Source organism: Mesorhizobium sp. ESP-6-2, from assembly GCF_020164675.1.
Taxonomy (GTDB): domain Bacteria; phylum Pseudomonadota; class Alphaproteobacteria; order Rhizobiales; family Rhizobiaceae; genus Mesorhizobium.
Window position 1 is genome coordinate 172449 of record NZ_JAIUGT010000004.1, and the last position, 111555, is coordinate 284003.

A 111555-nucleotide genomic window follows, 5' to 3' on the forward strand; every position below is an offset into this window, starting at 1 on the left:
GTCCAGGGTCAAGGCAATGCGCCCGGTTCTGCCTGCATCCGGCTTGATGTGCAGGATGGGTTCGACAAGCGATGCGGCATGGCCGCTGGACACCACGGCCAATGACATGGCGACAATGCAGAGATTTTTTTGCAGCGGGCGCATCAAATCCAATTCCAGTCGGGCGTTTCACGCAGGCATCCCAAGACCCGCATGAAGGCGGAAATCGGGAGCTGGATAGCAGAAGCAGCAGACGCGACAATCTGGCCGTTTTGCGGCAGTTCCTCGTTCCGATCGGCGGCAAGCGCTCAGCTGCGACCCGCCTTCGCCGCCTGAACGGCCGCCTGCGCGGCCGCCAGCCTGGCGATCGGCACGCGGTAAGGCGAACAGGACACATAATCCAGTCCGACCTCCTCGCAGAAGCGGATCGAGGCCGGATCGCCGCCATGCTCGCCGCAAATGCCGAGTTTGATCCGTGGCCGCGTCGCCCTGCCCTTTTCGGCAGCCATGCGCACCAGTTCGCCGACGCCGTGGATGTCCAGCGAGACGAACGGATCCTGTTCGATGATGCCTTTCTGGCGATAGGTCTCCAGGAACGAGGCCGCGTCATCGCGCGAGATGCCGAATGTCGTCTGGGTCAGGTCGTTGGTGCCGAAAGAGAAGAACTCGGCCGATTCAGCTATGACATGGGCCCGGATCGCCGCGCGGGGTAGCTCAATCATGGTTCCAGTCAGGTAATCGATCTTGACGCCGCTTTCGTCCATGACGCTCTTGGCCACCGCATCGATGCGCGCCTTGACGTAGTCGAGTTCCTTCACAAGCCCGACCAGCGGCACCATGATCTCGGGTACCACCAGCGCGCCGGCCTTGCGGCCGGCCTCGACGGCGGCCTCGAAAATGGCACGCGCCTGCATCTCGGCGATCTCGGGATAGGATACCGCAAGCCGGCAGCCGCGATGGCCGAGCATCGGGTTGAATTCGTGCAGCGCCTCGGTGCGCTGCCTGAGCTTGTCCGGCGCAACATTCATCGCCGCCGCGACTTCGGCTATTTCAGCCTCGGTCTTGGGCAGGAATTCGTGCAGCGGCGGATCGAGCAGGCGGATGGTCACCGGCAGCCCGGCCATGATCTCGAACAGTTCCAGGAAATCCGCTCGCTGCATCGGCAGCAGCTTGGCAAGCGCGGCGCGCCGGTCCTTTTCGGTGTCGGCCAGGATCATCTCGCGCATGGCGACAATGCGGGCGCCATCGAAGAACATGTGTTCGGTGCGGCACAAGCCTATGCCTTCTGCGCCGAAGGAGCGCGCCATGCGCGCGTCGAGCGGGGTTTCGGCGTTGGTGCGCACTTTCATGCGCCGCACCGCGTCCGCCCATTCCATGATGGCCGCGAAATCGCCGGAAAGCTCGGGCTGCAGCATCGCCACGGCGCCCTTGAGGACCTGCCCGTTGCCGCCGTCGATGGTGATGATGTCGCCCTTGCGGAAGGTCTGCCCCATCGACATCAGCGTAGCCGCCTTATAGTCGACGCGCAGCGAACCGGCGCCCGAAACGCACGGCTTGCCCATGCCGCGCGCCACGACCGCGGCATGGCTGGTCATGCCGCCGCGCGTGGTCAGGATGCCTTCCGCCGCATGCATGCCGTGGATGTCCTCGGGACTGGTCTCGACGCGCACCAGGATAGCCTTGCGTCCTTGCGCCTTGAGATCCTCGGCGTCCACGGAGGAAAAGACGATCTCGCCGGTGGCGGCGCCTGGAGACGCCGGCAGGCCGACGCCGATGACGTCGCGCGCGGCCTTCGGATCGATGGTGGGGTGCAGGAGCTGGTCCAGCGAGGCGGGATCGATGCGGGCGACCGCCTCCTCTTTCGAGATCAGGCCGTCCCTGGCCATCTCGACGGCAATCTTCAGCGCCGCCTTGGCGGTGCGCTTGCCGGACCTCGTCTGCAACATCCACAATTTGCCGCGCTCGATGGTGAATTCGAGGTCCTGCATGTCACGGTAGTGCTTTTCCAGCCTGTCGGAGATGGTGACGAAGGACTGGAAGGCGTCCGGCATTAGTTTCTGCAATGACGGCTTGTCGGAGCCGGCGGCGATGCGGGCCGCCTCGGTGATGTTCTGCGGCGTGCGGATGCCGGCGACGACGTCCTCGCCCTGCGCGTTCACCAGGAACTCGCCATAGAGCTGCTTTTCGCCGGTCGATGGATTGCGGGTGAAGGCGACCCCGGTGGCCGAGGTCTCGCCCATATTGCCGAACACCATGGCCTGGACATTGACCGCCGTGCCCCAGCTTTCAGGAATATCGTGCAGGCGCCTGTAAGTGATGGCGCGGTTGTTCATCCAACTCGAGAACACGGCACCGATGGCACCCCAGAGCTGTTCGTGCGGATCCTGCGGGAACGGCCTGCCGAGCTCCTCTTCGACCTTGGCTTTGTAGAGCGCAATGACGCCTTGCCACTCGATAGCCGTCAGTTCGGTGTCGAGTTCATGGCCGAGGTTGGCCTTCTGATCCTCGAGGATCTCCTCGAACACCTCGTGGTCGAGCCCCATGACGACATCGGAATACATCTGGATGAAGCGCCGGTAGCTGTCATAGGCAAAGCGCGCATCGCCGGAATCGGCGGCCAGCGCCTCGACGGTTTCGTCGTTGAGGCCGAGATTGAGCACGGTGTCCATCATGCCAGGCATCGAGGCGCGGGCGCCGGAGCGCACCGACACAAGCAGGAGTTTCGACGGATCGCCGAAACGGCGGCCGGTGAGCCGGCCGATATGGTCCAGCGCCACGGCGACATCAGCCTCGAGTCCCGCCGGATAGGTGCGGCCGTTGGCATAGTAGGCGTTGCAGACCTCCGACGTGATGGTGAAGCCCGGCGGCACCGGCAGGCCAAGGCTACACATCTCGGCCAGATTGGCACCCTTGCCGCCCAACAGATTCTTGTCGCCGGCCCGGCCTTCGGCCGCACCATCGCCAAAGGTGAAAACCCACTTGGTCATGCTTTGCTCTCCGGTTGCAGGAGATTGGAAAGATTGACGAAACGGAAAGCCCCGCCATATCCCGACTTTGGACGGATATGATGCTGCAATGCGAAAGGCAAGGCGTCGGCAAAGCCGTTTGGCCGCTACAATCGATTAAGCAAAAGCTGCGGCAAAAGGACTTGCCAGTGCAACGGTCCAAGACTAGAACATACAGGGAACGAAGAGGTGCCCCATGAAGCTTACCGGAAAACTCGACTATCTGGAACTGCCGGCAACCGGCGCGACGCTGGACAGTGTGAAAGCCTTCTACAGCGCCGCCTTCGCCTGGTCGTTCACCGACTATGGACCGACCTATTCGGCCTTTAGCGAGGGACTGGACGGCGGTTTCCAGGCCGACAGCCGCGACGCCACCGCCAAGCCGTTGCCGGTGCTCTACTCCCAGGATCTGGAAGAAACACTGGCAGCCGTCGAGAATGCCGGCGGCATAATAATCAAACCGATCTTTTCGTTTCCGGGCGGCAGGCGGTTCCACTTTGCCGACCCGGCTGGAAACGAGATGGCAGTGTGGGGAGAATAGGCGACGCGATCGGCGCATGAGGCGACCATCGCCAACGGAGTCGTGGATCAGCAGGAAAGTCGCAATCTCCAGGCATTGAGCTTTCCACCGGCACAGCCTATAAGGCCGCGCGCAGTCGACGCATGTCAGCTGCTGGGGCGTCGCCAAGTGGTAAGGCATCGGTTTTTGGTACCGACATTCCCAGGTTCGAATCCTGGCGCCCCAGCCAAGCGCACAAGGTCCGTTCCGGACACATAGGTTACGGTTTGTACCGGCGACATGTTGTTGGAGCAGAATGAGAATCTATCCCGTCGCCGAGCGGATTGCCTTTGTCGTCACGCTCGTGGCCGTCCTCGTTCTCGCGCTGCTGCCGGTACATCGCCTCAAGCAATTCGGGATCGATGTCGGTTTCCACTATGACAAGCTCAATCACGCCAGCGCATTCGCTGTGCTGGCTTTCCTGGGCAGCCTCGGCTGGCCGCGGCACAAGCCGGCGCTGATCGTCTTCCTCGCTTTTGTCGGTGCTGCCATCGAAGTCCTCCAGGGCACCACGGCGATAGGCCGCGATTTCGACGTGCTCGACTGGGTTGCCGATTGCGTTGGCATGGCATGCGGTCTATTGGCCGCAATCTGTGGGACCTGGATCGTGCAACGCGCAAGGTAAGAAGAAGTCGAACCGCCTGCCTTGCCAAGCGAACGACGACGCTCAAGATCAGGCTTCAGCATGGCACGTTGAAGGTGAAGTCAGCTTGCCTCGCGCATGGCTTCGGCTGCCTGCAGATCGACCGAAACGAGCTGGCTGACGCCCTGCTCGGCCATGGTCACCCCGAACAGCCGGTCCATGCGCGCCATGGTGATCGGATTGTGGGTGATGATGACGAAGCGCGTCTCGGTGGTCTTGGCCATCTCGTCCATCAGATTGCAGAAGCGTTCGACATTGTGATCGTCGAGCGGCGCATCGACTTCGTCGAGCACGCAGATCGGCGCCGGGTTGGTGAGGAACACGGCGAAGATCAGCGACATCGCCGTCAGCGCCTGCTCGCCACCGGACAGCAGCGTCATGGTTTGCGGCTTCTTGCCGGGCGGACGGGCAAGGATTTCAAGCCCTGCCTCGAGCGGATCCTCGGATTCGATGAGCTGCAATTCGGCCGTGCCGCCGCCGAAGAGATGCGAGAACAGCCGCTGGAAATGGCCGTTGACCACGTCGAAGGCGGCGAGCAGTCGCTCGCGGCCTTCGCGGTTGAGGCTCTGGATCGCTTGCCTGAGCTTACGGATCGCCTCGATGATGTCCTCGCGCTCCGAGACGATGGTCTCCAGCCGGTCCGAAAGCTCTTTCTGCTCTTCCTCGGCGCGCAGGTTGACGGCGCCGAGCCGCTCGCGCTCGATCTTCAGCCTGTCCAACTGGCGCTCGATCTCGGCCATTTCGGGCATCGGATCGTCGGCTTCCAGCCCGGTATGGCGGATCACCAGATGTGGCGGAGCGTTCAGCGTCTCCTGGATGCGCGCCTCGACCTCCAGCCGGCGCTCGTCGGCCGCGGTCAAGCGCTCCTCGGTGCGGACACGGGTCTCGCGCGCCTCGGCCAGCGACTGGATGGCGCCGGTGGCCGCCTTGTCCAGTTCGGCCTGCCTGTTCTCCGCTTCCTGCAAACGGTCGGCTGCCGCCTTGCGCAAGGTCTCGGCTTCGGTGAGCTGTGACAGCAAGGCGCGCCGCTTGGCATCGATCTCGTCGGGAGCGTCGGCCAATCTCTCGCGTTCGGCCTCGGCCTCCGCCTTGCGTTCGCCCAGCGAGGCGATCTGCGTCGAAGCGTTCTCGGCGCGCTCCAGCCAGTTGCTGCGCTCGGCGCCGATCGCATCGAGCCGGCGCGAACGCGCCTCGGCCTCCCGCCGCAACCCTTCATGGACGGCACGCGCATCGGCGAGCGTGGCGCGATCGCGGGCGACATTGGCCGAGGATTGCTCGAGCTGTATCTGCAGGTCGCCGAGATCAGGCGCGTCCCGCAGCAGCATTTCCGCCTCGGCAAAGGCGGCCGAAGTTTCTTCATGACTGTCGACAATGCGGGCGCGGGCCTCGTCCAGGGCGGCGCGCCGGCTCGACAATTCGCCGCCGGCCTTTTCGGCTTCGGCCAGCGCGTTGCGGGCGGCGTCCAGCCCGTGCTGGGCGTCGCGTCCGGCCTGACGCGCAGCGCGCTCGGCCTCGCTGGCCTCGCGAAGCGCCTGTTCGGCCTGTGCGAGCACCGCCTCGGCCTCGCGCAGCACAAGCGTCGCCTGCACCGCTTCGGCATCGAGCTCGGCCAGCCGGTTCTTTTGCGCCAGGCGTTGCGCGGCCGCGGTCGGCGCGTCGGCGCTGGCGGTCAGCCCGTCCCACCGCCACAGCGCGCCCTCACGGCTGACCAGCCTCTGGCCGGGCGCGAGCAGCCCTTGCAGGCGGCGTCCGTCGGCGGCTTCGACAATGCCGATCTGCGCCAGCCGGCGGGCAAGCTGCGCCGGGGCACGTACCACGCTGGCCAGGCTCTTGATGCCTTCGGGAAGCGCGGCGTCGCCGGCCTGGATCGCGCTCTCGCCCCAATGCACCGGGGCGCTGCGGTCGAGCGGCACGTCAAGGTCCTCGCCGAGGGCGGCGCCCAAGGCCGTCTCATAGCCGCGCTCGACGCTGATCTGTTCCAGCACGGACGGGAAGAGATCGCCGCTGGCGGCGTTCAGGATCTTGGCCAACGTGCGGGCCTCGGTCTCGATGCGCGCCAGTTCGGCCCTGGCGTCCTGCAATGGCGGGCGGGCAGCATTTTCGGCCGCACGCGCCTCTGCGACCGCCTGTTCGGCGGCAATCGCGCCAGCCTCGCTCTCTTCCAGCCGCGCCAGTGCATCCTCGACCAGAAGCCGCTTCTCTGCCGGGTCGGGCAGGCCCGCGACTTTGGAGAGGATTTCGGACAATTCACGGTCGACATCGGCGAGTTGGCGGGCGAAACGGTCCCGACGCTCGGCGGTCTCGCGCAGCGTCCGCTCGACCTGATTGCGCGAAGCGGCGGCCTCGGCCCGCTCGGCGGTTAGCGCTGCAAGCCTCGCTTCGCTCTGCGAGAGCGTCGCGGCTGCCTGTTCGAAGGCGGCGCGGGTGGTTGCTTCACGCTCGGCCGCGCCGGCATTTTCGGAATTGAGCGCTGCTTCCTCGGCGCGCAGGCGTTCGAGGATATCCGCATTGTCGCGCACCATGCGCTCCTCGCGGGCGATGTCACCGTCGAGCTGCTGCAGCCGGCGCTCGAGTTCCGCCTGGCGAGCGCGGATGCGGCCGGCTTCTTCCTCGATCTGCGATCTGGCGATCGACAGACGCTGGAAGGCCGCGGCCGCCGCAGCTTCGGCATCACGCAAATCGGGCAACCTATGCGCGCCGATGCCTTGCTCCCTGGCGGCGGCCATCTGGGCGGCGGCGCGTTCGCCAACCAGGGCAGTGGCGACGGCCAGCGCCGAACGTGCCTCGCCTTCCTGGGTCTTGGCCAGCATCCAGCGCAGATGGAGCAGCGTCGCCTCGGCCTTGCGGATGTCGGCCGACAGGTTCTTGAAGCGGGAGGCCTGGCGTGCCTGGCGCTTCAGGCTTTCGATCTGGCTTTCCAGCTCGCCAACGACGTCGTCCAGGCGCTCGAGGTTCTGCTCGGCGGCCTTGAGCCTGAGTTCGGCCTCGTGGCGACGCGTATGCAGGCCGGAAATGCCGGCCGCTTCTTCCAGCAGGGCACGCCGCGCCTGGGGCTTGGCCTGGATCAGCTCGCCGATGCGGCCCTGGCCAACCATCGAGGGCGAACGCGCGCCGGTCGACTGATCGGCGAACAGAAGCTGCACGTCCTTGGCGCGCGCTTCCTTGCCGTTGATGCGGTAGAGCGAGCCCGCCTCACGCTCGATGCGGCGCGACACCTGCAATTCGTCGGCATCGTTGAAGGCTGCCGGCGCCGAGCGATCGCTGTTGTCGAGAAACAACGTGACCTCGGCGGTGTTGCGGGCCGGGCGCGTGCCCGAGCCGGAAAAGATCACGTCGTCCATGCCGGACGCGCGCATGTTCTTGTAGGAGCTTTCGCCCATCACCCAGCGCAGCGCCTCGACGAGATTCGACTTGCCGCAGCCATTCGGCCCGACAATGCCCGTCAGGCCGCGTTCGATCACGAACTCGCCTGGTTCGACGAAGGATTTGAAACCGAGGAGGCGAAGGCGCGAAAACTTCATTCACGCCGCCCTGAAAGCGACTTCCGCGAAAGCGCGCCGCGGGTTTGCGGCGGGGCGCACGGCGCGCAGCACAGCCAAAGGCCGCGCATGCCGAAGCGCTGCCGCTTCGGCATTGCCAGGACGTCAGAGCTGAGGGTCGATGATGGCCGACATTTCCTCAATCGACATCGCCCCTTTGTACGTCTTTCCGTTGATGAAGAAGGTCGGCGTCGAGTCGACCTTGAATTCGTCGGCGCCGCGTTTTTGGACCGCCCTCACATCGTCCAGAAGTTTCTGGTCCGTCAAGCAGGCTTCGAAGGACTCCTGTGTAAAACCGGCGAGCTTGGAGATTTGCAGCAGCGCATCCTTGGTATTGGACACGCCCACCCAGTTCGCCTGCTGCTTGAACAGGACATCCACCATCGGGAAGTAGTTGTCCTTGGCGCAGCGCGCCAGCATGAAACCGGCCTCGGCGCTGGGGTCGAACGGGAATTCGCGCAGAATGTAGCGCGCCTTGCCGGTGTCGATGTATTTCTTCTTCAATTCCGGGAAGGTGGTTTCGGCGAAATGCGCGCAATGCGGGCAGGTCATCGAGGCGTATTCGACGATCGTGACCTTGGCGTCGTCCTTGCCGAGTTGCTTGTCGGGTAATGCGCCGGGCTTAAGCAGTTCGGCCATGTCGACGGTGCCTTGAGCCTCCGGCGCCTTGACGGCGGCCGGCGTAGCCGATGTCGCGGGCGCGGCGGGAGCGGCAGGCTTCACATCGGCCGCCTTGGCTTCCTCACCAGAGTCGCTGCATGCCGCAAGCACGGCCACCGCCGGAATGGCGGCCAGCGAAGACAGCAGGTTTCTGCGGGACAAGCTTTTGCCGAACGGAGGACGGTTCATACGAATCACCTGACAGGAGTTGGATTTTGCAACGCAAAGGCACGAAAAGGCGAGAGTTGGCGCGAATTAAGGCATCGCCGCCCCCAATCCAATCGTGAAACTTGAAGCTTATAATCACGAAAGCGAGAGATTGGCGACGGTGCTATGACTTTCTTTGTCCCAGAATAGTGGCGCCGAGCCGCTCCAGCGAGGCACGCAGGCCATCGTCTTCTATCTTGTCGACGATGTGCGAGAGTCTTGATTTTTCCGCCTCGTTGAGAGGCCTGACGGGCGGTTTCGGCCGCGCTTTTTCACTTAGGACCGGCTTCTGCACTATCCTGATGCGGCCGATGGCCGTGAAGCCGAGAAAAGCATTGACGCGATTGATGATCTCGCCGGCCTCGTGCTGCAGATGGAGCGCCGCCATCCCCTCGCAGGCGATCACCAGCACGGCAGGCTCGAACGGGTCGTCTTCATGCAGCCGCCGCGGCCATTGGATCTTTTCAGGGCGCGAATGGCCGGCCAGGCGCGAACCGGCGATCTCTTCCCACGACTGGACCAGGCTGACCGAAATGCCCGCCCGCTTGCGCAGCACCGGGTCCAGGATCGCGGTCGCGAGATCGCTCACCGGAACGGGATTGCCGAAGGGCCTTTTCCCTGCCATGTGCGTTCTCCAGCCACCCACCTCCACTCTTCCCGGCCGAGGCCGACACGAGATCAATGGCACCGCACGAGCAGACCCACAAGACCATATCAGGCGACAGCAGCAAAGCTGCGTCTAGTGACAGCAGCGGAGCTGCGTCCGGAGACAGCGGCAGCGCTGCGTCGGGGGACAGCGGCAGCGCTGCGTCGGGGGACAGCGGCAGAGCCGGGTCCACCGCTTCCCGCCTGCTCGCATGGTACGACGTGCATCATCGCGAGTTGCCGTGGCGCGTGACCCCGCGCGACTATGCCCGTGGCGTGCGGCCCGATCCTTACCGGATTTGGCTGTCGGAGGTCATGCTGCAGCAGACCACGGTTGAAGCCGTGAAGGCCTATTTTCGCGTCTTTGTCGAGAAATGGCCTGATATCGCGGCGCTGGCGGCGGCGCCCGTCGAGGACGTGATGAAAGCCTGGGCAGGGCTCGGCTACTATTCCCGTGCCCGCAACCTCAAGGCCTGCGCCGATCTGGTGGCCGGGCGCGGCGGCCGGTTTCCGGATACGGAAACCGGCTTGAAGGAATTGCCCGGCGTCGGCACCTATACTTCGGCGGCGATCGCGGCGATCGCTTTCGACCGGCCTGCTGCCGTCGTCGACGGCAATGTCGAGCGTGTCGTGACCCGCCTGTTCTCCATTGCCACGCCGCTCAGCGAAGCCAAGGCAGGCATCCGCGCCCATGTCGAGCGCATGGTTCCCGCGACGAGGCCCGGCGATTTCGCCCAGGCGATGATGGACCTCGGCGCCACAATCTGCACCCCGCGCCGGCCGCGCTGCATGCTTTGCCCTCTGCGGGAAGACTGCAGCGCGGTCATTTCAGGCGATCCCGAACAATATCCCGTGCGCCTGCCCAAGGCCGACAAACCGCTGCGGCGCGGCGCTGCCTTCGTCGCCGTGCGAAGCGACGGTGCCATTCTTCTGCGCAAACGCGCCGACAAAGGGCTGCTCGGCGGCATGACGGAAGTGCCGACGACCGGCTGGACGGCGCGGCTGGACGGCGCAACCACAGCCGCCGCCGCACCCTTTCCCGGCGACTGGCGGCAAGCCGGCCGGATCGCGCATGTCTTCACCCATTTTGCGCTCGAGCTTGAAGTCTTCCTAGCCCGAAGCAATGGCGAGACGCCAGCCGGGCATTTCTGGTCGCTGTCATCGGACATTTCTGGCGAAGCGCTGCCCACTGTCATGAAAAAGGCAATCGAGGCTGCGATACCCGGCGCGACGAAAAAGCCGTCACCGAACAGTGCAGAGAGGCCCCATGAGTGAAATCCGCCACATCGTCTTCGACATCGGCAAAGTGCTGATCCACTACGACCCGAACATTCCGTTCAGTCGCCTCATTCCCGATGCCGAGGAGAGAAAGTGGTTCTTCGACAATGTCTGCACGCATGACTGGAACATCGAACAGGACCGCGGCCGGACATGGGAAGAGGCGGAAACGCTGTTGATCGCGGACCACCCCGATCACGCGGAAAACATCCGCAATTTCCGGCGCCACTGGCACGACATGGTGCCGCATGCCTATGAGGACAGCGTCGCTATCATGGTCGGCCTGATCGACAGCGGCCACGACGTCACCATGCTGACCAATTTCGCTGCCGATACGCTGGCCGAAGCACGCCAACGCTTCGACTTTCTCAATCGTCCGCGCGGTGTCACCATTTCGGGCGAAATCGGCAAGATCAAGCCGGATCGCGACATCTACGACCATCACGTCGCCGCGTTCGAGCTCGAACCATCCGCGACGCTGTTCATCGACGACAGCCAGAAGAACGTCGACGGCGCGAAGGCGGCCGGCTGGCAAGCAGTGCTGTTCACCGATGCCAAGACACTTCAAGCGGATCTTGAGCGACTCGGAATCAAGGCGTAATTTGAATCGCTTCCAGCGCTCCGTTGAGACTTTGAATCAACGCCAAGGCGCGGCAGTCGGCAGGGGTCAGCCCCCTGCCCTTTCCATGCCGAGACGCGCGATGCGGCGCAGTTCGTCGATCGGGGTCAGGCCGCCACTGCGCTCATAGTGCCAGAAGGTCCAGCCGTTGCAGGCATCCAGGCCCTGAACTTCGGCGCCGATCTTGTGGATCGAGCCGGCACTGTCGCCGATCGCCACCGTGCCGTCGGCGCGGACCTTGGCCGCCCAGCGCTTCTTGGCGTCGTAGAGCGTCGCGCCGGGCGTCACCAGTCCGGTGTCGATCAGACTGACGAAGGCGACCCTGGGTTCAGCGCGCTTGCCGGTGAGTACGGTCAAATCCGCGCCCTCGAGCGGCCGCACCGCGTCGATGCGCTCATTGGCGGCGTCTATATAGGCCTGCTCGCGCTCTATGCCGACAAAATGCCTGCCGAGGCGCTTGGCCACCGCGCCTGTCGTGCCGGAGCCGAAGAAGGGATCGAGCACGACGTCGCCGGGCTTGGTCGAGGCCATCATGACGCGGGCGAGCAGCGCCTCCGGCTTCTGTGTCGGGTGCAGTTTATCGCCATTGTCGTTCTTCAGCCGCTCGCCACCGGTGCAGATCGGGAACAGCCAGTCGGAACGCATCTGTATGTCGTCGTTCGACGCCTTCAGCGCTTCGTAGTTGAAGGTGTAGCCCTTGCCCTTCTGGTCGCGGGAGGCCCAGATCATCGTCTCATGCGCGTTCTGGAAGCGGCGGCCACGAAAATTCGGCATCGGGTTGGTCTTGCGCCAGACGACGTCGTTGAGAATCCAGAAGCCGAGGTCCTGCATCTTGGCGCCGACCCGGAAGATGTTGTGATAGGAGCCGATGACCCAGATGGTGCCGTTGGGCTTCAGCACCCGGCGCGCCGCCAGCAGCCAGGCGCGCGTGAAGGCATCGTAGGCCTCGAAGCTCTCGAACCGGTCCCAGTCGTCGTCGACCGCGTCGACCTTGGATTGGTCGGGCCGGTGCAGGTCGCCGTCGAGCTGCAGATTGTAGGGCGGATCGGCGAAGATGACGTCGATGCATTTTTCGGGCAGCCGGTCGAGCGCCGCGACGCAGTCGCCCTTCAGGATCGTGTCCAGCCATTCGGATTGCTGGGGAGCATGGGAAAGCTCGTCGACAAGACGCACGGCTGACATTTTTACACCCAAGGCACGCGTTACTGTTTACTCCCGGTTATGGTTACCGATCAGCGTAAATATTCGGTGAAGGGCAGCGAGCGGATGCCGCCGGTTTGCGCCGACGTGCCCGTTGGTGTATGCCGCGCCGCCTGAAGCCTGTCCGCCCTCATTGCCCGGATCACCATGCCCCAGCCAGACCTTGTCATCTTCGATTGCGACGGCGTGCTCGTCGATTCCGAAATCATCGCCGCGCGCGTCGAGGCCGAGCTCCTGACCTTGTCCGGATACGAGATCTCGGCCGAGGAGATTGCCGAGACCTATGCGGGGCTGACGTTCAAGGACATTCTGATGCGGGTTGAGGAGAAGTCCAACATCCCGTTCCAGGTATCGCTGATTGATCGCGCCGAGGAGCTGGTCGACCGGAAACTGCGCAGCGACGTTCGCGCCATCGAAGGCGTGCGCGAAGCGGTCGCCTCGGTGACGGCGCAACGTTGCATCTGCTCCAACTCACGCTCGGAGCGGATAGAATTCATGCTGGAGAAGGTGCATCTGCTGCCATTCTTCGCCGGGCGTATCTTCTCCGCGATGGAGACGCCGACCGGAAAAACCAAACCGGCTCCGGACGTGTTCCTGATGGCCGCTGAAAAGCTCGGCGCCCATCCGGCAAACACTTTCGTCATCGAGGATTCCGTACACGGCGTCACCGGCGCAAGGTCGGCGGGAATGCGTGTCATCGGGTTCACCGGCGCCGCCCATAGCTATCCCGGCCATGCCGATGCGCTGACGGAGGCGGGCGCCGAGACGGTGATCCGCCGCTGGGCGGAGCTGAGCGGCACGCTGGCCGCTTTATCCGAGTGGTCGGCGGACGCGTGAGCGTCCGCTAGGCCTCAACGAGCACCGCCGCGGCGGATTTAGTTGGTCGCGGCGGCTTTCTTCCTGCTTTTCTTCGGTTTGTCGGTCCCCGCCTTCGGCGCATTTTCATCATAGCCGGCATAGGCCTGATAATCCTGCGCCGTCGGCGCCGGCACGACCACGTTGGAATCGGTGAAGACGAACTGGGTGGCGACCGAGGGATCGGTAACCTGGACCTGATATTGGTGGATCTGCGAGTAAAGCACCTCGGTGCCATGCATTACCGCGGTGCGGATCGGCATGGTGATGGTGCCGGGCGTGAATTTCGGCCCCGGCACGATCTTGCCGGCGACGGCGATCTTCATCGTCAGCTGTCCATCGGCGCGGCTGCAATCGCGGGTCACGTCGCTGATCGAGGCCTGATAAATGATCCTCGCCGAATCGTCCGGCGGAGTAGCAGCGGCAGCGTCGGCCGCAGCCTGGGCCGCGGCATCCTGCGCGGCGTCGCCGGTCTTCTTGAGCTTGGGCCTGGGCTTGCGGGCTTCGTTGGCGTAGGTGTTGAAGAATGCCGTGCCGTCGCGAAGCGTCACCCTCGGGCAATAGGCGTTCAACTGGCTGGCCAGAATCTTGGGGTCCTGCGGCGGCGGTGGCGCGGTCGGGTCCTTCTTGCCGAAACCCAGGTTCAGAATGCCGTTGTCGCCTGATTGGCAGCCGGCGGCGGCAAGCATAAAGCCTGTGAGCGCAAGACCCGCGAAAAAGCGACCGCTGAATGTATGAAACGCCATGAAACTGCACTTCCCTCTCGCAAAGCTGGTGACGTATATCAACCGCGCGGCCAAAATGCGACTGAGCCAGCGTAGAAATTAACCACCTTGCGGTGGGCGGAAAACCCAAGGCAGTAACGGAATTGTGACGATGCAATATGTGAGTACCCGCGGCGAAGCGCCCGCGCTTGGGTTTTGCGATGCCGTGCTGACAGGCCTGGCTCGCGATGGCGGGCTCTATGTGCCGCGCCAGTGGCCGCAATTCTCGATGGCCGAGATCCGCGCCATGCGCGGCCTGGCCTATCCCGACCTGGCCATCCGCGTGCTGTCGCCGTTCCTTGGCGACGAAATCCCGGTGCCCGTGTTCGAGCGCCTGGTGCGCGAGGCCTATGCCACCTTCCGCCACGAGGCCGTCTGCCCGCTGGTCCAGACCCGCCCCAACGCCTTTGTCCTCGAACTCTTCCATGGACCTACGCTGGCCTTCAAGGACGTGGCGATGCAGCTGCTTGCCCGGCTGATGGACCATGTGCTCGCCGAACGCGACCAGCATGCCACCATCGTCGGCGCCACATCGGGCGACACCGGCGGAGCAGCGATAGACGCCTTCGCCGGGCGCAGCCGCACCGACATCTTCATTCTCTTCCCGCATGGCCGCGTCTCGCCGGTGCAGCAACGGCAGATGACGACATCGAAGGCTGAAAACGTGCATGCGCTGGCGATCGAAGGCAATTTCGACGATTGCCAGGGCATGCTCAAGGACATGTTCAACGACCACGGCTTTCGCGACCGGGTCTCGCTGTCGGGGGTGAATTCGATCAACTGGGCCCGCATCATGGCCCAGATCGTCTATTATTTCTCCTCGGCCCTGTCGCTCGGCGCGCCCGATCGCCCCGTCTCCTTCACCGTGCCCACAGGGAATTTCGGCGATATCTTTGCCGGCTACGCCGCCAAAAAAATGGGCCTGCCGATCGATCGGCTGGTCATCGCCACCAACGACAACGACATACTGGCACGCACTTTTGCGACCGGCGAATACCGCACCAAGGGCGTGTTCGCGACTACCTCGCCTTCCATGGACATCCAGGTGTCGTCGAATTTCGAGCGCCTGCTGTTCGAGGCGTCGGGCCGCGACCCGGCGACGGTGCGGCGCTACATGTCCGGCCTCAAACAATCCGGCGCCTTCACCATAGAAGCCACGGAAATCGCGGGGATGCGAGCCGAATTCGATGCCGGCCGCGCAGATATGGACGAGGTCGCCGCCACCATCCGCTCGACGCTCGCGGCCAGCAACTACCTGCTTGATCCGCATACCGCGGCAGCCGTGCATGTCGCGGCCGGCAAGGCGTCGAATGCCGTGCCGATGGTGGTGCTGGGCACTGCGCACCCAGCAAAATTCCCGGCCGCCGTCGAGGCCGCCAGCGGCGTGTCGCCCGCACTGCCCGCATGGCTAGGTGGGTTGATGACATCGGAGGAAAAATACACGGTACTTCCATCCGACCTGAAAATGGTGGAAGATTACGTCAGCCGCCGTGCGCGAGCGGCGCGTTAAGGAGTACGAACCATATGGGTGTTGAGGTAAGCCGTCTGTCGAACGGCCTGACAGTCGCCACCGAAACCCTTCCAAGCATCGAATCGGTTGCCCTGGGTGCCTGGGTCAAGTCGGGTGCCCGCAATGAGCGTGACGAAGAGCATGGCATGGCCCATCTGCTCGAGCACATGGCGTTCAAGGGCACAAAGCGGCGAACAGCCTTCGAGATCGCCTCGGAAATCGAGGACGTCGGCGGCGAGATCAACGCCGCCACCAGCGTCGAGACCACATCCTACTATGCCAGGGTGCTGTCCGACGACGTGCCGCTGGCCGTCGACATTCTTGCCGACATCTTGCAGGAATCGGAATTCGATCCACAGGAGCTCGAACGCGAGCAGCACGTGATCCTGCAGGAAATCGGCGCCGCGCACGACACGCCCGATGACATCGTGTTCGACCGGTTCACCGAGACGGCCTTTCGCCACCAGACCATCGGCCGCTCGATTCTGGGCACGCCGGAAACCGTCAAATCCTTCACGTCGAAGCAATTGCACGATTTCATCGAGCGCCAATACGGCGCCGAGCGCATGGTGATCGTGGCCGCCGGCGACATCAAGCACGACAATTTCGTGCGCGAAGTGGAAAAGCAGCTCGGCGGCTTCCGCACCAAGGCCGACAACACCATCCCGCAATATGCGCAATATGTCGGCGGCGATTTCCGCGAGGACCGCGACCTGATGGACGCGCAGATCGTGCTGGGCTTCGAAGGCCGCGCCTACCATGTGCGCGATTTCTACGCCTCGCAGGTGCTGTCGATGATCCTCGGCGGCGGCATGTCGTCCAGGCTGTTCCAGGAAGTCCGCGAAAAGCGTGGCCTGTGCTATTCGGTCTATGCCTTCCACTGGGGCTTTTCCGACACCGGCATATTCGGCGTCCATGCCGCGACCGGGCAGAGCGACATCGCCGAACTGGTGCCCGTCATCATCGAGGAATTGCAGAAGGCCGGCGAGAACATCCTGCAGGAAGAGCTCGACCGGGCGCGCGCGCAATACCGCGCAGGTCTGATCATGTCGGCGGAAAGCCCGGCCAGCCGCGCCTCGCAGATCGCGAGACAGCTGCTCTTGTTCGGCCGGCCGATCGCCAAGGAGGAACTGATGGAGCGGCTCTCGGCGCTGACGGTCGATCGTTTGACCGACCTGTCGTCACGGCTGTTCTCGACCAAACCGACGCTTACCGCTGTAGGGCCCGTGGGTACGCTGGCGCCATACGAAGCGATCCTCGATTCGCTTCCGGGCACGCCCACCACGGCCCGCAAGCTCGCCGTCTAAGCCCGCACAAGCGCCGTGTTCGCGCTCCCTTTCTTTCGCCGCGACCTGCCGGCACTGAAGGGCGACCGCGTGACGCTGCGCGTGCCGTTCACCAATGACTACCGGGAGTGGTCGACTGTGCGCGGCGAGAGCCGGGCATTCCTCGAACCATGGGAGCCGCGCTGGGCGCCGGACGAGCTTGATCGGGCGGCATGGCGACTGCGCATCAGCCGCTACCGCGAGGACTATGCGCAGGGAACCGCGATCGCCTTCTTCATATTCGAGAAATCGAGCGGCAGGTTGGCTGGCGGAATTACGCTCGGCAACATACGCCACGGGGTCTCGCAGAGCGGGCATGTCGGCTACTGGATCGGCGAGCGCTTCGGCGGCCGTGGCCTGATGACCGACGCCGTCAAGGTCGTGACCCGCTTCGCCTTCGATACGCTGAGGTTGCACCGGATCGAAGCGGCCTGTATTCCCGACAATATCAGGTCGATCCGTGTGCTTGAAAAAGCCGGATTCCGGCGCGAAGGACTTCTGCGATCCTACCTCAGGATCAATGGCATCTGGCAGGACCACTACCTCTACGCCCGGATCGCGGACGATCCGCCAGGCGCTGGAACGAAGGGCTGATTTTTGACGAAATTCCTGCGCAACGGGCCGCTGTTCGCCTTTGTCCTCGCGACGATCCTGACGCTGTGCGCTGCGTCCTCGGCCTTTGCCGTCGAACCGATCAAGATCGCCCGCGACGATGTCGCGCTCGATCTGTCCGGCGCCGTGGAAATCTACCGCAACCAGGGCGAAAACTTCCAGGTTTCGACCGCACCCGGACCCGACGGCATCGTGCGACGTATCGAGGTCGAGGCCAATGACGCACGTTCCACCGGCGACTGGGCCGTGTTCGCGCTTGCCAACACCACCGACCAGCAGCTCGACCGGCTGATCGTGGCGCCGCATTTCCGACTGGTCAATTCCGGCATCTTCTGGCCGGATCTCGGCTCGACCCGCATCGCCGCCATTACGCCCAGCGAAGGCTTTGCTCTCGACCGCCAGAGCAGCCCCGACGCCGATGTCTTCCGGGTGACGCTGAACCCGGGAACGGTGATCACCTTCATCGCCGAACTCGCCTCACCCAAGCTGCCGCAGGTCTATCTCTGGGATCCGGAATCCTACAAGGACTCGGTCAATTCCTACACGCTGTTCCGCGGCATCGTCATCGGCATCGCCGGCCTTCTCGCGCTGTTCCTGACCATCCTGTTCGTGGTCAAGGGAACCTCCATGTTCCCCGCGACCGCGGCACTCGCCTGGGCCGTGCTTGCCTATATCTGCGTCGATTTCGGCTTCCTCAACAAGATCATCGAGATATCGCCCGGCAATGAGCAGATGTGGCGGGCGGGAACGGAGGTGGCGCTGGCGGCTACCTTCGTGGTGTTCCTGTTCGCCTATCTCAATCTCAACCGATGGCACGGCCATTTCAGCTATGGGGCGCTGGTCTGGATCCTCGGCCTGCTCTTGATCGCCGGCGTCGCCATCGTCGACCCGGCGGTCGCGGCGGGTATCGCCAGGCTGTCCTTCGCCGCCACCGCGCTGACCGGGCTCGGCCTGATCATCTTCCTCGGCATACGCGGTTATGATCGCGCGATCATGCTTGTGCCCAGTTGGGTGATGGTGCTGTTGTGGCTATGCGGATCGTGGATGGCGATAACCGGCATGCTCGACAACGACATCGCCCAGCCGGCGCTTGGCGGCGGTTTGATCCTCATCATCCTGCTGATCGGCTTCACCGTCATGCAGCATGCCTTTGCCGGCGGCGCGCTGCACCAGGGACTGTTCTCCGACCTCGAGCGGCAGGCGCTGGCGGTGGCCGGCTCGGGCGACACGGTGTGGGACTGGGACGTGCTGCGCGACCGCGTCGTCACCAAGCCCGATGTCAGCATCCAGCTCGGCCTCGCCCCCAACAGTCTGGGGGGTGCCGCCCGCAACTGGCTGCCGGTGCTGCATGCCGACGACCGCGACACGTTCCGCACCACGCTCGACGTGGTGCTCGAGCATCGGCGCGGCAAGGTGGCGCAGAACTTCCGGCTGCGCGGCGCCGACGGCCACTATCACTGGTTTGCGCTGCGCGCGCGCCCGGTGATCGGATCGGACGGCGAGGTCATCCGCTGCGTCGGCACCATGGTCGACGTCACCGAGCAGAAGAAATCCGAGGAAAGGCTGCTGCACGACGCCGTGCACGACAATCTCACAGGCCTGCCGAATCGCGAATTGTTCATGAACCGGCTCGAGGCGATCATCTCGATCGCACGGACCGAAGAGAAGGTGCGTCCGACCGTCTTCGTCATCGACATCGACCGCTTCAAGCAGGTCAATGACGGGCTCGGGATCTCGGCCGGCGATACCATCCTGCTCACCATCGCGCGCCGCCTGCACCGGCTCTTGAAACCGAAGGACTCGCTGTCACGCTTCGCCGGCGACCAGTTCGCCTTGATGCTGCTTTCCGAGCAGGACCCGGCCCGCATCGCGGCGGTGGCGGACGCCATCAAGCATGCCATCAACGCCCCGATCACCTTTGCCAAGCGCGAGATCGTGCTGACCGCCTCGATCGGGCTGATCACCTGGACCTCGGCGCAGACCTCGGCCGAGGACATGGTCAAGGACGCCGAGCTTGCCATGCATCAGGCCAAGCGCTTCGGCGGCGATCGGATCGAACCGTTCCGTCCGGCCTTCCGCGCCGTCGGCACCGACCGGCTGCAGTTCGAATCCGACCTGCGCCGCGCCATCGAACGGCGCGAATTCACGCTTGCCTACCAGCCGATCGTGCGGCTGGAAGACGGCAGCGTCGCCGGCTTCGAGGCATTGCTGCGCTGGGACCATCCGCGCCGCGGCATGATCCCGCCTGCCGATTTCATCCCGGTCGCCGAAAGCTGCGGGCTGATCGTGCAGCTTGGGCTGTTCGCCATGCAGCAGGCCGCAGAGGATCTGGCGGCATGGCAGAAGCAGATCGGCGACGCGCCGCTGTCGGTTTCGGTCAACCTCTCCAGCCGCCAGCTCATCCGCCGCGATCTGGTCAGCGATGTTCGCTCCGTTATTGCTCGGGCCAATCTGAAGCCGCGCTGCTTCCGGCTAGAGCTCACGGAATCGCTGGTCATGGACAATCCCGAGCAGACCGCCCATGTGCTGACCAAGCTGAAGCAGCTCGGCATCGGCCTGTCGCTCGACGATTTCGGCACCGGCTATTCGTCGCTCGCCTATCTGACGCGCTTTCCCTTCGACACGATCAAGATCGACAAGAGCTTCGTCGACGACAACACGCCCAAACGCGCCGTGCTGCTCAAATCCATGGTCAGCATGGCCCATGAGCTCGGCCTGTCGGTGGTCGCAGAAGGCATTTCGGACGAGCGCGACGCGCTGGAGCTGCGGCAGATGGGCTGCGAATATGTGCAGAGCTTCATGTTCGGCGCCCCGATGCCCGGCGATCAGGTGCTGAAGACGCTGAAGGAACAGTATCCGCTGACGCAAGCGTAATTGGCTTTCACGCCACTGAGCTCAGGCGTGGCCGGCCGCTACACTCAAATGCGCGAGGTCGATGCCGATCGAGGCGAGAATCCGGTCGTATTTGCGCTCGATGTCGGTGTCGAACAGAAGCTCCGGAGTGGCCGGACAGGTCAGCCAGCCGTTTTCGGCTATCTCTGTTTCCAGCTGGCCGGCGCCCCAGCCCGAATAGCCCAGCGCCATCAGCGCGTGGCGCGGTCCCCGGCCAGACGATATGGCGCGCAATATGTCGACGGTCGCGGTCAGGCAGACATCGTCGGAAACGGTCAGCGAAGACTCCACCCGGTAATCGCCCGTATGCAGCACGAAGCCGCGGCTGCGGTCGACGGGCCCGCCATTGCGAACGACGAAATCGCGGGTACGGGCGGGCAACCGGATCGCCTCGTGCTCGTTCATGATGCCAAGTTGCACCAAAAGGTCCGGAAACAGCATCTGCTGCGTCTGGTTGATGATCAGGCCCATCGCGCCCTCATCGCTGTGGGCGCAGATATAGATGACCGAGCGCGTGAAACGGTCGTCCTTCATGCCGGGCATGGCAATGAGGAACTGATCGTCGAGAAAGCCGCTGCCGGCGGCCGTCTTCTTGTGGCGCAACAAGTCCATGATCAGAGCGTAACGCGTTTCCCGGGCGCCGAAAAGATGTACAGCGCCGGTTTTCGACCAAGCCCGTGCCGCCGGCCGATCATTACCTGCGGCAAAGGTCACGCAAATATGATACCGGCAAGACCATGAAATCATTGCACGGCCATGAACGGACGATCAAATCATCACCATGCAAAGCTTGAAAATCCTGTTGCTCGGCGCCGTTATCGGATCGGCAATCACACTCCCAGCCGCCGCCTCTTCGTCCGCCTGGTACAACAGCGAAGGCGGCAAGGTACGGCTGGTGACGAGCGGCAAGCCCGACGATGCCGGCCGCATCCGGGGCGTTCTCGACATAGCGCTCAAGCCTGGCTGGAAGACTTATTGGCGCGACCCGGGCGACGCGGGCGTGCCGCCGCAACTCGATATCTCGGCCAGCACCAACATTTCCGATGCCAGCCTTTCCTTCCCGGCGCCGAAGCGTCATGACGACGGCTACGGCAAATGGGCGGGCTACGACTATCCGGTCTCGCTGCCGGTGACGTTCACGCTGTCGGCCGCGAAGGATCCATCCGTCATCGACGCCGACATTTTCCTCGGCATTTGCGAGACGATCTGCATTCCTGTGCAGACGCGGCTGACCGTCGACCCCGGCTCTGACCCGGACAATGCCGAGGACGCGGAGCTGGTCAAGGCGAGCTTCGCCACCTTGCCCGCGCCGGCAAGATCCGACTTCGGCATCAACGTGCTGCCGGGCGACCATGAAACGCTGGTTGTGGAGGCGAGCTTTCCCGGCGATCCGGAAGCGGCGGACTTCTTCGTCGCAGGAGACCGCGACTACATGTTCGGTTCGCCGGCACGCAGCCAGAAGGACGGCAAGCTGATCTTCACCGTGCCGATCCTCGACCGGCCCTCGACGACACCCACGGATGGCGGACTTCACTATACGCTGACGAGTTCGGCAGGCGCGGTCGAAGGGCTCTTGCCTTTCCCTTGATCCAGCCCCCCGCGATGGTTGCGGGAAAGCGCATAGTTCGCTACCCAAGGCTACGTCCTTCCCCATTCTCCCAAGCGAGGAACTCATGACCATTTCCGCTGGCGACAGACTGCCCGATACGACGTTCAAGACGATGACTGCCGACGGCCCCAAGCCGATCACGACGGCCGAGATTTTTGCAGGAAAGAAGGTCGTGCTGTTTGCCGTGCCAGGCGCCTTCACGCCGACCTGCAGCAACAATCATTTGCCCGGCTATCTGGAGAACCGCGACGCCATCCTGGCGCGCGGTGTCGATACGATCGCTGTGGTTTCGGTCAACGACGTCCATGTCATGGGCGCCTGGGCACGCTTCACCGGCGGTGAAGGCAAGATCCTCTTCCTCGCCGACGGCAATGGCGACTTCGCCAAGGCGATCGGCCTCGACGCCGACTTCTCCGGTGGCGGCATGGGTCTTCGGTCGAAGCGGTTTTCAATGATCGTCGATGACGGCAAGGTCACCGCCCTAAATGTCGAGACCAAGCCCGGCGTCGATGAATCCGGCGCCGCCAAGATCCTCGAACTGCTCTGACCATGACGTTCGACATCGTCTGGCGTAGCGTGGCGATCGGCGTCGGCGCCACGCTGCTGATGGATATCTGGGCCTTTCTTCTCTACAAGATGTTCGGTCAAGCACGGCCGAACTGGGCCCCCGTTGGCCGCTGGGTCTGGCATTTACGGGAAAAAGTCTTTCACGACGATATTGGCGATGCGACGCCCTATGTACACGAATCGGCTTTGGGCTGGGCCTTTCACTATGTTGTCGGCATCGTCTACGGCATCATCCTTGTCGTCGTGGCCGGAGCGGGCTGGCTTGTCGCACCGACTTTCCTGCCGGCTTTCATCCTCGGCATGGTCACAGTCGGCGCCGGCTGGTTCCTGCTGGCGCCCGGCATGGGCGCGGGCTGGGCAGCGTCGAAGCGGCCCAACCCGATGAAGGTACGGGCGCTGAACCTGGTGTCACACACCGTGTTCGCCCTCGGGCTTTGGGGCACGGCGCTGTTGATCCGCTGAGGATCTACGGCTGTGCCGGCCTGTCGATCGGCCGCCACCCGTGGACAATTTGGCGCGCGCCCTCCCATTCCGGCACCGGAATTTTGGCGTCGACCTGAACCTGGGGATGCGTCACATAGTGCAGGACCGGCATGATAGAGATCCCAGCCTGGGGATGGTGCCGACCCGGAATTCAATAGCTTTGGGTCGAACGCCGCGCCTTTGCCACCGCCGGCTGCTTGGACTGCGAGACCGGCTTGGGTGGGGTAGAAACAAGCTTGACCGGGCCCTTCTTGAACGGCGCCATGCCCTCACGAGCGAGTTCGTCCGCCCGTTCGTTCTCGATATGGCCGGCATGGCCCTTGACCCAGATCCACCTAACCTTGTGACGCCGATTGGCTTCATCCAGCGCTTGCCAGAGTTCGCCGTTCTTGACCGGCTTCTTGTCGGCGGTCCTCCAGCCGTTCTTCTTCCAGCCATGGATCCACTTTGAAATGCCGTCCATGACATATTTGCTGTCGGTGTGAAGATCGACCGTGCAAGGTTCCTTGAGCGCGTTCAGCGCCGAGATGGCGGCAAGCAATTCCATGCGGTTGTTGGTCGTCTCGGCCTCGCCACCCGATAGTTCCTTGGTGGCGCCGTTGAAGCGCAGGATCGCGCCCCAGCCGCCCGGGCCGGGATTGCCCGAACAGGCACCATCGGTGAAGATCTCAACGTGTTTGCTCATGCCAGCCCATATTCCGAAGCAGATTTGATCGTCCGATGAAACCGCATTCTCCTGATGTATTCGGTCGGATCGCGTTTCATCACCAGCCCGCCATCGGGAACGGTCAGCCAGTCATACAGCCGGGTCAGCATGAAACGCAGCGCCGAGCCCCGTGCCAGCATCGGAAGTGCTGCCTTTTCCTGATCACTCAGAGGCCGCACACCTTGGTAGCCGGCAAGCAACGCCTTGCCCTTGGTGAGATTGAAGGAAAAATCCTTCTCGAAGCACCAGGCGTTCAGGCAGGTGGCGACGTCATAGGCGTAGAGGTCGTTGCAAGCGAAATAAAAATCAATCAGGCCGGAGAGCTTCTCGCCGAGAAAGAACACGTTGTCCGGGAAAAGATCGGCATGGATGATGCCTTCCGGAAGACCCTTCGGCCAATTCCGCTCGAAGTCGGCGAAGTCGGCGTCGACTTCGGCCGCAAGGCCCGGCTCGACCTCATCGGCACGGTCGCGGGCCGCTGACCAGAGCTTGCGCCAGCCGTCGATGGCGAGCGCATTGGGGCGGGTCATCGGAAAGTCGGCACCGGCCAGATGCAGGGAGGCCAGCGCCTTGCCGACCTCGGCGCAGTGGATCGATGTCGGCCGCCGGAGCGAGAGACCCTCGAGGAAAGTGATGATGACGGCCGGCCGGCCCGCCAGCGTGCCGATGACGCTACCGTCATGCGCGGTCACCGGCAGCGGGCAGGACACGCCCTTTTTGGCGAGATGGCCCATCAACCCGAGGAAAAACGGCAGATCCGCCTTCTCCACCCGTCTTTCATAGAGCGTCAGGATGTAGGAGCCGCTGGAGGTGTGCAGCAAAAAATTCGAGTTCTCGGTGCCCTCCGCGATGCCCTTGTAGGACAGGAGATCGCCGACCGGATAGTGCTTCAGGAATGCGCCGAGTTCGCCTTCCGCAACGTCGGTGTAGACCGCCATGTGCCTTACGGCGCCCCGTTGACGAAAGCCATGTCGGCCGCCGTCAGTTCGACATCGCGCAGTACCCGCATGACGGGAAAATCCTCCGTTTCGGTGGCCGTGATGGCCAGGTCGATCGTGACATCGAAGCGCTGGCGGAACGCATCGATGATCTCGTCGACGATGATCTCCGGGGCGGACGCCCCCGCCGACAGCCCGAGCGTCGAGATGTCGCTGATGTCATCCCACGGAATCTCGGCGGCGCGCTGCACCAGAAGCGACATCGCAGCCCCCGCACGCTCAGCCACTTCGACAAGACGCCGCGAATTGGACGAATTGGGCGCGCCGACGATCAGGTATAGATCGGCGCCCGCGGCAGTGTCCTTGACCGCTTCCTGGCGGTTCGTGGTGGCATAGCAGATCGATTCCGCCGCCGGCGCCTGCAGGTCGGGAAAGCGGTCCTGCAGCGCCCGGATGATGCCGGCCGTATCTTCGACCGAAAGCGTGGTCTGGGTGACGAAGCCGAGCGCCTTCGGGTCCGCCGGCGCGAGCCTCGCGGCATCGGCTTCGGTCTCGATCAGCGTTACCGCGCCGTCCGGCAATTGTCCCATGGTGCCGATCACCTCGGGATGTCCGGCATGGCCGATCAGGAGCACGTGGCGGCCGAGCCGCTGGTGGCGCATCGCCTGCTTGTGGACCTTCGAGACCAATGGGCAGGTGGCGTCGAGATAGAACAAATTGCGCGCCTGGGCATCCGCCGGTACCGACTTCGGCACGCCATGCGCAGAAAAGACGACGGGCGACTGCCGATGTTCGGCCGGAATCTCGGAAAGTTCCTCGATAAACACGGCGCCAAGGCTTTGCAGCCCTTCAACGACATAGCGGTTGTGCACGATCTCGTGGCGGACATACACCGGCGCGCCATATTTCTTCAGCGCCAGCACGACGATCTGGATAGCACGGTCGACGCCGGCGCAAAAACCGCGCGGCTGGCAGAGGCGGATCGTCAGAGGAGGCTTTGTGGTGGTCTGAAGCATGAATCCGGGCCGTTTGATCAGAGCCGAAATGAGGTGCCTACCCCCGTCCTGTCAAGGGCGAGGGCCCTTCAAGCGGGTCTGTCGCGCTCATTCCTCTTTCGCTGGTCTGCGAAGCCGCAGGATGAGAACGGCGGCAAGTGCGGCGGCAAGCCCATACCAGGTCACGGCATATTGCAGATGGCTGTTCGGCAGGTCGATGATGGTGACACCGCCGATGGGCAAACCGCCCGGATTGGGCGTCTTGTCGGCGTCGATGAAGATGGGCACCAGCTTGGCGCTCGCCGGCAAGCCAGCGCTCGCCGCCATCACGTCACGGTCCTTCCAGTAAAAGATATTCTTCGCCACGTCGTTGTCGGGAAGCATCATCGACGGCTTCACCGGCAGCGGATTGCGAGCGAGACCGGTGACCGTCACCTTGCCCGCGACCTGTCCCTTGGCGCGCTTGGCGGCATCCTTCAGATCGTATGGCACGAAACCGCGATTGATCAGGACGAAGCGGCCGTCGTCGAGGGCCAGCGGCGTGTAGACGTTGAAGCCGGCTTCGCCTTCCCATGTCGCGTAGAAATGCCGCTCGCCCGCATGCAGGAACGTGCCGGTCACCGTCACCGGCGTGTAGTCGACGTCCCCAGTCGAGGCGAATTGTTTCTCCACCTCGGCCAGCGGGAGCGGCGGCGAGTGGGTGCGCTGGTCGATGGTCTGGAGAAGACCCTCCTTCCAGTGCAGGCGCTGGACCTGCCAGGTGCCGAGCGCCAGCAGGATCAGAAGCAGGACGAGGCCAATGCCGAGCAGCAATACCGATCCCGGCCGCGAACGACTGCCGTCTTTGGCGGACATGTCGGTCATTCGCCGCGATCCAGCCGGCCCTCGGCCGCCTTGTTGCGGTACTGCAGCGTAAGCAGCACCCCCTTGATCAGCCGGAGCGCCGTCAAGCACAGCACCAGCGCCAGCGGTATCCAGACCAGCAGATGCAGCCAGAGCGGCGGGCTCAGCGTCACTTCGACCCAAAGCGCTAGGCCGACGATGATGAAGCCGATGATCAGGATGACGAAAACCGCGGGCCCGTCGCCGGCATCGGCATAGGAATAATCAAGACCGCAATTGGTGCAGCGTTTGCCTACGGTGAGAAAGCCGGAAAACAGCCGCCCCTCGCCGCAGCGCGGGCAGCGTCCATGCAAGCCCGCCGAAATAGGGTCGATCGGAGGCCAGATCGCCTTGTCGTCGCTCATTGCTCACCGCTCAATCCCGATGGGTGCCCCATCGACCACCGCTGCCCAGGCTTCGTCCATGTCGGAGTCCGTAACGGCAATGCCGCCGTCGGTCCAGTCGACCAATTGAAGCAGCCGCCGAATCCGTTCGGCTGGCCGTGATCATGATCATGCCGCCGGCGTCGACGCTGCGCGCCTTCGCAACCGACCGGATTGCGTTGCGCCGAAAAGAAGAAGGCGGCCACGTCGCCGCAGCCGCCCCTTCAAAGTCATCAGACCGGTATCAGTGGGCTTCGATCACCGCGCCGACCGATCCCCAGACGTAGATCGAGGCGAACAGGAACAGCCAGACCACGTCGACGAAATGCCAGTACCACGCGGCAGCCTCGAAACCGAAATGCTGCTTGGGCGTGAAATCGCCTTTCATGGCCCGGATCAGGCAAACCAGCAGAAAGATGGTGCCGATGATGACATGGAAGCCGTGGAATCCGGTCGCCATGAAGAAGGTGGCGCCGTAGATGGAATCCTTGAAAGCGAACGGAGCGTGCATGTACTCGTAGGCCTGCACCATGGTGAACAGCATGCCGAGGCCGACGGTCAGCACCAAGCCGTTGATCAGGCCCTTGCGATCGCCGTGGATTAGGGAGTGGTGCGCCCAGGTGACCGTGGTGCCGGACAACAGCAGGATCACGGTGTTGTAGAGCGGCAGATGGAAAGGATCGAGAACCTCCATGCCCTTCGGCGGCCAGACGCCGCCGGTGAACGCGGTGCGGGCATATTGCTGGGCCTCGCTCGGAAACAGGCTGGCATCGAAATAGGCCCAGAACCAGGCGACGAAGAACATCACCTCGGAGGCGATGAACATGATCATGCCATAGCGCAGATGCAACGACACGACCCGCGTGTGATGGCCCTCATGCGCTTCCTTGATCGTGTCCGACCACCAGGCGAACATGGTGTAGAGGACGATCGCGAGGCCGATGAAGAACAGCCACGGATTGGCGATGTTGAAGCCGAAGATCGGGAACGAGCCGCCCTTCAGATATTCCATGAGGCAAACGCCGCCAAAGGCGGTGACGAGCGCCCCTATCGATCCGAGGAAAGGCCACGGGCTCGGGTCGACAAGATGATAGTCGTGATGTTTTGCGTGCGCGTCTGCCATATCAACCCCCGAGATTTCCTTCGGTATTTGAAATTGTCTTGCTGTTGCCCTGGACCGGCTCCGACGATGCGACCGGCTTGTTCTTCTCGACCGGGAACATCGTGTAGGACAGGGTGATCGTCTTCACGTCCTTCAGTTCCGGCACGTTGACGATATCGGGGTCCACGTAGAACAGGACCGGCATGTCAAGCGTTTCGCCAGGCTTCAGCGTCGTGTCGGTGAAGCAGAAGCATTCGACCTTGTTGAAATAGGGCCCCGCCAGTTCAGGCTGGACATTGAAGGTGGCGCGGCCGGTGATAGGGCGATCGAACTTGTTGGTCGCCTGATAGTGCGCCTGCACCGTCTCGCCGATCTTCATGGTCATCGAGCGCTGGACCGGCTGGAAATCCCACGGCACGCCGGCGATATTGGCGTCGAAGCGAACGGTGATCTCGCGATCGAGCACGCGGCCGGCATACTGCTTCTCGACGCGTTGCGTCGTGCCGCCATAGCCTGTCGCCTGGCAGAACATCTTGTACAGCGGCACCGCGGCATAGGCCATGCCGATCATGCCGGTGAAGAAGGCAAGGCAGACGGCCGCCACAAGGCGGTTGCTGTTGTGCCCGGCCGGTTTGGCGCTCGTGTCGACACCCATCTCCCGCCTCACATCGTGCCAGAGAGGTTATGACCGAACTTCACGATCGTCGCGATATAGAAGATAACGACCAGCACGGCCAAGGCTACGCCGATGGCGACCGAGCGGTTGCGCCGGGCCTTCCGCTGGCGTTCGGTCAAGGTGACCGTTTCGAGCTTGTCTTCGATCATGCTCATGCTCCACCCACCGCGAGTGCACGTTCGACGACGCTGTCGGCGAGATAGACGGCGAAGATGGCGAAGAGATAGAGCAGCGAATAGCCGAACAACGCCTTGGCTGGCTTCATCGCGCGATCGTCATCGGCCATGCCAAGCACTTTCCACGCATACCAGACAAAGCCGAGCCCGAGCAGCAGGGCAGCCACGCCATAGAACGGCGTGGTGTAGCCAAGCAGCCACGGCAGCACACCGACCGGGGCCAGCACCAGAGCATAGGCGAAGATCTGGCGGCGGGTCGACGCCGGGCCGGCGACATTGGGCATCATCGGGATGCCGGCGCGTTCATAATCCTGCGACTTGAACAGCGCCAGCGCCCAGAAATGCGGCGGCGTCCAGAGGAAGATGATGAGGAACAGGACGACGCTCTCCAGGCTGACCGTGCCGGTCACCGCGGCCCAGCCGATCACGGGCGGGATGGCGCCGGCGGCACCGCCAATGACGATGTTCTGCGGCGTCCAGCGCTTCAGCCACATCGTGTAGACGACGGCATAGAAGAAGATGGTGAAGGCCAGCAGCGCCGCCGACAGCCAGTTGACCAGCACGCCGAGCGTCATCACCGACAAAACCGAAAGCACCAACCCAAAGCTCAACGCCTCGTGGGGCTGGATGCGGCCGGCCGGCACGGGGCGGGTGGCAGTGCGTGTCATCACCGCGTCGATATCGGCATCGTACCACATGTTGAGCGCGCCGGAGGCACCAGCCCCGATGGCAATAGCCAGGATCGCGATCACCGCCAGCAGCGGATTGATGGTCACCGGCGCCGCGACCAGTCCGACAAAGGCGGTGAAAACCACCAGCGACATGACGCGCGGCTTCAGGAGGGCGAAGAAATCACCCGCCGTCGCTTCCGACATGCGGAAGCCCGCTTCGTCAATGCTGGTTTCGTCGACAAGGGCCATGCGTACTCAAATCCATATTCCGTTTGGCCGAAACCGCCGGCAGGCCGGCGGTTTCGATTCCGGGCTGCCGCCTTATTTGATCTTCGGCAGCTGCTCCCACTGGTGGAACGGCGGCGGCGAAGGCAGCTGCCATTCCAGCGTCGTTGCTCCCTCGCCCCATGGATTGGCGCCAGCGATCCGCTTCTTCTGGAAGGCTTCGAACACGCCATAGAGGAAGATCACCACGCCGACGGCCGAAATATACGAACCGTAGGACGACACCATGTTCCAGCCCGCAAACGCGTCCGGATAATCGATGGTGCGGCGCGGCATGCCGGCAAGGCCGAGGAAGTGCTGCGGGAAGAAGACAAGGTTGACGCCGACGAACATGACCCAGAAATGGGTGTTGGCGATGACAGGCGAATACATGTAGCCGGTCATCTTCGGGAACCAGTAGTACCAGCCGGCGAAGATGGCGAACACCGCCCCCAGCGACAGCACGTAATGGAAGTGCGCGATCACGAAATAGGTGTCGTGCAGCGACCGGTCGAGACCGGCATTGGCCAGCTGAACCCCGGTGACGCCACCGATCGTGAACAGGAAGATGAAGCCCAGCGCCCACAGCATCGGCGGCTTGAACGATATCGATCCGCCCCACATCGTCGCGATCCAGGAGAAGATCTTCACGCCCGTCGGCACCGCGATGACCATGGTGGCGAAGACGAAGTAGCGCTGCGTGTCGAGCGACAGGCCGGTCGTGTACATATGGTGCGCCCAGACGATGAAGCCGACCGCGCCGATCGCGACCATGGCGTAGGCCATGCCGAGGTAGCCGAACACCGGCTTGCGCGAGAAGGTCGAGACGATATGGCTGATGATGCCGAAGCCCGGCAGGATCAGAATATACACTTCCGGATGGCCGAAGAACCAGAACAGGTGCTGGAACAGCAGCGGATCGCCGCCGCCATCGGGAGCGAAAAAGGTCGTGCCGAAATTGCGGTCGGTAAGCAGCATGGTGATGCCGCCGGCAAGAACCGGAAGCGACAACAGCAGCAGGAATGCGGTGACCAGCACCGACCAGGCAAACAGCGGCATCTTGTGCAGCGTCATGCCTGGCGCGCGCATGTTGAAGATGGTGGTGATGAAGTTGATGGCGCCCAGGATCGAGGACGCGCCGGCGATGTGGATCGACAGGATCGCCAGATCCATGGCCGGACCGGGCTGACCGGAGGTCGAAAGCGGCGGATAGAGCGTCCAGCCGCCGCCGACGCCGTAGGCGCCGGGCGCGCTCGGCACGAACATCGAGATAAGCAGCAGGATGAAAGCCGGCGGCAGCAGCCAGAACGAGATGTTGTTCATGCGCGGGAACGCCATGTCCGGGGCGCCGATCATGATCGGCACCATCCAGTTGGCAAAACCGCCGATCAGGGCCGGCATGACCATGAAGAAGATCATGATCAGCGCGTGCGCCGTGGCGAAGGCGTTATACATGCTCTTGCCGCCGTCGATCGCGGCGTCACCGTTCATGCCGTAGACCATCTGCGCCAGACCGCTGAAGATCTGGATGCCAGGCTCCTGCAACTCCATGCGGATGGCGACCGACAGCGCGCCGCCGATGATGCCGGCCATGATCGCGAAGATCAGGTAGAGCGTACCGATGTCCTTGTGGTTGGTCGAATAAACCCAGCGCACCCAACCATGATAAGGCTTGTGGTCGTGCCCGTCGTGAGCTGCAGCGTCTGCCATGTTCCGCTCCGTTCCCTAAATCTTGCTAACCCGCGGCATCAGTTGCCGGCGGCCGCTACCTTGTTCTGGCCATCGACCTCGGCCATCAACGTCTTGTTGGCGCCGGGCAGATCGGTCTTGGCCGCAGCCAGCCAGGTCTTGAACTGCGCGTCGGAGACGACGCGGATGGCGATCGGCATGAAGGCATGGTCCTTGCCGCAAAGCTGCGAGCACTGGCCGTAATAGAGGCCTTCCTTCTCCGCCTTGAACCAGGTCTCGTTGGTGCGGCCGGGAATGGCATCGATCTTGATGCCGAAGGACGGCATGGCGAAGGAATGGATCACGTCGGTCGCGGTGACGAGCACCCGGGTCATCGTGTGGACGGGCACTACCATCTCGTTGTCGACGGCAAGCAGGCGCGGATAGACCTTGCGATCCTCCTTGCCTGCGGCGGCACGGTCGCCATCCTGGAGGATCGCCGAGTTGAACGAGAGCGTGTTGTCGGTCTGGTATTCGTAATCCCAGTTCCACTGGTTGCCCGTCGCCTTGACGGTGAGCTTGGCTTCCTCCGGCGGCGTGTACTGCGCGGTCAACAGCTGGAACGAGGGGATGGCGAGGCAGAGCAGGACGACGACGGGGCCGACAGTCCAGATCACCTCGATCAGCGTGTTGTGGCTGGTCTTGGACGGAACCGGGTTGGCGCTCGCGCGGAATTTCACGATGCAGTAGATCAGAAGCAGCAATACCAGGGCGGTGATCGGGATGATGAACCACATCGTGTAGTTTCCGAACCACTCGATCTGGCGCATCATGTCGGTTGCCGGCGCCTGGAAGGTCGTCTCCCACTCGACAGGCTGATCGGCATGGGCGGCCGTGCCGGCGAAAAACGTGGTAACGGCACAAGCGCTTAGGAACTTGGCACTTGCTGGAAACTTGGCGTTTGCCAGGAAATTTCTCATCGCCCTCTTCGTCTCCCAGTTCCTCGCGGCTGTGTCCACGAGAATAACGAACAATGCCGGGACGGGAATCCCGACTGTCTCAAGCTGGTTCAAACCATACTCTTTTTCCCTCCGCAAGAAAGGAGCGGAGGAAACCGTGCGGCATTTTTGCGCGCAAGCCGGAATGCATCTTTGAAGGCGGCGGCCGCCATGGCGAATCGACTATGTTCGACGGATCGGCTGCTTCCTGCCGGCCGGCGCGTCTGGCGTCGTAATTCGGGCGAAATTGGCTAGGAAAAGCGCCGCATTGGCACTTTCGTGGCGACTCGGCCGCTGTCTCGTCCTTTACTTGGCTTTGGCGCGGCTTAAAGTGCCGTGATTCGCAATGGAGCCGTCATGAACTCTTGGCTGTCGGGATTTGGGCTTTCGAGCCCCTTGGCGAAGGTCATCTTTCTCACCGCCTTGTCCGTCGCCGGCTTGTCGGCCGCCGGCCAGGCCAACGCGGCCCAGCCGAGCGGCACGGTGCGCTCGACGCATGGCGCGTGGTCGATCATCTGCGACACGCCGGCCGGCGCCACATCAGAGCAATGCGTGATGATGCAGAACGTCGTCGCCGAGGACCGTCCCGAGATGGGGCTGTCGGTCGTGGTGCTGCGCACCGCCGACAACAAGGCGGAGATCCTGCGTGTGCTGGCGCCGCTCGGCGTGCTCTTGCCCAACGGGCTCGGCCTCAATGTCGACGGCAAGGATATCGGCCGCGCCTATTTCGTGCGCTGCTTCCAGGACGGCTGCTACGCCGAGGTCATTCTCGAGAAGCCGCTGCTCGATACGCTGAAGACCGGCACGTCAGCCACCTTCATCGTCTTCCAGACGCCGGAAGAAGGCATCGGCATCCCGGTGGACCTCAAGGGTTTTGCCGACGGATTTGCGGCCCTGCCGTAGACTCCCGCGCCTCGACCCTGGATCTGGCGATCAGCGACAGGTTTTCCGGACCTGGGATAGACGGGGTGCCGGCGCCCGGCATTTGCATGACGATTGGCGATTGTCTGGGCGCGGCTTCGCGCCTACATCCCGGATATAACCATTCATCCACGGACATACGCCATGAACAGTCTTATCGGCCAATTCGATATTTCCGACGATCGCGTCAAGGAGATCGTCGCAGAGACCATCAACGGCGCCGACGATGGCGAGTTGTTCGTCGAATACAGCGAGAGCGAAGCGCTGATGTTCGACAACGGTCGGCTGAAGACAGCCAATTTCAACACCGACCAGGGTTTCGGCCTGCGCGCGGTTGCCGGCGAAGCCAGTGGCTATGCCCACTCCAGCGACCTGTCCGAGGCCTCGCTGCGACGCGCGGCTGACGCCGTCTCGACCGTCAAGGGCGGCTATTCCGGAACGCTTGCCGCCGCGCCCGCCCGCACCAACCGCCATCTCTATGGCGATGAGAACCCGATCCCCTCGCCTTCCTTCGAGGCCAAGGCGAAGCTGTTGCAGGAAATCGACGCTTGGCTGCGTGCCGAGGATCCGCGCGTGCGCCAGGTCTCGGCATCGCTGACCTCGTCATGGCAGCATGTCGAGATCGTGCGTGCCGACGGGCAGGTGGTGCGTGACATCCGGCCGCTGGTCAGGGTGAACGTGTCCGTGGTGGTCGGCGACGGCGACCGCCAGGAAAGCGGCTCCTACGGCATGGGCGGACGCAAGGCGTTCGGTGACTTCCTCGTCGAGGACAGCTGGAAGCATGCCGCCAAGGAGGCGCTGCGTCAGGCGCTGGTCAATCTCGAAGCCGTACCGGCGCCGGCCGGCACTTTCGACATCGTGCTCTCCAGCGGCTGGCCCGGCGTCATGCTGCACGAAGCCGTCGGCCACGGGCTGGAAGGCGACTTCAACCGCAAGAAAACTTCAGCTTTCGCCGGACTGATGGGCCAGCAGGTGGCGGCAAAGGGCGTCACCGTCGTCGATGACGGCACGATCGCGGAACGACGCGGGTCGCTCACCGTCGACGATGAAGGCACGCCTTCGGCGCGCAACGTGCTGATCGAGGACGGCAAGCTGGTCGGTTACATGCAGGACCGCCAGAACGCCCGGCTGATGGGCATGCGAGCCACCGGCAACGGAAGGCGCGAGGGCTACGCGCACCAGCCGATGCCGCGCATGACCAACACCTACATGACATCGGGGGACATGGAGCCGGACGAGATCATCGCCTCGGTCAGGAACGGCATCTATGCCGTCTCCTTCGGCGGCGGCCAGGTCGACATCACGTCGGGAAAATTCGTGTTCGGCTGCACCGAAGCCTATATGATCGAGAACGGCAAGGTGACGCAGCCGATCAAGGGCGCCATGCTGATCGGCAACGGACCCGACGCCATGCACCGCGTTTCGATGATCGGCAACGACATGAAGCTCGACAATGGCATCGGCATGTGCGGCAAGGCCGGACAGGGCGTGCCGGTCGGCGTCGGCCAGCCGCACCTCAGGATGGACCAGATGACGGTCGGCGGCACCCGGGTTTGAAGCCGCCTCGTGGGCAGTCTGCTAGGTCTTGCTCACAGACCGGCGCGACGTAGCGTACAGGATCAGGAAACCGACAACGCCACCGATCGCGTACTGGGTCCTGCACTCAGGTAGTCGACGGTTGCATCGTGGCCGGAGACATAGAGCGCAGCGCCGACAAACGTCATGACCGCGACGCCAAGCGCATAGGATGGCACCAGCCCCATACGCGTGAATTTTCTCAAGATCCAAGCGAGCACCGCACCGGTGAGCGCCATGATGAGAGCCGAGCCAAAAATCTCGGCAACAAGTCCCGATGAAATCATCTTCTCCCCCTATCCCAATTTGGATTATGCCTTTTTTCGAGGGCAGATTCAACTGCAGTGGCGATGATCCACAACTTTAGCGATAAACCTGGCCGGGATTTCGGGGGCAGACTGCATGACGCAGCCAGTCTCGCTGAGCAGGGCTAAGCGCCTAGCGTCTTTTCCGCGGCTTCTCCAGCAAGGCAACAGCCTCGACATGGGGCGACCACAGAAACTGGTCGATCGGCGTCACGCTTTTCACCGCGTAGCCGCCGTCGATGAGGATGCGCAAATCCCGCGCGAGCGTCACCGGGTTGCAGGAGACCGCGGCAACGAATGGAACATCCGAGCGGGCGATCTGCTTCGACTGATCCTCGGCGCCCGCGCGGGGCGGATCGAAGACAACGCCATCAAAGGCGTTCAACTCCTTGAACGTCAGCGGACGGCGGAACAGATCTCGGCGCTCGCCGGTCACGCGTTTCAGGCCGGTGGCGAAGCGTGAACCCCGATCGAGCGCCGAAAGCGCGGCCGCATCGCCTTCCACCGCATGCACTTCCGATCTCGCGGCCAACCGCAGGGCGAAGCTGCCGCAGCCGGCGAAGAGATCGGCAATTTTTTTGGCACGTTTCAAATGTCCGCCGACGATATCGGCCATGGTCCGTTCGGCTGCCTCCGTTGCCTGCAGGAAGGCGCCCGGCGGCACCGCGACGGCAACGCTGCCGAACATGACGACAGGCTTCTTCGGCTCGATGATGATCTCGTCATCGATGGACAGTCTGGCAAAGCCCTGCGCAATGACAAAATTGGAAGCGACGCGTCGCTGGTTTTCGCCGAGCTTGCCCGATTCATGCACCGCCACGTCGAGGCCGGAACCCGTCACGGTGACCGCCATCCGGAACGATTTCGGGGTGGCGCAGATCAATTCGGCGAGCGCCCTCAAGCCGTCGAGCGCGCCGACGATCCCGGGCAGCGAGATCGGGCATTCGGAGATGGAAATGGTTTCCGGCGACAGATGGCGGTTGAAGCCGAGCAGCATGCCTGTTTCGGTGCGCCTGGCGGCGAGCACGACGCGGCGGCGCGTGTGCGGCGCGCAGGCAACCAGACCGCCTATTTCGCAATCGATGCCCCTCAGCGCATGCACGACCTTCTCGCGCTTCCACTGCTGATAGGCTTGCGCCTCCAGATGCTGGAGGGCGCAGCCGCCGCACTCGCCGAAATGGCGGCAGGCGGGTTCGATGCGCAGGGGCGAGGCCTCGATCAGCGCCATCAGCGCGGCGCGATCCCTTTCGCGCGCGGCGGTGACGGTTTCGCCCGGCAGCGTGAACGGGATGAAGACCTCTCCGGTCTCGGTCTCGGCGACGCCGTCACCCTGCGCGCCGAGCTTGCCGATGGTGAAGCGTGCGCTCATCGGTCCTTGACCCCGCCGAGCAGGAATTCGCGATTGCCGTCGCTCCCTTCGATCGGCGACGGATGCAGGCCGAGCGCGCGCCAGCCTGGAACGGCGTCCAGCCAGTCTCTGAGCAGATGCGCCACGTCGGCGACGCCACGGGAATCTTTCAGCAAACCGCCCTTGCCGATCGCTTCGCGGCCTGCTTCAAATTGCGGCTTGACCAGAAAGACCGCGGCGGCACCAGGCTTCGCAACGGCGAGCGCGGGCGGCAATGCCAGCTTCAGGGAAATGAAACTGACGTCGGAGACGACGAAGTGCGGATCGCGGCCGCCAAGATCGGCGGCCGAGAGATCGCGGGCGTTCAGCCCTTCGATGACCGTCACGCGCGCGTCATTGCCGATATCGGGATGCATCTGGCCGTGACCGACATCGATCGCCGTGACATGGGTCGCGCCGCGTTCGAGCAGCACTTGGGTGAATCCGCCGGTCGAGGCGCCGATATCGAGCGCCTCGCGGCCGGCAGGGTCGAGGCCGAAATGGTCGAGCCCGGCGATCAGTTTCAACGCCGCGCGCGAGACATAGCCCTGGGCCGGATCATCGACGACAACAAGGCATTGCGGAGAAACGTTCTGACCAGGCTTGCGGGCAATGGCGCCATCGACCGTCACCGTGCCGCGCTCGACGGCGTCGCGGGCACGTGAGCGGCTGGCAAACAGCCCGCGCTGGACGAGCAGGTCGTCGAGCCGCTGGCGGGTGCTGGCTGGCAGGGGCGAGTTCATCGGCCTTCATGGCGAATGCGCGCTGCGAAGGCAAGGACATTGGGCGGGGAACAAGAAACATCATCGCAAGCATGGGGGGCGTCAGGCCGCTACGCGGCTTGCGAGCGTCGCGGCGGGCCGGCACAATGGGGTTGCTGTCTATACGGGGAAGTCGAAAGTGCTGACCGGAACCTGTCACTGTGGCGCGACGCACTGGACGCTGGAAGGCGATCCTGGGTCGATCACAGCCTGCAACTGCACGCTTTGTCGCCGCTACGGCGTGCTCTGGGCCTACGACTATGTCGATGAACGGATCCGCGTCGCGGGGCCGACGAGAAGCTACAGGCGCACCGAAAAGGGCACGCCTTCGCTGGAAATCCTGTTTTGCCCGGCCTGTGCCTGCGTGCTGGCCTGGCGCGGATTGCGCGCCGATGCTTTCGGTCGAACACGCATCGCCGTCAATGTGCGGCTGGCGCCGCCGGAGGCCGTCGCCGATCTGCCGATCGACCATTTCGACGGTCTCGATGCCTATGACGATCTTCCACGCGACGGCCGTTGCGTGCGCGACATGTGGTTTTAGCAATGGCTGGGCTAAAATGTGGCGCGCGGCACCTGGCGCTCGACGGCGGGAGACAGGCCGTCATCCCCGTTGCCTGACGCCTGCTCACGTGAATGCTCGACCGGGACAGCCGGCACTGGCGCGGCGTCCGGCACCAGTTGCGGCACCTGCTTGTAGGAAAAGCCGCCCCTGATATCGCCCATCTTGCCGGCGACTATACCCGCGGCCGCCCTTTCGAGATTACGGTCGTATCGCGTCTCTGCGGCAGCCGGTACGACCATCACGGCTAAAACGGCCGTGCCGTACAGAAACGTCCTCATTCCAATTGTCTCCCTGCCTGATGCGGATCTAGCAGGGCGCCGTTCAAAAATGACCAAGAGACACGGTAATCAAACCGCCAAACAGCAGCGTAAACAATGTGTTATTACAAATAGCCGACAAACCGATCCAGAGGTTTGAGACTTTGATTCAGGCGCGCTGGGCGCGGACCGCCTGCCCGAGGGCGGTGAAAACCGTATGGACGATGCCGGCGGCATCGAGACCGGCATCGGCATACATCTTTTCCGGCTTGGCGTGGTCGGCAAACACGTCCGGCAGCACAAGCGGGCGCACTTTCAGGCCGCTTTCCAGCAGGCCCTCATGGGCGAGGAACTGCAAAACGTGACTGGCGAAGCCGCCGATGGCGCCCTCCTCCACCGTGACCAGAACCTCATGCGAGCGGGCCAGCCGGCGGATCAGGTCCACATCGAGCGGCTTGGCGAAGCGGGCATCGGCGACGGTGGTCGAAAGCCCGGCCGCGCCCAGTTCCTCGGCCGCGACCAAGCAATCCTGCAAGCGCGTGCCGAAGGACAGGAGCGCCACCTTGCTGCCTTCCCTGACGATGCGGCCCTTGCCGATTTCGAGCACCGAGCCGCGATCGGGCATGTCGACGCCGACGCCATTGCCGCGCGGATAGCGGAAGGCGATCGGGCCGTCATCGTAGGTTGCCGCCGTGCGCACCATGTGGCGCAGTTCCGCCTCGTCGGCCGCCGCCATGACGACGAAGCCCGGCAGGGAGGCCAGGAAGGTGGTGTCGAAGGCGCCGCAATGGGTGGCGCCGTCGGCGCCGACGAAGCCGGCGCGATCGATCGGGAAGCGCACCGACAATTTCTGGATCGCCACGTCGTGCACGACCTGGTCGTAGGCACGTTGCAAGAAGGTGGAATAGATCGCCGCGAACGGCTTGTAGCCTTCGGTGGCGAGGCCGGCCGCGAACGTCACCGCATGCTGCTCGGCGATGCCTACATCGAAGGTCCTGGCCGGAAACACTTCGCCGAACAGGTCAAGCCCGGTGCCGCCCGGCATGGCGGCGGTGACGGCGACGATGCGCTCGTCCTCCTGGGCCTCCCGGATCAGGCTTTCGGCGAACACCTTGGTGTAAGCCGGCGCGTTGGCCGGAGCCTTGGCCTGCGCGCCGGTGATCACGTCGAACTTGTTGACGCCGTGATATTTGTCGGCCGCGGCCTCCGCCGGCGCGTAGCCCTTGCCCTTCTGGGTGACGACATGGATCAGCACCGGGCCCTTGCCATTATCACGGACATTTTTCAGCACCGGGATCAGATGGTCCAGATTATGACCGTCGATCGGGCCGATGTGGTAGAAGCCGAGCTCCTCGAATAGCGTGCCGCCGGTCACGTAGCCGCGCGCGTGCTCGACGGCCCTGGTGATGGCGCGATCGGCACGCTTGCCAAGATACGAGGTCAGTTTCTTGCCGAAGTCACGCAGGCCGACATAGGCCTTGCCAGAGGCCAGGCGCGCCAGATAGGCGCTCATGGCGCCGGTCGGCGGCGCAATCGACATGTCGTTGTCGTTGAGAATGACGATCAGGCGGGCATCGAGCGCGCCGGCATTGTTCATCGCCTCGTAGGCCATGCCGGCCGACATGGCGCCGTCGCCGATGACGGCGATGACATTGTTGCGGCCGCCGGCAAGATCGCGGGCCGCCGCCATGCCCAGGCCGGCCGATATCGACGTCGAGGAGTGGGCGGCGCCAAACGGATCGTATTCGCTCTCTGTGCGGCGGGTGAAGCCGGAGAGGCCGCCCTCCTGGCGCAAGGTGCGGATGCGATCGCGGCGCCCGGTCAGGATCTTGTGCGGATAGGCCTGGTGGCCAACATCCCAGATCAGCCGGTCATCGGGCGTGTTGAAGACATAATGCAGCGCCACGGTCAGTTCGACAACGCCAAGCCCGGCGCCGAGATGACCGCCGGTGTGCGACACCGCGTCGATCAGTTCGAGGCGAAGCTCCGATGCCAGTTGCGGCAATTCGCTTTCGGAAAGCGTGCGCAGCTCGGCCGGGATGCGGACCTTGTCGAGAAGCGGCGTATGCGGCGTTGCGTTCACGGGTAGGCCCAGGCTTCTGTTCATGCGGGGGATAGGCCGCCGTCAGGCGAAAGTAAATGCCTGTCAAATGACGCGGAAGGCACGGCCCTGTCGTCGATTTCCTCAGCCTTCCGGCAGTGGAATGAACTCTTTCTCATCGCCGGGAACGATGTCGAAGCGGCCGGTCTTCCATTCTTGCTTGGCCTGTTCGATGCGCTCCTTGGAGGACGAGACGAAATTCCACCAGATGTAGCGCTTCGAGCCCAGCGAGGCGCCGCCGAACAGCATGAAATGGGCACCGGCCTGTGAGGCTACGACGATCTCGTCGCCGGGCCGGAACACCAGCAGCCGTTCGGCCGGAAACACGTCGCCGGAAATCGAGACCTCGCCTTCCAGCGTGTAGATGGCGCGTTCTTCCGCGTCGGCCGGGATTTTGACGCTGGCGCCCGGCGCCAGCCTGAGGTCAGCGTAAAGCGTCTCGGAATCGGCCCGCACCGGGGAACGCAGCCCCTGGAAATCGCCGATGACGACGCGGCCACCGACGCCTTCCGCGTCAATGTCGGGAAGCCGCGCGACAGCGGTGTTCTCGAACACCGGCGCCACTTCCTCCTTGCCGTCCGGCAGCGCCAGCCATGTCTGCAGGCCCGAGACCGACATCGGCGCGCCACGCAGTTCTTCCGGCGTGCGCTCCGAATGGACGATGCCGCGGCCGGCGGTCATCAGGTTCACGTCACCCGGCTCGATCACCATTTCGGTGCCGAGCGAATCGCGATGCCTGATCCTGCCATCGAACAGGTAGGTGACCGTCGACAGGCCGATATGCGGATGCGGCCGGACGTCGAGCGCCTGACCGGCGCGCAGGATGGCAGGCCCCATGCGGTCGAAGAAGATGAAGGGACCGACCAGCCGCCTTCTGGCGGTCGGCAAGGCACGGCGAACCTGAAAACCGCCAATGTCCTTGGCGTTCGGAATGACCATCAATTCGATCTGGTCGCTGGCAAAGGCGTCGCCTATTTCGGGGTCCTTCCCGGGGAAGAAGCTCATGAACTCTCCTTGTCAGCGGTCGATGGCTGCTTTGGGCAGATCAGGCAAAGCGGATCGCCGCCTTCGCCCGCAGCTTGGCCGCAACCTCCTCGCGATTGCGCGGATGCTGGTTGGTTTCAAGCGAATCGAGAAGCTCGCGCGCCGACGCCGCGATAGCCTCGACGGCATGGTCGAAGGCATGCTGGTTCTGCTTCGAGGGCCGCGTCGTTCCGCTCAGCTTGCGGACGAACTGAAGGGCTGCATCGCGCACCTCGTCATCGGTTGCCGGCGGATCAAAATTGAACAGGGTCTTGATGTTTCTGCACATCGCTTCCGTATCTCCTCTTGTCCTGGAGCCGTTTCAATCGGGACGCGTTCTATCCTCAATCATGATCGTGTCAAAAACCAGAGAGACGGCTGCATGCCTCAATCCGCGTCCAGCGGCTCCGTCCCGATCGGCTTGCCGTCGCGGGACAGCCTGATCTTCTCCACCTTGTCCTCGGCCGCCTTGAGCAGCCGGTCGCAATGCACCTTCAGCGCCTCGCCGCGCTCGTAGATCCTGATCGACTGGTCGAGCGGCACATCGCCACGCTCCAGATCATCGACGATCTTCTCCAGCGCGTCGAGAGCCTGTTCGAAGCTCATCGCCTTGACGTCTTCGTTGGTTTCACCAGCCATCATTCATCCTTTCATCAGTCGCCCGACATGGGCGGCGACCGAAAATGCCAATCCTTGCAGATCGTAGCCGCCCTCGAGCAGGCTGACGAGCCGGTTGCCGCTGTGGCGCGCCGCGCGCTGCATGAGTTGGCCGGTGGCCCAGTCGAAATCATCCTCGGTCAGGTTGATCTCGGCCAGTGGGTCGCGATGATGCGCGTCGAAGCCGGCCGAAATAATGATCAGGTCGGGTGCAAAATTGTCGAGCGAGGGCAGCACGCGCGACAGGAAGGCGTCGCGGAACGCCTCGCTGCCGGTCTGCGGCGCAAGCGGCGCGTTGATGATGTTGCCGGCGCCGGTTTCGTTCTTTGCTCCGGTGCCCGGGTAGAGCGGCATCTGGTGGGTCGAACAATAAAGCACGGACGGATCGTCCCAGAAAATATCCTGCGTGCCGTTGCCGTGATGCACGTCCCAGTCGACGATGGCGACACGTTCGATATCGTGTTTGCGCTGTGCATAACGTGCGGCGATGGCCGCCGTGTTGAACAGGCAGAAGCCCATTGCCGTCGCTTTCTCCGCATGATGGCCGGGCGGCCGGGCGGCGACGAAAACGTTGTCTGCCCTGCCGGCAAAGACGTCGTCGACGGCGGCATTGGCGGCGCCGATCGCGGTGATCGCCGCTTGCCAGCTCTTCGGGCTGGCCGTTGTGTCGGCATCGATGCGGGCGATGCCCGTCTCGGGAATGGCGGCGCGTACCCGCTCGACGAAATCCCCGGGATGCGCATAGAGAATGGTGGCCTCGTCGCCTTGTGGCGCCTCGAGGCGGTCGAGCGCGGCAAAAGCCTCCTCGTCGAGCACGCGCTCGATGGCGCGCAAGCGGTCCGGCCGCTCCGGATGGCCGGGTGGCGTGATGTGCTCGAGGAAGATCGGATGGGTGTAGAGACGAGTGGCCATGCTCCCTATCTAGTGCCCCGGCGCGGCGATGGCCATGCGTTGCGGCCTGATGGCTGGGGAAAATCGCGCCTGCGTCCATTCGCGTCGCCGCGGGCGATTGGCGGCGCGGAGGCTTCGTCGTAAAGTCCCGGCCACTGCCTGGTGCCCGCCGCGAGCGGGAGAATCGGGAACACGGTTTGATACCGTGGCGTGCCCAACGCTGTAAGGGGGACCGCGCCGGTAAATGCCACTGTCGATGACGGGAAGGCGCCGGATGCGGGTTGATCCCGAGCCAGAAGACCGGCCTGGCAGGCATCGTCATCCGCATGGTCAGGCGGACGGCAGTTGATTGCAATCGCAAGGGGACAAGCGATGCCGGACGAGATGACCATCCCCGTGGGTGACGGATTCGACCAGATGGCGCGCGATGCGGTCTACCGCGCCATGTTCACGCGGCGCGATGTCCGCAGCCATTTTACATCAGAGGCCGTCGATGACGAGGTGCTGGCGCGGCTGCTGCTTGCCGCCCATCACGCGCCATCGGTCGGCTTCATGCAGCCATGGAATTTCATCGTCATTCGTGGCACCGAACGACGGGAACAGGTGCGCGCCCTGTTCCTGGCGGCGCGCGAGCAGGAATTGCCCGCTATCGAGGAAGAGCGGCGGGCGCTCTACCGCAAGCTCAAGCTGGAAGGCATCTGCGAAAGCGCGCTCAATATCTGCATCACCTGCGACCGGCGACGCTCACAGGGTTCACCGCTGGGACGCTGGCACAATCCCGAGATGGATCTCTACAGCACGGTCTGCGCGGTGCAGAATTTCTGGCTGGCGGCACGCGCCGAAGGGGTCGGGGTCGGCTGGGTCAGCATTATCGAGGCGCAGGCGTTGAAAGACCTTCTGTCGATTCCCGAGCATGTGACGCCGGTGGCCTATCTCTGTGTCGGCCGCGTCTCCGAGTTCGCGCCGAAACCGGACCTCGAAACACATGGCTGGGGTCGACGACTGCCGCTGCCCGAGCTGATCATGAGCGAGACGTTTTGCGGACAGGGCGAAGTGCCGCTCAAGTCAACGATCGCCCGCCTCAAGGCGGCAACACGGGAAAAATCTGGCAAACCCTTGATTTGATTGCCGACACGGCATGCGCAGCGCTGCCGGCGGCCTGCGCCTTGTCCTGAGCATCTGAACCTGGAAGCACCTCGGCTATCCGCCTTCAGGCGGCTCCGGTATCCTTCCTCAACAATCCTTCGAGCAGTTGCTTGAATGCCGCTACCACGGTCTTTGATGTCGCTTCCGGGTCGTTCGAATTGGCGATCCGCTGCGCCGCCTGACTGCTCGCCCCGTTGATTAGCCGCGCCGCGGTCTCAGGGTCGACGCTTGGGACCACCACCCCGTCCCCTTGCAGCATCGTCAGATGATCGGTCATGGAAGCGACGCAGGCATTGGCGTTCGGCCATTGCGCGGGGTCCCCCAGCACGGCCGGACCGTCCCGGAACATGATGCGCTGGATTTCCGGCTCCAGCGCCATTTCGATGTAGCTCGTGCATTCGTCGACGAAGCTTTGCCAGCGGGTCGGTGCTTTCGCTGCAACCTCATTCACCCGTGCCGCCATCTCGGCGTCGATCTCGGCGATGACCGCCTGCAAGAGCCCCTTCTTGTGGCCGAAATGATGATAGAGCGCACCGCGCGTCAGTCCTGCCGATGCGGTGAAATCGTCCATCGACGCTTCGGCATAGCCGATCGTTCCGAAGGCATGCCGGGCCGCGGCAATCAATTTGGCGCGGGTTTCGGCGATCATTTCCTTGCGAGGCTTGTGCATTTCTTCTGGCCTTATGCACATACGTTCCGTATGCCAATTGACATACGCAGCGTATGATCTATCTAGTGTTCATACGCATCGTATGTAATTTCCGAATCGCCTTTTGTCGAGGAACGGACCATGCAAAATCCCTACTCCGAGATCTTTCGATCCCCTGGCGCCAAGGGCTTTGCCGCTGCCGGCTTCATGGCGCGCCTGCCGATCGCCATGGCGCCGATCGGCATCGTGGCGATGCTGTCGCAGACGCGTGGCGAATACTGGCTGGCGGGTGCCGTCTCGGCGACATTCGCGCTGGCCAACGCTTTCCTGGCGCCGCAGATCTCCAGGCTGGTCGACCGCCTCGGCCAGACACGGATCGTCGTGCCCACCACCATCGTCTCCGTGGCGGCATTCCTGCTGCTGATTGCGTCGGCCAACCAGGATTGGCCGGTATGGACATTGTTCGTGTCGGCGCTGCTGGCCGCGGCCATGCCCAGCATGCCGGCAATGGTGCGCGCGCGCTGGACCGAGCTTTTTCGCGGCCGGCCGGAGATGAACACCGCCTTCGCCTTCGAATCGGCGGCCGACGAGCTGGTCTATATCGCCGGTGCGTCGCTGTCGGTGGGCCTCAGTGCGGCGCTGTTTCCGGAAGCAGGCATGCTGGCGAGCACTTTGTTTCTCGCCTTGGGCTCCATAGCGTTCATTCTGCAGCGATCGACCGAACCAAGAGTGCGGCCGGCGGACCATGGTTCGGCCGGCTCGGCGATCCGCCTGCGGCCGGTACAGATCATCACCTTCGCCCTGATCTTCATCGGCGCGACCTTCGCGACGACGGAAGTGAGCACCGTGGCGATCACCAAGGAGTTCGGCCAAGCCGGTGCCGCAAGCCTGGTGATCGGCGTTTATGCGCTGGGATCGTTCGTGTTGGGCATCGTGGTCGGCGCACTCAACCTCAAGACGCCGCTACAGCGCCAGCTGGCCGTGGCGGTCGCGATCATCGCGGTCAGCACGCTTTTGCCGCTCACCGCCGACAGCGTGCCGCTGCTGGCGGTGACCGTCTTCATCAGCGGCGTGGCGATCTCGCCGACTTTCATCACAGCATTTGGCCTGATCGAACGGCATGTGCCGGAAGCGATGCTGACCGAGGGCATCACCTGGGTGACAACGGGAATCGGCATCGGCATGGCGCTGGGCTCTTTCGCCGCCGGCGCCGTGGTGGATGCGTTCGGCGCCCAGAACGGGTTCTGGGTCTCGGTGGTCGCGGGCGGCATCGCGCTGGTCACGGTGCTGCTCGGCCAACGCAGCCTTGCCACTCACAAATGCGAGCTGGATGGGTGTGAAGCGGCCGTCGTTGCCGCGGAATGATCCATGACGCGTCCGGTTCAGCGGATCGGACGCTACTGCCGCCGTCGAACTTCAGAGAATCTCGGTCTTGGCGATATGGATGCCAAAACCTTCAAGGCCGACATAGTGGCGCTCGCGCGAGGCGATCAAATTGATCGAGGAAATGCCGAGATCCTTCAGGATCTGAGCACCGAGCCCGATCTCGCGCCATTCATTCTCGCGGCGGCGCGCCTCTTCGTGATCCTCGCGGTCGCCGCTCGCAGGCCGGTTGCGTTCCTGGTGGGCGACGCCGACCGAGCCCTCTCGCAGATAGACGATGACGCCGCGCTTGCGCTCGCCCATCGCCTTCATGATGCCGTCCAGCCGATGGCTGGTGCCGAAGACGTCGGTCACCACGTCCTCGGAGTGGAGACGCACAGGCACCTCTTCCCCATCGCGGATGTCGCCGAAGACGACGGCGACATGATGCATGGAATCCCAGGGCAGCGTGTAGGTGAAGACCTGCGCCTTGCCGCCGAGCGTGTCGATCTCGGAGCAAGCAACGCGTTCGACCAGCGTTTCCTTGCGTTGCCGGTAAGCAATGAGGTCGGCGACAGAAACCTGCTTGAGGCCATGTTCCTCGGCAAAAGCCGCGACCTGCGGGCCGCGTTTGACGGTGCCGTCATCATTGACCAGTTCCGAGATCACGCCGATCGGCGGCAGGCCGGCGAGCTTGCACAGATCGACGGCCGCCTCGGTATGGCCCGAACGCATAAGCACGCCGCCTTCGCGCGCGATGAGCGGGAAGATGTGGCCGGGGCGGACGAAATCGGAGGCGCCGACATTGCCATTGGCGAGATTGCGCACGGTCAGCGTGCGGTCGTCGGCGGAAATGCCTGTCGTGGTGCCATGCTTGAAATCGACGCTGACGGTGAAGGCTGTGGTGTGCGCTGAATCATTGTCGGCGACCATCGGCGCAAGGTTGAGGCGCTTGGCCTCCTCGCGCGGCATCGGCGTGCAGACGATGCCCGAAGTGTTCCGCACGATGAAGGCCATCTTTTCCGGTGTGCAATGGACGGCGGCGACGATCAGGTCGCCCTCGTTCTCGCGCCCGTCATCATCCATGACGACGACGATCTCGCCACGCTCGAAGGCCCGGATTGCTTCGACGATCTTCTTCTGGTCGTAAGACATGGAATGCTCGCTTCGCTCGCAAGGGAGTAGGGGAATAGGGCAGTAAGGCAGTAGGGGAAAGGAAAAATTGCTCGTCTCGCGGGCAGCTTAACATACTGCCATACTGCCCTACTGCCCTACTGCCCTACTGCCTTCCTTACCTGTCTGTCCTCGGTGCCGCAGATAATGGTCGGCGATGGCGCAGGCAACCATCGCCTCGCCGATCGGTACGGCGCGAATGCCCACACAGGGGTCATGACGGCCCTTGGTCATCACTTCGACGTCGTTGCCGTCCTTGTCGATCGACTTCCGTGGCGTCAGGATGGAGGAAGTCGGCTTGACGGCGAAGCGGGCGATGATCGCCTGGCCGGTCGAGATGCCGCCAAGGATGCCGCCGGCATTGTTGGACAGGAACACCGGCTGGCCGTCATTGCCGATGCGCATCTCGTCGGCATTCTGTTCGCCGGTGATACGGGCGGCCTCGAAGCCGTTGCCGATCTCGACGCCCTTGACGGCGTTGATCGACATCAGGCCTGACGCGATATCCTGGTCGAGCTTTGCGTAGATCGGCGCGCCGAGGCCGGCCGGAACGCCGTCGGCGACGATCTCGATCACGGCGCCGACGGAGGAACCCGCCTTGCGGATGCCGTCGAGATATCGGGTAAAGACCGGAACGGACGCCGGATCAGGCGTGAAGAACGGATTATCCGCGTCGCCGATGAAATTCCAGTTCCAGTTGGCGCGGTCGATCGACTTCTCGCCCATCGATACCAGCGCCCCGCGCACGACCATGCCCGGCACGACCTTGCGGGCAAGGGCTCCGGCCGCGACCCGAGCCGCTGTCTCGCGCGCCGAGGATCGGCCGCCGCCGCGATAGTCGCGCACACCGTATTTGACGTCATAGGTGTAGTCCGCATGGCCCGGCCGGTACTGGCGGGCGATCTCGCCATAGTCCTTCGAGCGCTGGTCGACATTTTCGATCAGCATGGAGATCGGCGTACCTGTCGAGATCATCGTCTCGCCGTCATCGTCAAGGATAAAGCCCGACAGCACCTTCACTTCGTCAGGTTCACGGCGCTGCGTGACGAAGCGCGACTGGCCGGGCCGGCGCTTGTCGAGTTCGGCCTGGATTTCGTCACGCGTGAAGCGGATGCCGGGTGGGCAGCCGTCGACCACGCAGCCCAATGCGGCTCCATGGCTTTCGCCCCAGGTGGTGACGCGGAAAAGATGGCCGAACGTGTTGTGAGACATCGCAAAGTGCCTTGCCCGGCATCGGAGCCGACTGAAGCCTGCCTTCTATTGGCGTTTTCCACAGGGGTCAAACCGTGATCTTCGGATTTAGTTTTGACACATTCGATTGGTTTCTGCTCTGTTCCATTCGCCGTTGAGGATCCGCCGCTACCCATGCCGGCGCAATACCAAAGAGGACGATGATGCGTACCCTGATTGGCGCTGTTGCCGCCACATTCCTGCTTTGCACCGCCGCTTTCGCCGGGCAGACCGAAGGCCTGATCAAGAAGATCGACAAGGACGCGCTGACCCTGACGCTGGACGACGGCAAATCCTACAAGCTGAATGCGGAAACCGATCTCGACGCGCTGAAGCCCGGCATGGATATCGTCATCGCGTATGACGTGACCAATGGCGAAAACGTCGTCACCGATATGCAGTTGCCGGACAGCGACTCCAACTAGGCTTCCAATGCAAATCGGCTGTTCGGCGTTTGTTGAGCCGTTGCAGCCGTTTTATGCACCTGCAACCGGCAGTCTGCATGAGCCTTCCTGGATCGTGCCGGGAGCCTAAAGCCACCTCAGGCTGTCGCCTTCCAGCTTGAGCACGCGGTCCTGCGGTATCGCCAGCTTCGCCGCATCGTCCTCGGCCATGTCAAGCACGAAGCGAAACAAGGTGCGCATGACGCCGCCATGTGTCACGCAGACTGTCTGGCGCTCGAGCGCGTCGAACCACGGCTTTACCCGTTCGAGCAGCATCTGGTAGCTCTCGGCATCCTTGCCCGGCGGCTGAAAGTTCCATTTGTCCAGCGCACGCGTCCTGCTCGCACCCGGAAATTGTGTCTCCAGCTCGGCAAAGGTGAAACCCTGCCAGTCGCCGAAATTCACTTCAACAAGGCGGGGATCGGTCCCATAGGCAGCGGGGTCGAGCTTCATGGCGGCGCGAATGCGCTCCATGGTCTCGCGCGTGCGCCGCATCGGGCTGGCGACGAAATCGAACTCTGCGGGATTGGAGATCAGGTCAGCCAGCCGATGCCCGTTTGCGCTCGCCTGCTCGCGGCCGAGCGCGTTGATGTCGGTATCGGCCTGCCCCTGAAGCCGGAATTCGGCATTCCACGCGGTCTGGCCGTGGCGCACGATATAAACCAGCGGGTACATCAGGTCTTCCGGAGGTCGGGCCTGGGCCTGGGCGGAGGATAGGCGGAGGGAGTTAATCCTTGACCGTCGAAATATCGGGTGCGTCAACCGCCTTCATGCCGACGACGTGATAGCCGGAATCGACATGATGCACTTCGCCGGTGACGCCGCGCGACAGGTCGGACAGGAAATAGACGCCGGAATCGCCGACCTCTTCCTGGGTGACCGTCTGCTTCAGCGGCGAATTGTATTCGTTCCACTTCAGGATGTAGCGGAAATCACCGATGCCGGAAGCGGCCAGCGTCTTGATCGGGCCCGCCGAGATCGCGTTGACGCGGATCTTCCTGGCCCCGAGATCGACGGCGAGGTAACGCACGCTGGCCTCGAGTGCGGCCTTGGCTACGCCCATGACGTTGTAATGCGGCATCACCTTTTCGGCGCCGTAATAGGTCAGCGTCAAAAGCGAACCGCCATCGGTCATCAGCGCCTCGGCGCGCTTGGCGATGGTGGTGAAGGAATAGACCGAAATATCCATCGTGCGCAGGAAATTATCGCGCGTCGTCTCGACATAGCGGCCGGTCAGTTCGTCCTTGTCGGAAAAAGCGATGGCATGGACGAGAAAGTCGAGCTTTCCCCAATGATTGGCGACATTTGCGAAGACCTCGTCGAGGCTCGCCGGATCAGTCACATCGCAATGGCCGGCGACAAAGGCGCCGAGTTCCGCAGCCAGTGGCTCGACCCGCTTCTTGAACGCTTCACCCTGATAGGTCAGCGCGATCTCGGCGCCGTGGTCGACGCATGCCTTGGCGATGCCATAGGCGATCGACCTGTTGTTGGCGACGCCGAGGATCAGGCCGCGTTTGCCGGCCATCAGGCCCTGTCCACCCGCCATATGCGTGCTCTCCGCAAGATTTCTTATTTGTGGAGAGCCCTATCGCACAGGCACAGAGCCCCTTCAAGCGCTCAAACGGGACAGTTCGGGGGACAAGAGCCGCCAATCAGCCTTTTTGGCTGCGCAACAGCCCTTCGAGCGCGCTGTCGCCGCCTTCCGGCAGCATGATGCGCACATGGGCGTAGAGATCACCGTGGCCGCCGGCCTTTTCCGGAAGGCCCCTGCCCTTCAGGCGCAGGACCTTGTCCGAGCTCGACCAGGCGGGAACGTTGACCGCGAGCTTGCCGGTCGGCGTTTCGACGGCCACCTTGGCGCCAAGCACGGCATCGGCCAGCTCCACCGGCAAATCGGCATGCAGGTCGCGGCCGTCCAGGCGGTAGCGCGGATGCCGGCGGAAGCGGATCTTGACCAAGGCGTCGCCGGGCTGGCCCGGCCCCTGCTCGCCCTGCCCCTTCAGCCGTATGGTCTGCCCGTCCTCGACATAGGCCGGCAGCTTGACCGCCACCTTGCGGCCGTCGGGGAACATCGCCGTGACCTTTTCAGCGTTCGCCGCTTCCTCGATGGTGATGTCGAGCGTGACATTGAGGTCGGCGGCGGTTGCCGGCTGGCGGCGGTCACCCATTCCTGCCCCGCTTTGGCCGGCGCCGCGCGAGCCGGAGAAGACGTCGCCAAAAATCTGGCTGAAGATATCGCTGTTGCCGTCGAACGGATCGCCGCCAGGGCGTCCGGAGCGGAACTCGAACCGCGAACCGCCGGCTCCCTGCTGCTGGCGGCGAAAACCGGCGAAGGGGTCACCACCACCGGGGGCGCCCTCGAAGCCCTGGAAACGCGGCTTGCCGTCGGCGTCGATCTCGCCGCGATCGAAAGCGGCGCGAGTCTTCTCGTCGCCGACGATTTCATAGGCCTGATTGGCCGCGGCAAAACGGTCCTTCGCCTTGGGATCATTCGGATTCTGGTCCGGATGATGCTTCTTGGCGAGTTTGCGGTACGCCGATTTTATGTCCTTGGCCGATGCGTTCTTTGCAACGCCCAGCACCTCATAAGGGTCGCGCATGCTTCTTGCCCTGGAGAAAGAGTGAGTCCATAGTCGCCTTTTATATGCGCTCGCATAGGAAGAAATTCCAGTGCTGGACGTTATTTCAAAGGCGGAAGATCAAAGCGTCCTGAAGTCCTGCATGCGCCAGCCGCCGCCGCTGGCCAGGCAAAGTTCGCCCGCGAACATGGCAACGCCGTCAAAGCTTTCGCGCGAAGCCTTGAAGCGGCGGCAGGTCTGGCCCCCGTCCTTCAATTCCGCCAGTTCGGTGATGGAGCCGCGCGAACCCGTACCGGCATTGGCCCACGGCACGGCCTGACCGCCGAGCTGCTCGATGTCGGCGGAGGACACCGCGTTGCCGATCGTCGTCTGGTCGGAATCGCGGTCCGAATCGGCCGGCGCGGCTGGAGCCGAAATGCTGCCGGTCAGGATCGAGCGATCGACCTCGGCTTTTTGCAGGCTGAAGCCGCCCGCGCCACAGGCGGCAAGCGGCAAGGCAATCATCACGATCGCGGCTTTGGCGCTGGCTGAAGCAAATAGGCTGCCTTGCCTGCTGTCAAAAGCTTGCGCGATACGCAACAATCGGCAACCTCCCCTGCTTGGTGAAAATTTGAGAAAAACTATGAGTGAGACTGAGTTAACAAGCGGTGACTTTACCGAGGCCCCAGAGCCGTTTCGCCTTTTTGCCGCATGGCTGGACGACGCCACCAAAAGCGAAATGAACGACCCCAACGGCGTGGCGCTGGCAACCGTCGATGCCGAGGGCATGCCGGATGTGCGGATGGTGCTGCTCAAGGGCTTCGATGAGAGCGGCTTTGTGTTCTACACGAATTTCGAAAGCGCCAAGGGCCGGGAGATCCTGGGCAGCATGAAGGCGGCGATGTGCTTCCACTGGAAATCGCTGCGCCGCCAGGTGCGCGTGCGCGGGCCGGTGGAGATCGTCAGCGATGCCGAAGCCGACGCCTATTATGCAACACGGCCGCGCGGCAGCCGCATCGGCGCCTGGGCCTCGAAACAGTCGCGGCCGCTGGAAAGCCGGTTCGCGCTGGAAAAGGCGGTGGCCGAATACACGGCCCGCTACGCCATCGGCGAGATTCCGCGCCCAAAACACTGGTCGGGTTTCCGCATCGTGCCGAAGACGATCGAGTTCTGGCACGACAGGCCGTTCCGGCTGCATGACCGGATGGTATTTTCGCGCAATGCCGGAGGCGGCTGGGACAAGACGCGGCTTTATCCCTGAAGAGGACTCAGCTCTTCTTTCTGGTCATGAATGCCGTCAGCGCGGCGCGTGCCTCATCCGATTTCAGCCGCTCGCGAAAATGCTCGCTTTCCTCGCCGATGCGAGCGACGAGGTGCTCGCGCGGCCCGCGCATCAGGTCGCGCGCGATCCTGAGCGCCTGCGGCGGCTTGGCCGCGATCTGGCCGGCGGCCGCCAGAACCGACGCCTCCAGCGCTCCTCCCTCGACCACTTCGTAGATCAGGCCGGCGGCCTTGGCGCGTTCGGCCGAGAAGCCTTCGCCAAGGCCGAGCAGCGCGAACGCGCCCTGCTGGCCCAGGATGCGCGGCGCCAGCAGGCTCGATCCTGCTTCGGGCACAAGGCCAAGGTCGACGAAAGGTGTCCTGAACACGGTGCGCGGCGTGGCGAAAGTCAGGTCGCAGTGCAAATTGAGCGTGGTGCCGATGCCGACGGCAATGCCGTCGACCCCGGAGACGATGGGTTTTTCGACCCTGGCCAGCGCCATCAGGAAATCCCAGACTTCCGTGCCGCCTTCGCCGCCCGTGGCGACGATCATGAAGTCGGCGAGGTCGTTGCCGGAGGAGAAGGCCCCGGGCACGCCGAGAAAGACATGGACGCGGACTGCCGGATCCGCATCCCCTTCGGCCAAGGTTTGCGACATCCTGGCGTACATGGCGCGCGTCAGCGCGTTCTTCTTGTCCGGGCGGTTCATGCGGATGATCTGGATGGCGCCCTGGCGCTCGACGAGGATATGGTCTGTCACGGTTCTTTCCTTGTGAACGTCAAGCGGAAATCAATGTCTTGCCGGCAGCGGCGAGGCTTGCGGCGCCGTCGACAACGCGCCCCTTCAAGGCACCTGTCTCGCCGAGCAGGTTTTCGGCGAAAAAGCGGCAAAGGGCGACGCGGCCCTGATCGGCAAGGGCGCCCCGCGCCAGGTAGGCGCCGCCGGCGGCAAGCGAGATGAGCCTGAGATAGGGTGTCGCGCCGGCAAGCGCCTCGTCCGTCCGGCCATCGGCCAACAGTTTTTGCAGGAAACGCGTCGCTTGCGTCAGATCGTCGAGCCCGCGGTCGAGAGCATCGGCGGTGCGGCCAAACCCTTCGAGATTCGATGTCCGCACGGCATTGGCGACAGCGGCAAGCCCGGCGATGAAGCCGTGCACATGCTCATCGCCGCCGAGCGGCAGTTTTCGGGCCACCAGATCGATCGCCTGGATGCCGTTGGTGCCCTCGTAGATCGGCGCGATGCGGGCGTCGCGGTAGAGGGCCGCAGCCCCCGTCTCCTCGATGAAACCCATGCCGCCATGGACCTGGACGCCGAGCGAGGCGACCTCGACGCCGATATCGGTCGAAAAGGCCTTGGCAAGCGGCGTCAGCAGGTTGGCCCGATCGCGCCAATGCGCCGCCTGATCACCATCCGAAACCCGCGCCATGTCGATAGCATGAGCACAGGAATAGCTGATCGCCCGCGCGATCTGCGTCAGCGCCTTCATGGTCAGGAGATTGCGCTGCACATCGGGGTGATGGACGATCGGCGCCATGCCGGCACCGGCATAGTCCGCCGCCTTGCCCTGGCGGCGCTCATTGGCATAGGCAATCGCCTTCTGGGTCGCTGCTTCCGCGACCGCCACGCCCTGCATGCCGACGGCGAGGCGGGCATTGTTCATCATGGTGAACATGCAGGCCAGCCCCTTGTTCTCCTCGCCGATCAGCCAGCCGATGCCGCCGGGCTTGGCGTCCTGAAAACCGTCGCCATAGATCATGGTGCAGGTCGGCGAGGCATGGATGCCGAGCTTGTGCTCGAGGCCCGAACAGAAGACGTCGTTGCGCGCGCCAAGCGAGCCGTCCGCGCCGACCAGGAATTTCGGCACCAGGAACAGCGAGATGCCCCGCGTACCCGTCGGCGCATCGGGCAGCCGCGCCAGTACCAGATGGATGATGTTGTCGGTGAGATCATGCTCGCCATAGGTGATGAATATCTTCTGGCCGAAGATGCGGTAGGTGCCGTCGCCGGCCGGTTCGGCGCGCGTGCGCAAGGCAGCGAGGTCCGAGCCGGCCTGCGGCTCGGTCAGGTTCATCGTGCCCATCCACTCGCCGGAGACGAGCTTCGCGAGATATTTGGCCTTGAGCTCTTCCGAAGCGTGCTTGTCGAGCGCCTCGACCGCACCCATGGTCAGCGTCGGGCCGATGCCGAAAGCCATGGCGGCGGAGTTCCACATTTCGAGCGCGGCGACGCCAAGCATGGTCGGCAGCGCCTGGCCGCCATATTCTTCGGGGCCGGAGAGCGCGTTCCAGCCGCCGTCGATCCAGCGGCGATAAAGTTCCTTCCAGCCCGGCGGCATGGTCACTGCCGCGTCCTTCAGCACCGCGCCGTGCTCGTCGCCGATCTTGTAGAGCGGCGCGACCTCTTCGCTGGCGAAGCGGCCGGCCTCGCTAAGAACGGCGTCGACGAGATCCTCGCCGAGATCGCCGAACGTGCCGTCATCGAGGGCGGGCTTCAGGCCGGCCACATGCTTGAGGGTGAACGCGATGTCTTCGACCGGTGCCCGATACATGCCGCTCGCTCCTCCTGATGCATCGGTCCGGCTGATCCCAGGACCTGATTGGGACCTGCTTGCCACACCGTATTCGCCTTTGGGCGACTGCCCATCTTCTTTTTACGTAAACGTCAAATTTTGTCACGCTGATTTTGCAATCGCGCCGGCTCGTATTAAATGCGATGGACGCCGGGTCAAAATCGACCGGCGACAGACAGAACCAGCCGACTGGAAACCAACTCATGCTCGCCAGACCTGACGCCTACCGTTGTATCGAGTGCGGCCTGCCCTACCGGGCGGCGGGGTTCTCGTACTATCACGGTGAATTGGAAAACGGCGCCGCCTATTGGTCGGATCGCGGCATATTGTGCTCGCCGAAATGCTCGCTCGCCCATCATCGCAAACGCACGGCCGAAGGCACGTTGCAACAGGGCCCGGCGCCGGATCCGTTTGAATTCCGGCCGTTCATCCGGCGGTGAGCGCTGGACCATCGATGACATGATGCCAAGCGAACAGACCGCTATTGCCCTTACCAAAACAGCACTGCCCTGCATTGACGAGGCTGCCGCCATCCGTCTTTCCATCGGGGATCGGATCGCCTTGGCGGAAGCGATTGTGAATCCACCGAAAGCAAATGGAATGTTGCGCGCACCGTCAACGCTTACAAACGGCCTGTGGTGGAATCTTCGATAATCTCGCGCTTAGCGGCTGTTCCCTGAAGGCCACTTCGGTCCGCGACCTCCCGAAGTAAATCCTTAACCATAGCGGTCCAGGATTTGCCTTCGATCAACGGGGATTCCCTGTTTGAAAAGAACGGCGCATCTTCTTCGCCGCCCAGCGATCGCTCTCGCGGCGATGATGGCGCTGACACCGGCGGCAAGGGCCTCGGATTTCTCCGAGCCGTGGAAAAGTGCCGACCGGGCGCTTGTCGTCGATGCCTACGAATACAATTCCATCGACTGGGCGCAGCTTGCCACGGACAAGCGCGTCGTCGGCTTCATCAACAAAGCCTCCGACGGCATGTCGCCGCCCTATTCCTGCTCCGGAGACGATACCGAGGTCAAACTCTGCAAGGCGCTGTGGAAACGCCATGCGGTGACGCGCGAACTGTTCCAGACGCGCAAGGTGGTCGCCAAGGCGCTCGGCCTGAAATGGGGCGCCTATCATCTCGCCCGCCCCGGCAATCCGATCGAGCAGGCCAATAATTTCCTCGATTTCGCCGATCCCGCGCCGGACGACCTCATGGCCCTCGACATCGAAGGCATCGATCCCGCGCAATGGATGTCGCTCGACGACGCCGAGGCGTTCGTGCGCCAGGTGCATCGGCGCATCGGCCGCTTCCCGGTACTCTACACCAATGGCAAGACCGCCCAGCATATCGCCGACAGCAGCTACAAATACCGGCTGTTGTCGCGGCTGCCGCTCTGGTACGCGCGCTACAAACCTGACATCGACGTGCATTTTCCCATCGGCAACTGGCAAGGCTATGCGCTCTGGCAGTTTTCGGCGCAGGCCAATTGCGGCCGCTTCCGGTGCCCCTACAGGGTAGCCGGCACGCCCGACGACATCGACGTCAACGTCGCGCCGACAGATGCCGCCACGCTGCGCCAGCAATGGCCGTTCGGCGGACTGATCGACGTGCCGGCGGATTATCTCGCCAGCGTACCGGTGCCGCTCTCGCGCGAAGCCGCTTTGGCCGGCAAGACCACCCTCATCTACGCCGATGTGGCGACGCCGCCGAGTTTCGGGGAAATGGTCGCGGTGCTTGGTTCACGCTGGTCGAAATTCCGCGACGGGTTCCGCATGCCTGTCGTGAAGACGGTGCCGCGGCGGCCGATCTTCGGCATCGTCCAATATGTCGCCTGGAAGCGCACCGGGCAGCGCACCCCAGCGCAACTCGACGCCGCCTTCGCCGCGGCGGCGGATCCGGTGAGCACCGCTTCCACCGAACTCGACCGGGGCAAACGCTGAAAGTGCGCGACCGGATGCTTGCCGTCAGCTTGCTCCTGCCGTTTCGCGCGCCACGGCCTGCCAGCCAATGTCGCGGCGGCAGAAGCCCTGCGGCCAGTCGATACGGTCGAGCGCGGCATAGGCCTTCTTCTGCGCCTCGCCGACAGTCGCACCGACCGCGGTGACGTTCAGGACGCGACCGCCGTTGGCGACCAGCGCACCGCCATTGATGGCGGTGCCGGCATGGAAAATCTGGGCGCCCTCGCTGGCAGCCTCGTCGAGCCCGCGAATGACCGAGCCTTTTTCGGGCGTGCCGGGATAGCCCCTCGCGGCCATGACGACGGTGAGTGCCGCCTCGTCGCTCCAGCGCGCCGACATGTGCGCGAGCTGGCCATCGACGGCGGCATTGAGCAGCACCAGCAGGTCGTCCTTCAGCCGCATCATCAGCACCTGGCATTCGGGGTCGCCGAAGCGGGTGTTGTATTCGATCAGCTTCGGCCCTTCGTCCGTTATCATCAGCCCGGCGAAGAGAATGCCGGCGAACGGCGCACCCGCTGCGGCCATGCCGCGCATGGTCGGCTCGACGATCTCGCGCATGGTGCGCTCCACCATCTGCGGCGTCATCACCGGGGCCGGCGAGTAGGCGCCCATGCCGCCGGTGTTGGGGCCGACATCACCGTCGCCGACGCGTTTGTGATCCTGCGCGGTGCCGAAGGGCAGTGCTGTAGTGCCGTCGCACAGGCAAAAGAAGCTGGCCTCCTCGCCGGTCAGAAACTCCTCGACCACCACCTCCGCGCCGGCTGTGCCGAAAGAGCCGTCGAAACAGGCGTCGAGCGCGGCCAGCGCCTCATCCATCGTCATTGCGACCGTGACGCCCTTGCCCGCCGCAAGGCCGTCGGCCTTGATGACGATCGGCGTGCCCATCTTCTCGACATAGGCCTTGGCCGATGCCAGGTCTGAGAAACGGCCATAGGCGGCGGTGGGGATATCGTATCTGGCGCAAAGATCCTTGGTGAAGCCCTTCGATCCTTCGAGCCGCGCCGCCGCGCGCGACGGGCCAAAGACGCGGATGCCCCAGCCACGCAGATCGTCCGATATGCCGGCCACCAGCGGCCCTTCCGGCCCGACCACGACGAGGTCGATCTCTCTGTCCTTGCAGAAGGCGGCGATAGCGGAATGGTCGGCGATGTCCAGCTTGACCAGCTCCGCCTCGCGGCCGATGCCAGGATTGCCGGGCGCAGCATAGAGCTTGGTCAGCAACGGCGACGCGGCGATCTTCCAGGCGAGCGCATGTTCGCGGCCGCCGGAGCCGAGAAGAAGGACGTTCATGGCCACCTCTTGATGCCTGTAATCTTCCAGAGAACCCGCTATTGCTCTCTGGACGACGGGTCAAGGCATCCGGGCGCTTTGATCGGAATTGCGCACGGGAACGTTACCCCTGCCCGAAAATCGGCGGCGGAGACCGTCGCCGATTTTCTGGAAAGCGCTTCAGCTCTGGAAGACGATCGGGAACCAGTCCTCGCGAAGCTTCTGCCCCGGCTGCATGCCATGGCCATGATAGGGCGGCGAGGTGCGCCCCGGCCGTTCGACATAGTGGGCGTCGTCGCCGACCCAGCGCAGCGAGAGCGCCCGCCGCCGCGCCGCGGTCAGGTTGCCGCGTGCGCCATGCGCGGTCCTGAAATCGAACAGGATGGCATCGCCCGGCTCCATTTCCCATTCGAGCACCTCCAGCGAGGGGTCCTTGTCTGGATCCGGCACCGGCAGGTAGTCACCCTCGTCGGCATAGAAATTGCTGTCGTCGAGCCAGCGCACCGGCAGGATCATCTTGTCCCATTTGTGCGAGCCGGCAATCAGCCGCAGCGTTGCTTCCTTTACAGGGTCGATAGGGATCCAGAAGCTCACCGTCTGCCGGCCGTCGACGAAATAATAGGGGATGTCCTGATGCCAGGGCGTCGGCTTCTGCGTGCCCGGTTCCTTGACCAAGACATGATCGTGGAAGAACTGCGCCGTGCGCGACCGCATCACCGCGGCCGCCAATTCGGCCGCCGGCGATTCGCGCACCAGCTTGACGAATTCTGGAATGCGTTCCCAGTTACAGTAGTCGTCGAAGAAGCTGCCTCGCCCATTGGCGATATCCGACGCGGTGGCGCTGCGGTTTTGCATGTTGCGCTCGATGCCGGCGGCAATCGTTTCGACCCAGCCCTTGAAAGCGCCGCGGATGCAGACAGCGCCGTCGCGCTGATAATTCTCAATCGTCTGCGCATCGATCAAACCTGTGGCGATCGCGCGAAGCGCAGTCTGGGAAGCCATGGCGTTCTCCTTTCAGGGATCGACGCCACTATCGCAAGCCTCTTTCATTCAGTAAAATAATAACTTCTCATCCAACATATAGTTCTACTCTATGAGCCTGACCCTCACGCAATTGCGCTATCTGGTTGCCGTCACCCGCCACGGCAGCGTTACGGGCGCGGCCAGGGCACTGAACATTTCACAGCCGTCCATTTCGGTAGCGATAGACGCTGTCGAACAGGATCTCGGCCAGAAACTCTTCGTGCGCCAGCGCGGAAGCGGCGTTACCCTGACCTCCTTCGGCCGCGCCGTGGTGGCCAAGGCAAAACAGGTTCTCGCCGAGACGGACGAACTCATCGGTCTCGGCTCGCGCAAGTCGGCGCTCGGCGGCGAACTGGTGCTCGGATGCTTCGAAGATCTGGCGCCTTATTTCGCGCCGGCCCTGATCCGCGCCTTCTCGGAACGCCATCCGAAGGTTGCGGTGATCGTGCGCGACGAGACCTTCGAGACGCTCGGGCGGCGCCTCGGCGATGCCGCCGTCGACCTCGGGCTCACCTATGATCTAGGCCTGCCTTCGCATTTCGCCCGCATCCTGCTGCATGAACTCAGGCCGCATGCGCTTTTGCCGGCCGGACACGCGCTGGCGGATCGTCCCGATGTCAGCCTGGCCGATCTGGCCGCCTACCCGCTGATCACGACGGACCAGCCGCATAGCTGGCAGCACATGCTCGACCTCTTCCGCAGCCGTGGCCTGTCGCCGGTCGCTGACAGGCAGACAAGCTCGTTCGAACTCCAGCGCAGCATGGTGGCCAATGGCTTCGGCGTCGCCGTCAGCTATACGAGGCCGCATGGCGATCGCAGCTATGACGGCTTGCCTCTCGTCTGCAAGCCGCTTTCCGATCCGCTGCCCATGCAGCGTATCATCCTCACCCATGACACGCATCAGCGCACGCCCAATGCCGCGCTGGCCTTCATCGACGCGGCAAAGGGCTGGTTCTCCACCCGCGACATCTTCGCCTCCTGAAGCGCTGACGAATGCCACTGCCCCGCTCGCCGCTTGACGGTTTGCGCGGCGGCTGCCACTCCATCGTCATGGAAACGGTTCAGTCGAAAGCAGCCCAGGGCCGCGTCGCCGACGCGCCGAACGGCCATTGGGTCTATCGCGTGCTGCCGCGGCCAATTTGGCCCTATGCACAGCTCGCTCGATGGGACAGGCCGATCGGCTGGCAGTTGCTTTTGTGGCCGTGCTGGTGGTCCGCGGCTCTCGCGGCCAGTGCCTATCCCCGCCCGGGCGATCCGCTGCTGTCGCTGCTGCCAGCACCCTTGTATCTCGTGCTGTTCCTGGCCGGCGCCATCGCCATGCGCGGCGCCGGCTGCACCTACAACGACCTGGCTGACGAAGACATCGACAATCAGGTCGAGCGCACGCGCTCGCGGCCGCTCCCGTCGGGCAAGGTCACGCGGCGGGGGGCGTGGCTGTTTGTCATCCTGCAGGCACTGGTCGGACTTGCCGTGCTCTTGCAGTTCAACAGCTTCGCCGTCCTGCTCGGCGTCTGCTCGCTGGTCATCGTCGCCATCTATCCATTCATGAAACGGATCACCAACTGGCCGCAACTGGTTCTCGGCCTTGCCTTTTCCTGGGGTGCTCTGATGGGATGGGCGGTTGAGTTCGGCGACATCGACGGACCGGCCATCATGCTCTATGTCGGCTCGATCCTGTGGGTGATCGGCTACGACACGATCTATGCGCACCAGGACAAGGAAGACGACGCCATCGTGGGCGTACGCTCGACCGCGCGCCTGTTCGGCGACAACACCAAGTCGTGGCTGGCCGGGCTTTACGGCGGCGCGCTTGTCTGTTTCGCCATCGCCTTCGCGTCGGCGCAGGCTCCCGTCGTGGCGCTGGCCGGACTGATCGCCGCCGGCGCCCACATGGCGCGGCAGATCCTGGTGCTGGATATCGACAATCCAGATCAATGCCTGCGGCTGTTCAGGTCGAACAACCAGGTCGGCTGGCTGATCTTCCTCGGCCTCATCGGCGGCGCGCTGTGGGTGGCGCTGAAGCCACTGGTGTAGTTTTCTTTCCCTTCTCCCCGTCTACGGAGAGAAGGTGGCGTCAGCCGGCGCCAGCCTTCCAGACAGAATTTCAGCCTATTCGCGCGCGATGATCTCCTCGCCGCCGATCACCAGCCTGAGACCGAGGTCACCCGCCCTGCGGCGGGCGAGGAAGCGCGGGCGGCGCATGGTCGAAACGCGGCCCTTGCGGCGGTCCTGCGGCGGCAGCGTCTTGATGGCGGCGCCGAGCGATTCCTCCAGCGTGCGGGCAACGCCGTCCGATTCGATCAACAGCATCGGCAAGCGATAGGCGTCGGCCCAGGCGCGCCAGTCGGCGGCGACGTCGTCGAGGTCGTCGGCGACCAGCAGCGGCACCGACAGCATGGGATCGTTGTGCAGGAGTTCCAGGGTCACCGTGACATTGCCTTCCGGATCCTCCATCGCGCGGGCGGCAACGCCGCGGAACGCATTGGCGGGCAGAGCGATGATCGCCGGTACGCCGCTCATCTCCAGCAGGCGGCGGATCACGGCGCCACGGTGGTCGATGGTGAAGGTCACGTCGCCATAGTCGTCGCGTGTGGCGTAGCTTACCACCTGCGGCAGGCGGAATGGGTCGAGGCGCATATTGCGTCCCGCCCAGACTGGCTTCAGTCCAGTGTTCATTGAATGCCTTCCTGTTTCTCCTGAGAGCCGGTGTCCGGTTCTCTCCGGGCCAGTTTTCCCGGCCTCGTTATGGGGAAACAGTAGCGCGGCCTCCTTACCGCCGCGCTTAAGAAAGTCGGTTAAATTTTGCTGATCACGGGGATGGTTATCGGAATGCGACCGCGCGCTCGATTCCGAAAGGATCAGATAACCTTACCGGGGTTCATGATGCCGGCCGGGTCGAAAGCCTGCTTGACCCTGCGCATCAGGTCGATCGCCATGGGCGGGGCGGTGGCGATCAGTTCGTCCCGCTTCAGCTGGCCGATGCCGTGCTCGGCCGAGATCGAGCCGTGGAAGGAGCGCACGACGTCGTGCACCGCCTTGTTCATGGGATGGTAGAGATCGAGGAACGCCTCGTCATCGCCATCGACGGGCCGCGAGATGTTATAGTGGAGATTGCCGTCGCCCATATGGCCGAAGCAGACCACGCGCGCTCCCGGGCTAACCGAAGCCACCGCGCCGGCGGCCTCTTCGATGAAACGCGGGATCGATGCCACCGGAACCGAAATGTCATGCTTGATCGAGGCGCCCTCAGGCTTCTGCGCGTCGGGCAGCACCTCGCGGAAATTCCAGAAGGCATCGCCTTGCGCAAGGCTGGCCGCGATCACCGCATCGCCGACAATTTCCTGTTCCAGCCCGGCCCCGAGCACGTCCTCGATCAGGGCCCTGGCATCTTCCGGCGAGCGGCCGGACGAGATCTGCATCAACACATACCACGGCCAATCCTGCGCCAGCGGCCGCACCACGCCCTGGGCATGCGCCAGCGTGAAATCGTACGGCCGCTTGCCGATCAGCTCGAAGGCGGTGAGCGCGGCGCCGGCGCGGTCCGTCGCCAGGCTGAACAGCGACAGCGCCGCTTCGGGTGAGGACAGGCCGACGAACGCGACTTCGTGGCCTTTCGGTTTCGGAAACAGCTTGAGCACGGCGGCGGTGATGACGCCGAGCGTGCCTTCGGCGCCGACGAACAGGTTCTTGAGGTCGTAGCCGGTATTGTCCTTCTTCAGCTTGCGCAGATCGTCGAACACCTCGCCCGTCGGCAGCACCACCTCGACGCCGAGGCAAAGCTCGCGCGCATTGCCATAGGCCAGCACGCCGGTGCCGCCTGCATTGGAGGAAAGATTGCCGCCGATCTGGCAGGAGCCTTGCGCGGCCAGCGACAGCGGAAACAGCCGGTCGGCGGCATCGGCCGCTTCCTGCAGCGTCTGCAAGATGACGCCGGCCTCCGCCGTCACGGTGTTGGACAGGACGTCGATCTCGCGAATGCGATTCAGCCGCGACAAGGACAGCACGATCTCGCGCCCGGACTTGTCCGGCACCTGGGCGCCGACCAGCCCTGTGTTGCCGCTTTGCGGCACGACCGGCGTCGCCGTCTCGGTCGCCAGCCGCATGATGCGACTGACTTCCTCGACGCTGCCCGGCCGCAGCACAAGCGATGTCGCGCCATGCCATAGCCCGCGCCGTTCCGTGATGTAGGGCGCGATATCGCGCTGGTCGCGCAGCGCGTATTTCTCGCCGACGATCGCCGCGAAGCGGTTGATGAGAGCGGTGTCGGGAATCTCGGCGATGTCGGTCATGTGCGCGAAACTATGTTGGCGGCAAGCTATTGTCACGCGGCGCGGCGGCACGCGAAAGCCTATCGTTGATCGCTTCGCCGAGCCCGTCAAAGGGAACGGGTTCGACGGCGATGGTCCGCGCGCCGCTGCGATCGAGTTCCTGCATATAGGCGAAAAGATTGCTCGCCGCTTCGCGCAGGTCGCCGGTCTCGGACAGATTGAGGCAAGCGGCAGCCTTTTGCCAGCCTTCGGCGCGGCGTTTGCCGAAAGCCAGCAGCGCCTCGCCCTCGCCGACGGTCCCGGCGTTTAGCCGCACGGCGGCGTCAGGCGCATAGTGCGAGGCGAGCATGCCCGGCGCCTCGACACCGGCGTCGGCGCCGCGCAACAGCTCCATGCCGACGACCGCCTCGATTTCCTGGGCGGCAATGCCGCCGGGCCTCAGGAGGCGCAATTTTCCCTCTTCGGCCTTGAGGATGGTCGATTCCAGCCCGACCGGCGTCGCGCCGCCATCGACGACCAATTTTATGCGGGCGCCGAGATCAGCCGCCACGGCTTGCGCCGTCGTCGCGCTGATCCTGCCGGAGGAATTGGCGCTGGGAGCCGCAAGCGGCCGGCCGAGTCTTGCAATCAGGTCGCCGCCGAAGCCCCTCGGCATGCGCAAGGCGATCGTGTCGAGCCCGGCCGTTACCAGCGGATGAACGTCGTTGCCTGGCCGCTGCGGCAGCACCAGCGTCAAAGGACCTGGCCAGAACGCAAGCGCCAATTTCCTCGACAGCGGATCGAACAAAGCAATGCGCTCGGCCATCGCCATGTCGGCGACATGGGCGATCAGCGGGTTGAACCGCGGCCGTCCCTTGGCCTCGAAAATACGCGCCACGCCGATGCCGTTGGTGGCGTCGCCGGCGAGCCCATAGACGGTCTCGGTCGGAATGGCGACCACGTCGCCGCTTTCAAGCAGCGCCAATGCCCGTTCCATCGCCTCGTCGACGGCAAGAATTTCAACCACGCTGGTCACCTCACGGATGCCGGCTGCGTAGTACGATGGCGTCCAAGGGGCAAGCCCGTCCCTTGGCGATTTGCCAATCCCTAAAATGCTACGGTTCCGCGAAAGCCGGCATCAATTCCGACCCGCTATCGTGCGGCTTCTGGGCAATGGGGAGCTTTCATCGTGTCTGTGCGTATTTGGGGAACGCTTGCTATCACTCTGGCGGCGATGGCCGGCGGAGCCCAGGCCTCGTCACTCGTCTTTCCCGGTGCGCCGGCCTCGACGCCGTCCATTGTCACGCTGGAGGCAGCCGATGCTGCCAAGGCAGGCGATATGCGGTCGGTCACCGCGCTCGGTGACCCTGACGTCACCTATGAAAAGGTGGCGGCGATCCCGAACGCGCCTGAGGCGCGGCACGGCTTCCTGCAAAACCCGATGATCATTCGCGGCGGTATCGTCGGCAGCGCCTTCTCGACGCCCACGCAAGCCAAGGCGCCGGCCACTGCAACCGCCACCGCTTCGGCGGCACCTGCGGCGAATGGGCAGAAGACCCCGGCGACATCACCGGCAGCCGCGCCGGCGGCGGCAGCGCAGCAGCCCGTCCCTGGGGTCGGCAAACTCAAGTAGCGGCTGTCTTGACGTCGGTCCGGCGTCCGGCACCGTGCCGGACAGGCCGCTTTTGCTGCCGAGGAGGAGCGTCGCTTCGCCTGTCCCTCTAACCCGCGATGTTGGAGAAATCCGCGACCTGGTCGGTGGCCGCGCGGATGCGGGCGAGCAGCGCCAATCGATTGGCGCGCACGGCCTGATCCTCATCATTCACGAGAACGCCTTCAAAGAATGAATCAACTGGTTCGCGCAAAACGCTAAGCGCCAGCATGGCGGCGGAAAAGTCTTCGTTTTGAATCGCTTCGCCGGCTTGCTTCTCGGCCTGATTCACCGCCGCGAAAAGCGATTTCTCGGCATCCTCGCGGAACAGCGCCGGCTCAAGGGTTTCGGCGATGAGCGTTTTCTTCTTCTCCTCGGCAGCCAAAATGTTGGCCGCGCGCTTGGTACCGGCAAGCAGGTTCTTGCCGTCCTCGGTGTCGAGGAAGGAGCCCAGCGCCTCGACACGGCGCACGATCTGCAAGAGGTCGTCGGACTGCGGCGTGATGACCGCGTCGATGAGATCGTGGCGGGCGCCCTGATCGCGGAGGTAGACTTTCAGGCGGTCGTGGAAGAAGGCGAGAAGGTCTCGGACCTGATCTATGTTGCCAACCGTGTAGTTCGTGGAAGCGCTGCCGAAGATCGTCGTCAACCCCAGTCGAATGCGGTTCTCGATCAAAATCCTCACGACGCCGAGCGCAGCGCGACGCAGCGCGTAAGGATCCTTCGAGCCTGTCGGCTTTTCATCGATGGCCCAGAAGCCGACAAGCGTATCCAGCTTGTCGGCGAGCGCGACGGCGATCGACACCGGATCGCTCGGCACGTAATCGGACGGCCCCTGCGGTTTGTAGTGCTCTTCGATGGCTGCGGCCACGGACGAATGCTCACCCTGGAGCAACGCGTATTTGCGGCCCATGGCGCCCTGCAACTCCGGGAATTCGCCAACGACTTCGGTCTGGAGATCGGCCTTCGCCAAAACGGCGGCGCGACCCGCGAGCGCGGTAATCTCCCCCCTTGAGGGGGAGATGTCGCCGAAGGCGACAGAGGGGGTCGGTGCGACGGGACGCGACGTTCCATCGCGGACAGAGGATGCCGGCGCTTCGTGCGAGGCGACCCCCTCTGGCCTGCCGGCCATCTCTCCCTCAAGGGGGGAGATCGACTGCGCCCCTGCCGGCGCCAGTTCTTGTGCCAGCCGCTTGATCCGCTCAACCCGCTCGCCCTGAGTGCCGAGCTTGGCGTGGAAGGTCACATTGAGATGGTCGAGCCGGGCCATGCGCTGGTCGAGCGGCTTGTTGAGGTCGAGCCCGAACTTTTTCGCCGACGCCTCGAGCTCGGCGAGATCGGGCAGATCGCCCTGGTCGGTCGTCCAGAAATAGAGCGCGTCGGAGAGGCGCGCGCGCACCACCTTGCCGTTGCCGTGGGCGATCTCCTTGCCGCCATCGCTCGCCTCGATGTTGGCGGTGACGATGAAGCGGTTGGAAAGCGCATCGCCTTGCCCTTGCGGGCGCGTGACAAAGCACTTCTGGTTGGCGCGGATGGTCAGCCGGATCACCTCGGCCGGGATGGCCAGGAAAGCCTCCTCGAACGCGCCCATCAGCACCACAGGCCATTCGACCAGCCCGGAGACCTCTTCCAGAAGCCCCTCGTCCTCGACTAGATCCAGCCCGTTGGCGAAGGCAAGATTGCGGGCGTCGGCGAGGATGATCTCCTTGCGCCGGTCGGCGTCGAGCACGACCTTGGCCGCTTCCAGCTTGCTCACATAGTCGTCGAAGCGACGCACGGTGATTTCGCCGGGTGCGTGAAAGCGATGGCCGTAGGTGACATTGCCCGAACGGATGCCATCGATCTCGAAATCGACCACGACAGGCTCCTCGGTTTCGGGGCCGAAGGTGCACAGGATCGATTGCAGCGGCCGTACCCAGCGCAGCGAGCCCGGCTTGGCCGAGGCCGGCCCCCAGCGCATCGATTTCGGCCACGGGAAATTGCGGATGATATCAGGCACCAGCCCGGCGATGATCTCTTCGGCCGCCCTGCCCGGCTTCGAAATGTGCGCGACATAGAAGTCGCCCTTCTTCGGGTCGGAATGGACGTGTGCCTCGGCGATCGAGGAAAGCCCGGCCTTGCGTAGGAAGCCCTGGACTGCCTGTTCAGGCGCCGTCGTCGACGGGCCCTTGATCTCCTCGCTGATGTCCTTCGAGCGCGCGGTAAGGCCCCTGATGTCGAGCGCCAGCCGCCGCGGCGTCCAGTACTCACGCGCCGCCTCGTAGGTCAGCCCTGCCTCGACCAGACCGTCGGTCAGCATCTTCTTGAGATCGCCCGCCGCCTTGCGCTGCATGCGGGCGGGTATTTCCTCGGAGCGAAGTTCTAGAAGCAGGTCAGGCATGGTTGAAGCTCACGCAGCAATGGTCCGCGGGCCATAGCAACTCGGCTGGCCGCTGTCACCCTTTCCAGAAATTTTGGGCGTCCTGTCGGGACGGGATGATCCCACCCGTCCTTGGATCAAAGATTCCATGAACCGAACGCAGCGCTGAAGCGACCCACGCTCAGGCAGAGAGCTATTGGCTGAACGACCATGAAAACGGCATCGACATTCCTGCAAGTCCTCGCGCTCAGCGCCTGCTCCGCGCAGGTTCACGGCACCTTTTCGATGCCGGGCGTAAGGCAGGCATTGCGGACGATGGCCGGCCCGAGCGGCCAAATCCTGTCGCCCGTCAACGCCTCTCTCGAGATGACGCATGCCTGAGGCTCAGGCCGCGAGCCCGCCAGCCTGGGTGAGCAGGAAGGCCTCGCCGCAGGCCTTCGCCAGATTGCGCACCCGCAGGATATAGCTCTGCCGCTCGGTGACCGAAATCACGCCGCGTGCGTCGAGCAGGTTGAAGACGTGGCTGGCCTTGATGCACTGGTCATAGGCAGGGAAGACCATGCGGTGCATCGGCAGGTTGTCGTTGGATGCCGGCGCGCCGGCATCAAGCAGCGCCTTGCACTCGGCCTCGGCATCCTCGAAGTGACGCAGCAGCATCGCCGTATTCGCATATTCGAAATTGTGGCGCGAATATTCCTGCTCGGCCTGCAGGAAGACATCGCCATAGCTCACCTTGTCGGCGCCTTCGCGGCCGTTGAAGTTGAGATCATAGACATTGTCGACGCCCTGCACATACATGGCCAGCCGTTCCAGACCGTAGGTGAGTTCGCCGGCAACCGGCGCGCACTCGATGCCGCAGACCTGCTGGAAATAGGTGAACTGCGACACTTCCATGCCGTCGCACCAGCATTCCCAGCCAAGCCCCCAGGCGCCGAGCGTCGGACTTTCCCAGTCGTCCTCGACGAAGCGGATGTCATGCAGCAGCGGGTCGACGCCGATCGCCGCCAGCGAACCGAGATAAAGTTCCTGCAGATTGGGCGGGTTGGGTTTCAGGATCACCTGATACTGATAGTAATGCTGCAGCCGGTTCGGGTTCTCGCCGTAACGACCGTCCTTGGGGCGGCGCGAAGGCTGGACGTAGGCGGCGTTCCAGCGCCTCGGTCCAAGCGCCCGCAGCGTCGTTGCCGGATGGAAGGTGCCGGCGCCGACCTCCATGTCGTAGGGCTGGAGGATCACGCAGCCATAGTCCGCCCAGTAATTGTGCAAAGTCAGGATCAGCCCCTGAAAGGAGCGGCTGGGATGCATATGGGCGGGGATTTCAATTGTCACGGTGGCCTCGGCTGCAAGGGCTGACTTGCGGCCCCGTCCTAGAGACACGGCGGCGAAGCGTCAAGCAAGGCGCGGGCCTCGCGAGGCCTTTGCAGGATGTCGAAGGGTTTGCCAACGACTGGCCCATTGCCGACCCATGGCGCCTGCGATCTGTTGGCCCTCACGCCACCGTGTCCGAAACATCAGGTACCGCCATGCCCGACCCGATCGCCATTCGTCCCGTCACACGCAAGGATTTCGACCAATGGCTGCCGCTGTGGAACGGCTACAATGCGTTTTACGGCCGTTCGGGCGAGACTGCGCTGGCAAGCGAGATCACCGCCATGACATGGTCGCGCTTCTTCGACGCCTATGAGCCGGTGCATGCGCTGGTTGCCGAAAGCGAGGGCCAGCTTGTCGGCCTTGTCCATTACCTCTTTCACCGCAGCACCACGGCGATCGCGCCGAACTGCTACCTGCAGGATCTTTTCACCGACGAGACCCTGCGCGGCAAAGGCATCGGCCGGGCCCTCATCGAGGGCGTCTACGAGCGGGCGCAGGCGGCCGGTTCGGGCCGGGTGTACTGGCTGACGCACGAGACCAATCACACCGCCATGAAGCTCTACGATAGCATCGGCGAACGCTCGGGCTTTGTCGTCTACCGCAAGCTGTTCTGACACTGCTGCCAACGAAAACGGGGCCCGACAAGGGCCCCGTTCGCAAGCAACATCATTTCATCTTAGCCCTTCGGCGCGGCCGGCGCCGGCTTGACCTTAGGAGTTTCCTGCGCCGTGTTGGACTCGATCGGCGGCAGGCCCTTCATCAGCTTCTGCTGCAAGGCGGCAAGCACGTCGGGATCCGGCTTCAGGTCGCGCGCCTGGTTCCACTGGAAGGTGGCTTCGAGCTTGCGGCCGACGCGCCAGTAGGCGTCGCCGAGATGGTCGTTCAGCACCGGATCTTCCGGCTTCAGCGACACCGCGCGTTCCATTTCGCGCACAGCGTCGTCGAACCTGCCGAGGCGGAAATAGGCCCAGCCCAGCGAATCGACGATGTAACCGTCGCTCGGCCTGAGATCGACGGCCTTCTGGATCATCGCCAGGCCTTCCTTCAGGTTCATATTCATGTCGACCCAGGAATAGCCGAGATAGTTCAGCACCTGCGGCTGGTCGGGCTGTAATTCCAGCGCCTTGCGGAAATTCGGCTCGGCCTTCGGCCATTCCTTCAGCCGCTCATAGGCGATGCCGCGCTGGTAGAAGATATTCCAGTTGGCGGCGGTCGGCGTCTTCAGCGCCTCGACAGCCTTGTCGTAGAGATTGGCGGCGGAACGGAAATCCTCCTTCGACGAATAGACCCCACCAAGCGCCAGATAGGCGCGCATGTCGTTGGGATGCGCATCGACGAAGGCCTTCAGATGGGTGATCGCCTCGTCATGGCGGTCGAGATCAGCCAGGTTGAGGCCAAGCTGTAAGTCCGAAAGCTCCTTCAGCGGCGAGCTATCCGGTATCCGTCGGTAAAGCGCGATGGCCCCCTCGCCGTCCTTCAGCTGTTCGGAAACGGCGGCAAGCTGCACAAGGGCGGCATCGCTGTCGGGCTTCAGCGCCAGCGCATATTGCAGATAGAGCCTGACGAAAGGCTCACCGCCGCCGCGATTGAGCGCGGTCGCCAGATCGAGCAGTATCTCGGAGGCTCCGTCGGACGGACCGGCAACGAAAGGCGGGATCTTGTCACCCTTGCTGATCCTGTCGCGCAAGGCGACGATTTCCAGCTTGCCCGGCGAAAACGCCTCGGCCTGGTCGAGCACCGATACCGCCTTGGCCGTGTCGCCCTTGCGGGCCAGGAATGAGGCATAGGCCTGCGCATTGCGCATCCAGGTTTCGGGAGCCGCACTGCCGGCGGCGGTGTCCTGCATGGTCGCGGCGTAGATCGCGTCGGCCTTCTCAGGCATGTTGGACGCGTCGGCAATCAGCGCGCGGTGGAAGGATTTGAACAGGCCGAACCAGTCCGGCCCCTGCAGCTTGTCGATGAATGCCATCGCCTCGCTGGGGTCGCCGGCGCCCTCTTGGGCCCAGCCGGACATGACGCCGGAGATCAGCCGGTCGAGATCGGATTCCAGCGACAGCTTCAGCCAGTACTGCGCCTTGGAAAAATCCTTCTTGTGGAAGGAATCCACCGCCAGCGCCAGACGCGAGAACCGTTCGACGTCAGGAACTTCCTTGAGCTTGTCGGCATAGACAAGGGATTCGTCGAAGCGTCCTTGCGCGATCAGCGACAGCATCAGGCTCTGCTGCAGGCCCGTATCGCTCGGATCGAAGGCCAGGGCCTGCTTGTAATAGGCGATGGCGTTGTCGAGGTCGTTGTCACCTTCGGCGATCCGGGCAGCCAGATAGGCTCCCGAGAAGGATGTGATCTTCACCGGTTCGGTGGTCTGCTTGGCATAGGCCGGCAGCGCCGAAATCGCCATGCCCGTCACAAGTGCCAGCCTTGTCAGCCAGCGCGCACGTCCCTGCTGCATCGTATCCCTTTCAGCCAGGCGCCATCTCCGCGTCAGCGGGATCGACGTAGATTCGATCTTTCGGAGAAAAGCATGGCCTTTTTGGGGTCACGCTTCAATCTTCCTCGAATTCACAATCGGGTCACCCGATTAACAAACCATGCCGGCAAAGAACGGTTTTCAGCCCGAAACCGGCGCATCGGCGTCAGGAGTTGCCCGGCAGGCGGAGCGCCGCAGGCGTGCGCCCTGGTATCCGCCCGACGCCACCGCGCTGCACAGGCCGTTCCATTCGCAGCACTGGCAGGTCCGGCGTGAGGCCGGCCAAGAAGGCCTGCGGCATCCGCGCCAGCTATTTCGCCCTGCCGCGCGGGAGCGCCATCAGCGTGGCGGCGCCAAGCGCCGACTTGAGCAGGCCGCCAAGGACGAACGGCAGGAACCCGAAGACGACAGCCTTCTCAGCGCCGATGATGACGGCGAGCCACGCCGTGCCAAGGGCAAGGCACAGCAGGTTGCCGAGCAGCATGGCGACGAAGGCAAGCACGCCCCTCCCGCCGTTCCAGCCGCGCTCCGCCAGCCAGCCGACCAGCGCGCCGACAACCGGGAAGGCGAAGAGATAGCCGCCCGTCGGGCCGATGAAATGCTGTACGCCGGCGGCCCCGCCGGCCAGAACCGGGAAGCCAACCGCACCCTCGACCAGCCAGGCGGCGATGGTGATCGCGCCCAGCCGCCAGCCATAGAGCGCGCCGACCAGCGTCACGGCGAAGGTCTGCATCGTCACAGGAACCGGCACCATCGGCACCTCGATATAGGAGGACAGCGCCAGGAAGAACGTGCCGAGCACGACGGCGCCCGCCTGCCAGCCGAGCGATCGCTCCTGAAGCCGGAGCGGGCTGAAGGACGGTTTTGCGGACGAGAACGCGATGTCGGTCATAGGGACTCCCTTGGTCGATCCAAAATTATAGATAATTTCTGCCTTCGATCTATTATCGAAGCCACAATTTTCGGACGAAGGCAAGGCATGCCTTGCGCAAGGGCGGTTAGCCCACGATCGCGAAGGCCTCTCGCGTGGTGCCGGAGGCTGTCCTGACCGGCTTGCGGCCAATCCATTGCACGTGCCGCCCCAATGTCGCCGCGGCCGATTCGGTGTTGCCCTGCCGCAAGGCGGCCAATATCGCCCGGTGGTCCTGATCGGTGCGGGTCTCCCATTCCGAGCGCCATGCGGCGAACAGGAAACGGGCGCTTGCGGCGTGCAGGTCATCGATGGTGGCGAGAAGACGCGACATGCCGCATGGCGCCAGGATCAACCGGTGAAAGGCGCGGTTGGCTTCTTCCCACGACCTGACGTCCCGGGATTTGTCGCCGGCCTTGGTGGCCTCCTCGGCCCGGTCGAGAATAGCCGAGGTCAGATGCGGCGCCGCATGGTGGAGCGCCAGCACTTCGAGCGCGGCCCGCATTTCGGCGACCTCCTTGACCTCGCCGAGGTCGAAAGCCGCCACGCGCACGCCGCGGCGCGGTTCGCTGACGGCCAGGCCTTGCGCCTCGAGACGGCGAAAGGCCTCGCGCACGGGAACATGGCTGGTGTTAAACTCCTCGGCGACATGGTCCTGCCGCAGCCGCGCGCCCGGCTCGATCGCGCCCGAGATGATGCGATCCGCCAGAACCTTGCCGATGCGCACCGCGATGGTGTCGTCCGTGCCCTTTGCCATGTTTTATAGATAATTTGCAGCCGGACAGCTTGTCGAGGCGGCGGAGACGGATTCACGGATTTCTCCCCAGCACGAGCCAAAGGAGAGCTGCGTGAAAGGCAGCGGCTCAGTTCACCCGGCTGATGCAGAAATCGATGACGTCGATCAGCGCCGATTTCTGCGGCGTCGCTTCCAGCGGCGCCAGCGCGTCGCGGGCGATCTCGCCGAAATGACGGGCACGCCCGATCGTGTCGGCGATCGCGCCGTGGTGGGTCATCAGCCCGATCGCCTTTTCGAGGCCGGCGTCATCGGTGACATTGTCCTCGATGGCGCGCTTCCAGAAAGTGCGCTCGGCCTTGCTGCCGCGCCGGTAGGCGAGAATGACCGGCAGCGTCACCTTGCCCTCGCGAAAATCGTCGCCGACATTCTTGCCGAGATCCTTGCTGGTGCCGCCATAGTCCAGCGCATCGTCGATCAGTTGGAAGGCGAGCCCGAGGTTCATGCCGTAGGAGCGCAAGGCGGCGCGGTCGTTGCGCGTCGCCTGGGCGATGACGGGGCCGACCTCGGCGGCAGCCGAGAACAAGGCCGCGGTCTTGGCCTTGATGACGGCGAAATGCTCGTCCTCGGTGGTCTCCAGGTTCTTGGCGGCGGCAAGCTGCATGACCTCGCCCTCGGCGATGATCGAGGCCGCGCTCGACAGGATGTCGAGCGCCTCCAGCGAACCGACATCGACCATCATGCGGAATGCCTGGCCGAGCAGGAAGTCGCCGACCAGCACGCTCGCCTGGTTGCCCCAGATCATGCGGGCCGTCTTCTTGCCGCGTCGCATGCCGCTCTCGTCGACGACGTCGTCATGGAGCAGCGTCGCGGTGTGCATGAACTCGACCGATGTGGCGAGCTTGACGTGGCCCTCGCCGGCATAGCCGAACATCTGTGCGGCGGCGAGCGTCAGCATCGGCCTGAGCCGCTTGCCGCCCGACGAGATCAGGTGGTTGGCGACCTCCGGGATCATCTCGACATCGGATCCGGCCTTCGAGAGGATCAATTCGTTGACGCGCCCCATGTCGGCCGCCGTGAGGTCGATCAGATCCTTGATGGAGGCGGGTTCCCGCTTTCCGTTTTCGATGTTGAGAACGACACCCACGACAAACTCTCCCGTCTGATGTAACGCGTGCGACGGCACCCTTAGTTCCGTTACGGACTCTAGGGCGGCGAACGCTGCCACGGCAAGTGGCGAATTGGCGCGGCTACTCTGGTTTCGGGCCCCGCATGCGTTTACATCAACGCGGCAAACTGAGAGTTTCGTCCGATGATAGAGCTCATTCGCACCAACGACGCCGTCATCATCTCCTTCGTCGAATCGCTGATGCGCGATGCCGGCATCGGCTGCTTCGTGGCCGACCAGAATATGAGCGTGCTCGACGGCTCGCTCGGCATCCTGCCGCGGCGCGTCATGGTCGACGCCGACAAGGCCGACGCGGCGCGGCGCATCCTGACGGATGCCGGCATCGCCAACGAGATCCGCCAAAAATAATGTCCGCCGCGCCAGCCGCCCTCGCCCCGGACACGCCGGCCCACACGGTCGATGCCTTCCATCGCGGCCGGTTCTGGCTGGTGCAGCCCAAGCATGGCGGCCATCGCGCCGGCATGGACGCCATGATGCTGGCGGCTGCCGTGCCGTCCTCGTTCGGCGGGCGTCTCGCCGATTTCGGCGCCGGCGCCGGTGCCGCGGCACTTGCCGTTCTGGCGCGCTGCCCGACGGCCCGGGCCGTGCTGGTCGAACGCGCGCCGGAAATGGCGGCTTTCGCCGCGGCCACGCTCGGGCATCCCGGGAACGCGCATCTGGCCGACCGCGCTTCGGTGCTCGTCGCCAATGTCGCGCTTTCGGGCCGCGCCAGGACGGCGGCCGGCCTCGGCGACAATGATTTCGATTTCGTCATCATGAATCCGCCCTTCAACGCCGCGCAGGACCGCGCCACGCCCGAGCGCTTGAGAAAGGAAGCGCATGTCATGGAGGACGGGCTGCTAGAGGGCTGGATCCGCAGTGCCGCGGCGGTGGTCAGGCCGCGCGGCGGGCTTGCCGTCATCGCGCGGCCCGAGCAACTCGGTTCGCTTCTCGATGCGATCGCGGGCCGCTTCGGCGACGCCGAGATGCTGGCCGTGCATCCCCGCCCCGATGCCGCGGCGATCCGCATCATCGTCAGGGCAACGCTCGGAGCGCGCGGCAAACTCGCCATCCGGCCGCCTTTGATGCTTCACGCGCAGACGGGCGACGGCCCGTCGGAACGGACGGAGATGATCAACAACGGCCTCGCCTCCCTGTTCGGAGATTGAACACAACCTGGCCGCGATGGCCGCGGCATTGCCGTTGGTCTTGAAATTCCTACATGCTGGCAACCCATCGAGCGGAGATCGACCTCAGTGAAACGCCTTTTCAACCGCCTGCTGCCGAAATCCTGGCGTTCCACAGTCGTCACCATTCCGGTCATCCGGCTGCACGGCACCATCCTGGCGGGCGGCGGCCCGTTCCGTCCGAGCCTGTCGCTTGCCTCCACCGCCGGCCTGATCGAAAAGGCGTTTTCCTTCGACGCGCCTGCGATCGCCATCTCCATCAATTCGCCCGGCGGCTCGCCGGTGCAGTCGCGGCTGATCTTCAAGCGCATCCGCGACCTGGCGATCGAGAAGAACAGAAAGGTGCTGGTCTTCGTCGAGGACGTCGCTGCCTCCGGCGGCTACATGATCGCGGTGGCCGGCGATGAGATTTTCGCCGACCCATCGTCCATCGTCGGCTCGATCGGCGTGGTCTCGGCCTCGTTCGGCTTCCCGGAGTTGATGAAGAAGATCGGCGTCGAGCGCCGCGTCCACACGGCGGGGCAGAACAAGTCGGTGCTCGATCCGTTCAAGCCCGAGAAGAAGGAAGACATCGAACGGCTGAAGGCGCTGCAGCTCGAAGTGCACGAAACCTTCATCGATCTGGTCAAGGAGCGGCGCGGCACCAAGCTCAAGGACGATCCCGACCTGTTCACGGGCCTGTTCTGGACCGGCAAGCGGGGCCTGGAGCTTGGGCTTGTCGATGCGCTCGGCGACATGCGATCCGTGCTCAAGACGCGGTTCGGGGCGAAAACTCAACTCAGGCTGATCTCGGCACCGCGCGGTTTGTTCGGCCGCTTCGGGCTGTTCGGCTCGAGCAAGGGCTTTTCGGCGCCCGATATTGCCGCCGCTGCCACCGGCGGCGTGATAGATGCGGCGCAAGAGCGCGCTCTGTGGGCGCGCTTCGGGCTTTGAAAACCCGGCAAAACCGTCTAGCATGAACCCCGAAGTTCCATGCATGTCGTTTTTCTCCAGAACCCGTCTTTGGACGACATGCGCCAACCGACCCGACCGGCCGCCCTTCGCCGGCCCAGCGTGGGAGGAGTTTTGATATGCCGCAGATCATTTTCTTCGCCGTCGTCGGGATCGCCGCCTATTTTGGCTACCGCACCTTTATCCGCGAGGCCGAGCGTGTAACCGCCAAGGTGCGGCGCACCGAAAAGCAGACGGCAAACGGCGCGATGGGGACGCTGGTGAAGGATCCGAAGACCGGCGAGTACCGGCTGGCCAAGGACTGATCCTCATTTCACTCGCAATCGAGAGCCTGGAATCCGGTCAGCGCGTCCGGATGTGGCCGGCGCCCGCCAAGATAAACCTTGCTCTGCACGTCACCGGCAGGCGCGATGACGGTTACCACCTGATCGAAAGCCTGGCGGTGTTCACGCGCTTTGGCGATAGGATCGAGATCGCGCTTGCCGAACGAGACGATTTCAGCGTGTCCGGCCGCTACGCTCCGGATGTTCCTGTCGACGGCAGCAATCTGGTGCTCAGGGCGCGCGACGCGCTGCGGCAGGCGGCCGGTCTTCGGAGCACGCCGCCGGTCGCCATCAGGCTCGAAAAGAACCTGCCGGTCGCCTCCGGCGTCGGCGGCGGATCGAGTGATGCGGCAGCGGTGCTGCGCGGCCTGGCATCGACCTGGCAACTCGACATCGACGAAGCCGCGCTGGCGCGGATCGGGCTTTCGCTCGGCGCTGACATTCCCATGTGCCTGGCGGCCAGGCCGCTGATCGCGCGCGGCATCGGCGAGGAGCTATCGATCGTGCCCGATTTCTCGGCGCTCGGACTGGTGCTGGTCAATCCCGGCAAGGCGGTCTCGACAGCCGACGTGTTCAACGCGCTGTCGCGGCGCGACAATGACGCGCTGCCGCCGCTGCCGCGCGTGATCGACTTCCACGGCCTGCGCAACTGGCTGGAGATCACGCGCAACGACCTTGAGCCCGCGGCCCGCGCCATCGAGCCCGCTATCGGCAAGGCACTTTCGGTGCTGAGCAAGGCCGGAGCCGGTTTTGCCCGCATGTCGGGTTCCGGCGCCACGTGCTTCGGCCTGTTCGAGACCGGCAACGTCGCCAAGCGCGCGGCCGCGGACATCCGCGCCCGGCAACCCGACTGGTTCGTCGCCGCGACGCGCAGCATGACGGCGGAGGCAGATGCCCATGGCCAGGACTGACGAGAACCGTTCTTTCATCCCCGTGCGCATCGCGGTGCTGACCGTTTCCGACACGCGCAGCCTTGCCGACGACAGGTCCGGCCAGACGCTGGCCGATCGTATCGCGGAAGCCGGCCACATCCTCGCCGCCCGCGACATTGTCACCGACGACCGCGACAAGATCCGCGACAAGGTTCTGGCGTGGTCGCGTGACAAGGACATCGACGTCGTCATCACCACCGGCGGCACCGGCTTCACCGGGCGCGACGTGACGCCGGACGCGCTGGAGCCGATCTTCGAAAAGCGCATGGACGGCTTTTCCGAGGTGTTCCACCGCATTTCCTACGACAAGATCGGCACCTCCACGATCCAGAGCCGGGCGACCGGCGGCGTCGTCAACGCCACCTTCGTCTTCGTGCTGCCGGGCTCGCCCGGCGCCTGCAAGGATGCCTGGGACGGCATCTTGAAGGCGCAGCTCGACTACCGGCACATGCCCTGCAACTTCGTCGAGATCATGCCGCGCCTGGACGAGCACCTGCGGCGCGGCATGTCGGCTCCGTGAAAGCCGAGGCAACGCGCTGGTTTCAAGCCGCGTTTGCCAGGCAGAACACCACCTTCGCCTTCGAAAGGCCATTCCAAACCGGATGCGGCAGGACGTATCGTCTCGCGGCGGCGGCCATCGCCGTTGACGACGGGATGGATGCGATGACTGTGCATAGTGGCGGGTGCCATTGCGGCAACATACGCCTTCGATTTTCAACCGAGCTCGATCCATCGAAAATCGAGGTCCGCGCCTGCCAGTGCTCGTTCTGTACCAGGCATGGCTCGCGCGCCGTCGCCGATCCGGACGGCAGGCTGATCATCTCAGTCAAGGACGTCCGGCGATTGAAGAAATACCGTTTTGGATTGGGGACGGCCGACTACCTGATCTGCGGCGAATGCGGCGTCTATACCGCTGCAATCGCCGGAGAGGACGATGCCAGAGCAATCGTCATCATCAACGCCCTGGACGATCGAAGGTGGTTCAGTCAGGAACCGATCCCTGTGGACTACGGCGCGGAAAGCAAGGCACAGCGCCAAGCCAGGCGTCGCCTTCGCTGGATGCCCGTCGAAATGCGCTTTAGCGAATAACCGGCTCGCCGTGGAAACGTCGGCGCCAGGGCCGCGAGACGCCGAAACCACTTCCATCATCAGCCGCGGCCTGCGCGCCGGCACCCGCGTGATCGGAAGCTAGCTGCGCGTCACATGTGCAACGCATGTAGACAGGGCAGCTGCAAAATCATTTGGACGGGCGGTGCTCTTGTTTTGCCGGAGCGGCCCAGATTTCGGCATCCAGCCGCTTGGTCGCCAGGCCGCGAGCGAGGGCCTCGGCGCCGCCGGCTTTTTTCGACAAGGACGCGGCCTGGCGCTTGCTGATCAGCAGCCCGTCGGCCAAGGCCCGATTTCCCGAGAAGATCCGGGCCAGGAATGGCGCGCGGCCGGCGCGTGTGCGTGAAAACCGCGCCGCCATGGTTTGCCTCGCGGTATGCGCAACGACCTCGTCGATCCATCCGTCGACCAGTCGCGCACCCGGTTCCAGCAGCAACAGCCAATCGCCCTTCGCATGCCGGATGGCTGCCGCGACCCCGTCGGTCGCATACTGGCAACCGGCATGCTCGGCGACGCGATGGGTCTGGTCGGTGGAACCGGTGTCGCAGACGATGACCTCGCGCACCACGCCCTCGACCGCGCCGCCAATCAGCGTCGCCAGCGTGCGGGCGAGGCCCTCCTCGTCATTGTGGGTCTCGATGAGAACGGTGAGCATCGTTTGCCGAATAGCGGAAAGCGGAACGCAGCGCCAGTTTTTGCGGCGCACCATAAAAAGTTCTTGCTTTGTTCTGGCCTGGTAAATAGGATTAAATTCATGAGCAGAGCGATTCGAAGCAACATGGACAGTCCCTGGGAGCGGGCGAAGATGGAACCGATCATGCGCGCCGACATTGCCGCCTTCGGAGCAGGACGAGCCGAGATGGCCAACGCGATGATCGAGCAGAGCGGCATGCGCGTGCGTCCGGACCGCAACCGCGGCCGGTCGGCAGGCATCAACCCGTCCGGTCGGTTCGAGCCCGTCAGCCGGCATGTCTTCGACGATGGCTGGAACTCGCTGGAGGAACTGCCTCCCTTCAAGACCGAGGTGCAGGTCGAGAAGCCGCGCACCATCATCACCCGCAATGAATCGCCCGACATCTCCTTCGACCGCTCGATCAATCCCTATCGCGGCTGCGAGCATGGCTGCGTCTACTGCTTTGCGCGGCCTACGCATAGTTTCATGGGCCTGTCGCCGGGGCTGGATTTCGAATCCAAGCTGTTCGCGAAGCCGGACGCGGGGCGCCTGCTTGACAAGGAACTGTCGAAGGACGGTTACCAGCCGCGGACCATCGCCATCGGCACCAATACCGATCCCTACCAGCCGATCGAGAAGCAGTACCGGATCATGCGCGAGATCCTCGAAGTGCTGGAGGCGCGCGGGCACCCGGTTGGCATCGTCACCAAATCCGCCCTGGTGACGCGCGATATCGACATCTTGTCACGCATGGCCGAACGGGGCCTCGCCAAGGTGGCGTTGTCGGTGACGACGCTCGACCGCATGCTGGCGCGCACCATGGAGCCACGCGCCTCGACGCCGACCAAGCGGCTGGAGGCGATCAGGCAGCTTGCGGATGCCGGCATCCCTGCTTCGGTCATGGTGGCACCGATCATCCCCGGGCTGACCGACCAGGAGATGGAACGCATCCTCGATTCGGCGCACCATGCCGGCGCACGCGAGGCGGGCTATGTCGTGCTGCGCCTGCCGCTCGAGGTCAGCCCGATCTTCAAGGACTGGCTGCTACGCCACTATCCCGACCGCTATCGCCATGTGATGTCGCTGATCCGCTCGATGCGCGAGGGCAAGGATTACGATTCGGAATGGGGCAAGCGCATGAAGGGCGCAGGTCCTTACGCCTGGCAGATCGGCCGGCGCTTCGAAATCACCGCCAAGCGACTCGGCCTCAATGCCGAGCGGCGCACGCTGCGGACCGACCAGTTCGTCGCCGCCGGCAAGGACCAGGAGCAGTTGATGCTGCTTTGAACGACCGCGGCTGTTTGCCGCCGTGGCGAAAAATCCCGTCCGGCCTGCCCCGGCCTGCAGACGGTGCCCTCCCGGTCCGGCGCCCCACCCGACCCGGAGGGACTTGCGGAGAATCAGAGCCGATGCGAACCTCGCCGCAACATGGCTCGCGCGCGTTCTGATTCTCCGCCTCTCTTCGAAATCGTCGAGAAACCCGATTTCTCCTTCGAGACGAAGGCGATGGCCGAAGGTCTGTGGCCAGTGGCGGGGATGGACGAGGCCGGACGCGGCCCGCTGGCCGGACCGGTGGTGGCGGCTGCGGTCGTGCTCGACCCTGCCAACATCCCAGACGGCCTCGACGATTCCAAACGACTCAGCCACTTGCAGCGCGAGGCGCTGTTCGTGCGCATCATCGGCTCCGCGCTTGGCGTGTCGATGGCCTCCGTCAGCGCCGAGGGCATTGACGGCAGCAACATCCTCAAGGCGAGCCTGGAGGCGATGCGCCGTGCGGTCGCCGGCCTGCCGGTGCGGCCGAAGCTCGCGCTTGCCGACGGGCGCGACGTGCCGCCGGGCCTGCCTTGCATGGGGCGCGCGCTGATCAAGGGCGACCAGCGCTCGCAATCCATCGCCGCCGCCTCGATCGTCGCCAAGGTGATGCGCGACCGCATGATGTGCGGCTGCGGCAGCCATCACCAGCACTACGGCTTCGAAGTGCATATGGGCTACGCCACGGTCCGCCATCGCACCGCGATCGAAACGCACGGGCCGGTGGCGCGGCTGCACCGTGTGTCCTTCGCGCCATTCAGGCTTGAAGGTGCCGAGGTGGTGGAAGAAGAAAGCTTCGCCGGGCTGGATTGAGCCGGCAGCGATAACAGCTGATCTCCCCCACGTGGGGGAGATTGGCAGCCTCGGCGCACCACCCAACAAAAAAGCCGCCAGGTTGCCCGGGCGGCCTTTTCAATTCTGCTGGTTGTCAGCTCAGTTCAGCTTCGCCTTCACATCGGCGAGCGAGGTCTTGAACAGGTCCGCTCCCGCCTTGGCGTCGATCTTGCCGGCGAGCAGCGTGCGAGCGGCTTCGACGGCGATGTCGACGGCACTGGCGCGCACTTCGCCGATCGCCTCGCGCTCGGCCTGACCGATCTTCTGTTCGGCGAGTGCGGTGCGCCGCGCGACGTAGTCCTCGGTCTTCTTGTGCGCCTCGGCGGCGAGCAGTTCAGCTTCGCGCTTGGCCGCGGCGACGATGTCTGCGGCCTCCTGCTCGGCTTCCTTGCGCTTGCGCTGGTATTGGCCAAGCAGCTGCTGGGCCTCCTCACGCAGCCTGCGCGCTTCGTCGAGCTCGCTGCTGATCCTGGCGGCGCGGGCATCGAGCGCCTTGGCGATCAGGCGGGGCACCTTGATGTAGATGGCGATGCCCAAAAAAATGACCAGGGCGATCGTGGCCCAGAGCGTTGCAAGAGATGTGGCGTCCATGATGCGCTCCTCACCCGGCCACGGATTTGACCGCGGCCGCGATCTCGGCCTTGCTGGCCTTGCCGCCGACCAGCGCCTCGACGATCGCCGAAGCAGTGTCCTCGGCGATGCTGCCGACTTCCTTCATGGCGTTGGCCTTGATGGAAGAAATGCGCGCCTCGGCCTCGCCAAGCTTCTCGTCGAGCGCCGCCTCGATCTTCTTGCGCGCGGTCTCGGCCTCCGCCTTGGCCGCGTCATTGGCCTGCTGGCCGATGGCATTGGCGTTCTTCTTGGCTTCCGCCAATTCCTGCTCGTAAGCAGCAACGGCGGCGTCGGCCTCGCCCTTCAACTTCGCTGCCTGATCGAGATCCTGGCTGATGCGATCGTTGCGGACATCGATGATGCCGCCGACGCGCGGCACCACCACCCTCTTCAGGAAGAGGTAGAAGAGCCCGAACGTGATCGCCAGCCAAAGAAGCTGCGACGGAAACGTCGCCGGATCGAATGGCGGAAACATGCCATGCGCTTCGGCAGGCACGCTGGTGCCGGAATGCGTGTCGCCTTCCGTCGCAGCGTGGCCTGCCTCGGTGGCAGGCGCGGACTCTTGCGCAAAGGCAGATGTCACGAACATGGACTATCCCCTGATATCAGACCCGCCGCTCTCGCGGCCGGCCTGTCCAATCTTCCCATAGCTTCGCCAAACGGCGGCTCAGCCAAACAGGGGCTCAGCCGAACAGGGCCAGCAGCGCGATGAGAAGCGAGAAGATGCCCAAAGCTTCGGTCACGGCGAAGCCGAAGATCAGACGGCCGAACTGGCCATCGGCGGCCGACGGGTTGCGCAGCGCGCCCGAGAGGTAGCTGCCGAAGATGTTGCCGAGGCCAATGCCCGCGCCGCCCATGCCGAGGCAAGCGATGCCGGCGCCGATGTACTTTGCTGCTTCTACGTCCATTTGTTCAACTCCTTTGGATCTGAAATTCCGTTGCGATTCCATTCCGGCGGCAATGTTGGAAACTCTTGCGCCGGAAACTTTTGATTAGTGCCCCGGGTGCAGGGCGTCGTTGAGATACATGCAGGTCAGCACCGCGAAGACATAGGCCTGAAGGAAGGCGACCAGCAGTTCGAGCGCCGTCAACGCCACGGCCATCGCCAGCGGCAGAACCGAGCCAGCGACGCCGACCGCGCCCAGCGCCGAGAGGCTGACGACGAAGCCGGAGAAGACCTTCAGCGTGATGTGCCCGGCGAGCATGTTGGCGAACAGACGAACCGAGAGGCTGACGGGGCGCGAGACGAAGGAGATCACTTCGATCAGCACCACCAGCGGCAGCAGGAACACCGGCACGCCGTGCGGCACGAACAGCTTGAGGAAACCAAGGCCGTGCTTGCCGAAACCGTAGACAATCACGGTGCCGATAACCAAGACGGCGAGGCCGAAGGTGACGATGATGTGGCTGGTGACGGTGAAGAAATACGGGAACAGGCCAAGCAGGTTGGCGACCAGCACGAACATGAACAGGGAAAACACAAAGGGAAAGAACTTCATGCCCTGCGTGCCGGCGGCGTCGCGCAACATGTTGCCGACGAATTCATAGGCCATTTCGGAGATCGATTGCAGCCGGCCGGGAACGAGACTGCGGCTCGACGTCGTCAGAAACAGAAATGCCGCGGCGACAACCACGGTCGCGACCATGAACAGCGCCGAATTGGTAAAGGACAAGTCGTAACCGCCGATATCGATCGGTATCAGCTTGTTGATATGGAACTGGTGGATCGGATCGACCTTGTCAGCTGCCACGTTCAAACCCCGTCAGTGCCGCATGCGGCCTTGTTACCATGCCGCCCGTCGAAAGGCGGCTATTTCCAAGTGCCGCCTGAACGGCGATCACTTGCTGTCGTCGCGGCCAGAGCGCGATTTGTCGCCCTGTCCGAATTCCGCCACAACGCCTGCCGAACGCATGACATTGAGCACGCCCGCGCCAAAACCAAGCAGCAGAAACACGATCAGACCCCATGGCGATGTCCCCGCCAGACGGTCGATGATCCAGCCGATGGCGGCACCGACCACCACCCCGGCGATGAACTCGCTGGACAGCTTGAGTGCCTGACCGTACCCGGTCACTGGTTTCGCGTCTTTCCCCTCGAGCCGGTCCGGCCGTCTTGTCGCAAGCGATGCTTCAAGTTCACGCCGGCGGCGCTCAAGTTCGTCGTCGCGGATGGCGGCTTCGTGCTGCTTGCCGCGGCCGGTTTCTCCGGTTCCGCCTGGCCCAGTTTTGTCGGCCATCGCAACCCCCCTGCCCGGGCAGACCGTCACCGTCCGTCCGCTTCTAAAGTCGCCGGCAACATAGTTAGAGGGTTTGCGCCCGTCAAGCCACGGGCGGAAGTTCCTTACCATGTATTTTATACAATGAAATCAAGGTAGTAGCGAGGTGCGACATCGTGCCCGCCATGGCGGCGTGGACGCCTCGCGCGAATCCCCCGCGCGACGGCTCTTCGCGAGACCGCGCAGCCGTGCGAAAATATCGGCGGCTATCGGGCGTTCAGCTCCAGCCGCCGCCATAGGTGCGGTAGAAGATATGCAGGCCGATCTTGGTCATCTTCTGCATCGTGCGCGCCCAGCCCGGATGGACGTAATTGGCATAGTAGTGGGTCGACGAACCGACTTCGGGAATGAAGACCTTGCCGGCGGTCACCGCCATGCCGACATCCTGCGCGGTCTTGTAGGCGACCGGGTTGTCGATGCGTTTCTTCCTGCCGTCGCAGGCGAAGGAGAACTGGCAACGGTTGAACCAGCTGTCGTTCTGGTAGATGACGCCGCAGATCGAATTGGGATAGGCCGGATTGCGGACGCGGTTGAGGATGACCTGGGCGACGGCGGCCTGGCCGCGCACGGATTCGCCCCGCGCCTCGAAGTAGATGCCGTTGGCCAGGCATTTCTGCTCGGGCTTGGAGAAGACGCTCGCCGGAAGCGGATTCTGGATCCAAGAATGGTCGCCCTTGGCCATTGGCGGGATGAAACGGCCGCTATTGGGCTCCTCGTCCTGGAGCAGGGCCTCGAAGGGCGACGCCTTGGCATAATCGGGCGCGGCCTGGGCATAGGCCGTCGCCAGCACATCCGGATGGTCATTATTGACCAGGGCGGCGAGCATGGGCGACACGCCGGGATCCGGCTTCTTGTCCTCACGCGCATGGAATGCCGCGGCGATCTGGATTTCCTTGCCTTTGATGCGGGGTTTGGCGAAAGCCATCTTCAGCCCGCTGTCCATGCTGGGGCGCAGCAGGGACGAGGTGCGCTCGAAGATCGAGCCGGCGTTGAAGTTCTTCGGCGGGGCGACGGGAGAGATCTGGATGATGCGGCCCTTCTTGTCGGCGCGCACGATGCGGTCCTCGTCGGGCGTGGTGCCGACCTTGCCGCCCTTGCCGCGAAAGGAGACGGCGCCGACGCCGGGCAGGCGCACCCCCGATCCGGAGAGCGACCCCGTCACGGCGTCGTCGACGAACGGCATCTCGGCCGCATGGACCGATCCGGCGACGGATTTCTCGACATAGGAATTCCAGCGGGTCGGCGCCTCGAGGCCGGAGACGAGGCTCGTCATATCCTGGTAGGCGGAAACTGTCGGAAATCCGATCCAGATGCCGAGGCCGACGATGAAAGGCGCCACGAGGCTGCGTTTCTTCTCACCGGCGACGGCAACAAGGCGCGTCAAGACACGTCGATGCACGGAACTCTCTCCAGGAACGCTACTGACCCCACTGGAGAGCAAAATGATGCATTAACCTTGATGGGACGTTAACAGCTTCGATCGGGTTTTCCCGGTCGGCTCAGGGCTCGTGGTTGCGAAGTGGGGCGGTTTTGCGGCGGGACGGACACGCAGGCCGGCCGCAGGAAGATGGGCCATGCGATCAACGCGCACGCCGCGGCCGACAACCAGACGCCGGGCCAGGACCAGAGATGCAAGAGCCCGGGAATGGCCACCGGAACCAGGAAGAAGCCTATGAAAACGAAGCTGTTGGCGAGACTGAGCGCGGTGCCGACATGGCCGGCGCCGGCAAGCGTGGCAAGCTCGGTGTAGGCGACGCCATGCCAGGCGGAGACCAGGATGCCTGCGACAATCAGCATCACGGGAAGCGTGGCCATCACGACGGGCTGGCCGCCTGATATGGTCGGGCCGGCCAGGACCAGCAGCCAGAGCAGCGTGAAGGCAAGCGCGCTGAGCGCACTGCACAGGCGCAGGAACGGCCTGCGGTTGCAGTGGCGGTCGGTGAAGCGCCCGCTCCAGACGCGCATCGCCATGGCGCCGGTCTGCACGGCGGCGAGGCTTGCGCTGGTGGCCAAGGTCCCCATGCCGGCGAAGTCGTGCAGGAAGACCGATGCGAAGGTGAGTAGGGCCACTTGCGGAAAGCACAGCAGGCCGATGGCTGCTGCGATGCGCCAGACCTCGACATTGCGCAGCGGCGGCGGCCCGGCCAGAACGGGCGGCGCGGCCGAATCCTGCGTCGGCGGTTCATGCAGCCAGCGCCAGGCGAAGAAGGCGGATAGCACGGAGATGACGGCAAGCAGGCCATAGACCGCCGCGAAGCCATGCGTGGCGGCGAGCGAGGGCAGGACAAGAGCGCCCAGCCCGCCGCCAAGCGGCACCGCCGTCTGCCGGATGCTCATGGCGAAGCCGCGCTCGCCTTCGCGGAACCAGCCCATGATGGCGCGGCCGCTCGAACCGTTGACGCTGCCGCCGAGCAGACCGGTGACGAGCAAGGCGCCCGCCAGGACATGCACGCCCGGCACGCCGGACGAGGATGGAACGATGAGCAACGCCATCAGGAACAGCCACGCCGCCGTGGCGCCGAGCCCGGTCAAAAGCACACGGCGGTCGCCCCAGCGATCGGTGAGCAGGCCCCAGGGCAGTTCGCTGAGCGCAACGCCCAGACCGAGAAGGCCAAGCGCCAGGCCGAGCTGAGCGTTGCCGAGATGGTAGCCCTGCCGCATCAGCACCGCGGTTGCCGGTATGCCGGAGAAAGTAGCGGAAAAACCGGCATTGGCGGCGACGCCGATACCCAGCACCTTCCAGCGGTGGTTGGGCGTGAAGGTCCTGGAGCCGGAACCTGCGGCTCGTGGCGCCGACTCACAATCGGTGCGGGTGACGATGGCGGACATGGTTTCATTCCCGTTTGCGGCCCGGTGACCGGCCTTGACGGCGCATGTCTATCGCCATAGCTTTGTCCATAAAATCAGGAAGTTTTTGACACAAAATCCTGAAAAACGGGATTATCATGCGACGCGTGACATTCGACCTCGACGTCCTCAGGAGCTTCGTCACCGGAATGGAGCTTGGCAGCTTTGCCAAGGCGGCCGACCGGCTTGGCCGCTCGACCTCGGCGGTCAGCGCGCAGTTGAAGAAACTGGAGGAGCAGGCGGCGACGCCTATCTTCCGCAAGTCGGGACGCGGGCTGGCGCTGACGGAAGCCGGCGAGACCATGCTCGGCTATGCGCGGCGGCTGGTCGAGCTCAACGACGAGGCGGCCTCCGCCATCCATGACGTCGAGCTGGAAGGCTGGGTACGGCTCGGCCTGCAGGAGGATTTTGGCGAGGCGGTGCTGCCCGACGTGCTCGGCCGCTTCGCCCGTGCCCATCCCAAAGTCAAGATCGAGGCCCGCATCGCGCGTAGCGATGAGCTCGCGGAGCGGATCATCTCGGGCAGCCTGGACATCGCGCTTGCGTGGCACAGCGGCGCGACGCTGCCTTACAGCCAGCATGTCGCCGACGTGCAGATGCGCTGGATCGGCGCGGCAAAGCGCATCGAGACAAGCCTGCGCCATGGCGAGCCGCTACCGCTGGTCGCGCTGGAAGCACCTTGCCTGTTGCGCACGGTCGCAACCGAAACGCTCGACCGCGCCGGCCTGCCCTGGCGCATGGCCTTCTCCAGCCCGAGCCTTGGTGGCATCTGGGCGGCCGTCGCAGCCGGGCTCGGGCTGACGATCCGCACCGACGTCGGCCTGCCGGCCAGCGTCAGCGCGATGACGCCGGAGATTGCCGGTCTACCGGCTCTGCCGAGGATGGCGCTGTTCCTGCACCGCAGGGACGCCGAGCCCGAACCGGTGGCCGCCCGCCTCGCCGATATCCTGCTGGAAGCGGCGCGGCAGGCGCTACCGGAGGGCGCGCGGACGGATGAGAACCTGCCGAAGGTCGCGTAGGCTTTGGTTGTGCCCTCGGATCTACGCCGCGTCGGAGGGTCGGCGCCCTTCCCCAGGCTTCAGCGCTTCCTGGCCCGACCGGCGAACGGATTGTCGGATGTGCGGAGCGCCATGCGGATCGGCACGCCGGGCATGTCGAAGGCTTCGCGCAGGCTATTGGTGAGATAGCGGACGTAGGATTGCGGCATCGCATCCGGGCGCGAGCACGAGACGACGAAGCCCGGCGGGCGCGTCTTGGCCTGCGTGACATATTTGATCTTCAGCCTGCGACCGGCAATCGCGGGCGGCGGATGATGCGCAAGAATGCCTTCCAGCCAGCGATTGAGCCTGCCGGTCGAGACGCGGCTGTTCCAGACCTTATGCGTGCGGATGACGGCTTCCATGAGCTTGTCGAGGCCACGTCCGGTCTCGGCCGAAACCGTCACCGCCTGCATGCCGCGCGCCTGCGGCAAAAGCCGTTCGGTCTTCTCGCGCAGTTCGGCCAAGAGTTCCTGCGGATTGTCGATCAGGTCCCATTTGTTGAAGGCGATCACCGGCGCGCGGCCCTCGCGGATGATCAGGTCGGCGATTTGAAGATCCTGCTTCTCGAAAGGGATGGTAGCATCGAGCACGATGATGACGATCTCGGCGAAACGGATGGCGCGCAGGCCGTCCTGCACCGACATGACCTCGAGCTTTTCATGGATCCTGGCCTTGCGGCGCATACCGGCAGTATCGAACAGCTTTATGCGGCGGCCGCGCCAATCCCAATCGACCGAGATGGAATCGCGGGTGATGCCGGCTTCCGGTCCGGTCAAAAGCCGCTCCTCGCCGATCAGCGCGTTGATCAGCGTCGACTTGCCGGCATTGGGGCGGCCGACGACGGCGATGCGCATCGGCTTGGTGTCGTCATAGGCCGGCACCTCGTCGGCGTCGGGATCGGCGATGTCCTCGCCGATCAGCACCTCGCTGGAGGCGATCTCCTCGTCGTCATCTTCATCCTCGCCAAAGGCCCTCGCCTCGCCAAGGGCGGCGATCACCGCGTCGCGCAGGTCGGGCATGCCCTGGCCGTGTTCGGCCGAGACCGGGACCGGCTCGCCAAGCCCGAGCTCCCAGGCCTCCAGCATGCCGCCCTGCGCGCCCTTCGCCTCGGCCTTGTTGGCGACCAGCACGACCGGCTTGCCGGATTTGCGCACGATCTCGGCAAAGGTCCGGTCGTCCGGCAACAGGCCGGATTTGGCGTCGACGGTAAAGAAGATCAGATCGGCTTCACGGATAGCGATCTCGGTCTGCGCACGCATGCGGCCGGGCAGCGTCGAGGCGGCGGCATCCTCAAAACCCGCAGTGTCGATGACGTCGAAGTGCAAGTCGTAAAGCTTTGCCGCATGGACGCGGCGATCGCGGGTCACGCCCGGCGTGTCGTCGACAAGCGCCAGCTTCCTTCCCACCAGCCGATTGAAAAGAGTCGATTTGCCGACGTTAGGCCGGCCGATGATGGCGACTTTGAAGCTCATATGTCACGACGCGCTGCCCGAGCCGCGGATCAGCTCGGACATCAGGGTCGCCCGTTCGCGGGTGTTGCGCGGGGCACCGTCATCGGCGGCGATCTGGTCGAACAGCTTCAGCGCGTCCTGGGTCTTGCCTTCCTTCCAGGCGGCCAGCCCGAGCGCCTCGCGCGCGGTGTGGCGCAGCGTGTTTGTGTCCGAGGTCAGGGCCTCGACGCGGCTCGACACATCGGCGAAGGAGCCGTGATCGACCAGCAGCAGCGCCGCCCTCAATCGCGCCATGTCGCGAATGCCCTGGGGAATGGCGGTGTCGGCGGCCACCTCGTCGAAATCCTTGACGGCGGCATCGACGTCGCCCTTGTCGGCCTTGACGGTGGCAGCGCGCATGCGGGCGAGCAGCGGATAGGCGCCGTAGCCATCCTTCTCCAGCTGATCGAGCGCGGTCAGCGCCTCGTCATTCCTGCCGTCATTGGCCAGCTTCAACGCCTGCGAGAAGGCATCGCCCGAACGGTTGGCGCGGGTCTCGTCCCAGTAGCGATAGCCGACGAAGGCGGCGGTGCCGAGCACGACCAGCACCGCGACCACAAGCAGGGCCGGGCCGAAACGGTCCCACAGCTTCTGCGCCTGTTCGCGACGGATCTCGTCGTTGACTTCACGGATAAAACTGTCGTCGGACATCAATAAAACCATTCCTGCCCCGGGACGGGGCGTTCGCGAGCCCGCGTTTTAGCGAAATTTTGTCGGCATGGAAGGGGTTCGACCGGAAAATCACCTATTCGCGGGGCAAACGGACGAAAAGCCCACCGCACCCACGCCATATTTGCGCTATAGCGGGGCCAAAACCGCCCCGGGGTCAGTAGTTGTTGCCAATATCCATTTCGTCTCGCGTTGCAGCGTTCTGTCTCGCTTCGCTTGCCACGGCCAGTGCGGCTTTCGCCGATCCACCCGGCTCGCCGGCGCCCTTGCCGGCCAGGCCGAAGCAGGTCGTCATCATCTCCTTCGACAGCGCCCGCGATATCTCGCAATGGAAGCGCAGCCGGGCGCTGGCGCAACGCACCGGCGCGCATTTCACCTATTTTCTGTCCTGCGTCTTCCTGCTGTCGCCGGAAACGCGCAACCAGTATACAGCACCGGGCAAGACATCGGGCAAATCCAACATCGGCTTTGCCGCGTCCAAACAGGAAGTGGCCGATCGGCTCGAACAGATCGGGCTTGCCGCACATGAAGGCCACGATATCGCCAGCCACGCCTGCGGCCATTTCGACGGCAAGGACTGGAGCAAGGCCGACTGGCTGAAGGAATTCGGTGCCTTCGAGCACATTCTCGAGAACGCCTATGCGATCAATGGGATTGCGCCCGAGCCCGATGGCTGGCGCGATTTCGCCCGGCATGCGGTGGTCGGCTTCCGCGCGCCCTATCTGTCGAAGGGCAAGGCGCTCTACGAGGCGCTGCCCGCCGCCGGTTACCGGTTCGACGCCAGCAGCGTCTCGCGCGGCCCTGTCCAGCCTCCGACCACCGGCGGCCTCACGCGGTTTTCACTGCCGCAGGTCCCGGAAGGACCGAAATCGCGGCCGGTGATCGCCATGGACTACAATCTCTATGTCAGGCATTCCGGCGGCTTCGAGCGGCCGAGCAAGGCAGGCGAGTTCGCGGACCGCACCTACCAGGCTTTCCGCGCCGCCTTCGAGGATCAATACCGGGGCAAGCGCGTTCCGCTGCAACTCGGCTTCCACTTCACGCTGATGAATGACGGCGCCTATTGGAACGCGCTGGAGCGTTTTGCCGGCGAGGTCTGCGTCAAGGCAGACGTCGAATGCATCAGTTTTCGCGATTATATCTCGCGACAAGGTGCTGGCCAGAAGCAGGTTTCGGTCGGCGGCTGAGCCGCCGACCCGTTTCGCACCAGGTCTTTCCTGACTTAAGCGGGATCCTCGGCGCCTTGCCGTGCCAGATAGCGCTGGTCGATTTCGGGCAACGGCTCGCCTTGCAGCGTCGCCTCGAAGGCGCGCAGGCGCTTATGCACCGATTGCAGTTCGACGATGGTCGACCAGGAGGTGAGCAGGAACTGCAAAGAACCCGTCACCTTGCCGAATGCATTCGAAATCTGGTTCAGCGCGCCGAACGTTATCTTGTGCGCGACCAGCGACGGCCCCAGGATCAGCAGCGAGAAAATATTGTCGGCTTGCAGGTACGTGTACCGGACGACATTGAAATAGATGTAGTGGAAATAGAGCCGGAAATAATTGTGGCGGACATTGGCGAACAGCGCGGCGGTGGTGGCGGGCTGGGCCCGGTCGGCATGATCCTCGCCGTAAACGAGCTCCTTGCGGTAAGCGGCTTCGACGCGCTGGTTGCGGAACTGCAGCCCTGGAAGCTTCATGCCGGCAATCATGACCGAAATCGTTCCGAACAGACACCAGGCCAGTGCCGCGACCACCAGTGGCTGGGGGATCGCGCCGATGATTGGCAGCTCGGTTATATGGGCCTGCAACTGGATCATGACCGGCAGGAACGCGATCAGCGTCATGATCGACTGGACGAAGCTGGAACCCAGATCTTCCATGATCTGGGAAAACCGCATCGTGTCCTCCTGGATACGTTGCGAGGCGCCCTCGATGTGGCGCAGCCTGCCCCAGTTCTCGACGAAGTAGTTGTTCATCGCCGTGCGCCAGCGGAAGATCCAGTGGCTGACGATGAAGGCATTGACCACCTGCACGTTCATGCCGACCAGCGCAAGCCACGAGAAATCGGCCAGCCCTATGTAGAATTCGGCGTTGGTCGATTTTCCGGTGCCCGACATCAGCCCCTGCACATAGTCAAAGAAAGGGCCGTACCAGGCATTGACGGCGACGCTGACCTGCACGTTGAAATAGATGAAGAACAGGATGACCGCGGTCATCAGGATCGACCAGCGTTGCCATGGATGCGGAGAATACCAGCTCCAGAACGCGTAGAAGGCCAACACACAGAACGCGAAGTAGATGTAGAACCACAGGAATGGCTTCGAGACGAGCACGGCAATGCCGATAATGGGAGGCGTGCCGGCGGCGGCCGGCGGCATGCCGAAGACCGCGCCCAACTGCTCGCCGCCGAAAAACCAGAACAGGATCGCCGCAAGGCTCCAGATGGCGGCCGAAGAGAAGAACAGCTTCGGCTGCGGGAAGAAGGATACGAACACTGTGGCGAATTCCTCGATCGATGCGCAAATCAGCTGACTACAGCGGGCATAAAGTCACACATTAGGTGGAAAGAAAATGCCTGCCTAAGCCCCGCGCCAAGCAAGTCCACAAATCATGGCGATTTTGGCGCAGCCGACCATGTGATGGCGCCGGAGGCGACCAGAACGGCCGCGGCGGCGATCGAGGCAAGGAAGAAATCGCCCGACGCCTGCGCCAGGAGCCCGGCGGCAATCGGGCCGATGATCTGGCCAAGACCGAACGAAGCCGTCATCAAGGCGAAGGTCCGCCGGGGGGCTTGTGGCGCCAGTTCCCGCGCGGTCTGCAGGCCAAGCGCGGTGATGGCGATGAACGTGCCGCCAACGAGCAGGCCGCCGAGCAGCGGCCCGGTGCGCCCGCCTACCGCAACGCTTGCGACAATGCCGACGACCTCGACGATACATCCCAGCGCATAGGTCGCGTAAAGGCCGATCCGCGCCGATATCTTCTGCCAGAGCCAGACCGAGGGAAAGCCGGCAAGACCGGTGACCATCCAGACCACGGCCTCGAACACGCGTCCGCCGCCGCCTTGCCGGACGATGGCGACAAGGAAGGTCGCTGTCACCACGTAGCCGAAGCCGAACAATCCGTAAGCGACGATCACCTTAGTCAGCGAGCGGTCCTTTGGCAGCGCCGGCTCGCGGCCGGTATCGCCGCAGGCCAGCGGACCGCTGTCCACCAGCAGTGCCACGACGACGAAACCACAAGCCGAGATCGCCGCCGACCACAACCAGCCCGCCGCCCAGCCGGCATGTTCGCTGACCAGGGCCGCCATCAGCACCGAGGACACGGCGATGCCGAGGCCGACGCCGCCGAAATGCCACGCCTGCAGATCGCTGCGGCCGGCCGCTGCAAGATGGCTGAAGACGATGCTGGCCAGGAACACCATGACGAAGGCGCTGGCCAGGCCGGCGAGAAAGCGGATGAGAAGAAAGGCGGCCATCGTCTCCGACAGCCCCATAAGCGCGGCGAGCAAGGCGCTCGCGCCGAGACCGGCCAGCATCAACGGGCGCTCGCGCCCATGCGCCCAGCCGCCCGCCGCGGCAAAGGCGCCGGCGAGATAGCCGAAATAGTTGGCTGATGCGATCCAGCCGGCATCGGCGGCCGACAAATGGAGTTCTTCCATCATGCCAGGCAGGATCGGCGTGTAGACGAAACGGCCAATGCCCATGGCGACGGCCATGGCGATCATGCCGGCGAAAGCGAACCGCAGCGCTGTTGGCGGGGTTGAGGTCATCGCGGCGCACAATAGGTGCGTGGACCGGCGACACAACGCGCTTGTGTTGGGCCAGGCGCCGAGCCGTGTGAAGGAATCAGCGGCAGCCCGCTTGGGCCGTCTCGTGGGCAGTGCGACGCGCCGTCAGCCGGAACGGCATGTCGCCAAGCTCGCGCTCCGACATGGCGTTCAGCACGGGATGCGAAAGCGGATCGGCTAGCCATGCGACCGTTTCACCACCGCAGGGCGGCTCGTGCAGAGGGAATACTATTTTGAGCGACAATAACAGCCTTAACATGTCAGCCTCCGCAGGCCTGTCTTGGGGATAGAGTCTGCGCTTTTGGCATCACTTTCAATTGAGATTTCAGCCGGGCCGGTTTAGAAAAACTCAAATGGCCATGCTCAACCGCGTCCACCTCAACGGCCTTCGCGCCGTGGAGACCGTCGCCCGTCTCGGCTCGCTCGCCGCGGCCGCCGGCGAACTCAACGTTTCGGCCAGCGCCGTCAGCCAGCAGATAAAGCGCGCGGAACAGCAGCTCGGTCAAGCCGTGTTCGAGAGAACGGCCAAGGGGCTGGTCCTGACGGAATTCGGCGCCATGTTCGCGACCCGCCTGGGCGCAGGTTTCCGCGAGCTCACCCAGGCCGTGGCGCTGGCCGACGAGGCGAGGCAATGCACGCTGGTGGTTTCAGTGGCGCCGGCATTCGCCTCGAAATGGCTGCTGCCGCGGCTGTCGCATCACTTCACCCGGCATCCCAATGTGCTGTTGCGCATCGACGCCTCGGTGCGGTTGGCCGACCTCGACCATTCCGATATCGATATCGCTATCCGGCTCGGCGACGGCAAATGGCCGGGCGGCAGGGCGGAGTTGCTTTTGGCACAAGAGGTGTTCCCGGTCTGCGCGCCCTCGATAGCGAAGAAACTGAAATCGATCGAAGACCTTGCCCAGACCTGCGCGATTACCGACGAACGGGCGATGATCAACTGGGAAAGCTGGTTCGCCGCCGCCGGTGTCGAACCCGTCACTTTCCTGAAGGGCGCGCGCTTCACCGATCCGATGCTTTGCCTGGAATCGGCGATTGCCGGTCATGGCGTGATGCTGGGCTGGCAGTTGCTCGCCGCCGACGCGCTGGCCGACGGGCGGCTCGTCGCGCCGTTCGGGATCCGGGCCCAGAGCGGGCTTGGCTATTGGCTGGTGACCTCCGCCGCCAAAGCCGAAAGTCGCAAGGTCCGGGATTTCAAGCTCTGGATCAGGGAAGAGATCGAGGCGACGATGGCGCGGTTCGGCTCCGCGAAGGCGGGCACGAGCGACGCGATCACGGTGGAAAGCACGGTGGCGCCGGTCTATGTAGAGTCCGACATCAAACTACGGCAGGCAGGATCATGACCACACATTCGCGCGGCGTTTCCGCAACCATCGACCCGGTGAAGCTCGACAGGCTGGCGGAAGTCGCCATCAAGGTGGGGCTGCAATTGCAGCCCGGGCAGGACCTGGTGCTGACCTCGTCCATCGCCGCGCTGCCGCTGACCCGGCGCATCGTCGAGCATGCCTACAAGGCCGGCGCGGGGCTGGTGACGCCGATCTTCAACGACGACGAGATCACGCTGGCGCGCTTTCGTTATGGCGCCGACCCCGGCTTCGACCGGGCCGCCAGCTGGCTCTATGAAGGCATGGCCAAAGCCTTCTCCAACAATGCGGCGAGACTTGCCGTGCGTGGCGAAGATCCCTCGCTCCTGTCGGCGCAGGACCCGGCGAAAGTGGCGCGCGCCAACAAGGCCAATTCGATGGCCTACCAGCCGGCGCTGGAAAAGATCACCGGCTTCGACATCAACTGGAACATCGTCGCCTATCCGGATCTCGCTTGGGCCAAGCAGGTCTTCCCCGATGATGCCGACGATGTTGCGGTGGCTAAGCTCGCCGACGCCATCTTCGCCGCCTCGCGAGTGGACGTGGAAGATCCGATCGGCAACTGGAAGGCGCACAATGCGGCCCTTCGCAGCCGCACCGAATGGCTCAACGGCCATAATTTCCATGCGCTTCATTTCACCGGGCCGGGCACCGACCTCACGGTCGGGCTGGCCGACGGCCATGAATGGATGGGCGGCGCCTCCACCGCCAAGAACGGCGTCACCTGCAATCCCAACATCCCGACCGAGGAGGTCTTCACCACGCCGCATGCGCGGCGGGTGGAAGGCTATGTTTCATCGACCAAGCCGCTCTCCTACCAGGGCACGCTGATCGATGAAATCTCGGTGCGTTTCGAGGGCGGCAGGATCGTCGAGGCGAAGGCCTCGAAGGGCGAGGACGTGCTGAAGAAGGTGCTGGACACCGACGAGGGCGCACGCCGGCTTGGCGAAGTGGCGCTGGTGCCGCATTCCTCGCCAATCTCGGCGAGCGGCCTGTTGTTCTTCAACACGCTGTTCGACGAAAACGCCGCCTGCCACATCGCGCTCGGCCAGTGCTATTCGAAGTGCTTCGTCGACGGCGCCTCGCTCAGCCAGGCCGAGATCGCGGAGCGCGGCGGCAACAAGAGCTTCATCCACATCGACTGGATGATCGGCTCGGACAAGATCGATATAGACGGCGTCGCCAAGGACGGCAGCCGCGTGCCGGTCATGCGCAAGGGCGAGTGGGCCTGACGGGAGCGCACGAAGGAGAGCCGATGGCATTCGAGATCGCGGTCAGGCGGGTGTACGAGGCACCCGCGCCCGATGATGGGCAGCGGGTCCTGGTCGATCGTGTCTGGCCACGTGGCGTCAGCAAGGAGCATGCCGCGCTGGCGCTATGGCTGAAGGATGTGGCGCCAAGCGATGAACTGCGCAAATGGTTCGGACATGAGCCGGCGCGATGGGCGGAATTTCAGAAGCGGTACCGCGCCGAGCTCGACCGTAACGAGGACGCGGTGGCGACTTTGCGCGACTTGCTTGGCGAGGGCAAGGTGACGCTACTCTACGGCGCCCATGACGAAGCGCACAACAATGCGGTGGCGCTGGCGAAATACCTGCTTCGTCATCCTCGGGCTTGACCCGAGGATCCATGCCGTAGCCTCGGCCGAGGGTGCAGCGGCAGCAGAATTTTGCGCCGCTGCAACGCCATGATGTCACGGCATGGATCCTATGGTCTGCGCCGCGTCGCTTCGCTCCTTGCTCCGCCATAGGATGACGACATAGCGGTGTCGCGCCTGCCGAGCCTTACTTCACCGCCTCCTCGTAAACATCCGGCTTAAACCCCACCAGAACCCGATCCCCGACCTCCAGCACCGGACGCTTGATCATTGTCGGTTTGGACAACATCAGCGCCTTGGCCTTCTTCTCGTCGAGGCCCTGCTTGTCCTTGTCCGGCAGCTCGCGAAACGTCGTGCTCGCCTTGTTGAGCAGCTTTTCCCAACCGACCTTGCGGGCCCAGCCATCCAGCCTGCCCGCCTCGATTCCTTCGGCCCGATAGTCGTGGAACCGGTAAGGCACTGCATGGCCCTCCAGCCAGACGCGGGCCTTCCTGATCGTGTCGCAGGTGGTGATGCCGTACATGGTGATCGCCAAAACAGGTGCCTTTCGGACTTCGAATCTGGCGGCAGATTAAGCAGCTCCCGCGCGCTTTGCCAGCGGCCCGGCAGAACCATCGAGGACTGAGTTTCTTCAATGGCGGGCGCGCAGTCGCTGATCCGTGACGACGACGTGCTTTAGATCGGAGAGCGGCCAGGACATGATCCTGACCGCTCAGGATGCGGCGAAAGTGCCGACAGCCGGGCCCGTGGCCTTGGGCGTTATGTCAAATGTGAAGCGCACGGCGAACTGGTCGCCGTTGACATAAGGGCCCTCGACCGAGCCGCCATGGACTTCGTTGTTTTCCTGCCACCACTGGCCTTTCTGCTTGATGGCGTCCTTGCCGCGGCAGACGGCCATCGGCCCCTCCATCGCTTCGTAGCTGACGATGTCATCGGCATTGTATTTCTCGGCTGCACTTTCGTAGTCGCCCTGCTTGAGAAGGCCTGTGAAATGCTTGGCGATGTCCGTGACGGTCATGTGTTCCTCCTGTTCAGACGTCTTGCAAGTAGGGTGCAGCTTGCCGGCATGCCATCGTCAATCCGCGCGCTAGCTGACAAGCCGTGTCAGGATGATGGATCGCGCGGACTATGCGAGGACGATTCCAGGCTCTCACATGGCGGGCAGTGCATCGTCCTGGCCGGTCAGCCGCCAACGTCCGGGCTGCTTGTAGGCGCCCTTCCCGACGAGACTGTGGATCAGCACAAAATCCCGGACAGTCCAACCGACCGGATCGATCGAGCGCTCGCGAATTCTGGGAACGCCCACTTCATCACGAAGCAATGTAACATGCGGTTCTATGGACCTGGTGAGAAAGGGTCTTAACGGGCTGTCCGAGATCACCGCCGTCAGATCACGCCAGAATTTCTGCAGCGGCGGATTGCCATCGCTGCCGCGCAGGACCAGTGCACCACCGCCAAAAGCCGACAGGCGATCGAACGACACCTCGAAGGGCTTCGCAACGATCATCGATCCGATATGACAGGCGGCCTCTGCCAGCTCTTGCGGATACTCCTCATGGTCGCCGAGGCCGACAAGCGAGATGTGGATGTGATTTTCCGGAACCAGCCAGCCTTGCAATCCGAACTCACGGTTCAAGGCAATGGCCTTTCGCGCGAGACGACCAGCAATCGCGCTGCCGACGAGGATGGCAAAGAACAGCCGGTGGAAATGCTTCCCGGCCTGTTCCCATCGGAAAAAGGCTTGGCCGTTCTTCGCGGTTCCGAATGCGGGTTGCCCACTCATACTGATCTCGTCCGCCAATTGACTCAGGTTGAACATACTAGAACAAAACGAGAACAAGTGCAAGCCGAAAAATGACCCGGGCGTTGGGGCTCCCGCACCGCCGCATGCATCCAACCCCTGAAGGAGTGCTTCCTTGCGGCACGCCAATCGCCGACGACGCCGGCAGACATGGCGTCTGGATCACCACAAACGGGATAGACCTTTGACAGGAATCCGGTGAAAGTGCCGCGCCGAACCGGCAAGCCGCATTTTCGATGATCAGAGGACCGCACGCATGACAAACCCGATGCATCTGCCCGCCGAAGGCCTTTTTGTCGGGCGCGCCAGAAGCAGCGATGCCTCGCATCCCCTGGTGGCTACGGTGCGTGATGGCACCGTCTTCGACATCACGTCGAGCACGGCGCCGACCGTGCGCGATATCTGCGAGATGGCCGATCCGGCCGGTTATGTGCGCTCGGCCAAGGGCAAGCCGATCGGCTCGCTCGATGACATCGCGGCCAACAGTTTCGAAGCCGCGCGTGATCCGGCAAGGCCCTATCTCATATCCCCCGTCGACCTGCAGGCGATCAAGGCCTCGGGCGTCACCTTCGTCGTCAGCCTGCTGGAACGCGTCATCGAGGAACAGGCGCGCGGTTCGGCGGAAAAGGCCGATGCCATCCGCGCCGACATTGCCGGGCTGATCGGCCACGATCTGTCCAAGCTCAAGCCCGGTTCTCCGGAAGCGATGGAGATCAAGGCCAAGCTCATCGCGCGCGGCGCCTGGTCGCAATATCTGGAAGTGGGCATCGGCCCCGATGCCGAGATCTTCACCAAATGCCAGCCGATGGCCTCGGTCGGTTTCGGCGCCGATGTCGGCCTGCATCCCGTCTCGACCTGGAACAATCCGGAACCGGAGATCGCCATGATCGCCGCCAGCAGCGGCAGGATCGTCGGCGCCACCATCGGCAACGACGTCAATCTGCGCGACGTTGAGGGGCGCTCCGCGCTGCTGCTCGGCAAGGCCAAGGACAACAACGCCTCCGCCTCGCTCGGCCCCTTCATCCGCCTGTTCGACGGCACGTTCTCCATAGAGGACGTAAAGCGGGCCGTGGTCCGGCTGAAAGTCGAAGGTGAGGACGGGTTCTCGCTGGAGGGCGCGAGCTCGATGGCCGAGATCAGCCGCTCTCCCGAAGAGCTCGTAGCGGCTGCCATGGGCCCCCATCACCAATATCCGGACGGCCTGGCGCTCTATCTCGGCACCATGTTCGTGCCTTCGAAGGACCGCGGCGAGAAGGGCAAGGGGTTTACCCACAAGGTCGGCGACATCGTCACCATCTCGTCGGAGAAATTCGGCGCGCTGGTCAACCGGGTGCGGTTGTCGCCGGACTGCCCGCACTGGACCTACGGCGCCAGCCATCTGATGCGCGATCTTGCCCGGGCCGGCCTCCTCTAGCTCTGGGTTCACCCGAGGGCGGTCAACCATCGCTCCGGCGACCCTCGAGGCCGGTATCGCCTGCCGCGAAAAATCATCCGAACTGATGCAATCTGATGGGACCGCTGATGGCGCCCCGTCAGGCGCCGACTACGACTGACAGGCGGAGGCTTGCCATTTGTCGAAAAAGAGGATGCTCTGATCATCCAACACGGCGTTGGCGAGGAGGACTCGATCTTGCCCGATCAAGAGGGTGGTTTCGAACTGATCAGTTTCAAACGGGAGGAAATCAAATGCTGACACGGCTAAGAGTGGTTCTATACGGCCTGCTGGTCGCGCTGACGGTTATTCCGGCGGCGGCGCAGGCCAAGACGTTCTACTGGATTTCACATGGCGGCCCGGCCGATCCGGTCTGGACCTACTTCCTTGCCGGCGCCAAGCAATGGGCCAAGGACACCGGCAATACCGTCAACACCTCGTTCCACAATGGCGACGTCGCCTCGCAGCAGGAGGCGGTGCGGGCCGCGATCTCGGCCAAGGCCGACGGCATCACCACCACCAGCCCCGATCCGGGCAGCCTTGTCGAGATCGTCAAGGAAGCCCGCGCGGCCAACATTCCGATCATCAATTTCAACACGCCCGATCCCAAGGCCAATTTCAACGCCTATGTCGGCGGCGACAATGTCACCTTCGGCAAGCACTGGGCGCAGTATCTGGTCGACAAGGGCCTGGTGAAGAAGGGCGACTTCGTCTGGATGCCTGTCGAGATTCCCGGCGCCACGTACGGCGTGCAGGAAGAGGAAGGCATCAAGAGCGTGTTCGAGCCGCTCGGCATCACCTATGAGGTGACCGAGGCGACGCTCGACCAGGCCGAGGTGATCAACCGCATGGTCGACTATCTCACCGCCAACAAGGCCAAGGTGAAGGCGATCATCGGGCTTGGCGACCTCGTTACCGGCTCGATCAAACGCGTGTTCGACCAGGTCGGCGTCAAGCCGGGCGAAATCCCCGTCGTCGGCTGGGGCAACTCGCTCGACACCACCCAGGAAGTGCTGAACGGCTATGTCAATGCCGGCCAGTGGCAGGACCCGCAGGCGACCAGCTATGTCGCGCTGTCGCTCGCCAACATGGCCGCTAGCGGCATTCCCCCGGGCTTCAACGTCATCACCGGCGCGCTCTATGAGAAAGACACCGCCGAGATCTACGACAAGATCCTGTCCGGCAAATAGTCCCTGATTTCAAGCGCCGCGCGTCCACCGGGCGTGCGGCGTCCCGCCCTTTCGCCTGGTATCGAGCCGTTTGATGCGGCCCGATGGTCCGGCCCATTCCAACCAGTCGCGGGTTACACGTGGAAAATCGTTCGCTTGTCCAAGGCCTGATCGCGCGGCCGGAATTCGGCCCCTTCGTGCTGCTCGTCGTCGAGATCGCCGTCTTCTGGGGTTTCAACCACGACTTCCTGTCACCCCAGAACATCTCCAACACGCTGGCCTTCACGGTCGAGCTCGGGCTGATCGCGCTGGCGATGACGTTGCTGATGACGTCGGGCGAATTCGATCTTTCCGTCGGCTCCCTGTTCGGCTTCTCGCCCGTGCTGATGTGGACGCTGTTCAACAGCGGCCTCACCTCGCTGGAGATGGGCTTCATTGTCGCGCTGCTGGTCGCCGCCTTCATCGGCCTGGTCAACGGCTGGTTCGTCACGCAGCTCAAGATCCCCTCCTTCCTGGTCACGCTCGGCATGCTCCTGGTGGTGCGCGGCACCGCGCTGTTCGTCACCGACGGCTTTCCGCAGCGCACCTGGAGCGCGGAAGGCAGTTGGCTGGCCGAGGCGCTGGTCGGCGATTTCTTCATCGGCCCGTTCCGCATCTACATGTCGCTGTTCTGGTTCATCGCCGCGGCCATCGCGCTCGGCTATGTGCTGACGCAAAGCCGCACCGGCAACTGGATCCAGGCCGCCGGGGGCAACCCCAACGCGGCAAGGGCGCGCGGCGTCAATGTCAGCCGCGTCAAGATCGGCCTGTTCGTGCTGTCCTCGGTCATGGCCTCGCTTGCCGGCGTCATCTCCTCGCTGCGCACCTCGGCGGCCAACCCCAACAGCGGCACCGGCTACGAACTCGAGGTCATTGCGATGGTGGTGATCGGCGGCACGGCGCTGACGGGTGGGCGCGGCACCATCATCGGCACCGTGCTCGGCATCCTTATCCTGCGCGTCATGCGCAACGGCATCGTGCTGATCGGCGTGCCCGGCCTTGCCTACAACATCTTCATCGGCGCGATCATCCTTGGCATGATGGCGCTTCATTCATGGCTGGAACGCCGGCATCAGGCAGGGACGTGAACCATGGCCGAGCCACTGATCCGCATGCAGAACATCCGCAAGTCCTACGGGCGCGTGCAGGCGCTGGTGGATGCCAATTTCCATGTCAACGAGCGCGAGATCGTCGGCCTGCTCGGCGACAATGGCGCCGGCAAGTCGACGCTGATCAAGGTGCTGTCGGGCGCGGTGCCGCTGACCAGCGGCGACATCTTCATCCGCGGCAAGAAGGTGAACCTGCGCAACACCAGCGACGCCATCGCCAACGGCATAGAGACCATCTACCAGGACTCGGCGCTGGTCACGCAGCTGTCGATCGCGCGCAATCTGTTCCTCGGACGCGAGCCGATCAAGCCGCCGCGCTTCCTCAACCGCATGGACCAGGAGGCGATGAACACGGTCGCGCGCGACCTGCTCAAGCAGGTCGGCATTTCCAAGAACATTCCGCCGACCACGCCGATCGGCTCGCTCTCCGGCGGCGAGCGCCAGGCGGTGGCGATCGCGCGCGCCATGCATTTCGACAGCGATCTCATCATCCTCGACGAACCGACCAACAATCTCGGCGTCGCCGAAACCCAGGGCGTGCTGAGCTTTGTGCGCAGCGCGCGCGATTCCGGCCATTCCTGCATCTTCATCGCGCACAACATCCACCATGTCTTCCAGGTGGTGGACCGCATCGTCGTCATGCGGCGCGGCAAGGTGGTGGCCGGCGACATCGACCCCAAGACGACCAGCGTGGCGGAGGTTGAACGCGTCATCACCGGCATGTCGGACAAGGAGATCCGCGACGCCATCGCCGATGGCAAGGGATCGCATTGAGGACGAGGGGAAACATCCTGGCGAAACAGCAGAATGGGCGTCCGGGCGATGGGCGCGATCAGTGCCGCTCAGATCGCCCGTCTGGCGTGCTATCGCACCGGCAATAGGGTTGCGGCATGAAAGCCACCGTCTCTGACATCGCCAGGAACTGCGAACTGTCGACGGCGACGGTCGACAGGGTGCTCAACAACCGCAAGGGGGTCAGCGCGGCCAACCGGCAGCGCGTCATGGAGGCCGCCAAGCAGCTCGGCTATCTGCCGGTCGCAGACCAGGTAACGCTTCCCTCGAGGCCCGCAAACCTGGAATTCTTCCTGCCGATCGGCAGCAACGCCTTCATGCAGGATCTGGCCAGGCATATCGAGGATTATACCTCGCGCCTGCCGCTCGTTGCCTCGTGCCGGATCCACAACCTCGCCGGAATCTCGCCGAACGCTTTGCAGACCGCCGTCGAAAACCTGTCGCTGAAAGCCAACGGCGTCGGCGTCATCGCCGTCGATCACCCCAGGACGCGCAACATCCTGCGCGACATCGTCGAGGCCGGCATTCGCCTGGTGACGCTGGTGTCCGATATTCCGGCAGCACCCCGCTCGGCCTATGTCGGCATAGACAACCGGGTGGCGGGACGGACCGCCGCACTCCTGATGGGGCGCTTTCTCGGCGACCGCGAGGGCCAGCTGGCGATGGTGGTCGGCTCGCGCTCCTATCGCGGCCATGAGGAACGCGAGATGGGTTTCCGTTCCGTGCTCGGCGAGGAGTTCCCCAACCTGAGCGTCAGCAGCGCCGTCGAGATCAACGACGAGCCCGATGCCAGCTATGCCGAAACCATGAAGGCGCTGCGCAACGAGCCGGAACTGCTCGGCATCTATTGCATTGGAGCTGGACGCTCCGGCGTTGCCAAAGCCATCCGGGAGGCCAGGCCCAACCGCAAGCCGGTATTCATCTGTCACGACCTGACGAGGGAAACGCGCGGCTATCTCGTCGACGATCTAGCCGACGTCGTCATCGACCAGAATGCCAGGCTGATCGCCGAGCAATCGGTCATCCGCCTGCTTGGCTCGATCGCGTCATCGGCACCTTACCTGACGCGGAAATTTATCGAGCCGCGGCTGATCTTCCGGGAAAACGTCCCGGTGCAGTGACGCGGGCCGCGAGGTCTTCCGGTCACGGTGTTCGCGAGCGATACGGCGAATCTGCACAGCTGCTATGCACGATTCATGATTGCCGAATCATTGGGCAACTCATAGCTTCTGGTTGTCGGCCATCTACTCCTCCCAGATGCGATGCCGGCGATGAGTGGGGTGCACCTCCTCCCGCACCACATTCGAAATCGAGCCCGCTGCCACCTCCTCCCGGCAGCGGGCTTTTTTATTGCATGCCGGACATTTCCGGGAACGGCAGGGAATTCTCGCAGGATCAAAAGGGACTGCAAACCGGAAGCGCACGCGCTGTCCGGCGCCCATGAGCCTTGCCGATGGATCAGCCCGCGGCGGCTCCGCCCCTGAAGGACTGGATCAACCCTTCCGCCATGCGCACCAATTGCGCGCTGGGGCCTTCGGTGCCAACAGTCTGCACGCTCACGCGCGCGCCTTCGCACAGCAACGAAAGCGTATCGGCCAGAAATTCGGCCTGGCCTATGCCGGCGCCCCGGCAGAGCGCTACCAGGCGCTCGCGCTGGGCTTCCTTGAGCTCCTTGATCACGCGCCTGGCCGGATGGTCGGGCTCAGTCAGCTCAACCGCGGCGTTGGCCATGTCGCAGCCCCGGCAATCGGCCGTAAGCATCTCGGCCGCCTTGCGAACCCAGGCATGCAGTTGCGCGAGCTTGTCGCCCGGATGCTCGGCTTCGAATGCGTCCCACATCGCGCCGGCCTTTGATGCGGTGGCGCGCAGGCATTCGATGATCAGATCGTCCTTGGATTCGAAATGACGGTAGAGCGTCATCTTGTTCGTGCCGGCAGCCTCGGTGATGGCGTCGACGCCGACGCCCTTGATGCCGTGCTTGTGGAACATGTCGCGCGCCGTCTCCAGGATCCGATCCCGGGGACGAGGACGCTCCACGACGCCGTCTGTCATCATTGATCTCCTTTCGTTTCCAAAAATCCCTCGGTCACCTCTTGACTAGGGTGTTACCGGTCTGTAACTTCCAGAATGTTACTTACTGGTAACACCTATGGCGCCCGCCGTCAATAACAAGACCGTGATCTGGTCCGGCCAGATCGGGGCGGGCGAAAAATTGCATTTCATGCGGCTCCGGCCGGTGAAGAGATGAAAAACGGTTCGCGAGCATGGGCTGCGAATCGACAGACAAGGAGCCGGCCAATGCCACAGCGCCGCGATCTTACCATAGATGAAGCCATCCGGGATCCGATGATCCGGCTGGTCATGAAAGCCGACGGGGTCGATCCGCGCGCTTTCGAAACAATGCTGCGCACGCTTGCCGGTTCGCAGCACGGCGAGGTGCCGTTGCTCCGTTCGTCGGAAGAGTTCGGACGCGGCCTGAGGCTGTCCAGGGTTGCCACTGCCTTCGGCAGGGCAAGAGCAGCCGGAGAGGCGTGCGTGTCGTGGTAAATTTCTTCATTCACCGCCCGATCTTCGCCTCGGCGATCGCCATCATCATGGTGCTCGCCGGGACGATTTGCTATTTCCTGCTGCCCGTCTCGCAGTTTCCCGACATCACACCGCCGCAGGTCGTGGTCAGCGCCCACTATCCGGGAGCCAGCGCGCAGGTGGTCGCCGACACGGTGACGACGCCGCTGGAGCAGCAGATCAACGGCGTGCAAGGCATGACCTACATGTCGTCGACCAGCTCCAACGACGGTTCCTCTACGATCACCATCACCTTCGATGTCGGCTATTCCCTGAGCACCGCCGCCGTCGACGTCCAGAACCGCGTCTCGCAGGCGGCCTCGTCGCTGCCGGCGATCGTCAATCAGGGCGGCGTGACGATCAAGAAGCAGAATCCGAACTTTGTCCTCATCGTCAACCTCACCTCGCCCGACGGCTCCGTCGATCCGGTGGCGCTGTCGAACCTTGCCTATCTGCAAGTGGTCGACCCGCTGAAGCGGCTGCCCGGTGTCGGCGACGTGCAGATCTTCGGCGAGCGGCGCTATTCGATGCGCGTCTGGCTCGACCCGGACAAGCTCGCCAATCTCGGCATCACCGCCGTCGACGTCCAGAACGCCATTGCCGAGCAGAACGTCCAGGTGGCCGCCGGCAAGATCGGCCAGTCTCCGGCGCCTGCCGGCACCGCTTTCGAGATGCAGGTCAATGCCGTCGGCCGGTTGAGCGATCCAAAGGAGTTCGGCGACATCGTCGTGCGCGCCAACACCACCACCGGCTCGCTGGTGCGGCTGCGCGACGTCGCCCGCATCGAGCTCGGCGCCCTGCAATATTCGTCCTCGGCCTTCTTCGGCAAGGACCCGACCGTGGTACTCGCCGTCTATCAGATGCCCGGCTCCAACGCGCTCGATCTGCAGCAGCGCGTAAAGGACAAGATGCAAGAGCTGTCCGCCCGCTTCCCCAAGGGCGTCAGCTATGCCATGCACTACGACACGACGCGCTTCGTCTCGGCCTCCATGCATGACGTGCTGATCACGCTTGGCGAGGCTCTGGTTCTCGTCGTTGCCGTGGTGTTCATCTTCCTGCAAAGCTGGCGCACCACAATCATTCCGACGATCGCCATTCCTGTGTCGCTGGTGGCGACGCTGGTCGTCATGGAGATGATGGGCTTCTCGCTCAACATGCTCTCCCTGCTCGGCATGGTGCTGGCGATCGGCCTTGTCGTCGACGACGCTATCGTGGTGGTCGAGAATGTCGAACGACAGCTCGAGGCCGGGCTGAAACCGTTGGCGGCGACGAAAGCCGCCATGGCCGAGGTCACCGGTCCGATCATCGCCACCACAGCCGTGCTGATGGCCGTCTTCGTGCCGGTCGCCTTCATCCCCGGCGTTTCGGGACGGCTCTACAACCAGTTCGCGCTGACGGTGGCGATCTCGGTCGGCATTTCCGCCTTCAATTCGCTGACCCTGAGCCCAGCGCTGAGCGCCGCCTTCCTGCGCCATCGCCAAGGCACGCAATTCGTGCTGTTCCGCTGGTTCAATTCGGGCTTCGACAGGCTGTCGCATGCCTATGCCAATGGCGTGCGCATCCTCATCCGTTTGCGCTGGATCATGCTCGGCCTGTTCGCGGCCGGACTGGTCGCCACCTATTTCGTCTGGGCGAAGCTTCCCTCGACCTTCCTTCCGGTCGAGGACCAGGGCTATTTCTTCGTCGTCATCCAGTTGCCCGACGGCGCTTCGCTGGAACGCACCGACGCGGTGGCGCAGAAGGCGCGCGACATCCTGCAATCGACGCCCGGCGTCGACATCGTCGGCTCGATCAGTGGCCTGAACTTCCTGACCAGTGCGGCGCAGTCGAATTCCGCGGTCGAATTCGCCATCCTGAAGCCGTGGGAGGAGCGTGGTCCCGACCAGAGCGCTTCCAAGCTCGTCGCCGACGTGCGCGGCAAGCTGATGCAGATCCCGGAGGCGTTTGCGCTCTCCTTCGATCCGCCGTCGATCCCGGGTATCGGCACCACGGGCGGCTTCGAATTCGTCGTCGAGGATCTTACCGGCCGCGGCAGCACCGCGCTCAACGACGCAACGCAAGCCGTGATCGCCGAGGCCCGCAAGCAGCCGGAAATCAACCCGCAGCAGCTTTTCTCACCTTTCTCGACCTCGACGCCGCAGTTCAACTACGACCTCGACCGCGCCAAGGCGAAGCTGCTTGGACTCAACCTGCCAGACGTCTTCAACACATTGCAGATCTATCTCGGCTCGCTTTATGTGAACGACTTCAACCTGTTCGGCCGCACCTTCCGGGTGACCATCCAGGCCGACAAGGATGCACGCGCGGGTGCGGCCGACATTTCGCGGCTCTATGTGCGCAATGCCTCGGGCGGCATGGTGCCGCTCAGCACGCTGGGCAAGCTGGTGCCCTTCGTCGGCCCGGAAACCGTGCCGCACTACAACAACAACGCCTCGGCTACGATCAATGGCGGCGCCGCACCCGGCTTTTCCTCGGGTCAGGCGGTCGCCGCCATGGAACGTGCCGCCGCCACGGCTCTGCCAAGGGATTTCGGCTTCGAATGGACCGGCATCACCTTCCAGGAGCTCAAGGCGGGATCGATCGCGTCGGTCGTCTTCGGCCTCGCCATCGTCTTCGTCTTCCTGATCCTGGCGGCGCAATATGAGAGCTGGGCGATGCCGTTCATGGTGCTGCTGGCAGTGCCGCTCGCCTTGTTCGGCGCGTTCGTGGTGCTGTGGGTGCGCGGCATGCAGATCGACGTCTACTCGCAGATCGGCTTCGTCATGCTGATCGGCCTGGCGGCGAAGAACGCCATCCTGATCGTCGAGTTCGCACGGCGACGGCGCGAAGAGGGCCTCAGCATCGTCGAAGCGGCGATGGAAGCGGCACGGCTGAGGCTGCGGCCGATCCTGATGACGGCCTTCGCCTTCATCCTGGGCGTGCTGCCGCTGATGTTCGCGACCGGCGCCGGTGCTGCCAGCCGTCAATCGATCGGCACCACCGTCTTCGGCGGCATGGTGGCGGCGACCATCCTGTCGCTGGTGTTCGTGCCGGTCTTCTATGCGGTCATCGAACAGCTGCGCGAACGGCGCGGCGGTGAAGAGCCCGCTCTCCTGCATTCCGAACCAACTGCCGAACCCGCCTTGCCGCCCATGGCGCAAGCGGCCGAATAAGATTGGAGACTGAACATGCGTAAATGGAAAATCGCTTTGGGCGCCGCTGTCGCGCTGGGTGCAATCTCGGTGGCGAGCGTTCACCTGCTCGATATGGGCAGCCTCAGCCTCAATGCCGGCACGGCTGGAGCGGCGACGCCCGCTCCCGCGGCATTCGTCATGCCGGTGCCGGTGACCAACGTGGTGAAGAAGACGATCCCGATCTATCTCGACTATGCCGCCCGCACCGAACCGATCCGCAGCGTCACGCTGCAGGCCAGAGTGCCGGGCTACCTGGAAGAGCAGGCCGCCGAAGACGGCGCCGACGTCAAGAAAGGCGACCTCCTCTACAGGATCGCGCCGCAGGATTTCCAGGCGGCGCTCGACCAGGCGAAAGCGCAGGTGCAGCGCGACACCGCGACGCTCGACTATGCGCGCTCCAATCTCGGCCGCGGCACCGAGCTCGCCAAGAGCGGCTATCTGGCCAAGGACAGCTTCGACCAGCGCACCAGCACTCTGCGCGAGGCGCAGGCGTCGCTGGCGCTCAACCAGGCGGCGGTCCGCACGGCCGAGCTCAATCTGAGCTATTCGGAGATCCGCGCTCCCTTCGCCGGCCGCATCGGCCGTAACCAGGCCTCGATCGGCACGCTGGTCAGCGTCGCCGGCACGGTGCTCAACACGCTGGTGCAGCTCGACCCGATCTATGTAACCTTCAATCCGAGCGAGAGCGATCTGGCGCAGATCGAGGAAGCTCGCGCCGCCGGCCCGATCGAGGTCGAGGTGCTGCTCCCGGGCGAGACCGAAGCCCATCAGAAGGGCGAACTCACCTTCATCGACAACACGATCGACCATTCGACCGGCACCATCACCGCGCGTGCCACCATCGGCAACGCCAAGTTCGCGCTGCTGCCTGGCCAATATGTTCGCGTCCGGCTGCACGTCAAACAGCAGCCTGATGCGCTGATGGTTCCGCAGGTCGCACTGGGTTCGAGCCAACTCGGCAAATATCTTTACGTCGTCGGCAAGGGCAACACCGTCGACCAGCGGCTGGTTTCGACCGGGCCGACCAACGGCGACCTGGTGGCCATCCTGAGCGGAGTGACGGAAGGCGACCAGGTGATAACAGGCAATCTGCAGAAGATCGGCCCTGGAATGCCGATTTCGCCACTGCCACAGAAACCGGCCACCTGACTCCCCCGCAGGCCCGGTTTCAGCGCGGCGCCCCGGCCTTCCCACAGGTCGCGGGCGCCGCTTTTGGGAGCAGTTCCGCCCGACCGGTACCGGCGATGCGAAAAAAGCCGCAAAAGCTCTTGTTAGATTGTCGACAACCTGCTTGTCTTGCCCCTGGGTTTCGTCGGGAGTGGCCGGATGGCAAGGGCGGATTTCAGTCCAATCGCGGATACGACGCGCCGCGCGGAGATCGTGGCGCTTCTGCGACGGGCAATCCTGACCGGCCAGTTGGAGCCGGGCCAGAAGCTCAACGAGCTGCGGATTTCCGAGCAGATGCGCGTCAGCCGCGCACCTTTGCGCGAAGCGATGCGCGAGCTGGTGCAGGAAGGTATCCTGACCAGCATCCCCTATGCCGGCACCTTCGTCATTAATGTCACCGCCAAGGACATCGACGATGTCTACTCGCTCAACAAGGTGCTCGACGAATTCGCCATCGAGCGGACATGGGAGCTGCGCGACCGGCGCTTTTTCGATGAGCTCGACCGGCGCCACGAGGCGGTGAAGCAGGCGACGCGCGACCGCGACACCACAAGGCAGATCGAAACCGCGCTGCAACTGCATGGCCTGATTCACGAATGGGCCGACAATTCCGTTCTTTTGGAAACATGGCAGCGGCTGACCAGCCGGTTGCAGATGTATTTCGCCCTACACCAGCAGGCACGCAACGAAGCCGTGCCCGCCGAGGACGTTCACGAAACCTACGTGCGGCTGCTCAAGGGCAACGACATGCGTGCTGCCCAACGCCACGCCCGCGAACATATCGACCAAGATTTCCAAGAGCTTCTTGCCTACGCGCGCGCTCTCGAACGGCGCCCGCCGAAAGGCGCCTGATCCTTCCCCAGCGGACAACGGACATCAACGTGCAGATCGCAACCATCAAAGCCTACCATGTCGTGCAGCCCTTCGT

At 63.9% G+C, this 111555-nt stretch carries 115 protein-coding genes, 1 tRNA gene and 1 riboswitch (2 of these 117 running past the window's edge); of the genes, 51 read left to right on the forward strand and 65 right to left on the reverse strand.

Going from position 1 to position 111555, the window contains the following annotated elements:
* On the reverse strand, nucleotides 1-144 hold the 5' portion of the coding sequence (locus tag LB532_RS13300) for a polysaccharide deacetylase family protein (protein ID WP_140638683.1). The gene continues 597 nt to the left of window position 1, outside the view; the window shows 144 of its 741 coding nt (coding positions 1-144); the start codon lies at nucleotides 142-144; its stop codon lies beyond the left edge, outside the window.
* Between the two features lie 143 nt (nucleotides 145-287).
* Nucleotides 288-2966, reverse strand: coding sequence for a pyruvate, phosphate dikinase (gene ppdK, locus LB532_RS13305; protein ID WP_140638682.1), 2679 nt, complete (start codon nucleotides 2964-2966; stop codon nucleotides 288-290).
* Between the two features lie 214 nt (nucleotides 2967-3180).
* On the opposite strand from ppdK, the gene LB532_RS13310 reads away from it, so the two are divergent.
* The 3 genes from LB532_RS13310 to LB532_RS13320 all read left to right on the forward strand — a co-directional run bounded on the left by LB532_RS13310 (nucleotide 3181) and on the right by LB532_RS13320 (nucleotide 4168).
* Nucleotides 3181-3525, forward strand: coding sequence for a VOC family protein (locus LB532_RS13310; protein WP_140638681.1), 345 nt, complete (start codon nucleotides 3181-3183; stop codon nucleotides 3523-3525).
* 133 nt (nucleotides 3526-3658) lie between these two features.
* A tRNA-Gln gene (locus tag LB532_RS13315) sits at nucleotides 3659-3733 on the forward strand.
* 66 nt (nucleotides 3734-3799) lie between these two features.
* Entirely contained in the window at nucleotides 3800-4168 is a 369-nt protein-coding gene (locus tag LB532_RS13320) for a VanZ family protein (protein WP_140638680.1), read from the forward strand.
* A gap of 80 nt (nucleotides 4169-4248) precedes the next feature.
* Here the strand turns inward: LB532_RS13320 and smc are convergent, their stop codons facing one another.
* The 3 genes from smc to LB532_RS13335 all read right to left on the reverse strand — a co-directional run bounded on the left by smc (nucleotide 4249) and on the right by LB532_RS13335 (nucleotide 9217).
* The gene (gene smc, locus LB532_RS13325; protein ID WP_140638679.1) at nucleotides 4249-7707 is read right to left on the reverse strand and encodes a chromosome segregation protein SMC; all 3459 of its coding nucleotides are present in this window, start codon (nucleotides 7705-7707) and stop codon (nucleotides 4249-4251) included.
* Nucleotides 7708-7830: 123 nt separating this feature from the next.
* Nucleotides 7831-8574 carry a DsbA family protein gene (locus LB532_RS13330; protein ID WP_140638678.1) on the reverse strand — a complete coding sequence of 248 codons (744 nt, stop codon included), beginning with the start codon at nucleotides 8572-8574 and terminating at the stop codon, nucleotides 7831-7833.
* A 142-nt stretch (nucleotides 8575-8716) separates the two neighbouring features.
* Complete coding sequence (locus tag LB532_RS13335; RefSeq protein ID WP_140638831.1) at nucleotides 8717-9217, reverse strand: DUF721 domain-containing protein; 501 nt, start codon at nucleotides 9215-9217, stop codon at nucleotides 8717-8719.
* A gap of 56 nt (nucleotides 9218-9273) precedes the next feature.
* Here LB532_RS13335 and mutY point away from each other — a divergent pair, with 56 nt between their 5' ends.
* Together mutY and LB532_RS13345 are read left to right on the forward strand one after the other, a co-directional pair.
* Nucleotides 9274-10512 carry an A/G-specific adenine glycosylase gene (gene mutY / locus LB532_RS13340; RefSeq protein WP_140638677.1) on the forward strand — a complete coding sequence of 413 codons (1239 nt, stop codon included), beginning with the start codon at nucleotides 9274-9276 and terminating at the stop codon, nucleotides 10510-10512.
* Nucleotides 10505-11116, forward strand: coding sequence for an HAD family hydrolase (locus tag LB532_RS13345; protein ID WP_140638676.1), 612 nt, complete (start codon nucleotides 10505-10507; stop codon nucleotides 11114-11116). The genes mutY and LB532_RS13345 overlap by 8 nt, the downstream gene beginning before the upstream one ends.
* Before the next feature lie 66 nt (nucleotides 11117-11182).
* On the opposite strand, the gene LB532_RS13350 is transcribed toward LB532_RS13345, so the two are convergent.
* Entirely contained in the window at nucleotides 11183-12316 is a 1134-nt protein-coding gene (locus LB532_RS13350) for a site-specific DNA-methyltransferase (protein WP_140638675.1), read from the reverse strand.
* Nucleotides 12317-12481: 165 nt separating this feature from the next.
* Between LB532_RS13350 and LB532_RS13355 the strand changes: the two genes are divergently transcribed.
* Entirely contained in the window at nucleotides 12482-13171 is a 690-nt protein-coding gene (locus tag LB532_RS13355; protein WP_140638674.1) for an HAD family hydrolase, read from the forward strand.
* Nucleotides 13172-13209: 38 nt separating this feature from the next.
* On the opposite strand, the gene LB532_RS13360 is transcribed toward LB532_RS13355, so the two are convergent.
* Complete coding sequence (locus LB532_RS13360; protein WP_140638673.1) at nucleotides 13210-13935, reverse strand: hypothetical protein; 726 nt, start codon at nucleotides 13933-13935, stop codon at nucleotides 13210-13212.
* A 130-nt stretch (nucleotides 13936-14065) separates the two neighbouring features.
* On the opposite strand from LB532_RS13360, the gene thrC reads away from it, so the two are divergent.
* Genes thrC through LB532_RS13380 form a run of 4 tightly spaced genes read left to right on the forward strand, consistent with a single transcriptional unit; the run spans nucleotide 14066 to nucleotide 20274 of the window.
* Nucleotides 14066-15463 (forward strand): threonine synthase, encoded by a 1398-nt coding sequence (gene thrC, locus LB532_RS13365; protein WP_140638672.1) that lies wholly within the window; start codon nucleotides 14066-14068, stop codon nucleotides 15461-15463.
* 14 nt (nucleotides 15464-15477) lie between these two features.
* Complete coding sequence (locus LB532_RS13370) at nucleotides 15478-16770, forward strand: M16 family metallopeptidase (RefSeq protein ID WP_140494943.1); 1293 nt, start codon at nucleotides 15478-15480, stop codon at nucleotides 16768-16770.
* Nucleotides 16771-16785: 15 nt separating this feature from the next.
* Entirely contained in the window at nucleotides 16786-17382 is a 597-nt protein-coding gene (locus LB532_RS13375) for a GNAT family N-acetyltransferase (protein ID WP_140638671.1), read from the forward strand.
* Nucleotides 17383-17385: 3 nt separating this feature from the next.
* Entirely contained in the window at nucleotides 17386-20274 is a 2889-nt protein-coding gene (locus LB532_RS13380) for an EAL domain-containing protein (protein WP_140638670.1), read from the forward strand.
* Between the two features lie 21 nt (nucleotides 20275-20295).
* Here LB532_RS13380 and LB532_RS13385 read toward each other — a convergent pair whose 3' ends face one another.
* A complete protein-coding gene (locus tag LB532_RS13385; protein ID WP_140494949.1) occupies nucleotides 20296-20904 on the reverse strand; it encodes a YqgE/AlgH family protein in 609 nt (202 codons plus the stop codon).
* Between the two features lie 169 nt (nucleotides 20905-21073).
* Between LB532_RS13385 and LB532_RS13390 the strand changes: the two genes are divergently transcribed.
* The 3 genes from LB532_RS13390 (at nucleotide 21074) to LB532_RS13400 (ending at nucleotide 22930) form a co-directional block, all read left to right on the forward strand.
* Nucleotides 21074-21880 (forward strand): protein-disulfide reductase DsbD domain-containing protein, encoded by an 807-nt coding sequence (locus LB532_RS13390; RefSeq protein ID WP_140638669.1) that lies wholly within the window; start codon nucleotides 21074-21076, stop codon nucleotides 21878-21880.
* A gap of 85 nt (nucleotides 21881-21965) precedes the next feature.
* A complete protein-coding gene (locus tag LB532_RS13395) occupies nucleotides 21966-22448 on the forward strand; it encodes a peroxiredoxin (protein WP_140558196.1) in 483 nt (160 codons plus the stop codon).
* Between the two features lie 2 nt (nucleotides 22449-22450).
* Entirely contained in the window at nucleotides 22451-22930 is a 480-nt protein-coding gene (locus tag LB532_RS13400) for a DUF2938 domain-containing protein (RefSeq protein ID WP_140638668.1), read from the forward strand.
* 172 nt (nucleotides 22931-23102) lie between these two features.
* Here the strand turns inward: LB532_RS13400 and rnhA are convergent, their stop codons facing one another.
* From rnhA to coxB, 11 genes are all read right to left on the reverse strand, one after another.
* Nucleotides 23103-23636: a ribonuclease HI gene (gene rnhA, locus LB532_RS13405; protein WP_140638667.1), complete on the reverse strand. Its 534-nt coding sequence runs from the start codon at nucleotides 23634-23636 to the stop codon at nucleotides 23103-23105.
* Nucleotides 23633-24595 (reverse strand): homoserine kinase, encoded by a 963-nt coding sequence (locus tag LB532_RS13410; RefSeq protein WP_140638666.1) that lies wholly within the window; start codon nucleotides 24593-24595, stop codon nucleotides 23633-23635. The genes rnhA and LB532_RS13410 overlap by 4 nt, the downstream gene beginning before the upstream one ends.
* Nucleotides 24596-24600: 5 nt before the next feature.
* Entirely contained in the window at nucleotides 24601-25611 is a 1011-nt protein-coding gene (ispH, locus tag LB532_RS13415; RefSeq protein WP_140638665.1) for a 4-hydroxy-3-methylbut-2-enyl diphosphate reductase, read from the reverse strand.
* Nucleotides 25612-25698: 87 nt separating this feature from the next.
* Nucleotides 25699-26445 carry an SURF1 family protein gene (locus tag LB532_RS13420; protein ID WP_411908879.1) on the reverse strand — a complete coding sequence of 249 codons (747 nt, stop codon included), beginning with the start codon at nucleotides 26443-26445 and terminating at the stop codon, nucleotides 25699-25701.
* Between the two features lie 5 nt (nucleotides 26446-26450).
* Nucleotides 26451-26837: a DUF983 domain-containing protein gene (locus LB532_RS13425; protein WP_140494962.1), complete on the reverse strand. Its 387-nt coding sequence runs from the start codon at nucleotides 26835-26837 to the stop codon at nucleotides 26451-26453.
* 262 nt (nucleotides 26838-27099) lie between these two features.
* Nucleotides 27100-27978 carry a cytochrome c oxidase subunit 3 gene (locus tag LB532_RS13430; RefSeq protein ID WP_140638664.1) on the reverse strand — a complete coding sequence of 293 codons (879 nt, stop codon included), beginning with the start codon at nucleotides 27976-27978 and terminating at the stop codon, nucleotides 27100-27102.
* A 1-nt stretch (nucleotide 27979) separates the two neighbouring features.
* Nucleotides 27980-28612, reverse strand: a complete 633-nt coding sequence (locus LB532_RS13435; protein WP_140514826.1) for a cytochrome c oxidase assembly protein — start codon at nucleotides 28610-28612, stop codon at nucleotides 27980-27982.
* An 8-nt stretch (nucleotides 28613-28620) separates the two neighbouring features.
* On the reverse strand, nucleotides 28621-28782 hold the full coding sequence (locus LB532_RS13440; RefSeq protein WP_140494968.1) for a hypothetical protein: 162 nt from the start codon (nucleotides 28780-28782) through the stop codon (nucleotides 28621-28623).
* A 2-nt stretch (nucleotides 28783-28784) separates the two neighbouring features.
* Entirely contained in the window at nucleotides 28785-29729 is a 945-nt protein-coding gene (locus LB532_RS13445) for a heme o synthase (RefSeq protein ID WP_140551041.1), read from the reverse strand.
* 72 nt (nucleotides 29730-29801) lie between these two features.
* Nucleotides 29802-31454 carry a cytochrome c oxidase subunit I gene (gene ctaD, locus LB532_RS13450; protein WP_140494972.1) on the reverse strand — a complete coding sequence of 551 codons (1653 nt, stop codon included), beginning with the start codon at nucleotides 31452-31454 and terminating at the stop codon, nucleotides 29802-29804.
* Nucleotides 31455-31492: 38 nt separating this feature from the next.
* Nucleotides 31493-32392 carry a cytochrome c oxidase subunit II gene (gene coxB, locus LB532_RS13455; RefSeq protein ID WP_140638663.1) on the reverse strand — a complete coding sequence of 300 codons (900 nt, stop codon included), beginning with the start codon at nucleotides 32390-32392 and terminating at the stop codon, nucleotides 31493-31495.
* A gap of 375 nt (nucleotides 32393-32767) precedes the next feature.
* Between coxB and LB532_RS13460 the strand changes: the two genes are divergently transcribed.
* Entirely contained in the window at nucleotides 32768-33313 is a 546-nt protein-coding gene (locus LB532_RS13460) for an invasion associated locus B family protein (RefSeq protein WP_140638662.1), read from the forward strand.
* Nucleotides 33314-33475: 162 nt separating this feature from the next.
* On the forward strand, nucleotides 33476-34888 hold the full coding sequence (gene tldD, locus LB532_RS13465) for a metalloprotease TldD (protein ID WP_140638661.1): 1413 nt from the start codon (nucleotides 33476-33478) through the stop codon (nucleotides 34886-34888).
* A 62-nt stretch (nucleotides 34889-34950) separates the two neighbouring features.
* Here the strand turns inward: tldD and LB532_RS13470 are convergent, their stop codons facing one another.
* The 3 genes from LB532_RS13470 to LB532_RS13480 form a co-directional block, all read right to left on the reverse strand.
* Nucleotides 34951-35193, reverse strand: coding sequence for a hypothetical protein (locus LB532_RS13470; protein WP_224556883.1), 243 nt, complete (start codon nucleotides 35191-35193; stop codon nucleotides 34951-34953).
* 151 nt (nucleotides 35194-35344) lie between these two features.
* Complete coding sequence (locus tag LB532_RS13475; RefSeq protein WP_140638660.1) at nucleotides 35345-36580, reverse strand: class I SAM-dependent RNA methyltransferase; 1236 nt, start codon at nucleotides 36578-36580, stop codon at nucleotides 35345-35347.
* Nucleotides 36577-37341 carry a TlyA family RNA methyltransferase gene (locus tag LB532_RS13480; RefSeq protein WP_140638659.1) on the reverse strand — a complete coding sequence of 255 codons (765 nt, stop codon included), beginning with the start codon at nucleotides 37339-37341 and terminating at the stop codon, nucleotides 36577-36579. Before LB532_RS13480 ends, LB532_RS13475 begins: the two co-directional genes overlap by 4 nt.
* Nucleotides 37342-37498: 157 nt before the next feature.
* Between LB532_RS13480 and LB532_RS13485 the strand changes: the two genes are divergently transcribed.
* Nucleotides 37499-37900: a GFA family protein gene (locus LB532_RS13485; RefSeq protein ID WP_140638658.1), complete on the forward strand. Its 402-nt coding sequence runs from the start codon at nucleotides 37499-37501 to the stop codon at nucleotides 37898-37900.
* Nucleotides 37901-37911: 11 nt separating this feature from the next.
* Here LB532_RS13485 and LB532_RS13490 read toward each other — a convergent pair whose 3' ends face one another.
* The 6 genes from LB532_RS13490 to LB532_RS13515 all read right to left on the reverse strand — a co-directional run bounded on the left by LB532_RS13490 (nucleotide 37912) and on the right by LB532_RS13515 (nucleotide 42871).
* Nucleotides 37912-38199 carry a hypothetical protein gene (locus tag LB532_RS13490; protein WP_140638657.1) on the reverse strand — a complete coding sequence of 96 codons (288 nt, stop codon included), beginning with the start codon at nucleotides 38197-38199 and terminating at the stop codon, nucleotides 37912-37914.
* A 148-nt stretch (nucleotides 38200-38347) separates the two neighbouring features.
* Nucleotides 38348-40285, reverse strand: coding sequence for a 1-deoxy-D-xylulose-5-phosphate synthase (gene dxs, locus LB532_RS13495; RefSeq protein ID WP_181169305.1), 1938 nt, complete (start codon nucleotides 40283-40285; stop codon nucleotides 38348-38350).
* A gap of 78 nt (nucleotides 40286-40363) precedes the next feature.
* Nucleotides 40364-41284: a pirin family protein gene (locus LB532_RS13500; protein WP_140638656.1), complete on the reverse strand. Its 921-nt coding sequence runs from the start codon at nucleotides 41282-41284 to the stop codon at nucleotides 40364-40366.
* Between the two features lie 40 nt (nucleotides 41285-41324).
* On the reverse strand, nucleotides 41325-41591 hold the full coding sequence (locus tag LB532_RS13505; RefSeq protein ID WP_140551052.1) for a DUF2277 domain-containing protein: 267 nt from the start codon (nucleotides 41589-41591) through the stop codon (nucleotides 41325-41327).
* Between the two features lie 98 nt (nucleotides 41592-41689).
* The gene (locus LB532_RS13510) at nucleotides 41690-41941 is read right to left on the reverse strand and encodes an exodeoxyribonuclease VII small subunit (RefSeq protein WP_140638655.1); all 252 of its coding nucleotides are present in this window, start codon (nucleotides 41939-41941) and stop codon (nucleotides 41690-41692) included.
* A 3-nt stretch (nucleotides 41942-41944) separates the two neighbouring features.
* Nucleotides 41945-42871 carry a histone deacetylase family protein gene (locus LB532_RS13515; protein WP_140638654.1) on the reverse strand — a complete coding sequence of 309 codons (927 nt, stop codon included), beginning with the start codon at nucleotides 42869-42871 and terminating at the stop codon, nucleotides 41945-41947.
* Between the two features lie 122 nt (nucleotides 42872-42993).
* Nucleotides 42994-43174, forward strand: a riboswitch (cobalamin riboswitch).
* A gap of 48 nt (nucleotides 43175-43222) precedes the next feature.
* Here LB532_RS13515 and bluB point away from each other — a divergent pair.
* Nucleotides 43223-43975 (forward strand): 5,6-dimethylbenzimidazole synthase, encoded by a 753-nt coding sequence (bluB, locus tag LB532_RS13520; protein ID WP_140638653.1) that lies wholly within the window; start codon nucleotides 43223-43225, stop codon nucleotides 43973-43975.
* 85 nt (nucleotides 43976-44060) lie between these two features.
* Here the strand turns inward: bluB and LB532_RS13525 are convergent, their stop codons facing one another.
* Nucleotides 44061-44666 carry a TetR/AcrR family transcriptional regulator gene (locus tag LB532_RS13525; protein ID WP_140638652.1) on the reverse strand — a complete coding sequence of 202 codons (606 nt, stop codon included), beginning with the start codon at nucleotides 44664-44666 and terminating at the stop codon, nucleotides 44061-44063.
* 120 nt (nucleotides 44667-44786) lie between these two features.
* On the opposite strand from LB532_RS13525, the gene LB532_RS13530 reads away from it, so the two are divergent.
* Complete coding sequence (locus tag LB532_RS13530) at nucleotides 44787-46010, forward strand: MFS transporter (RefSeq protein WP_140638651.1); 1224 nt, start codon at nucleotides 44787-44789, stop codon at nucleotides 46008-46010.
* 51 nt (nucleotides 46011-46061) lie between these two features.
* Here the strand turns inward: LB532_RS13530 and ribB are convergent, their stop codons facing one another.
* Both ribB and aroC read right to left on the reverse strand, forming a co-directional pair.
* On the reverse strand, nucleotides 46062-47162 hold the full coding sequence (gene ribB / locus LB532_RS13535) for a 3,4-dihydroxy-2-butanone-4-phosphate synthase (protein WP_140638650.1): 1101 nt from the start codon (nucleotides 47160-47162) through the stop codon (nucleotides 46062-46064).
* A gap of 108 nt (nucleotides 47163-47270) precedes the next feature.
* A complete protein-coding gene (gene aroC / locus LB532_RS13540; RefSeq protein ID WP_140638649.1) occupies nucleotides 47271-48392 on the reverse strand; it encodes a chorismate synthase in 1122 nt (373 codons plus the stop codon).
* Between the two features lie 182 nt (nucleotides 48393-48574).
* Between aroC and LB532_RS13545 the strand changes: the two genes are divergently transcribed.
* Nucleotides 48575-48835: a DUF1344 domain-containing protein gene (locus LB532_RS13545; RefSeq protein ID WP_140551058.1), complete on the forward strand. Its 261-nt coding sequence runs from the start codon at nucleotides 48575-48577 to the stop codon at nucleotides 48833-48835.
* A 105-nt stretch (nucleotides 48836-48940) separates the two neighbouring features.
* Here the strand turns inward: LB532_RS13545 and LB532_RS13550 are convergent, their stop codons facing one another.
* The 4 genes from LB532_RS13550 to LB532_RS13565 form a co-directional block, all read right to left on the reverse strand.
* Nucleotides 48941-49528: a histidine phosphatase family protein gene (locus LB532_RS13550; RefSeq protein WP_140638648.1), complete on the reverse strand. Its 588-nt coding sequence runs from the start codon at nucleotides 49526-49528 to the stop codon at nucleotides 48941-48943.
* Between the two features lie 52 nt (nucleotides 49529-49580).
* Nucleotides 49581-50399: an enoyl-ACP reductase FabI gene (gene fabI / locus LB532_RS13555; RefSeq protein WP_140638647.1), complete on the reverse strand. Its 819-nt coding sequence runs from the start codon at nucleotides 50397-50399 to the stop codon at nucleotides 49581-49583.
* A gap of 106 nt (nucleotides 50400-50505) precedes the next feature.
* Nucleotides 50506-51453 carry a DnaJ C-terminal domain-containing protein gene (locus tag LB532_RS13560; RefSeq protein WP_140551060.1) on the reverse strand — a complete coding sequence of 316 codons (948 nt, stop codon included), beginning with the start codon at nucleotides 51451-51453 and terminating at the stop codon, nucleotides 50506-50508.
* 99 nt (nucleotides 51454-51552) lie between these two features.
* Complete coding sequence (locus LB532_RS13565) at nucleotides 51553-52014, reverse strand: RT0821/Lpp0805 family surface protein (RefSeq protein WP_140638646.1); 462 nt, start codon at nucleotides 52012-52014, stop codon at nucleotides 51553-51555.
* A gap of 40 nt (nucleotides 52015-52054) precedes the next feature.
* Between LB532_RS13565 and pdxH the strand changes: the two genes are divergently transcribed.
* A complete protein-coding gene (pdxH, locus tag LB532_RS13570) occupies nucleotides 52055-52672 on the forward strand; it encodes a pyridoxamine 5'-phosphate oxidase (protein WP_140638645.1) in 618 nt (205 codons plus the stop codon).
* A gap of 7 nt (nucleotides 52673-52679) precedes the next feature.
* Here pdxH and LB532_RS13575 read toward each other — a convergent pair whose 3' ends face one another.
* Both LB532_RS13575 and LB532_RS13580 read right to left on the reverse strand, forming a co-directional pair.
* Nucleotides 52680-53432, reverse strand: a complete 753-nt coding sequence (locus LB532_RS13575) for a crotonase/enoyl-CoA hydratase family protein (protein WP_140638644.1) — start codon at nucleotides 53430-53432, stop codon at nucleotides 52680-52682.
* 19 nt (nucleotides 53433-53451) lie between these two features.
* Nucleotides 53452-55221 (reverse strand): acyl-CoA dehydrogenase, encoded by a 1770-nt coding sequence (locus tag LB532_RS13580; RefSeq protein ID WP_140638643.1) that lies wholly within the window; start codon nucleotides 55219-55221, stop codon nucleotides 53452-53454.
* Nucleotides 55222-55445: 224 nt separating this feature from the next.
* Between LB532_RS13580 and LB532_RS13585 the strand changes: the two genes are divergently transcribed.
* On the forward strand, nucleotides 55446-55682 hold the full coding sequence (locus LB532_RS13585; RefSeq protein WP_140638642.1) for a hypothetical protein: 237 nt from the start codon (nucleotides 55446-55448) through the stop codon (nucleotides 55680-55682).
* A 376-nt stretch (nucleotides 55683-56058) separates the two neighbouring features.
* On the forward strand, nucleotides 56059-57174 hold the full coding sequence (locus LB532_RS13590) for a glycoside hydrolase family 25 protein (RefSeq protein ID WP_140638828.1): 1116 nt from the start codon (nucleotides 56059-56061) through the stop codon (nucleotides 57172-57174).
* A gap of 24 nt (nucleotides 57175-57198) precedes the next feature.
* Here the strand turns inward: LB532_RS13590 and purD are convergent, their stop codons facing one another.
* Complete coding sequence (gene purD / locus LB532_RS13595; RefSeq protein ID WP_140638641.1) at nucleotides 57199-58482, reverse strand: phosphoribosylamine--glycine ligase; 1284 nt, start codon at nucleotides 58480-58482, stop codon at nucleotides 57199-57201.
* Between the two features lie 159 nt (nucleotides 58483-58641).
* Entirely contained in the window at nucleotides 58642-59463 is an 822-nt protein-coding gene (locus tag LB532_RS13600; RefSeq protein ID WP_140638640.1) for a phytanoyl-CoA dioxygenase family protein, read from the reverse strand.
* A gap of 91 nt (nucleotides 59464-59554) precedes the next feature.
* Between LB532_RS13600 and LB532_RS13605 the strand changes: the two genes are divergently transcribed.
* The gene (locus LB532_RS13605; protein WP_140638639.1) at nucleotides 59555-60466 is read left to right on the forward strand and encodes a LysR family transcriptional regulator; all 912 of its coding nucleotides are present in this window, start codon (nucleotides 59555-59557) and stop codon (nucleotides 60464-60466) included.
* Between the two features lie 68 nt (nucleotides 60467-60534).
* A complete protein-coding gene (gene ubiA, locus LB532_RS13610) occupies nucleotides 60535-61518 on the forward strand; it encodes a 4-hydroxybenzoate octaprenyltransferase (protein WP_181169317.1) in 984 nt (327 codons plus the stop codon).
* A gap of 75 nt (nucleotides 61519-61593) precedes the next feature.
* Here the strand turns inward: ubiA and LB532_RS13615 are convergent, their stop codons facing one another.
* The 3 genes from LB532_RS13615 to LB532_RS13625 all read right to left on the reverse strand — a co-directional run bounded on the left by LB532_RS13615 (nucleotide 61594) and on the right by LB532_RS13625 (nucleotide 64728).
* On the reverse strand, nucleotides 61594-62160 hold the full coding sequence (locus tag LB532_RS13615) for a DUF6101 family protein (RefSeq protein ID WP_140638638.1): 567 nt from the start codon (nucleotides 62158-62160) through the stop codon (nucleotides 61594-61596).
* A 182-nt stretch (nucleotides 62161-62342) separates the two neighbouring features.
* Nucleotides 62343-63773, reverse strand: coding sequence for an FAD-binding oxidoreductase (locus tag LB532_RS13620; RefSeq protein WP_140638637.1), 1431 nt, complete (start codon nucleotides 63771-63773; stop codon nucleotides 62343-62345).
* A 10-nt stretch (nucleotides 63774-63783) separates the two neighbouring features.
* On the reverse strand, nucleotides 63784-64728 hold the full coding sequence (locus LB532_RS13625) for an L-threonylcarbamoyladenylate synthase (protein ID WP_263492205.1): 945 nt from the start codon (nucleotides 64726-64728) through the stop codon (nucleotides 63784-63786).
* 192 nt (nucleotides 64729-64920) lie between these two features.
* Here LB532_RS13625 and LB532_RS13630 point away from each other — a divergent pair, with 192 nt between their 5' ends.
* Nucleotides 64921-65364: a hypothetical protein gene (locus tag LB532_RS13630; RefSeq protein ID WP_140638635.1), complete on the forward strand. Its 444-nt coding sequence runs from the start codon at nucleotides 64921-64923 to the stop codon at nucleotides 65362-65364.
* Between the two features lie 88 nt (nucleotides 65365-65452).
* On the opposite strand, the gene glyS is transcribed toward LB532_RS13630, so the two are convergent.
* Nucleotides 65453-67762, reverse strand: a complete 2310-nt coding sequence (glyS, locus tag LB532_RS13635) for a glycine--tRNA ligase subunit beta (protein WP_140638634.1) — start codon at nucleotides 67760-67762, stop codon at nucleotides 65453-65455.
* 189 nt (nucleotides 67763-67951) lie between these two features.
* On the opposite strand from glyS, the gene LB532_RS13640 reads away from it, so the two are divergent.
* Nucleotides 67952-68122: a hypothetical protein gene (locus LB532_RS13640; protein WP_181169303.1), complete on the forward strand. Its 171-nt coding sequence runs from the start codon at nucleotides 67952-67954 to the stop codon at nucleotides 68120-68122.
* Nucleotides 68123-68125: 3 nt separating this feature from the next.
* Here LB532_RS13640 and LB532_RS13645 read toward each other — a convergent pair whose 3' ends face one another.
* Nucleotides 68126-69046, reverse strand: coding sequence for a glycine--tRNA ligase subunit alpha (locus LB532_RS13645; RefSeq protein WP_181169316.1), 921 nt, complete (start codon nucleotides 69044-69046; stop codon nucleotides 68126-68128).
* 218 nt (nucleotides 69047-69264) lie between these two features.
* On the opposite strand from LB532_RS13645, the gene LB532_RS13650 reads away from it, so the two are divergent.
* Nucleotides 69265-69726: a GNAT family N-acetyltransferase gene (locus tag LB532_RS13650; RefSeq protein ID WP_140638632.1), complete on the forward strand. Its 462-nt coding sequence runs from the start codon at nucleotides 69265-69267 to the stop codon at nucleotides 69724-69726.
* Between the two features lie 62 nt (nucleotides 69727-69788).
* On the opposite strand, the gene LB532_RS13655 is transcribed toward LB532_RS13650, so the two are convergent.
* The 4 genes from LB532_RS13655 to LB532_RS13670 form a co-directional block, all read right to left on the reverse strand.
* The gene (locus LB532_RS13655) at nucleotides 69789-71561 is read right to left on the reverse strand and encodes a tetratricopeptide repeat protein (protein WP_140638631.1); all 1773 of its coding nucleotides are present in this window, start codon (nucleotides 71559-71561) and stop codon (nucleotides 69789-69791) included.
* Nucleotides 71562-71889: 328 nt separating this feature from the next.
* Nucleotides 71890-72471 carry a biotin transporter BioY gene (locus tag LB532_RS13660; protein WP_140638630.1) on the reverse strand — a complete coding sequence of 194 codons (582 nt, stop codon included), beginning with the start codon at nucleotides 72469-72471 and terminating at the stop codon, nucleotides 71890-71892.
* 106 nt (nucleotides 72472-72577) lie between these two features.
* Entirely contained in the window at nucleotides 72578-73246 is a 669-nt protein-coding gene (locus LB532_RS13665; RefSeq protein ID WP_140638629.1) for a GntR family transcriptional regulator, read from the reverse strand.
* 106 nt (nucleotides 73247-73352) lie between these two features.
* Nucleotides 73353-74369, reverse strand: a complete 1017-nt coding sequence (locus LB532_RS13670; protein WP_140514769.1) for a polyprenyl synthetase family protein — start codon at nucleotides 74367-74369, stop codon at nucleotides 73353-73355.
* Nucleotides 74370-74534: 165 nt separating this feature from the next.
* On the opposite strand from LB532_RS13670, the gene LB532_RS13675 reads away from it, so the two are divergent.
* From LB532_RS13675 to LB532_RS13705, 7 genes are all read left to right on the forward strand, one after another.
* The gene (locus LB532_RS13675; protein ID WP_135901951.1) at nucleotides 74535-74759 is read left to right on the forward strand and encodes a DUF2007 domain-containing protein; all 225 of its coding nucleotides are present in this window, start codon (nucleotides 74535-74537) and stop codon (nucleotides 74757-74759) included.
* A complete protein-coding gene (locus LB532_RS13680) occupies nucleotides 74759-75559 on the forward strand; it encodes a methyltransferase (RefSeq protein ID WP_224556886.1) in 801 nt (266 codons plus the stop codon). The genes LB532_RS13675 and LB532_RS13680 overlap by 1 nt, the downstream gene beginning before the upstream one ends.
* A gap of 87 nt (nucleotides 75560-75646) precedes the next feature.
* The gene (locus LB532_RS13685; RefSeq protein ID WP_140638627.1) at nucleotides 75647-76510 is read left to right on the forward strand and encodes a S49 family peptidase; all 864 of its coding nucleotides are present in this window, start codon (nucleotides 75647-75649) and stop codon (nucleotides 76508-76510) included.
* A gap of 137 nt (nucleotides 76511-76647) precedes the next feature.
* Nucleotides 76648-76833: a hypothetical protein gene (locus LB532_RS13690; RefSeq protein WP_140497980.1), complete on the forward strand. Its 186-nt coding sequence runs from the start codon at nucleotides 76648-76650 to the stop codon at nucleotides 76831-76833.
* Nucleotides 76834-76883: 50 nt separating this feature from the next.
* Complete coding sequence (locus tag LB532_RS13695) at nucleotides 76884-77762, forward strand: 4-(cytidine 5'-diphospho)-2-C-methyl-D-erythritol kinase (protein WP_140638626.1); 879 nt, start codon at nucleotides 76884-76886, stop codon at nucleotides 77760-77762.
* A complete protein-coding gene (gene moaB, locus LB532_RS13700) occupies nucleotides 77749-78303 on the forward strand; it encodes a molybdenum cofactor biosynthesis protein B (protein WP_140638625.1) in 555 nt (184 codons plus the stop codon). The genes LB532_RS13695 and moaB overlap by 14 nt, the downstream gene beginning before the upstream one ends.
* Nucleotides 78300-78872 carry a GFA family protein gene (locus LB532_RS13705; RefSeq protein ID WP_140638624.1) on the forward strand — a complete coding sequence of 191 codons (573 nt, stop codon included), beginning with the start codon at nucleotides 78300-78302 and terminating at the stop codon, nucleotides 78870-78872. Before moaB ends, LB532_RS13705 begins: the two co-directional genes overlap by 4 nt.
* 148 nt (nucleotides 78873-79020) lie before the next feature.
* Here the strand turns inward: LB532_RS13705 and LB532_RS13710 are convergent, their stop codons facing one another.
* On the reverse strand, nucleotides 79021-79545 hold the full coding sequence (locus LB532_RS13710; RefSeq protein WP_140638623.1) for a glycosyltransferase: 525 nt from the start codon (nucleotides 79543-79545) through the stop codon (nucleotides 79021-79023).
* 150 nt (nucleotides 79546-79695) lie between these two features.
* On the opposite strand from LB532_RS13710, the gene LB532_RS13715 reads away from it, so the two are divergent.
* On the forward strand, nucleotides 79696-80850 hold the full coding sequence (locus LB532_RS13715) for a PA0069 family radical SAM protein (RefSeq protein WP_224556937.1): 1155 nt from the start codon (nucleotides 79696-79698) through the stop codon (nucleotides 80848-80850).
* A gap of 141 nt (nucleotides 80851-80991) precedes the next feature.
* The gene (locus tag LB532_RS13720) at nucleotides 80992-81687 is read left to right on the forward strand and encodes a ribonuclease HII (RefSeq protein ID WP_140638622.1); all 696 of its coding nucleotides are present in this window, start codon (nucleotides 80992-80994) and stop codon (nucleotides 81685-81687) included.
* A 120-nt stretch (nucleotides 81688-81807) separates the two neighbouring features.
* On the opposite strand, the gene LB532_RS13725 is transcribed toward LB532_RS13720, so the two are convergent.
* The 7 genes from LB532_RS13725 to LB532_RS13755 all read right to left on the reverse strand — a co-directional run bounded on the left by LB532_RS13725 (nucleotide 81808) and on the right by LB532_RS13755 (nucleotide 87425).
* Complete coding sequence (locus LB532_RS13725) at nucleotides 81808-82299, reverse strand: F0F1 ATP synthase subunit B (RefSeq protein WP_140514758.1); 492 nt, start codon at nucleotides 82297-82299, stop codon at nucleotides 81808-81810.
* 10 nt (nucleotides 82300-82309) lie between these two features.
* The gene (locus tag LB532_RS13730; protein ID WP_140497966.1) at nucleotides 82310-82909 is read right to left on the reverse strand and encodes a F0F1 ATP synthase subunit B; all 600 of its coding nucleotides are present in this window, start codon (nucleotides 82907-82909) and stop codon (nucleotides 82310-82312) included.
* A 94-nt stretch (nucleotides 82910-83003) separates the two neighbouring features.
* Nucleotides 83004-83228, reverse strand: a complete 225-nt coding sequence (locus LB532_RS13735) for a F0F1 ATP synthase subunit C (RefSeq protein ID WP_140497964.1) — start codon at nucleotides 83226-83228, stop codon at nucleotides 83004-83006.
* Between the two features lie 84 nt (nucleotides 83229-83312).
* Nucleotides 83313-84071 (reverse strand): F0F1 ATP synthase subunit A, encoded by a 759-nt coding sequence (locus tag LB532_RS13740; RefSeq protein ID WP_140638621.1) that lies wholly within the window; start codon nucleotides 84069-84071, stop codon nucleotides 83313-83315.
* An 87-nt stretch (nucleotides 84072-84158) separates the two neighbouring features.
* On the reverse strand, nucleotides 84159-84557 hold the full coding sequence (locus tag LB532_RS13745; RefSeq protein WP_140638620.1) for an AtpZ/AtpI family protein: 399 nt from the start codon (nucleotides 84555-84557) through the stop codon (nucleotides 84159-84161).
* 256 nt (nucleotides 84558-84813) lie between these two features.
* Nucleotides 84814-85995 carry a cell wall hydrolase gene (locus tag LB532_RS13750; protein WP_140638619.1) on the reverse strand — a complete coding sequence of 394 codons (1182 nt, stop codon included), beginning with the start codon at nucleotides 85993-85995 and terminating at the stop codon, nucleotides 84814-84816.
* A 68-nt stretch (nucleotides 85996-86063) separates the two neighbouring features.
* Nucleotides 86064-87425, reverse strand: a complete 1362-nt coding sequence (locus LB532_RS13755; protein WP_140638618.1) for an MFS transporter — start codon at nucleotides 87423-87425, stop codon at nucleotides 86064-86066.
* A gap of 116 nt (nucleotides 87426-87541) precedes the next feature.
* Here LB532_RS13755 and LB532_RS13760 point away from each other — a divergent pair, with 116 nt between their 5' ends.
* Nucleotides 87542-88462, forward strand: coding sequence for a LysR substrate-binding domain-containing protein (locus tag LB532_RS13760; RefSeq protein WP_140638617.1), 921 nt, complete (start codon nucleotides 87542-87544; stop codon nucleotides 88460-88462).
* Between the two features lie 59 nt (nucleotides 88463-88521).
* Here the strand turns inward: LB532_RS13760 and der are convergent, their stop codons facing one another.
* Entirely contained in the window at nucleotides 88522-89955 is a 1434-nt protein-coding gene (gene der, locus LB532_RS13765) for a ribosome biogenesis GTPase Der (protein WP_140638616.1), read from the reverse strand.
* A 3-nt stretch (nucleotides 89956-89958) separates the two neighbouring features.
* Complete coding sequence (locus LB532_RS13770) at nucleotides 89959-90624, reverse strand: tetratricopeptide repeat protein (RefSeq protein ID WP_140638615.1); 666 nt, start codon at nucleotides 90622-90624, stop codon at nucleotides 89959-89961.
* A gap of 191 nt (nucleotides 90625-90815) precedes the next feature.
* Here LB532_RS13770 and LB532_RS13775 point away from each other — a divergent pair, with 191 nt between their 5' ends.
* On the forward strand, nucleotides 90816-91829 hold the full coding sequence (locus LB532_RS13775; RefSeq protein WP_140638825.1) for a polysaccharide deacetylase family protein: 1014 nt from the start codon (nucleotides 90816-90818) through the stop codon (nucleotides 91827-91829).
* 35 nt (nucleotides 91830-91864) lie between these two features.
* Here the strand turns inward: LB532_RS13775 and sbmA are convergent, their stop codons facing one another.
* The 3 genes from sbmA to LB532_RS13790 form a co-directional block, all read right to left on the reverse strand.
* On the reverse strand, nucleotides 91865-93124 hold the full coding sequence (gene sbmA, locus LB532_RS13780) for a peptide antibiotic transporter SbmA (RefSeq protein WP_140638614.1): 1260 nt from the start codon (nucleotides 93122-93124) through the stop codon (nucleotides 91865-91867).
* 113 nt (nucleotides 93125-93237) lie between these two features.
* Nucleotides 93238-94398 carry a YbfB/YjiJ family MFS transporter gene (locus LB532_RS13785; protein ID WP_140638613.1) on the reverse strand — a complete coding sequence of 387 codons (1161 nt, stop codon included), beginning with the start codon at nucleotides 94396-94398 and terminating at the stop codon, nucleotides 93238-93240.
* 76 nt (nucleotides 94399-94474) lie between these two features.
* The gene (locus LB532_RS13790; RefSeq protein ID WP_140638612.1) at nucleotides 94475-94675 is read right to left on the reverse strand and encodes a hypothetical protein; all 201 of its coding nucleotides are present in this window, start codon (nucleotides 94673-94675) and stop codon (nucleotides 94475-94477) included.
* Between the two features lie 94 nt (nucleotides 94676-94769).
* On the opposite strand from LB532_RS13790, the gene LB532_RS13795 reads away from it, so the two are divergent.
* Genes LB532_RS13795 through LB532_RS13805 form a run of 3 tightly spaced genes read left to right on the forward strand, consistent with a single transcriptional unit; the run spans nucleotide 94770 to nucleotide 97401 of the window.
* Nucleotides 94770-95762, forward strand: a complete 993-nt coding sequence (locus LB532_RS13795; protein ID WP_140638611.1) for a LysR substrate-binding domain-containing protein — start codon at nucleotides 94770-94772, stop codon at nucleotides 95760-95762.
* Complete coding sequence (locus LB532_RS13800) at nucleotides 95759-97015, forward strand: aminopeptidase (protein ID WP_140638610.1); 1257 nt, start codon at nucleotides 95759-95761, stop codon at nucleotides 97013-97015. The genes LB532_RS13795 and LB532_RS13800 overlap by 4 nt, the downstream gene beginning before the upstream one ends.
* Nucleotides 97016-97038: 23 nt before the next feature.
* A complete protein-coding gene (locus LB532_RS13805; protein WP_140638609.1) occupies nucleotides 97039-97401 on the forward strand; it encodes a DUF488 domain-containing protein in 363 nt (120 codons plus the stop codon).
* A 166-nt stretch (nucleotides 97402-97567) separates the two neighbouring features.
* Here LB532_RS13805 and LB532_RS13810 read toward each other — a convergent pair whose 3' ends face one another.
* The 3 genes from LB532_RS13810 to LB532_RS13820 all read right to left on the reverse strand — a co-directional run bounded on the left by LB532_RS13810 (nucleotide 97568) and on the right by LB532_RS13820 (nucleotide 99163).
* Nucleotides 97568-97903, reverse strand: coding sequence for an ArsC family reductase (locus LB532_RS13810; RefSeq protein WP_181169302.1), 336 nt, complete (start codon nucleotides 97901-97903; stop codon nucleotides 97568-97570).
* A gap of 189 nt (nucleotides 97904-98092) precedes the next feature.
* On the reverse strand, nucleotides 98093-98398 hold the full coding sequence (locus LB532_RS13815) for a nuclear transport factor 2 family protein (RefSeq protein ID WP_224556890.1): 306 nt from the start codon (nucleotides 98396-98398) through the stop codon (nucleotides 98093-98095).
* 132 nt (nucleotides 98399-98530) lie between these two features.
* A complete protein-coding gene (locus tag LB532_RS13820) occupies nucleotides 98531-99163 on the reverse strand; it encodes a 2'-5' RNA ligase family protein (protein WP_140638606.1) in 633 nt (210 codons plus the stop codon).
* 274 nt (nucleotides 99164-99437) lie between these two features.
* Between LB532_RS13820 and LB532_RS13825 the strand changes: the two genes are divergently transcribed.
* The 5 genes from LB532_RS13825 (at nucleotide 99438) to LB532_RS13845 (ending at nucleotide 104843) form a co-directional block, all read left to right on the forward strand.
* Nucleotides 99438-100595 (forward strand): fumarylacetoacetate hydrolase family protein, encoded by a 1158-nt coding sequence (locus LB532_RS13825; RefSeq protein ID WP_140638605.1) that lies wholly within the window; start codon nucleotides 99438-99440, stop codon nucleotides 100593-100595.
* 272 nt (nucleotides 100596-100867) lie between these two features.
* Complete coding sequence (locus LB532_RS13830; RefSeq protein WP_140497931.1) at nucleotides 100868-101803, forward strand: substrate-binding domain-containing protein; 936 nt, start codon at nucleotides 100868-100870, stop codon at nucleotides 101801-101803.
* 119 nt (nucleotides 101804-101922) lie between these two features.
* Entirely contained in the window at nucleotides 101923-102909 is a 987-nt protein-coding gene (locus tag LB532_RS13835; RefSeq protein ID WP_140638604.1) for an ABC transporter permease, read from the forward strand.
* 3 nt (nucleotides 102910-102912) lie between these two features.
* On the forward strand, nucleotides 102913-103704 hold the full coding sequence (locus LB532_RS13840) for an ATP-binding cassette domain-containing protein (RefSeq protein WP_140497927.1): 792 nt from the start codon (nucleotides 102913-102915) through the stop codon (nucleotides 103702-103704).
* A gap of 116 nt (nucleotides 103705-103820) precedes the next feature.
* Nucleotides 103821-104843 carry a LacI family DNA-binding transcriptional regulator gene (locus tag LB532_RS13845; protein ID WP_140638603.1) on the forward strand — a complete coding sequence of 341 codons (1023 nt, stop codon included), beginning with the start codon at nucleotides 103821-103823 and terminating at the stop codon, nucleotides 104841-104843.
* A gap of 337 nt (nucleotides 104844-105180) precedes the next feature.
* Here LB532_RS13845 and LB532_RS13850 read toward each other — a convergent pair whose 3' ends face one another.
* Nucleotides 105181-105774, reverse strand: coding sequence for a TetR/AcrR family transcriptional regulator (locus tag LB532_RS13850; protein ID WP_224556892.1), 594 nt, complete (start codon nucleotides 105772-105774; stop codon nucleotides 105181-105183).
* A 246-nt stretch (nucleotides 105775-106020) separates the two neighbouring features.
* Here LB532_RS13850 and LB532_RS13855 point away from each other — a divergent pair, with 246 nt between their 5' ends.
* From LB532_RS13855 to LB532_RS13875, 5 genes are all read left to right on the forward strand, one after another.
* Nucleotides 106021-106269 carry a hypothetical protein gene (locus LB532_RS13855; RefSeq protein WP_140638602.1) on the forward strand — a complete coding sequence of 83 codons (249 nt, stop codon included), beginning with the start codon at nucleotides 106021-106023 and terminating at the stop codon, nucleotides 106267-106269.
* A complete protein-coding gene (locus LB532_RS13860; RefSeq protein WP_140638824.1) occupies nucleotides 106263-109439 on the forward strand; it encodes an efflux RND transporter permease subunit in 3177 nt (1058 codons plus the stop codon). Before LB532_RS13855 ends, LB532_RS13860 begins: the two co-directional genes overlap by 7 nt.
* 15 nt (nucleotides 109440-109454) lie before the next feature.
* Nucleotides 109455-110609: an efflux RND transporter periplasmic adaptor subunit gene (locus LB532_RS13865; protein ID WP_140638601.1), complete on the forward strand. Its 1155-nt coding sequence runs from the start codon at nucleotides 109455-109457 to the stop codon at nucleotides 110607-110609.
* Between the two features lie 177 nt (nucleotides 110610-110786).
* Nucleotides 110787-111479 carry a GntR family transcriptional regulator gene (locus tag LB532_RS13870; RefSeq protein WP_140638600.1) on the forward strand — a complete coding sequence of 231 codons (693 nt, stop codon included), beginning with the start codon at nucleotides 110787-110789 and terminating at the stop codon, nucleotides 111477-111479.
* Nucleotides 111480-111508: 29 nt separating this feature from the next.
* Nucleotides 111509-111555, forward strand: the beginning of a protein-coding gene (locus LB532_RS13875) for a mandelate racemase/muconate lactonizing enzyme family protein (RefSeq protein ID WP_140638599.1). Its footprint extends 1060 nt past the window's final position; 47 of the gene's 1107 nt are visible here — the first part of the coding sequence; the start codon lies at nucleotides 111509-111511; its stop codon lies beyond the right edge, outside the window.

Coding starts and splice junctions, on each gene's coding strand:
- ppdK (WP_140638682.1), bottom strand. CDS start 2,966: ATGACCAAGTGGGTTTTCACCTTTGGCGATGGTGCGGCCGAAGGCCGG.
- LB532_RS13310 (WP_140638681.1), top strand. CDS start 3,181: ATGAAGCTTACCGGAAAACTCGACTATCTGGAACTGCCGGCAACCGGC.
- LB532_RS13320 (WP_140638680.1), top strand. CDS start 3,800: ATGAGAATCTATCCCGTCGCCGAGCGGATTGCCTTTGTCGTCACGCTC.
- smc (WP_140638679.1), bottom strand. CDS start 7,707: ATGAAGTTTTCGCGCCTTCGCCTCCTCGGTTTCAAATCCTTCGTCGAA.
- LB532_RS13330 (WP_140638678.1), bottom strand. CDS start 8,574: ATGAACCGTCCTCCGTTCGGCAAAAGCTTGTCCCGCAGAAACCTGCTG.
- LB532_RS13335 (WP_140638831.1), bottom strand. CDS start 9,217: ATGGCAGGGAAAAGGCCCTTCGGCAATCCCGTTCCGGTGAGCGATCTC.
- mutY (WP_140638677.1), top strand. CDS start 9,274: ATGGCACCGCACGAGCAGACCCACAAGACCATATCAGGCGACAGCAGC.
- LB532_RS13345 (WP_140638676.1), top strand. CDS start 10,505: ATGAGTGAAATCCGCCACATCGTCTTCGACATCGGCAAAGTGCTGATC.
- LB532_RS13350 (WP_140638675.1), bottom strand. CDS start 12,316: ATGTCAGCCGTGCGTCTTGTCGACGAGCTTTCCCATGCTCCCCAGCAA.
- LB532_RS13355 (WP_140638674.1), top strand. CDS start 12,482: ATGCCCCAGCCAGACCTTGTCATCTTCGATTGCGACGGCGTGCTCGTC.
- LB532_RS13360 (WP_140638673.1), bottom strand. CDS start 13,935: ATGGCGTTTCATACATTCAGCGGTCGCTTTTTCGCGGGTCTTGCGCTC.
- thrC (WP_140638672.1), top strand. CDS start 14,066: ATGCAATATGTGAGTACCCGCGGCGAAGCGCCCGCGCTTGGGTTTTGC.
- LB532_RS13370 (WP_140494943.1), top strand. CDS start 15,478: ATGGGTGTTGAGGTAAGCCGTCTGTCGAACGGCCTGACAGTCGCCACC.
- LB532_RS13385 (WP_140494949.1), bottom strand. CDS start 20,904: ATGGACTTGTTGCGCCACAAGAAGACGGCCGCCGGCAGCGGCTTTCTC.
- LB532_RS13390 (WP_140638669.1), top strand. CDS start 21,074: ATGCAAAGCTTGAAAATCCTGTTGCTCGGCGCCGTTATCGGATCGGCA.
- LB532_RS13395 (WP_140558196.1), top strand. CDS start 21,966: ATGACCATTTCCGCTGGCGACAGACTGCCCGATACGACGTTCAAGACG.
- LB532_RS13400 (WP_140638668.1), top strand. CDS start 22,451: ATGACGTTCGACATCGTCTGGCGTAGCGTGGCGATCGGCGTCGGCGCC.
- rnhA (WP_140638667.1), bottom strand. CDS start 23,636: ATGAGCAAACACGTTGAGATCTTCACCGATGGTGCCTGTTCGGGCAAT.
- LB532_RS13410 (WP_140638666.1), bottom strand. CDS start 24,595: ATGGCGGTCTACACCGACGTTGCGGAAGGCGAACTCGGCGCATTCCTG.
- ispH (WP_140638665.1), bottom strand. CDS start 25,611: ATGCTTCAGACCACCACAAAGCCTCCTCTGACGATCCGCCTCTGCCAG.
- LB532_RS13420 (WP_411908879.1), bottom strand. CDS start 26,445: ATGTCCGCCAAAGACGGCAGTCGTTCGCGGCCGGGATCGGTATTGCTG.
- LB532_RS13425 (WP_140494962.1), bottom strand. CDS start 26,837: ATGAGCGACGACAAGGCGATCTGGCCTCCGATCGACCCTATTTCGGCG.
- LB532_RS13430 (WP_140638664.1), bottom strand. CDS start 27,978: ATGGCAGACGCGCACGCAAAACATCACGACTATCATCTTGTCGACCCG.
- LB532_RS13435 (WP_140514826.1), bottom strand. CDS start 28,612: ATGGGTGTCGACACGAGCGCCAAACCGGCCGGGCACAACAGCAACCGC.
- LB532_RS13440 (WP_140494968.1), bottom strand. CDS start 28,782: ATGATCGAAGACAAGCTCGAAACGGTCACCTTGACCGAACGCCAGCGG.
- LB532_RS13445 (WP_140551041.1), bottom strand. CDS start 29,729: ATGGCCCTTGTCGACGAAACCAGCATTGACGAAGCGGGCTTCCGCATG.
- ctaD (WP_140494972.1), bottom strand. CDS start 31,454: ATGGCAGACGCTGCAGCTCACGACGGGCACGACCACAAGCCTTATCAT.
- coxB (WP_140638663.1), bottom strand. CDS start 32,392: ATGAGAAATTTCCTGGCAAACGCCAAGTTTCCAGCAAGTGCCAAGTTC.
- LB532_RS13460 (WP_140638662.1), top strand. CDS start 32,768: ATGAACTCTTGGCTGTCGGGATTTGGGCTTTCGAGCCCCTTGGCGAAG.
- tldD (WP_140638661.1), top strand. CDS start 33,476: ATGAACAGTCTTATCGGCCAATTCGATATTTCCGACGATCGCGTCAAG.
- LB532_RS13470 (WP_224556883.1), bottom strand. CDS start 35,193: ATGATTTCATCGGGACTTGTTGCCGAGATTTTTGGCTCGGCTCTCATC.
- LB532_RS13475 (WP_140638660.1), bottom strand. CDS start 36,580: ATGAGCGCACGCTTCACCATCGGCAAGCTCGGCGCGCAGGGTGACGGC.
- LB532_RS13480 (WP_140638659.1), bottom strand. CDS start 37,341: ATGAACTCGCCCCTGCCAGCCAGCACCCGCCAGCGGCTCGACGACCTG.
- LB532_RS13490 (WP_140638657.1), bottom strand. CDS start 38,199: ATGAGGACGTTTCTGTACGGCACGGCCGTTTTAGCCGTGATGGTCGTA.
- dxs (WP_181169305.1), bottom strand. CDS start 40,285: ATGAACAGAAGCCTGGGCCTACCCGTGAACGCAACGCCGCATACGCCG.
- LB532_RS13500 (WP_140638656.1), bottom strand. CDS start 41,284: ATGAGCTTCTTCCCCGGGAAGGACCCCGAAATAGGCGACGCCTTTGCC.
- LB532_RS13505 (WP_140551052.1), bottom strand. CDS start 41,591: ATGTGCAGAAACATCAAGACCCTGTTCAATTTTGATCCGCCGGCAACC.
- LB532_RS13510 (WP_140638655.1), bottom strand. CDS start 41,941: ATGGCTGGTGAAACCAACGAAGACGTCAAGGCGATGAGCTTCGAACAG.
- LB532_RS13515 (WP_140638654.1), bottom strand. CDS start 42,871: ATGGCCACTCGTCTCTACACCCATCCGATCTTCCTCGAGCACATCACG.
- bluB (WP_140638653.1), top strand. CDS start 43,223: ATGCCGGACGAGATGACCATCCCCGTGGGTGACGGATTCGACCAGATG.
- LB532_RS13525 (WP_140638652.1), bottom strand. CDS start 44,666: ATGCACAAGCCTCGCAAGGAAATGATCGCCGAAACCCGCGCCAAATTG.
- LB532_RS13530 (WP_140638651.1), top strand. CDS start 44,787: ATGCAAAATCCCTACTCCGAGATCTTTCGATCCCCTGGCGCCAAGGGC.
- ribB (WP_140638650.1), bottom strand. CDS start 47,162: ATGTCTTACGACCAGAAGAAGATCGTCGAAGCAATCCGGGCCTTCGAG.
- aroC (WP_140638649.1), bottom strand. CDS start 48,392: ATGTCTCACAACACGTTCGGCCATCTTTTCCGCGTCACCACCTGGGGC.
- LB532_RS13545 (WP_140551058.1), top strand. CDS start 48,575: ATGCGTACCCTGATTGGCGCTGTTGCCGCCACATTCCTGCTTTGCACC.
- LB532_RS13550 (WP_140638648.1), bottom strand. CDS start 49,528: ATGTACCCGCTGGTTTATATCGTGCGCCACGGCCAGACCGCGTGGAAT.
- fabI (WP_140638647.1), bottom strand. CDS start 50,399: ATGGCGGGTGGACAGGGCCTGATGGCCGGCAAACGCGGCCTGATCCTC.
- LB532_RS13560 (WP_140551060.1), bottom strand. CDS start 51,453: ATGCGCGACCCTTATGAGGTGCTGGGCGTTGCAAAGAACGCATCGGCC.
- pdxH (WP_140638645.1), top strand. CDS start 52,055: ATGAGTGAGACTGAGTTAACAAGCGGTGACTTTACCGAGGCCCCAGAG.
- LB532_RS13580 (WP_140638643.1), bottom strand. CDS start 55,221: ATGTATCGGGCACCGGTCGAAGACATCGCGTTCACCCTCAAGCATGTG.
- LB532_RS13585 (WP_140638642.1), top strand. CDS start 55,446: ATGCTCGCCAGACCTGACGCCTACCGTTGTATCGAGTGCGGCCTGCCC.
- LB532_RS13590 (WP_140638828.1), top strand. CDS start 56,059: ATGATGGCGCTGACACCGGCGGCAAGGGCCTCGGATTTCTCCGAGCCG.
- purD (WP_140638641.1), bottom strand. CDS start 58,482: ATGAACGTCCTTCTTCTCGGCTCCGGCGGCCGCGAACATGCGCTCGCC.
- LB532_RS13600 (WP_140638640.1), bottom strand. CDS start 59,463: ATGGCTTCCCAGACTGCGCTTCGCGCGATCGCCACAGGTTTGATCGAT.
- LB532_RS13605 (WP_140638639.1), top strand. CDS start 59,555: ATGAGCCTGACCCTCACGCAATTGCGCTATCTGGTTGCCGTCACCCGC.
- ubiA (WP_181169317.1), top strand. CDS start 60,535: ATGGAAACGGTTCAGTCGAAAGCAGCCCAGGGCCGCGTCGCCGACGCG.
- LB532_RS13615 (WP_140638638.1), bottom strand. CDS start 62,160: ATGAACACTGGACTGAAGCCAGTCTGGGCGGGACGCAATATGCGCCTC.
- LB532_RS13620 (WP_140638637.1), bottom strand. CDS start 63,773: ATGACCGACATCGCCGAGATTCCCGACACCGCTCTCATCAACCGCTTC.
- LB532_RS13625 (WP_263492205.1), bottom strand. CDS start 64,728: ATGGAACGGGCATTGGCGCTGCTTGAAAGCGGCGACGTGGTCGCCATT.
- glyS (WP_140638634.1), bottom strand. CDS start 67,762: ATGCCTGACCTGCTTCTAGAACTTCGCTCCGAGGAAATACCCGCCCGC.
- LB532_RS13640 (WP_181169303.1), top strand. CDS start 67,952: ATGAAAACGGCATCGACATTCCTGCAAGTCCTCGCGCTCAGCGCCTGC.
- LB532_RS13645 (WP_181169316.1), bottom strand. CDS start 69,046: ATGCATCCCAGCCGCTCCTTTCAGGGGCTGATCCTGACTTTGCACAAT.
- LB532_RS13650 (WP_140638632.1), top strand. CDS start 69,265: ATGCCCGACCCGATCGCCATTCGTCCCGTCACACGCAAGGATTTCGAC.
- LB532_RS13655 (WP_140638631.1), bottom strand. CDS start 71,561: ATGCAGCAGGGACGTGCGCGCTGGCTGACAAGGCTGGCACTTGTGACG.
- LB532_RS13660 (WP_140638630.1), bottom strand. CDS start 72,471: ATGACCGACATCGCGTTCTCGTCCGCAAAACCGTCCTTCAGCCCGCTC.
- LB532_RS13665 (WP_140638629.1), bottom strand. CDS start 73,246: ATGGCAAAGGGCACGGACGACACCATCGCGGTGCGCATCGGCAAGGTT.
- LB532_RS13675 (WP_135901951.1), top strand. CDS start 74,535: ATGATAGAGCTCATTCGCACCAACGACGCCGTCATCATCTCCTTCGTC.
- LB532_RS13680 (WP_224556886.1), top strand. CDS start 74,759: ATGTCCGCCGCGCCAGCCGCCCTCGCCCCGGACACGCCGGCCCACACG.
- LB532_RS13690 (WP_140497980.1), top strand. CDS start 76,648: ATGCCGCAGATCATTTTCTTCGCCGTCGTCGGGATCGCCGCCTATTTT.
- LB532_RS13695 (WP_140638626.1), top strand. CDS start 76,884: ATGTGGCCGGCGCCCGCCAAGATAAACCTTGCTCTGCACGTCACCGGC.
- moaB (WP_140638625.1), top strand. CDS start 77,749: ATGGCCAGGACTGACGAGAACCGTTCTTTCATCCCCGTGCGCATCGCG.
- LB532_RS13710 (WP_140638623.1), bottom strand. CDS start 79,545: ATGCTCACCGTTCTCATCGAGACCCACAATGACGAGGAGGGCCTCGCC.
- LB532_RS13715 (WP_224556937.1), top strand. CDS start 79,696: ATGGAACCGATCATGCGCGCCGACATTGCCGCCTTCGGAGCAGGACGA.
- LB532_RS13720 (WP_140638622.1), top strand. CDS start 80,992: ATGGCTCGCGCGCGTTCTGATTCTCCGCCTCTCTTCGAAATCGTCGAG.
- LB532_RS13725 (WP_140514758.1), bottom strand. CDS start 82,299: ATGGACGCCACATCTCTTGCAACGCTCTGGGCCACGATCGCCCTGGTC.
- LB532_RS13730 (WP_140497966.1), bottom strand. CDS start 82,909: ATGTTCGTGACATCTGCCTTTGCGCAAGAGTCCGCGCCTGCCACCGAG.
- LB532_RS13735 (WP_140497964.1), bottom strand. CDS start 83,228: ATGGACGTAGAAGCAGCAAAGTACATCGGCGCCGGCATCGCTTGCCTC.
- LB532_RS13745 (WP_140638620.1), bottom strand. CDS start 84,557: ATGGCCGACAAAACTGGGCCAGGCGGAACCGGAGAAACCGGCCGCGGC.
- LB532_RS13755 (WP_140638618.1), bottom strand. CDS start 87,425: ATGTCCGCCATCGTCACCCGCACCGATTGTGAGTCGGCGCCACGAGCC.
- LB532_RS13760 (WP_140638617.1), top strand. CDS start 87,542: ATGCGACGCGTGACATTCGACCTCGACGTCCTCAGGAGCTTCGTCACC.
- der (WP_140638616.1), bottom strand. CDS start 89,955: ATGAGCTTCAAAGTCGCCATCATCGGCCGGCCTAACGTCGGCAAATCG.
- LB532_RS13770 (WP_140638615.1), bottom strand. CDS start 90,624: ATGTCCGACGACAGTTTTATCCGTGAAGTCAACGACGAGATCCGTCGC.
- LB532_RS13785 (WP_140638613.1), bottom strand. CDS start 94,398: ATGACCTCAACCCCGCCAACAGCGCTGCGGTTCGCTTTCGCCGGCATG.
- LB532_RS13790 (WP_140638612.1), bottom strand. CDS start 94,675: ATGTTAAGGCTGTTATTGTCGCTCAAAATAGTATTCCCTCTGCACGAG.
- LB532_RS13795 (WP_140638611.1), top strand. CDS start 94,770: ATGGCCATGCTCAACCGCGTCCACCTCAACGGCCTTCGCGCCGTGGAG.
- LB532_RS13800 (WP_140638610.1), top strand. CDS start 95,759: ATGACCACACATTCGCGCGGCGTTTCCGCAACCATCGACCCGGTGAAG.
- LB532_RS13805 (WP_140638609.1), top strand. CDS start 97,039: ATGGCATTCGAGATCGCGGTCAGGCGGGTGTACGAGGCACCCGCGCCC.
- LB532_RS13810 (WP_181169302.1), bottom strand. CDS start 97,903: ATGTACGGCATCACCACCTGCGACACGATCAGGAAGGCCCGCGTCTGG.
- LB532_RS13815 (WP_224556890.1), bottom strand. CDS start 98,398: ATGACCGTCACGGACATCGCCAAGCATTTCACAGGCCTTCTCAAGCAG.
- LB532_RS13820 (WP_140638606.1), bottom strand. CDS start 99,163: ATGAGTGGGCAACCCGCATTCGGAACCGCGAAGAACGGCCAAGCCTTT.
- LB532_RS13825 (WP_140638605.1), top strand. CDS start 99,438: ATGACAAACCCGATGCATCTGCCCGCCGAAGGCCTTTTTGTCGGGCGC.
- LB532_RS13830 (WP_140497931.1), top strand. CDS start 100,868: ATGCTGACACGGCTAAGAGTGGTTCTATACGGCCTGCTGGTCGCGCTG.
- LB532_RS13840 (WP_140497927.1), top strand. CDS start 102,913: ATGGCCGAGCCACTGATCCGCATGCAGAACATCCGCAAGTCCTACGGG.
- LB532_RS13845 (WP_140638603.1), top strand. CDS start 103,821: ATGAAAGCCACCGTCTCTGACATCGCCAGGAACTGCGAACTGTCGACG.
- LB532_RS13850 (WP_224556892.1), bottom strand. CDS start 105,774: ATGACAGACGGCGTCGTGGAGCGTCCTCGTCCCCGGGATCGGATCCTG.
- LB532_RS13855 (WP_140638602.1), top strand. CDS start 106,021: ATGCCACAGCGCCGCGATCTTACCATAGATGAAGCCATCCGGGATCCG.
- LB532_RS13865 (WP_140638601.1), top strand. CDS start 109,455: ATGCGTAAATGGAAAATCGCTTTGGGCGCCGCTGTCGCGCTGGGTGCA.
- LB532_RS13870 (WP_140638600.1), top strand. CDS start 110,787: ATGGCAAGGGCGGATTTCAGTCCAATCGCGGATACGACGCGCCGCGCG.